Annotated in this window: 93 protein-coding genes and 2 pseudogenes; 43 read left to right on the top strand and 52 right to left on the bottom strand. The window is 72.2% G+C overall.

The window, feature by feature from the left end:
• The 5 genes and pseudogenes from ACIBTS_RS38735 to ACIBTS_RS38755 form a co-directional block, all read left to right on the top strand.
• Window positions 1–102 (top strand): annotated as a pseudogene (locus ACIBTS_RS38735) (sugar ABC transporter substrate-binding protein); the annotation flags it as partial.
• Between the two features lie 49 nt (window positions 103–151).
• A complete protein-coding gene (locus tag ACIBTS_RS38740; RefSeq protein WP_399325354.1) occupies window positions 152–1,795 on the top strand; it encodes a sugar ABC transporter ATP-binding protein in 1,644 nt (547 codons plus the stop codon).
• Between the two features lie 2 nt (window positions 1,796–1,797).
• Window positions 1,798–2,838: an ABC transporter permease gene (locus ACIBTS_RS38745; protein ID WP_399325355.1), complete on the top strand. Its 1,041-nt coding sequence runs from the start codon at window positions 1,798–1,800 to the stop codon at window positions 2,836–2,838.
• 20 nt (window positions 2,839–2,858) lie between these two features.
• Window positions 2,859–3,560 carry a FadR/GntR family transcriptional regulator gene (locus tag ACIBTS_RS38750; protein WP_399325356.1) on the top strand — a complete coding sequence of 234 codons (702 nt, stop codon included), beginning with the start codon at window positions 2,859–2,861 and terminating at the stop codon, window positions 3,558–3,560.
• A 360-nt stretch (window positions 3,561–3,920) separates the two neighbouring features.
• A complete protein-coding gene (locus ACIBTS_RS38755; RefSeq protein ID WP_399325357.1) occupies window positions 3,921–5,126 on the top strand; it encodes an MFS transporter in 1,206 nt (401 codons plus the stop codon).
• A gap of 80 nt (window positions 5,127–5,206) precedes the next feature.
• Here the strand turns inward: ACIBTS_RS38755 and ACIBTS_RS38760 are convergent, their stop codons facing one another.
• Window positions 5,207–5,686, bottom strand: a complete 480-nt coding sequence (locus tag ACIBTS_RS38760; RefSeq protein WP_399325358.1) for an NUDIX hydrolase — start codon at window positions 5,684–5,686, stop codon at window positions 5,207–5,209.
• A 74-nt stretch (window positions 5,687–5,760) separates the two neighbouring features.
• The gene (lnt, locus tag ACIBTS_RS38765; RefSeq protein ID WP_399325359.1) at window positions 5,761–7,392 is read right to left on the bottom strand and encodes an apolipoprotein N-acyltransferase; all 1,632 of its coding nucleotides are present in this window, start codon (window positions 7,390–7,392) and stop codon (window positions 5,761–5,763) included.
• A 279-nt stretch (window positions 7,393–7,671) separates the two neighbouring features.
• Between lnt and ACIBTS_RS38770 the strand changes: the two genes are divergently transcribed.
• Window positions 7,672–8,751 carry an O-antigen ligase family protein gene (locus ACIBTS_RS38770; RefSeq protein WP_399325360.1) on the top strand — a complete coding sequence of 360 codons (1,080 nt, stop codon included), beginning with the start codon at window positions 7,672–7,674 and terminating at the stop codon, window positions 8,749–8,751.
• 47 nt (window positions 8,752–8,798) lie between these two features.
• On the opposite strand, the gene ACIBTS_RS38775 is transcribed toward ACIBTS_RS38770, so the two are convergent.
• Both ACIBTS_RS38775 and ACIBTS_RS38780 read right to left on the bottom strand, forming a co-directional pair.
• Window positions 8,799–9,374 (bottom strand): hypothetical protein, encoded by a 576-nt coding sequence (locus tag ACIBTS_RS38775; RefSeq protein ID WP_399325361.1) that lies wholly within the window; start codon window positions 9,372–9,374, stop codon window positions 8,799–8,801.
• A 106-nt stretch (window positions 9,375–9,480) separates the two neighbouring features.
• Window positions 9,481–10,266 (bottom strand): glutamate racemase, encoded by a 786-nt coding sequence (locus ACIBTS_RS38780; RefSeq protein ID WP_399325362.1) that lies wholly within the window; start codon window positions 10,264–10,266, stop codon window positions 9,481–9,483.
• 57 nt (window positions 10,267–10,323) lie between these two features.
• On the opposite strand from ACIBTS_RS38780, the gene ACIBTS_RS38785 reads away from it, so the two are divergent.
• Window positions 10,324–11,499 (top strand): glycosyltransferase, encoded by a 1,176-nt coding sequence (locus ACIBTS_RS38785; protein WP_399325363.1) that lies wholly within the window; start codon window positions 10,324–10,326, stop codon window positions 11,497–11,499.
• A gap of 15 nt (window positions 11,500–11,514) precedes the next feature.
• On the opposite strand, the gene ACIBTS_RS38790 is transcribed toward ACIBTS_RS38785, so the two are convergent.
• A complete protein-coding gene (locus ACIBTS_RS38790) occupies window positions 11,515–12,801 on the bottom strand; it encodes a TerD family protein (protein ID WP_399325424.1) in 1,287 nt (428 codons plus the stop codon).
• A gap of 311 nt (window positions 12,802–13,112) precedes the next feature.
• Between ACIBTS_RS38790 and ACIBTS_RS38795 the strand changes: the two genes are divergently transcribed.
• The 4 genes from ACIBTS_RS38795 to ACIBTS_RS38810 all read left to right on the top strand — a co-directional run bounded on the left by ACIBTS_RS38795 (window position 13,113) and on the right by ACIBTS_RS38810 (window position 17,798).
• Window positions 13,113–13,550, top strand: a complete 438-nt coding sequence (locus tag ACIBTS_RS38795; protein ID WP_399325364.1) for a DUF6643 family protein — start codon at window positions 13,113–13,115, stop codon at window positions 13,548–13,550.
• Window positions 13,551–13,595: 45 nt separating this feature from the next.
• Complete coding sequence (locus ACIBTS_RS38800) at window positions 13,596–14,420, top strand: MOSC domain-containing protein (RefSeq protein ID WP_399325365.1); 825 nt, start codon at window positions 13,596–13,598, stop codon at window positions 14,418–14,420.
• Between the two features lie 216 nt (window positions 14,421–14,636).
• Window positions 14,637–15,242 (top strand): hypothetical protein, encoded by a 606-nt coding sequence (locus tag ACIBTS_RS38805; RefSeq protein ID WP_399325366.1) that lies wholly within the window; start codon window positions 14,637–14,639, stop codon window positions 15,240–15,242.
• 108 nt (window positions 15,243–15,350) lie between these two features.
• Window positions 15,351–17,798: a right-handed parallel beta-helix repeat-containing protein gene (locus tag ACIBTS_RS38810; RefSeq protein ID WP_399325367.1), complete on the top strand. Its 2,448-nt coding sequence runs from the start codon at window positions 15,351–15,353 to the stop codon at window positions 17,796–17,798.
• Between the two features lie 32 nt (window positions 17,799–17,830).
• On the opposite strand, the gene ACIBTS_RS38815 is transcribed toward ACIBTS_RS38810, so the two are convergent.
• Window positions 17,831–20,440 (bottom strand): hypothetical protein, encoded by a 2,610-nt coding sequence (locus ACIBTS_RS38815; protein WP_399325368.1) that lies wholly within the window; start codon window positions 20,438–20,440, stop codon window positions 17,831–17,833.
• 282 nt (window positions 20,441–20,722) lie between these two features.
• Here ACIBTS_RS38815 and ACIBTS_RS38820 point away from each other — a divergent pair, with 282 nt between their 5' ends.
• Both ACIBTS_RS38820 and ACIBTS_RS38825 read left to right on the top strand, forming a co-directional pair.
• Window positions 20,723–21,553 (top strand): DeoR/GlpR family DNA-binding transcription regulator, encoded by an 831-nt coding sequence (locus ACIBTS_RS38820; protein ID WP_079664332.1) that lies wholly within the window; start codon window positions 20,723–20,725, stop codon window positions 21,551–21,553.
• A gap of 56 nt (window positions 21,554–21,609) precedes the next feature.
• Window positions 21,610–22,080 carry an SRPBCC family protein gene (locus ACIBTS_RS38825; RefSeq protein ID WP_399325369.1) on the top strand — a complete coding sequence of 157 codons (471 nt, stop codon included), beginning with the start codon at window positions 21,610–21,612 and terminating at the stop codon, window positions 22,078–22,080.
• A gap of 36 nt (window positions 22,081–22,116) precedes the next feature.
• Here ACIBTS_RS38825 and ACIBTS_RS38830 read toward each other — a convergent pair whose 3' ends face one another.
• The gene (locus tag ACIBTS_RS38830; RefSeq protein WP_399325425.1) at window positions 22,117–23,241 is read right to left on the bottom strand and encodes a PLP-dependent cysteine synthase family protein; all 1,125 of its coding nucleotides are present in this window, start codon (window positions 23,239–23,241) and stop codon (window positions 22,117–22,119) included.
• A gap of 365 nt (window positions 23,242–23,606) precedes the next feature.
• Between ACIBTS_RS38830 and ACIBTS_RS38835 the strand changes: the two genes are divergently transcribed.
• Both ACIBTS_RS38835 and ACIBTS_RS38840 read left to right on the top strand, forming a co-directional pair.
• Complete coding sequence (locus ACIBTS_RS38835; RefSeq protein ID WP_319336014.1) at window positions 23,607–23,930, top strand: hypothetical protein; 324 nt, start codon at window positions 23,607–23,609, stop codon at window positions 23,928–23,930.
• Window positions 23,931–24,146: 216 nt separating this feature from the next.
• On the top strand, window positions 24,147–24,686 hold the full coding sequence (locus tag ACIBTS_RS38840; RefSeq protein ID WP_399325370.1) for an ATP-binding protein: 540 nt from the start codon (window positions 24,147–24,149) through the stop codon (window positions 24,684–24,686).
• 51 nt (window positions 24,687–24,737) lie between these two features.
• Here ACIBTS_RS38840 and ACIBTS_RS38845 read toward each other — a convergent pair whose 3' ends face one another.
• The 6 genes from ACIBTS_RS38845 to ACIBTS_RS38870 all read right to left on the bottom strand — a co-directional run bounded on the left by ACIBTS_RS38845 (window position 24,738) and on the right by ACIBTS_RS38870 (window position 31,450).
• Entirely contained in the window at window positions 24,738–27,299 is a 2,562-nt protein-coding gene (locus ACIBTS_RS38845) for an ABC transporter permease (RefSeq protein ID WP_399325371.1), read from the bottom strand.
• A complete protein-coding gene (locus ACIBTS_RS38850) occupies window positions 27,296–28,063 on the bottom strand; it encodes an ABC transporter ATP-binding protein (protein ID WP_319673470.1) in 768 nt (255 codons plus the stop codon). Before ACIBTS_RS38850 ends, ACIBTS_RS38845 begins: the two co-directional genes overlap by 4 nt.
• Window positions 28,060–28,353, bottom strand: coding sequence for an SHOCT domain-containing protein (locus ACIBTS_RS38855; RefSeq protein ID WP_079664328.1), 294 nt, complete (start codon window positions 28,351–28,353; stop codon window positions 28,060–28,062). Before ACIBTS_RS38855 ends, ACIBTS_RS38850 begins: the two co-directional genes overlap by 4 nt.
• A gap of 142 nt (window positions 28,354–28,495) precedes the next feature.
• Complete coding sequence (locus ACIBTS_RS38860; RefSeq protein ID WP_319673471.1) at window positions 28,496–29,380, bottom strand: NAD(P)-dependent oxidoreductase; 885 nt, start codon at window positions 29,378–29,380, stop codon at window positions 28,496–28,498.
• Window positions 29,381–29,514: 134 nt separating this feature from the next.
• Window positions 29,515–30,759 carry an ROK family protein gene (locus ACIBTS_RS38865; protein WP_399325372.1) on the bottom strand — a complete coding sequence of 415 codons (1,245 nt, stop codon included), beginning with the start codon at window positions 30,757–30,759 and terminating at the stop codon, window positions 29,515–29,517.
• Between the two features lie 28 nt (window positions 30,760–30,787).
• Complete coding sequence (locus tag ACIBTS_RS38870; protein WP_399325373.1) at window positions 30,788–31,450, bottom strand: alpha-ketoglutarate-dependent dioxygenase AlkB family protein; 663 nt, start codon at window positions 31,448–31,450, stop codon at window positions 30,788–30,790.
• A 78-nt stretch (window positions 31,451–31,528) separates the two neighbouring features.
• Between ACIBTS_RS38870 and ACIBTS_RS38875 the strand changes: the two genes are divergently transcribed.
• A complete protein-coding gene (locus tag ACIBTS_RS38875) occupies window positions 31,529–32,668 on the top strand; it encodes a methyltransferase (RefSeq protein WP_399325374.1) in 1,140 nt (379 codons plus the stop codon).
• Here the strand turns inward: ACIBTS_RS38875 and ACIBTS_RS38880 are convergent.
• Window positions 32,655–33,497, bottom strand: coding sequence for a ketose-bisphosphate aldolase (locus tag ACIBTS_RS38880; RefSeq protein WP_399325375.1), 843 nt, complete (start codon window positions 33,495–33,497; stop codon window positions 32,655–32,657). The two genes, ACIBTS_RS38875 and ACIBTS_RS38880, sit on opposite strands and share 14 nt — an antisense overlap.
• A 25-nt stretch (window positions 33,498–33,522) precedes the next feature.
• The gene (locus ACIBTS_RS38885) at window positions 33,523–34,404 is read right to left on the bottom strand and encodes an SIS domain-containing protein (RefSeq protein WP_399325376.1); all 882 of its coding nucleotides are present in this window, start codon (window positions 34,402–34,404) and stop codon (window positions 33,523–33,525) included.
• 104 nt (window positions 34,405–34,508) lie between these two features.
• On the opposite strand from ACIBTS_RS38885, the gene ACIBTS_RS38890 reads away from it, so the two are divergent.
• Window positions 34,509–35,288 (top strand): DeoR/GlpR family DNA-binding transcription regulator, encoded by a 780-nt coding sequence (locus ACIBTS_RS38890; protein ID WP_399325377.1) that lies wholly within the window; start codon window positions 34,509–34,511, stop codon window positions 35,286–35,288.
• 168 nt (window positions 35,289–35,456) lie between these two features.
• On the opposite strand, the gene ACIBTS_RS38895 is transcribed toward ACIBTS_RS38890, so the two are convergent.
• The 11 genes from ACIBTS_RS38895 to ACIBTS_RS38945 form a co-directional block, all read right to left on the bottom strand.
• Window positions 35,457–37,844, bottom strand: coding sequence for an MFS transporter (locus ACIBTS_RS38895; RefSeq protein ID WP_399325378.1), 2,388 nt, complete (start codon window positions 37,842–37,844; stop codon window positions 35,457–35,459).
• Between the two features lie 145 nt (window positions 37,845–37,989).
• Window positions 37,990–39,915 carry a molecular chaperone HtpG gene (htpG, locus tag ACIBTS_RS38900; protein WP_399325379.1) on the bottom strand — a complete coding sequence of 642 codons (1,926 nt, stop codon included), beginning with the start codon at window positions 39,913–39,915 and terminating at the stop codon, window positions 37,990–37,992.
• Between the two features lie 130 nt (window positions 39,916–40,045).
• Complete coding sequence (locus tag ACIBTS_RS38905) at window positions 40,046–40,924, bottom strand: hypothetical protein (protein WP_399325380.1); 879 nt, start codon at window positions 40,922–40,924, stop codon at window positions 40,046–40,048.
• Window positions 40,925–41,024: 100 nt separating this feature from the next.
• Entirely contained in the window at window positions 41,025–41,504 is a 480-nt protein-coding gene (locus ACIBTS_RS38910) for a hypothetical protein (protein ID WP_399325381.1), read from the bottom strand.
• Between the two features lie 92 nt (window positions 41,505–41,596).
• Window positions 41,597–42,790 (bottom strand): cytochrome P450, encoded by a 1,194-nt coding sequence (locus ACIBTS_RS38915; protein WP_399325382.1) that lies wholly within the window; start codon window positions 42,788–42,790, stop codon window positions 41,597–41,599.
• Window positions 42,791–42,807: 17 nt separating this feature from the next.
• Window positions 42,808–44,184, bottom strand: a complete 1,377-nt coding sequence (locus ACIBTS_RS38920) for an alkaline phosphatase family protein (protein WP_399325383.1) — start codon at window positions 44,182–44,184, stop codon at window positions 42,808–42,810.
• On the bottom strand, window positions 44,181–45,377 hold the full coding sequence (gene eboE, locus ACIBTS_RS38925) for a metabolite traffic protein EboE (protein WP_399325384.1): 1,197 nt from the start codon (window positions 45,375–45,377) through the stop codon (window positions 44,181–44,183). The genes ACIBTS_RS38920 and eboE overlap by 4 nt, the downstream gene beginning before the upstream one ends.
• Before the next feature lie 7 nt (window positions 45,378–45,384).
• On the bottom strand, window positions 45,385–46,239 hold the full coding sequence (locus ACIBTS_RS38930) for a TatD family hydrolase (protein ID WP_399325385.1): 855 nt from the start codon (window positions 46,237–46,239) through the stop codon (window positions 45,385–45,387).
• A complete protein-coding gene (locus ACIBTS_RS38935) occupies window positions 46,239–47,030 on the bottom strand; it encodes an EboA domain-containing protein (protein WP_399325386.1) in 792 nt (263 codons plus the stop codon). Before ACIBTS_RS38935 ends, ACIBTS_RS38930 begins: the two co-directional genes overlap by 1 nt.
• Window positions 47,031–47,124: 94 nt before the next feature.
• Window positions 47,125–48,000 (bottom strand): sugar phosphate isomerase/epimerase family protein, encoded by an 876-nt coding sequence (locus tag ACIBTS_RS38940; RefSeq protein WP_399325387.1) that lies wholly within the window; start codon window positions 47,998–48,000, stop codon window positions 47,125–47,127.
• Window positions 47,997–48,896: an SCO3242 family prenyltransferase gene (locus tag ACIBTS_RS38945; RefSeq protein ID WP_399325388.1), complete on the bottom strand. Its 900-nt coding sequence runs from the start codon at window positions 48,894–48,896 to the stop codon at window positions 47,997–47,999. Before ACIBTS_RS38945 ends, ACIBTS_RS38940 begins: the two co-directional genes overlap by 4 nt.
• Before the next feature lie 175 nt (window positions 48,897–49,071).
• Here ACIBTS_RS38945 and ACIBTS_RS38950 point away from each other — a divergent pair, with 175 nt between their 5' ends.
• Together ACIBTS_RS38950 and ACIBTS_RS38955 are read left to right on the top strand one after the other, a co-directional pair.
• Window positions 49,072–50,307 carry an MFS transporter gene (locus tag ACIBTS_RS38950; RefSeq protein WP_399325389.1) on the top strand — a complete coding sequence of 412 codons (1,236 nt, stop codon included), beginning with the start codon at window positions 49,072–49,074 and terminating at the stop codon, window positions 50,305–50,307.
• A 265-nt stretch (window positions 50,308–50,572) separates the two neighbouring features.
• Window positions 50,573–51,316 carry a maleylpyruvate isomerase family mycothiol-dependent enzyme gene (locus tag ACIBTS_RS38955; protein WP_399325390.1) on the top strand — a complete coding sequence of 248 codons (744 nt, stop codon included), beginning with the start codon at window positions 50,573–50,575 and terminating at the stop codon, window positions 51,314–51,316.
• A 12-nt stretch (window positions 51,317–51,328) separates the two neighbouring features.
• Here the strand turns inward: ACIBTS_RS38955 and ACIBTS_RS38960 are convergent, their stop codons facing one another.
• Window positions 51,329–51,733 carry a MarR family winged helix-turn-helix transcriptional regulator gene (locus ACIBTS_RS38960; protein ID WP_399325391.1) on the bottom strand — a complete coding sequence of 135 codons (405 nt, stop codon included), beginning with the start codon at window positions 51,731–51,733 and terminating at the stop codon, window positions 51,329–51,331.
• Between the two features lie 86 nt (window positions 51,734–51,819).
• On the opposite strand from ACIBTS_RS38960, the gene ACIBTS_RS38965 reads away from it, so the two are divergent.
• Together ACIBTS_RS38965 and ACIBTS_RS38970 are read left to right on the top strand one after the other, a co-directional pair.
• Entirely contained in the window at window positions 51,820–53,334 is a 1,515-nt protein-coding gene (locus ACIBTS_RS38965) for an MFS transporter (RefSeq protein ID WP_399325392.1), read from the top strand.
• Window positions 53,335–53,405: 71 nt separating this feature from the next.
• Entirely contained in the window at window positions 53,406–53,690 is a 285-nt protein-coding gene (locus ACIBTS_RS38970) for a DUF6332 family protein (protein ID WP_319676529.1), read from the top strand.
• Here the strand turns inward: ACIBTS_RS38970 and ACIBTS_RS38975 are convergent.
• From ACIBTS_RS38975 to ACIBTS_RS38985, 3 genes are all read right to left on the bottom strand, one after another.
• On the bottom strand, window positions 53,651–54,316 hold the full coding sequence (locus ACIBTS_RS38975; RefSeq protein WP_079664199.1) for a response regulator transcription factor: 666 nt from the start codon (window positions 54,314–54,316) through the stop codon (window positions 53,651–53,653). The two genes, ACIBTS_RS38970 and ACIBTS_RS38975, sit on opposite strands and share 40 nt — an antisense overlap.
• Complete coding sequence (locus ACIBTS_RS38980) at window positions 54,313–55,593, bottom strand: sensor histidine kinase (protein ID WP_399325393.1); 1,281 nt, start codon at window positions 55,591–55,593, stop codon at window positions 54,313–54,315. Before ACIBTS_RS38980 ends, ACIBTS_RS38975 begins: the two co-directional genes overlap by 4 nt.
• 136 nt (window positions 55,594–55,729) lie before the next feature.
• The gene (locus ACIBTS_RS38985; protein ID WP_399325394.1) at window positions 55,730–56,425 is read right to left on the bottom strand and encodes a TetR/AcrR family transcriptional regulator; all 696 of its coding nucleotides are present in this window, start codon (window positions 56,423–56,425) and stop codon (window positions 55,730–55,732) included.
• Between the two features lie 153 nt (window positions 56,426–56,578).
• Here ACIBTS_RS38985 and ACIBTS_RS38990 point away from each other — a divergent pair, with 153 nt between their 5' ends.
• Window positions 56,579–57,034 carry a nitroreductase family deazaflavin-dependent oxidoreductase gene (locus tag ACIBTS_RS38990; protein ID WP_319676533.1) on the top strand — a complete coding sequence of 152 codons (456 nt, stop codon included), beginning with the start codon at window positions 56,579–56,581 and terminating at the stop codon, window positions 57,032–57,034.
• 30 nt (window positions 57,035–57,064) lie between these two features.
• On the opposite strand, the gene ACIBTS_RS38995 is transcribed toward ACIBTS_RS38990, so the two are convergent.
• Window positions 57,065–58,288 carry a geranylgeranyl reductase family protein gene (locus tag ACIBTS_RS38995; RefSeq protein WP_399325426.1) on the bottom strand — a complete coding sequence of 408 codons (1,224 nt, stop codon included), beginning with the start codon at window positions 58,286–58,288 and terminating at the stop codon, window positions 57,065–57,067.
• Window positions 58,289–58,540: 252 nt separating this feature from the next.
• On the opposite strand from ACIBTS_RS38995, the gene ACIBTS_RS39000 reads away from it, so the two are divergent.
• The gene (locus ACIBTS_RS39000) at window positions 58,541–59,896 is read left to right on the top strand and encodes a dipeptidase (protein WP_399325395.1); all 1,356 of its coding nucleotides are present in this window, start codon (window positions 58,541–58,543) and stop codon (window positions 59,894–59,896) included.
• A 230-nt stretch (window positions 59,897–60,126) separates the two neighbouring features.
• On the opposite strand, the gene ACIBTS_RS39005 is transcribed toward ACIBTS_RS39000, so the two are convergent.
• Complete coding sequence (locus ACIBTS_RS39005; RefSeq protein ID WP_399325396.1) at window positions 60,127–61,197, bottom strand: NUDIX domain-containing protein; 1,071 nt, start codon at window positions 61,195–61,197, stop codon at window positions 60,127–60,129.
• Window positions 61,198–61,346: 149 nt separating this feature from the next.
• Window positions 61,347–61,544, bottom strand: coding sequence for a hypothetical protein (locus ACIBTS_RS39010; RefSeq protein WP_399325397.1), 198 nt, complete (start codon window positions 61,542–61,544; stop codon window positions 61,347–61,349).
• 119 nt (window positions 61,545–61,663) lie between these two features.
• On the opposite strand from ACIBTS_RS39010, the gene ACIBTS_RS39015 reads away from it, so the two are divergent.
• Window positions 61,664–62,599 carry an ADP-ribosylglycohydrolase family protein gene (locus tag ACIBTS_RS39015; RefSeq protein WP_319676537.1) on the top strand — a complete coding sequence of 312 codons (936 nt, stop codon included), beginning with the start codon at window positions 61,664–61,666 and terminating at the stop codon, window positions 62,597–62,599.
• Window positions 62,600–63,251: 652 nt separating this feature from the next.
• On the opposite strand, the gene ACIBTS_RS39020 is transcribed toward ACIBTS_RS39015, so the two are convergent.
• The gene (locus ACIBTS_RS39020; protein WP_319674670.1) at window positions 63,252–64,196 is read right to left on the bottom strand and encodes an ROK family protein; all 945 of its coding nucleotides are present in this window, start codon (window positions 64,194–64,196) and stop codon (window positions 63,252–63,254) included.
• Window positions 64,197–64,443: 247 nt separating this feature from the next.
• Between ACIBTS_RS39020 and ACIBTS_RS39025 the strand changes: the two genes are divergently transcribed.
• The 3 genes from ACIBTS_RS39025 to ACIBTS_RS39035 all read left to right on the top strand — a co-directional run bounded on the left by ACIBTS_RS39025 (window position 64,444) and on the right by ACIBTS_RS39035 (window position 66,717).
• Complete coding sequence (locus ACIBTS_RS39025) at window positions 64,444–65,481, top strand: LacI family DNA-binding transcriptional regulator (protein ID WP_319674669.1); 1,038 nt, start codon at window positions 64,444–64,446, stop codon at window positions 65,479–65,481.
• A gap of 7 nt (window positions 65,482–65,488) precedes the next feature.
• Complete coding sequence (locus ACIBTS_RS39030; protein ID WP_399325398.1) at window positions 65,489–66,241, top strand: hypothetical protein; 753 nt, start codon at window positions 65,489–65,491, stop codon at window positions 66,239–66,241.
• A gap of 86 nt (window positions 66,242–66,327) precedes the next feature.
• Window positions 66,328–66,717 carry a VOC family protein gene (locus ACIBTS_RS39035; RefSeq protein WP_319674667.1) on the top strand — a complete coding sequence of 130 codons (390 nt, stop codon included), beginning with the start codon at window positions 66,328–66,330 and terminating at the stop codon, window positions 66,715–66,717.
• Window positions 66,718–66,799: 82 nt separating this feature from the next.
• On the opposite strand, the gene ACIBTS_RS39040 is transcribed toward ACIBTS_RS39035, so the two are convergent.
• Window positions 66,800–68,104 (bottom strand): DUF6986 family protein, encoded by a 1,305-nt coding sequence (locus tag ACIBTS_RS39040; protein WP_399325399.1) that lies wholly within the window; start codon window positions 68,102–68,104, stop codon window positions 66,800–66,802.
• 185 nt (window positions 68,105–68,289) lie between these two features.
• Between ACIBTS_RS39040 and ACIBTS_RS39045 the strand changes: the two genes are divergently transcribed.
• Window positions 68,290–69,210 (top strand): endonuclease/exonuclease/phosphatase family protein, encoded by a 921-nt coding sequence (locus ACIBTS_RS39045; protein ID WP_399325400.1) that lies wholly within the window; start codon window positions 68,290–68,292, stop codon window positions 69,208–69,210.
• A gap of 71 nt (window positions 69,211–69,281) precedes the next feature.
• Here ACIBTS_RS39045 and ACIBTS_RS39050 read toward each other — a convergent pair whose 3' ends face one another.
• The 4 genes from ACIBTS_RS39050 to ACIBTS_RS39065 form a co-directional block, all read right to left on the bottom strand.
• Window positions 69,282–70,244, bottom strand: a complete 963-nt coding sequence (locus ACIBTS_RS39050) for an electron transfer flavoprotein subunit alpha/FixB family protein (RefSeq protein WP_319674664.1) — start codon at window positions 70,242–70,244, stop codon at window positions 69,282–69,284.
• Between the two features lie 49 nt (window positions 70,245–70,293).
• Complete coding sequence (locus ACIBTS_RS39055; RefSeq protein ID WP_079664184.1) at window positions 70,294–71,082, bottom strand: electron transfer flavoprotein subunit beta/FixA family protein; 789 nt, start codon at window positions 71,080–71,082, stop codon at window positions 70,294–70,296.
• A gap of 219 nt (window positions 71,083–71,301) precedes the next feature.
• The gene (locus tag ACIBTS_RS39060; protein WP_319674662.1) at window positions 71,302–71,811 is read right to left on the bottom strand and encodes a flavin reductase family protein; all 510 of its coding nucleotides are present in this window, start codon (window positions 71,809–71,811) and stop codon (window positions 71,302–71,304) included.
• 208 nt (window positions 71,812–72,019) lie between these two features.
• Window positions 72,020–72,433 (bottom strand): thioredoxin family protein, encoded by a 414-nt coding sequence (locus ACIBTS_RS39065; protein ID WP_399325401.1) that lies wholly within the window; start codon window positions 72,431–72,433, stop codon window positions 72,020–72,022.
• A gap of 75 nt (window positions 72,434–72,508) precedes the next feature.
• On the opposite strand from ACIBTS_RS39065, the gene ACIBTS_RS39070 reads away from it, so the two are divergent.
• Both ACIBTS_RS39070 and ACIBTS_RS39075 read left to right on the top strand, forming a co-directional pair.
• On the top strand, window positions 72,509–72,925 hold the full coding sequence (locus ACIBTS_RS39070; RefSeq protein ID WP_399325402.1) for a DUF4395 domain-containing protein: 417 nt from the start codon (window positions 72,509–72,511) through the stop codon (window positions 72,923–72,925).
• 188 nt (window positions 72,926–73,113) lie between these two features.
• Entirely contained in the window at window positions 73,114–73,842 is a 729-nt protein-coding gene (locus ACIBTS_RS39075) for a lysophospholipid acyltransferase family protein (protein WP_399325403.1), read from the top strand.
• A 196-nt stretch (window positions 73,843–74,038) separates the two neighbouring features.
• Here the strand turns inward: ACIBTS_RS39075 and ACIBTS_RS39080 are convergent, their stop codons facing one another.
• The 4 genes from ACIBTS_RS39080 to ACIBTS_RS39095 all read right to left on the bottom strand — a co-directional run bounded on the left by ACIBTS_RS39080 (window position 74,039) and on the right by ACIBTS_RS39095 (window position 77,960).
• On the bottom strand, window positions 74,039–74,632 hold the full coding sequence (locus ACIBTS_RS39080; protein WP_399325404.1) for a transglutaminase domain-containing protein: 594 nt from the start codon (window positions 74,630–74,632) through the stop codon (window positions 74,039–74,041).
• 81 nt (window positions 74,633–74,713) lie between these two features.
• Window positions 74,714–75,784: a low specificity L-threonine aldolase gene (locus ACIBTS_RS39085; RefSeq protein WP_079664178.1), complete on the bottom strand. Its 1,071-nt coding sequence runs from the start codon at window positions 75,782–75,784 to the stop codon at window positions 74,714–74,716.
• Entirely contained in the window at window positions 75,781–76,527 is a 747-nt protein-coding gene (locus ACIBTS_RS39090) for an SDR family NAD(P)-dependent oxidoreductase (RefSeq protein ID WP_399325427.1), read from the bottom strand. Before ACIBTS_RS39090 ends, ACIBTS_RS39085 begins: the two co-directional genes overlap by 4 nt.
• 35 nt (window positions 76,528–76,562) lie before the next feature.
• Window positions 76,563–77,960, bottom strand: coding sequence for a DUF6421 family protein (locus tag ACIBTS_RS39095; protein WP_399325405.1), 1,398 nt, complete (start codon window positions 77,958–77,960; stop codon window positions 76,563–76,565).
• A 270-nt stretch (window positions 77,961–78,230) separates the two neighbouring features.
• On the opposite strand from ACIBTS_RS39095, the gene ACIBTS_RS39100 reads away from it, so the two are divergent.
• Window positions 78,231–78,914 carry a glycerophosphodiester phosphodiesterase gene (locus ACIBTS_RS39100; protein ID WP_399325406.1) on the top strand — a complete coding sequence of 228 codons (684 nt, stop codon included), beginning with the start codon at window positions 78,231–78,233 and terminating at the stop codon, window positions 78,912–78,914.
• 127 nt (window positions 78,915–79,041) lie between these two features.
• Here the strand turns inward: ACIBTS_RS39100 and ACIBTS_RS39105 are convergent, their stop codons facing one another.
• A complete protein-coding gene (locus ACIBTS_RS39105) occupies window positions 79,042–79,581 on the bottom strand; it encodes a GNAT family N-acetyltransferase (protein ID WP_319336119.1) in 540 nt (179 codons plus the stop codon).
• 144 nt (window positions 79,582–79,725) lie between these two features.
• On the opposite strand from ACIBTS_RS39105, the gene ACIBTS_RS39110 reads away from it, so the two are divergent.
• Both ACIBTS_RS39110 and ACIBTS_RS39115 read left to right on the top strand, forming a co-directional pair.
• Window positions 79,726–80,118 carry a VOC family protein gene (locus ACIBTS_RS39110; protein ID WP_099937976.1) on the top strand — a complete coding sequence of 131 codons (393 nt, stop codon included), beginning with the start codon at window positions 79,726–79,728 and terminating at the stop codon, window positions 80,116–80,118.
• A gap of 256 nt (window positions 80,119–80,374) precedes the next feature.
• Window positions 80,375–81,502, top strand: coding sequence for a lipid II:glycine glycyltransferase FemX (locus ACIBTS_RS39115; protein ID WP_399325407.1), 1,128 nt, complete (start codon window positions 80,375–80,377; stop codon window positions 81,500–81,502).
• 92 nt (window positions 81,503–81,594) lie between these two features.
• Here the strand turns inward: ACIBTS_RS39115 and ACIBTS_RS39120 are convergent, their stop codons facing one another.
• From ACIBTS_RS39120 to ACIBTS_RS39130, 3 genes are all read right to left on the bottom strand, one after another.
• Window positions 81,595–82,458 carry an endonuclease/exonuclease/phosphatase family protein gene (locus ACIBTS_RS39120; RefSeq protein ID WP_399325408.1) on the bottom strand — a complete coding sequence of 288 codons (864 nt, stop codon included), beginning with the start codon at window positions 82,456–82,458 and terminating at the stop codon, window positions 81,595–81,597.
• Window positions 82,459–82,569: 111 nt separating this feature from the next.
• Entirely contained in the window at window positions 82,570–83,439 is an 870-nt protein-coding gene (locus ACIBTS_RS39125) for an ABC transporter permease (RefSeq protein WP_399325409.1), read from the bottom strand.
• The gene (locus ACIBTS_RS39130; RefSeq protein WP_399325410.1) at window positions 83,439–84,356 is read right to left on the bottom strand and encodes an ABC transporter ATP-binding protein; all 918 of its coding nucleotides are present in this window, start codon (window positions 84,354–84,356) and stop codon (window positions 83,439–83,441) included. Before ACIBTS_RS39130 ends, ACIBTS_RS39125 begins: the two co-directional genes overlap by 1 nt.
• Before the next feature lie 209 nt (window positions 84,357–84,565).
• Here ACIBTS_RS39130 and ACIBTS_RS39135 point away from each other — a divergent pair, with 209 nt between their 5' ends.
• The 3 genes from ACIBTS_RS39135 (at window position 84,566) to ACIBTS_RS39145 (ending at window position 87,262) form a co-directional block, all read left to right on the top strand.
• Entirely contained in the window at window positions 84,566–85,741 is a 1,176-nt protein-coding gene (locus ACIBTS_RS39135) for a sensor histidine kinase (protein WP_399325411.1), read from the top strand.
• A complete protein-coding gene (locus ACIBTS_RS39140; RefSeq protein WP_399325412.1) occupies window positions 85,738–86,400 on the top strand; it encodes a response regulator in 663 nt (220 codons plus the stop codon). The genes ACIBTS_RS39135 and ACIBTS_RS39140 overlap by 4 nt, the downstream gene beginning before the upstream one ends.
• Window positions 86,401–86,497: 97 nt before the next feature.
• Window positions 86,498–87,262, top strand: coding sequence for a VOC family protein (locus tag ACIBTS_RS39145; protein WP_399325413.1), 765 nt, complete (start codon window positions 86,498–86,500; stop codon window positions 87,260–87,262).
• 71 nt (window positions 87,263–87,333) lie between these two features.
• Here the strand turns inward: ACIBTS_RS39145 and ACIBTS_RS39150 are convergent, their stop codons facing one another.
• Both ACIBTS_RS39150 and ACIBTS_RS39155 read right to left on the bottom strand, forming a co-directional pair.
• Entirely contained in the window at window positions 87,334–87,978 is a 645-nt protein-coding gene (locus ACIBTS_RS39150) for a MarR family winged helix-turn-helix transcriptional regulator (protein WP_399325414.1), read from the bottom strand.
• Window positions 87,975–89,132, bottom strand: a pseudogene (locus ACIBTS_RS39155) (FUSC family protein); the annotation flags it as partial. The gene ACIBTS_RS39150 and the pseudogene ACIBTS_RS39155, both read right to left, overlap by 4 nt.
• A 175-nt stretch (window positions 89,133–89,307) precedes the next feature.
• Here ACIBTS_RS39155 and ACIBTS_RS39160 point away from each other — a divergent pair.
• The 4 genes from ACIBTS_RS39160 to ACIBTS_RS39175 all read left to right on the top strand — a co-directional run bounded on the left by ACIBTS_RS39160 (window position 89,308) and on the right by ACIBTS_RS39175 (window position 92,642).
• Window positions 89,308–89,877: a DUF5134 domain-containing protein gene (locus ACIBTS_RS39160; RefSeq protein WP_319676912.1), complete on the top strand. Its 570-nt coding sequence runs from the start codon at window positions 89,308–89,310 to the stop codon at window positions 89,875–89,877.
• A 117-nt stretch (window positions 89,878–89,994) separates the two neighbouring features.
• Entirely contained in the window at window positions 89,995–90,930 is a 936-nt protein-coding gene (locus tag ACIBTS_RS39165) for a M56 family metallopeptidase (RefSeq protein WP_399325415.1), read from the top strand.
• Window positions 90,931–91,060: 130 nt separating this feature from the next.
• Entirely contained in the window at window positions 91,061–91,816 is a 756-nt protein-coding gene (locus ACIBTS_RS39170) for a phosphatase PAP2 family protein (RefSeq protein ID WP_399325416.1), read from the top strand.
• 151 nt (window positions 91,817–91,967) lie between these two features.
• On the top strand, window positions 91,968–92,642 hold the full coding sequence (locus tag ACIBTS_RS39175; protein WP_399325417.1) for a TetR/AcrR family transcriptional regulator: 675 nt from the start codon (window positions 91,968–91,970) through the stop codon (window positions 92,640–92,642).
• Here the strand turns inward: ACIBTS_RS39175 and ACIBTS_RS39180 are convergent.
• Window positions 92,630–94,123 carry an LVIVD repeat-containing protein gene (locus tag ACIBTS_RS39180; RefSeq protein ID WP_399325418.1) on the bottom strand — a complete coding sequence of 498 codons (1,494 nt, stop codon included), beginning with the start codon at window positions 94,121–94,123 and terminating at the stop codon, window positions 92,630–92,632. The two genes, ACIBTS_RS39175 and ACIBTS_RS39180, sit on opposite strands and share 13 nt — an antisense overlap.
• 142 nt (window positions 94,124–94,265) lie before the next feature.
• Here ACIBTS_RS39180 and ACIBTS_RS39185 point away from each other — a divergent pair, with 142 nt between their 5' ends.
• Entirely contained in the window at window positions 94,266–94,964 is a 699-nt protein-coding gene (locus ACIBTS_RS39185) for a DUF305 domain-containing protein (RefSeq protein ID WP_399325419.1), read from the top strand.
• A gap of 15 nt (window positions 94,965–94,979) precedes the next feature.
• Here the strand turns inward: ACIBTS_RS39185 and ACIBTS_RS39190 are convergent, their stop codons facing one another.
• Window positions 94,980–95,492, bottom strand: a complete 513-nt coding sequence (locus ACIBTS_RS39190) for a DUF6214 family protein (RefSeq protein WP_399325420.1) — start codon at window positions 95,490–95,492, stop codon at window positions 94,980–94,982.
• 201 nt (window positions 95,493–95,693) lie between these two features.
• Between ACIBTS_RS39190 and ACIBTS_RS39195 the strand changes: the two genes are divergently transcribed.
• Both ACIBTS_RS39195 and ACIBTS_RS39200 read left to right on the top strand, forming a co-directional pair.
• Window positions 95,694–97,067, top strand: a complete 1,374-nt coding sequence (locus tag ACIBTS_RS39195; protein ID WP_399325421.1) for an FAD-dependent oxidoreductase — start codon at window positions 95,694–95,696, stop codon at window positions 97,065–97,067.
• Between the two features lie 82 nt (window positions 97,068–97,149).
• On the top strand, window positions 97,150–98,526 hold the full coding sequence (locus tag ACIBTS_RS39200) for a nucleobase:cation symporter-2 family protein (RefSeq protein ID WP_399325422.1): 1,377 nt from the start codon (window positions 97,150–97,152) through the stop codon (window positions 98,524–98,526).
• A gap of 50 nt (window positions 98,527–98,576) precedes the next feature.
• On the opposite strand, the gene ACIBTS_RS39205 is transcribed toward ACIBTS_RS39200, so the two are convergent.
• Window positions 98,577–99,878, bottom strand: coding sequence for a PHB depolymerase family esterase (locus tag ACIBTS_RS39205; protein ID WP_399325423.1), 1,302 nt, complete (start codon window positions 99,876–99,878; stop codon window positions 98,577–98,579).
• Window positions 99,879–100,092: the final 214 nt, after the last annotated feature.

The following is a 100,092-nucleotide window of genomic DNA, read 5'->3' on the forward strand; positions in this document are numbered from 1 at the left end:
ATCAAGATCCCGAACGGCCTGGAGGACCAGCTGCCCGCCCCGCTGGTCACCAAGGACAACGTGGACGACAAGACCCTGTGGGGCAACAACGTCGGGAAGTGACCGACCGGCCCGCCGACTGCGCCCGCATCCCTGGAAGGACGGTATCCCCATGGCGGACACCGCGATCGCGCCCCGGCCGGCGGACGGCGCTGCCGACCCCACCCCGGTGGCCGAGGCCGTCGGGGTCGGCAAGAGGTTCGGCGCCACCGTGGCGCTGCGCGACGCCCGTATCGCCGTCGCCCCCGGCGAGTCGCACGCGCTGGTGGGTCGCAACGGCGCCGGCAAGTCGACGCTCGTGTCCCTGCTGACCGGACTGCGCCGACCCGACGCCGGCACGCTGCGCTTCAACGGCGAACCCGCGCCGCCCGTCGGCGACATCGACGCCTGGCGCTCCCGCGTCGCCTGCGTCTACCAACGCTCCACGATCATCGGTGACCTGACCGTCGCCGAGAACCTCTTCCTCAACCGGCAGAGCGCGAGCCCGCTCCAGCCCATCCGCTGGAAGCGGTTGCGCCTCCGGGCCGAGGAACTCCTCGGCGAGTACGGCGTGGACGTCGACGTCCACGCCCGAGCTCGTGAACTCACCGTGGAACAGCGTCAGTTCGTGGAGATCGCCCGCGCCCTGTCGTTCGGCGCGCGCTTCATCATCCTCGACGAGCCGACCGCGAAGCTCGACGCCCGTGGCATCGGCAGACTCTTCGACAAACTGCGCGACCTCCAGGGTCAGGGCGTCGCCTTCCTCTACATCTCGCACCACCTGCAAGAGGTGTACGACCTCTGCACCACGGTCACCGTCTACCGCGACGCGACCCACATCCTTACCGCGCCCGTGGCCGAGGTCGATCACCAGGCCCTGGTGGAGGCCATGACCGGGGAGACGACCGCCACCGCCGCCGGCGCCCCGGCGGACGACGGCCGGGCCGCCGGGCAGGAGGGACCGAACAGATCGGACGAGCGTCCCGAGCTGCTGGTGATCGAGGGCCTCACGCTGCCCGGGGCCTGCCACGGTCTGTCCCTGTCGGTCCGCTCGGGCGAGGTGGTCGGGCTGGCGGGAGCCGCGGCCAGCGGCAATGTGCGGGTGGGTGAGGCCGTCGCCGGTCTGCACCGCGCCGAGGAGGGCCGGATCGCGGTCGGCGGCCGTGCCGTACGCACCGGCAGCGTTCCGGCGGCGCTGGCCGCGGGCGTCGGGCTGGTCCCGGAGGACCGGCATCTCCAGGGCCTGGTCAACAACCGCAGTGTGGCGGAGAACGCGACGCTCACCGTCACCGGCCAACTGGGCCCGTTCGGCACGGTGTTGCCCGCCAGGACCAGGGTCTTCGCCCAGCGCATGATCCGGGACCTCGACATCAAGACACCGGGGGCGGCCACCCCGGTCTCCGCGCTGTCCGGCGGCAACCAGCAGAAGGTCGTCGTCGCCCGCGCCCTGGCCACCGACCCGCGTGTCCTGGTCGCCGTCCGGCCCACCAACGGGGTGGACGTCAAGTCCAAGGAGTTCCTGCTGCGCCGCATCCGCGAGGTCGCGGACGGCGGGAAGGCCGCACTGATCGTCTCCGACGAGTTGGACGACCTGCGGGTGTGCGACCGGGTCGTGGTGATGTTCCACGGCCGCGCGGTCGCCGAGTTCTCCGCCGGCTGGCGGGACGAGCAGGTGGTCGCCGCCATGGAGGGCGTCGCGGACAGGACCGACCCACCCGGCGCCGGCGCGGCCCCCGACACCGACGAGGCTCCCGACACCGACGAGGACGAAAGGTAGTCATGTCCGCCACCACTGATGTCACCGACCCCGCAGCGGGCGTGGCGCAGAAGCCCGCCAAGGACGCCGGGCGCGGCCTCGACCTCGGCCGGTTCCGTGAACTGTCCCTGATCCCGGCGATCCTGGTCCTGATGGTGATCGGGTTCATCGTCTCGCCGGCCTTCCTCACCTCCGACAACCTCATCGGCGTGGCCCAGCAGTCCACCGAGCTGAGCCTGCTCGTCCTCGCCACCGCGCTGATCCTGATCTCCGGGCGGATGGACCTGTCCCTGGAGTCCACCATCGGCGTCGCTCCGGTCATCGCCGTGTGGCTCGTGCTGCCCACGAGCGGCGCCCGGTTCACGGGCCTCGGGCTGCTCCCCGAGTGGACGGCCGTCCCGCTGTGTCTGCTGGTGGGCATGGTGATCGGCGCGGTCAACGGCTTCCTCATCCTGAAACTGCGGCTCAACGGCTTCATCGTCACGCTCGGCATGCTGACGATGCTGCGCGGACTGCAGGTCGCTCTCTCCGAGGGCCAGTCCATCGTCGAACTGCCCTCCTCCTTCACCTACCTGGGCAAGGCGTCCTGGTGGGGGGCGCCCGCGGCGATCTGGATCTGTGTGCTGCTGTTCGCTCTCGGCAGCTCCGCGCTGGCCTGGCTGCGACACGGACGGGCGCTGTACGCGATCGGCGGCAATCCGGAGGCGGCGCGCACCGCGGGCATCCGGGTCGACCGGATCGTCTGGGTCGTCCTCATCCTCGGCAGCCTGCTGGCCGCGTTCGCCGGCATCCTCTACAGCGGTCACTACGGTTCCATCTCCGCCACCCAGGGCAGCGGCTGGATCTTCCAGGTCTTCGCCGCGACCGTCATCGGCGGGGTCAGCCTCAACGGCGGCAAGGGCTCCGTCTTCGGCGCCCTCACCGGCGTACTCACCCTCCAACTGGTCGTCAACGTCATGACGCTGGCGGGCGTGCCACCGCTGTGGAACCAGTTCCTCAACGGCGCGATCATCATCGTCGCGCTGGTCATCTCCCGCTTCGCCTCCGGCGAGAAGCAGGAGTAGCCGCACAGAGAGGCACGCTCGTGGCACTGACGGACGAGGCCATGGACAAGATCAAGGCGATGATCGTCGCGGGCGACCTCGCACCGGGTTCCCGCCTGCCCAGGGAGGACCTCCTCGCCGGGCAGCTCGGCCTGTCCCGCAGCTCGCTGCGCGAGGCGGTGCGGGCGCTGACCGCGATGCGGATCCTGGTCACCCGGCAGGGGGACGGCACCTACGTGTCGAGCCTGGAGCCCCATCTGCTGCTGGAGGCGCTCTCCTTCGCCTCGGACGTCTCCCAGGGGCAGACGGCACTGCAACTGCTCCAGGTGCGCAGGCTGTTGGAGCCGCAGGCGACCGGGCTGGCCGCCGCGCTGCTCGCACCCGATGACCTCGACGAGTTGGCCGCCGTCCTACGCCGGTCCCGGGCCGCCGCGACGGTCGAGGAGTTCGTCGGTCACGACATCGCGTTCCATCTGCGGATCGTCGAGGCCGTCGGCAATCCGGTGCTGTCGATGCTGCTGCGCGTGCTCTCCACCCGCACCCAGCGGGTCCGGATCGTCCGCGGCACCCGGACCGAGCGGGCCGTGGAGCACGCGCACCGCGAGCACGACGAGATCCTGCGCGCGCTGCGGGCGCGGGACGCCCCGTTGGCCGTCTCGACCGCGACGGTCCATATCGCGGCTGTGGAGCAGTGGTTGGCGGCCGACCTCGTCGACGATCCTCTTTGCGCACTCGACGGCTGACCGGACGGGACTTCGCGGGTGAAGTCCGGGGATTCGCTTGGCCGTTCCGTGACGGGCCTGTGTGGATGTTGTAGTAGCCGGTCATCGGCGGCGGCCGACGTTCGAAGTGCGGCCCGTCCCGGAGTTGCTCGTCCACGAGCCGCTCGTACTGCCCACGGTGGATCAGCCGCGGGCGCAGGTGCAGGTGGTGGCCGGGGCACCGGACGAGGCGGGCGGGCGGCCGGTCACCGTGTGGGCCCGCCCGACCGACGCCACGAACCCCACAGCCCCCACGGACCGACACCCACCCCGTCCGACCCCTGCGCTCGAGCCGAACGTACGCTCGGTACCGGCCGGATCGCAGTCACGGGAGAGGGACGCATGCCGAGTGGACTCGTAGCACTGGCACTCGGCGGTTTCGGCATCGGTCTGACCGAGTTCCTCATCGCCGGCCTGCTGCCGCAGGTGGCGTCGAGTTTCGCGGTGTCCGAGGCGGCCGCGGGCTGGCTGATCTCCGGGTACGCCCTGAGCGTCGCGGTCGGGGCGATCGCGCTCACCGCGGCGACCGCGCGGCTGCCCCGCAAGCAGATCCTGGTCGGCCTGGTGGCGTTGTTCGTCGTCGGCAATCTGTTGTCCGCCCTGGCGCCCAACTATCCGGTGATGCTGCTCGGGCGGATCGTCGCGGCGTTGTGCCACGGTTCGTTCTTCGGTATCGGCTCGCTGGTCGCCCGCAGTCTGGTCGCGCCGGAGAGGAAGTCCCGCGCGGTGGCGGTCATGTTCGCCGGGCTGACGGTGGCGAACGTGCTGGGCGTGCCCTTCGGCGCGCTGGTCGGTGAGCGCTGGGGCTGGAGAGCGGCGTTCTGGGCGGTCACTGCGATCGGCGTGCTCGCGCTGGCGGGCATCGCCGCCCTCGTACCCGCCGGCGCGGGAGATGCTCGGCCGCGGACGGTGCCGGGCGGCTCGGACCCGGTGCCCCCCAACGGCCTGCGGGCCCAGTTCCGCGCGTTCAGGTCCTGGCAGGTGTGGCTGACCCTGACGGCCACCGCGCTCGGCTACGGCGGGATGTTCGGTGCGTTCAGCTACATCGCCTACACGTTCACCGAGGTCGGCGGCTTCTCCCCGGGCGATGTCGCCTGGCTGCTGATGGTGTACGGCCTCGGCCTGGTCGTCGGGAACGTGGTCGGCGGGCGTGCGGCCGACCGTGACCGTGACCGCGCCCTGGTCCTCGCCCTGCTCGGACTCGCCGTCACCCTGGCCGTGTTCGGTCTGCTGGCCGGCAGCGCCGTCGCGTCGGTGATATTGGTGTTCCTGATGGGGCTGTTCGGGTTCGCCGGCGTACCCGGCCTGATCACCCGTGTCACCGACTTCGCCCACGGCGCGGCCCTGGCCGCCAGCGCCAACGTCTCGGCGTCCAACATCGGCAACGCGCTCGGCGCATGGCTCGGGGGCCTGGCCATCACCGCGGGCCTCGGCTACACCGCGCCGCTCTACGTCGGCTCCGGCATCGTCCTGGTCTCCGTCGCCGTCATGGCCGTGGCCGCCCACCGGGCCAGGACGCCCGCCCAGGAGCCCGCCCCCCACGGGTGAGCCGACGCGGCGTCGCCGCCGTATCGCGCGTCGCCGTGGCGGGGCGCTCCAGGGTGCGCCGTGTGCGGTCAGCCCGTACTTCAGGCAGAAGGCGTGGTCTCGAACCACGTGGGTTCGTCGGAGAGCGCCTGCTTGATGCGGAACAGCTGTTCCTCGTGCATGGGCGGCAGGGCGTCCACCGCGAACCAGCCCACCGCGACGGACTCGTCGTCGTTGACCCGTGCCTCACCGCCGACGGCCCGGCAGCGCAGCGTGACGTCCATGAACTGGCACTTGTCGCCGTTCGGGTACTCCAGCTGCCGTCCCGCTCGGACGAGGACGACCCGCTCGGGGACGCAGCGCACGCCTGCCTCCTCGTACACCTCCCGTACGGCGCAGTCGGCGGGCTGCTCCCCCGGGTCCGGGATACCGTTGATCACGGTCCACTGATGGTTGTCCGCGCGCTGCCCGAGCAGCACCCGGCCCTCCTCGTCGAAGACGACGGCGCTGACGCCGGGTAGCCACAGCAGCTGGCGGCCCGCGGAGGTCCGGATCTCGGTGATGAAGTCAGGAGTCGGCATGGGCCGACCCTACCGGGGCGTCCTGAACCCGGGCGTGCTGACCGGTTCGTCGTCCGTCCTTTGTCAGTCTGCTGTCAGTCCGCGGTCCGTCGTCGTCGGGTCGTCGCGCTCCGTCGGGCCCGCAGCCCGGCGCCGATCGCCCACCCCAGGCCGCCCGCGGCGACGAGCACCAGGGCGATCTCGGGCAGGATGCCCAGCTTCGTCGCCGGCGTCTCCGAGGAGCGCAGGGGCACCTTCTGCACCAGCGAGTCCGCGACGAACATGCCGGTCTTCTGGGTGATCCTGCCGTCCGGCATGATGATCGCGCTGACGCCGCTGGTCACGGGCACCGTGACGGTCCGGCTGTGCTCGACGGCACGGACGCGGGACATGGCGAGCTGCTGGTAGGTCATCTCGCTGCGGTCGAAGGTCGCGTTGTTGCTGGGCACGGAGATCATCTGCGCGCCGTGGGTGACCGTGTCGCGCACGGCCCAGTCGAAGGCCGCCTCGTAGCAGGTGGCGAGGCCGACCTTGGCGCCGTCCATGTCGAACACACCCGGCTTGCCGCCCCGGCTGAAGTCCTGGCGGACCATGGAGGTCCAGTTCTTGTTGATGGCGCCGATGAAGGAACGCAGCGGAAGGTACTCGCCGAACGGCTGGATCTGCCGCTTGTCGTACGTCTGGGTGGGTCCCTTCACCGGGTCCCACAGGATCTGCTCGTTGTAGAGCTTGCCGTCCCGCCCGACGACCCCGCCGACCGAGATGGGCGCGCCGATCGCCTTGGCCGCGTTGTCGATCACGACGGCGGCATCGGCGTAGGCGAAGGGGTCGATGTCGGAGGAGTTCTCGGGCCACAGCACGAAGTCGGGCTGCGGGACCTTGCCCGCCTTGACCTCGGCGGCCAGGCGTTCCGTCTCGCGCGCATGGTAGTCGAGGACGGCCCGGCGCTGGGCGTTGAACTCCAGGCCGAGACGGGGCACGTTGCCCTGGATGAGGGCGACCGTCGCGGTGCCGTCCTGCGCCTTGTCGCTCACCAGCGCGCGTGCGGCGACGGCTCCGACGACCGGAACGGCCACGCTGAGCAGCGCCACGGCAGCGGCCGACCGCCGCACCTCACCTGTGTCGCGGCGCTCCAGGACGAGGCGCACGACCTCGTACAGGCCGAAACCGCACACGACGACCGCGAAGCCGAGGACGGGAGTGCCGCCCAGTGCGGCGAGGGGCAGGAAGACGCCGTCCGCCTGACCGAAGGCGATCTTGCCCCAGGGGAACCCGCGGAAGGGCACACGCGCGCGTGCCGCCTCGCCGGCGATCCAGAGCGCGGCCGCCCACACCGGCCAGGCCGGCAGCTTCGACACGGCGGCGACGCCCACGCCGACCAACGCGACGAAGACCGCCTCGATCGCCACCAGGGCGAGCCACGGACCGGGGCCGACCTCGACGCCGGTCCACACCAGGAGCGGCAGTAGAAAGCCCAGCCCGAAGAGGTAGCCGAGGCCGAACGCGGCCTTCCAGCTGCGCCCGCGCAGGACCCAGCCGAAGCCGGCGAAGGCCGGCAGCGCCAGCCACCACAGGGTGCGCGGCGGGAAACTGACGTAGAGCAGCACTCCGGAGAGCGCCGCGGCGGCGGCCGGGACGAGGCGCAGGAGCCGCGCGCCGCGCGAGGGCGGCGCGATCTGGGGTTCCAGCTGGTCCGGCTGGCCCACGGGAGGTGCGGTGACGGTCACTCGGGGAGTGTACGGCGGGTGGCCTTTCGGCCGACAGCACGGTCCGCGGAGCGGGCCGGTGGGCTACGGCACGCCCCGGCCGTCGCCCCGCGCCCCGGACGGCGCTCGATCACCGCACGAACCGGCGCACATCCCGGCGCAAGTCATCCACAAACCGCCCAACAGCCGTTACGGTGTGGCAGAGCTCCGGTCGTTCAGGCGTTCGGGGTCCGTCACGGTTCAGGTCCGTCACGGTCGGGGGGCGACCGGGTTCGGGGGGACGGGGTGGGTTCCACGGGGATGACGTCTGCGCCCGGCACGGACGCGGACGGAGAGAGACGAAACGTTTCCGATGCGGCGGGGGTGGCCGTGTTCGGGGCCTGCGCCATCTGGTCCCTGATCACGGCCGCCGTGCACGGCGGCCGCCCCGAGGGCGTCCTGCTCGCGGTGCTGGCGCTGGCCGCCGGCTATGCGGCGGGCCGGATCTTCGGGGTGCTGCTGCCGGTCGCCGCGCCCTGCGCCGGGGCGCTGGCGGGGCTCGCCGTGACAGTGGCCCTGCCCCGGCTCGCGCCGGGTCCCGAGATCGTCGAGCCACTGGGCCACGCCGGTGCCACCGCCGCGCTGCTCACCCTGTCGGCCGGCGCCGCGTGCTGCGCCGGCCGGGCCACCCCGCTGCCCGCGCTGCGGTACGCACTGTGGCTGCTCGCCGGGGTGATCGCGGTCACCGGGGCTCTCCTGGGCTCGACCACGGCCGTGGTGACCTGTGGCGCGGTGCTGCTGTGCTCGCTGGCCGCCGGCCGGCTGCGCCGCAGGGGACCGGGCCTGCTGGCGTTGGCCGGCGCCGCCTCCCTGGTGACGGGCCTGACCTGGGCGATCGCCGCGGACGCCCTGCCCGCCGGTCTCACCGACGCCCTGCGCGACCGACTGACACCTCGCCGGGTCGACCTCTGGCACGACGCCCTGGTCATGGCCCGCCACGGGGCCGGACTCGGCGTGGGTCCCGGGCGCTTCGGAGAGCTGAGCACGACGGCGGGGCAGTCGCCCCTGTCCGACGGCAAGCCCCATTCCGCGCCGCTGCAGCTGGCGGCGGAGCAGGGCCTCGTCGGAATGCTGTTGCTCGCCGCGTGCTTCTGCTGGGTACTGTTCGCCCTGTGGCGCGCACCGCGCCCCACGCCGGTCGTCCTCACGGCGGGTGCCGCGCTCACGGCCCTCGCGGGCGTCGCCGCGATCGGCAACGCGCTGAGCTTCACCACGGTGTCGGTCGGCGCGGGGCTGCTGGCGGGCCTGGCCACGGCCCGACCGCTCACCGAGGAGGCCGCGGCGCCCGAGGCGGCGGCGTACGAGAGGAACCTACGGCACGACGACCGCCCGACTGTCTGACAGCGCCGCGACCCGGAGTGGCACGCCGGACGGCTGTCGGAGGGACGTCAGTGTGCCGCGCCCGCGGCGCCCGTCCGCAGCCGGGCCCTGATGACGCGTACGGCGGACTCCGCGTCGTCCACGGTGATCGTGAACGTATGACCGTCCCACAGCCGCAGCACGACGCCCTCGCCACGGCGTACGACGACGGCGGTGCCCTTCTCCGGTCGCCAGCGGTAGCCCCAGCCGCCCCAGTGGCGCGGGGTGACGAGCGGTTCGAAGTCGGCGCCGGCGACATGGGCCAGCGGGATGCGGCGGCGCGGCAGGCCGATGTGACCGCACCGTACTTCGAGGGACTCCTTGTCGAGCTTCAGGTCGACGTGGACGAAGGCGAGGGTGCCGAAGAGGACCAGCAACCCGGCGGCGATGCAGCCGACGACGGCCATGGCGAGCGGGGCGATGCCGGACGTCCACGCCGAATCGACGGCGAGCTCGATGCCGAGCGCCATACAGGCGGCGCCGACGAGCGCGAGCAGCCATTGGAACCGGTTGGTGGCCCGCCCGGTCCAGATGTCGGGGTGTGGGGCGTCACGATGCGCGACGTCGGGAAGCGGAGTGCTCTCGTCTTGGGGGTGGTCCCTCATATGCATGAGGTTACTCAGGTTTCGCTGCGCCGGTAGCACGTTGCGCACAGTGACTGCTCCGCCGGGGCGGCGAGCCGGCCGAGGGACGGCGTCGGCCGCCCGTCGGTCACTGCGCGGGGCTGACGGCCTGGAGCAGACGGCCTTCCGTGTAGGCCAGGGCGGGGGCCGGGAGACCGCCCTGGCGGCCGCTGAGGATGACGGTCACCGTGCCCAGGGCTGTCGCCTCGGGTGCGGGGCGCGCCCCGATCCGGCGCAATGCCTGGGCCGCCACGGCGCCGGCCGAACCGTGCAGGACGAGCGGCGGGCGCCCGGGGCGCTGCACGGCGGCACGGATGCGGTCGGCGACCAGTTCGTAATGGGTGCAGCCCAGGACGACGGTCGTCACCTCGTCGGGGGTGAGCGCGGCCGCCGCGGCGACCGCGGCGTCGATCGCCGTCTCGTCGGCGTGCTCCACGGCCTCGGCCAGTCCCCAGCAGGGCACCTCGGTGACCGGGACCCCGTCGGCGAAGTCCTGGATGAGGCCCCTCTGGTAGGGGCTGCCGGTGGTGGCGGGGGTGGCCCAGATCGCGACGGGACCGCCGCCGGCCGCGGCCGGCTTGATCGCCGGGACGGTCCCGATGACCGGGATGCCGGGTTCGAGACGGGCGCGCAGGGCGGTCAGGGCGTGCACGGTCGCCGTGTTGCAGCCGACGATGAGTGCCTCGGGCCGGTGCGCGGCGGCGGCGACGGCCACGGCCACGGCACGCTCGGTGAGGTCCTGCGGGGTGCGCGGGCCCCAGGGCATGCCGTCGGGGTCGAGGGAGAGCACGAGATCGGCGTCGGGCCGCAGACGCCGTACCGCGGCGGTGGCCGCCAGCAGACCGATTCCGGAGTCCATGAGCGCGATCTTCACCCGGCCACCATAGACGATGTGCTCTTGGCGCCCGGCCGGGTGGGGCAGACTGCGCGCGTGAGCGCCATCGAGTGGATCGCCGCCCTGTCCCTGGCCGCCTGGCTGTGGCTGCTGCTCTGCCAGGGCTTCTTCTGGCGCACGGATGTGCGACTGCCGGCTCGGGGAGAACCGGAGCGGTGGCCGTCGGTCGGTGTCGTCGTCCCCGCGCGCGACGAGGCGGCGGTACTGCCCGCCAGCCTGCCCTCGCTGCTCGCACAGCAGTATCCGGGGCGGGCCGAGATCTTCCTCGTCGACGACGGCAGCTCGGACGGCACGGGCGAACTGGCGCACGGTCTCGCCAGGCGACTCGGCGGGCTCCCGCTGACGGTGGACTCGCCGGGTGAGCCGCCCGCGGGCTGGACCGGGAAGCTGTGGGCGGTGCGGCACGGGATCGCGCTGGCACGCGCGCGTGAGCCGGAGTACCTCCTCCTGACGGACGCCGACATCGCGCACGCGCCCGACAGCCTGCGGGAGTTGGTGGCGGCGGCGCGCACCGGGGGTTTCGACGTCGTCTCCCAGATGGCCCGGCTGCGGGTGGAGAGCCGGTGGGAGCGGCTGGTGGTACCGGCCTTCGTCTACTTCTTCGCGCAGCTCTACCCCTTCCGCCGGATCGGCCGGCGCGGGGCGCGCACGGCGGCCGCGGCGGGCGGCTGCGTCCTGCTGCGCGCCGAGGCCGCCGAGCGGGCCCGGATCCCGGACGCCATCCGGCACGCCGTCATCGACGACGTGGCGCTCGCGCGCGCGGTGAAGGCCGGGGGCGGTCATGTCTGGCTGGGGCTGGCCGACCGTGTGGACAGCGTGCGCCCGTACCCGAGGCTGCACGACCTGTGGCGAATGGTGTCGCGCAGCGCCTATGCGCAACTGCGTCACAACCCGTTTGTGCTGGCGGGTACGGTGCTCGGCCTCGCCCTGGTGTACCTGGCGCCACCGCTCGCCCTGCTCACCGGGCTCGCCGTCGGCAGTACGGCCGCGGCGTTGCTCGGCGGGCTGGCGTGGCTGGTGATGACGGGAACGTACGTCCCGATGCTGCGTTACTACGGTCAGCCGCTGTGGCTCGCTCCTCTGTTGCCGTTCACCGCGTTCCTCTACCTCCTGATGACGGTGGATTCCGCGGTGCAGCACTACCGGGGGCGCGGTGCGGCCTGGAAGGGCCGCACCTACGCACGTCCGGACGCCGTGACCGACGAGGGCTGAACCCTGGGTGGGGCCCTACTTGCGACCCGGCGTCCAGTTCATGCCCCACCCGTAGGCGTGGTCGACGGTCCGCTGCGGGCTCACCCCGCGCTCGGGAACCAGGTAGCGGGCCTCGCGCTGGACGACGAGGTCGCCGCCGTGGTTGGTGATCAGTGCGAGCGCGCACACGGTCGAGGGGACCGTGCACTCGTCCAGGGAGAAGTCGATCGCGGCGCCGAACTGCGGTCGCAGGGTGACCGTGGCGTGCAGGTCGGCGAAGGAACGGGCGCCCTCGTAGATGGTCACGAAGACGAGGATGCGCCGGAAGTCGTTCTTGTGGTCGAGGTTGACGGTCAGGTTCTCGCCGCTCGCCACCGCGCCGGTGCGGTCGTCGCCGTCGAGGTGGATGTAGGGCGGCTGGTGCAGGGCGCCGAAGGCGTTGCCGAGGGCCTGGACCACGCCCTTGCGGCCGTCGGCGAGTTCGTACAGGGCGCACAGGTCGAGGTCGAGGTCGTTGTGCAGGGCCATCGCCCGCCCGCGTTTGCTGCCCCACCCCGAGAACTGCTTGCGCGTCTCCCAGTTGAGGTTCACGTGCAGGGCGCCCGAAGTGCCACCCTGCTTGGTCAGGGAGACCGACGGGGCGGCCTTGGTGAGCGTCACCTTGGTCAACCGGACCGGCGCGGCGGGCGGCGCCGACGGCGGGGGCGGGGCCTGGTGGGCGGGCGGGGGAACCGTGGCCGGGAAAGCGGGCGTGGCCGGCGGCGGAGGGGGCGGGGACTGCGGCGTCGGGGCGGCGGTGTGCTGCGGCTCGTCCACGGTGATCCCGAAGTCCGTGGCCAGGCCTTCGAGGCCGCTGTCGTAGCCCTGTCCGACGGCGCGGAACTTCCAGGCGCCCTGGCGGCGGTAGAACTCGCCCAGCACGAAGGCCGTTTCGACGGTGGCACCGGAACTGTCGAACCGCGCCACGACGGTGCCCGCGGCCGCGTCCCGTACCTCGATGTAGAGGTCCGGGACCCGGCCGAAGGAGCCACCGTCCGTCGAAGCGGCCAGGACCACGGTCTCCATCGTGGGCTCCACGCGCGCGAGGTCGACGAGAAGGGTGTCCGTGACGCGGCCCGCGGCGTCGCGCTTGCCCTCGTGGCAAACCGCCCCGGAGGAGTGGGCCGGCTGGTTGTAGAACACGAAGTCGGCGTCGGAACGGACCTTTCCACCCACGAGGAGCAGCGCCGACGCGTCCGCGTCCGGAACGCCCGGTCCCGAGCGCCAGCCCAGTTCGACTCGCAGTGCCGTGGTCGGCACCGGGGCATTGGACCCCTTCGACATTGACATGCACGTCCCCCTTGTGTGTCGGTGCGCCCAGGGGGCACGCCCGGCACCCCTCGGGTTGTCTACCCGGCCAACCTATTGCGCGGGACAGCGAACTCCCATCCGGAGCGCAGGATCAGCGTCGGCCGAACGTCGGCCGACCCGCCGGTAACCCGCTCGGAACTCGGCCTTTACGCGATCCACAGACAGTCTGCCGTCCCCTTTTTCCAACTTCGCTCCCATTAGGTATCCGAGGCCGCTACCGACACGGAAAACAACCCTCTTATCGGTCTCCCCAACCAGCACATCGTGGGCTTAACTTATGTGCCATGACCTCCCCCCGCTCCACCTATGGCGGCGGCTACTACGCCTCCTTCCCGGACACTCCGATCTACGACTCGCTCGTGGCCGAGCGGGGGACCCCGCAGATCGCCCCGATCCGGGTCCCCGCCGCGTACGACATGGGCAGCAGCAACCTGCCCGCGTTGCCGTCGGCACTGCCCGCCCTCCCGGCGGGCCCGTCCCAAGCGTCCTACGGCTACCCGCAGACGCAGCAGCCCGCTCCGCTGCAGCAGGCCCCGGCGGCGTACATCCCGCCGCAGGCCGCCGCGCCGCGCGGCTATCCCGGGCCCCAGGCGCAGCAGCAGCCGCGCCCTGCGGGTTACGGCATGGGCTACGAGGCGATGCGCCCGGCCGCGCCCCGGCCCGCCGCGCCTCAGTACCAGGACCCGTACAACCAGCAGCAGCAGTACCGCGGCGGCTACTGAGTCGCCCCGCCCCGGGTTGTCGGTGCCACCTGGCAGGATGACCGCATGGGGAATGCGGAGCTGCTGTCGATACACGTCCATCCGGTCAAGGCGTTCCGGGGCCAGGCGCCCCGGGAAGCCGTCGTGGAGCCCTGGGGGCTGGCCGGTGACCGACGCTGGACGCTGATCGACGACGGGGGAAAGGTCGTCACACAACGCCAGCAGCCGCGCCTCGCGCTGGCCGCCGCCGAGCTTCTGCCCGGCGGCCGCGTACGTCTGTCCGCGCCCGGTCTGGAGCCGCTGGCCGTGCGGGTGCCCGAGCCGGTGAGCACGGTGTCGGTGGAGATCTTCGGCGACAAGGTGGTGGGGGTCCCCGCCGACGCCGCCGCACACGCCTGGTGCAGCGCCCATCTCGGCGCCGACGTACGGCTGGTGCACATGGACGACCCGGCGACCCGCAGGCCGGTCGATCCCGAGTACGCGCTGCCCGGCGAGACCGTGTCGTTCGCCGACGGATATCCGCTGCTGGTCACCACGACCGCCTCCCTCGACGCCCTCAACTCCCTGATCGCGCAGGGTGGGCACGCCGGGGAGGGGCCGCTGCCGATGAACCGTTTCCGGCCGAACCTGGTCGTGGCGGGCACCGGCCCCTGGGCCGAGGACGGCTGGTCGCGCCTCACCGTCGGCGAGGTCGAGTTCCGCGTCGCCAAGTCCTGCGGACGGTGTGTCGTGACCACCACCGACCAGAGCACTTCCGGGCGCGGCAAGGAGCCGCTGTCCACCCTCGGCCGGCACCGGCGCATCGACGGCAAGCTCGTCTTCGGACAGAACCTGGTGCCCCTCTCCCGGGGCACGGTCAGGGTCGGCGACGCGGTGCGCGTCATCGCGTAGTGATCGCGCAGTCATCGCGCAGTGATCGCAGGGTTCCTGACTCGGTCAGGGCCGGGGCGATCCGTGGGAACCCCCGCCCGGTCCCGGAGCGTTGGCACTGCGTGAGAAGTTCATGAGAGGTCCCGAGCCCTGGTGATTTCGCTCTCTCTTTCACCGGGCTCGCGCGTGAACGGCTCCGACGGGAGTTATCACGGAGGGGGAAGGGGGGTGCGGACGGTGGGAGCGATCCGCGGAATCTGGCACTGGCGACACAACCCGCTGCGCCGTGCGACGGACCTGGCCGAGGCCTGGCTGGCCCTCTCGGCCCTCCTTCTGATCCTTCTCGTTGCGCCCGTGGTGGGTTCCGTCGTCGGGGCGGTCGCACAAGGCGTCCTGCAGCAGGCGGTCCGCGAGCAGCGCGTGTCCCGCCACGAGGTCACGGCCACCGTGGTGCGCAAGGTGGACGGCTCGCCCCTGGACGTGGACCCCGAGACGGTCACCGGCCGGGACGCCCGTACGCGGGTCGTCGCGGACTGGACCGCGCCGGACGGCACCACGCGGCACGGCACGGTCCTGGCGGGCCTCAAGACCCCGCACAGCGGCGACCACTTCGAGATATGGACCGACGGCCACGGCCGGCTGGCGGCCCGCCCGCTGGACTCCGCCACGGCGACGACGCACGCCGTGCTCGCCGGTTTCGGCGCGGCCCTGCTCACCGCGGGCCTCGTCGAGGGCGGCCGACGGCTGATCGTCTGGCGCATGGTCCGCCGCCGGTACGCCCGTTGGGATCAGGCCTGGGACCGGGCGGGCCCGGACTGGGGCCGCACCGGCACCGGCAGCTGACGGCCTTCCGTCTCTGGTCAACCCACCACCCGCGCGCACGCTACGGTGGTCCGGCCGAAGCATTTCGGCATCAACCCGCGTACCACGAGGTGGGGGCACAGCAACGCCATGGCACAGGGCACGGTCCAGGTGACGCACACCGGCACATCGAGGTGGCGGCGCCGCACGGGTGAGTACGCATCGCTCGCCGCCGCCCTGGAGGCCGCGGCCGAGGGGGATGTCCTCACCATCGCTCCCGGCACCTACCGGGAGAACCTCGTGGTGCAGCGGTCGGTGACGCTGCGCGGCCCCGAGGGCTCCCCCGGCTCCGTGCGTCTCGCGCCCGTGGACGGGGTGCCGCTGACCGTGCGGGCCTCGGCGGTGGTGCAGGACCTGCATGTGGAGGGCCAGGACGCGGCGGCGCCCGCGGTGCTCGTCGAGGAAGGCACACCGGAGCTGCTGGACCTGCGGATCGTCACCCGCTCCGCCGCGGGCATCGAGGTGCGCGGCAGCGCCCGTCCGACAGTGCGGCGGTGCACGGTGGACAACCCGGCGGGCATCGGCATCGCCGTGGTCGACGGCGGCGGCGGTGTCTTCGAGGAGTGCGAGGTCGTCGCGGCGGGTCAGGCCGGCGTCGCGGTGCGCGGGGGCGCCCACCCCCGGCTGGAGCGCTGCCGGGTGCACCACACCTCGGGCGCGGGACTCAGCGCGACCGGCGACAACTCGGCGCTGGAGGCGGTGGGTTGCGAGGTGTATGAGGTCAGGGGCAGCGGTGTGCAGATCACCGCCCGGGCCACCGCGCACCTCACCGACTGCGATGTGCACCGCACGACCGCCGACGGCGTCACCCTCGACACGGACGCCGTGCTCACCCTCGCCGACTGCCGTATCCACGACATCCCGGAGAACGCGGTCGACCTGCGTTCCCGTTCCGTCCTGACGCTGACCCGCACGACGGTGCGTCAGTTCGGGCGCAACGGTCTTTCGGTGTGGGACCCGGGCACGCGCGTGGACGCCAACCAGTGCGAGATCTTCGACAGCACCGGCGACTACCCGGCCGTCTGGGTCAGCGACGGCGCCACCGCGGTCCTCGACTCCTGCCGGGTGCACGACGTGCCGGACGCGCTGTTCGTCCTCGACCGCGGCTCGCGCGCGGACGTCGTCGACAGCGACCTCTTCCAGGTCCGCAACACGGCCGTGTCGGTGAGCGACGGCGCGACCGCCCAGCTCGACGACTGCCGGATCCGGGACGCGGCGACCGGCGCGTGGTTCCGTGACCACGGCAGCGGCGGCACCCTCAACAACTGCACGGTGGACAGCACGCAGACCGGCGTGATCGTCACCAAGGGCGCCGACCCCACCGTCGAGCGCTGCACGGTCGACTCCCCCGCCGAGGCCGGGTTCTATGTGTCGGCCGGCGGTCGCGGCAGCTTCCTGAACTGCCGGGTGACCAACAGCGGCGGCTACGGCTTCCACGTGATAGACGGCAGTCGTACGACGCTGCGCAAGTGCCGTACGGAGCGCTGCGCGCGCGGTGGCTACGAGTTCGCGGACGCCGGGGCGGACGCCACGCCCGGTTCCGGTCCCGTGGTCGAGGACTGCACCAGCGACGAGAGCGCGGGCGTACGGACGCCGATGGCCACGGCGGCGCCGGAGACGGCCGTGCAGACGACCGCCCAGTCGCCCGGTCTGCTCGGGATGATCCCCGAGCAGCGCGTCACCGAGGTGGAGCCGCGGCAGGCCGCAGCCGAACCACAGGCGTCGGTGCGGACCTCCAAGGACGTGCTCGGCGAACTGGACACGCTGGTGGGCCTGGAGAGCGTCAAGCGGGAGGTGCGGGCCCTCATCGACATGATCGAGGTGGGCCGTCGCCGGCAGCAGGCCGGGCTCAAGGCGGCCTCCGTCAAGCGCCACCTGGTCTTCACCGGCTCCCCCGGCACCGGCAAGACGACGGTCGCGCGTCTCTACGGCGAGATCCTCGCCGCCCTCGACGTCCTGGAGAAGGGGCACCTCGTCGAGGTGTCCCGTGTCGACCTGGTCGGCGAGCACATCGGCTCGACGGCGATCCGCACCCAGGAGGCCTTCCAACGGGCGCACGGAGGTGTGCTGTTCATCGACGAGGCGTACGCGCTGTCGCCGGAGGACGCGGGGCGGGACTTCGGCAAGGAGGCCATCGACACGCTCGTGAAGCTGATGGAGGACCACCGGGACGCCGTGGTCGTGATCGTGGCGGGCTACACGGCCGAGATGGAGCGGTTCCTGTCGGTCAACCCCGGAGTGGCGTCCCGTTTCTCACGGACCATCACCTTCGGTGACTACGGCCCCGACGAACTGCTGCGGATCGTGGAGCAGCAGGCCGAGGAGCACGAGTACCGGCTCGGCCCGGGCACCGCGGACGCCCTGCTGAAGTACTTCACAGAGCTCCCCAAGGGCCCCGCCTTCGGCAACGGGCGTACCGCGCGGCAGACGTTCGAGGCGATGGTCGAGCGGCACGCGAGCCGGGTCGCCCAGGTGGCGGAGCCGAACAAGGACGACCTGACGCTGCTGTACGCGGAGGACCTGCCCGAGCTGCCCTGACCCGCTCCCACCGCGCACACCACTCACACCACTCACACCCGCTGCACGGGAACCTCCGGTCGTAGCCGTCCCAGCAGCAGCTCGCGCTCCTTCGCGAACGCCGGGTCGGCCTGGTAGTCGGAGTGGCCCAGGATGGGCGCGGGCAGTGGGTGAGCCGCGGTGCGGCCGTACGCCAGCGGGTCGGCGAGCGGTTCGCGGTCCACCTGGGGGCCGCAGTCGTCGCCGGAGAGCCGTACCGGGCCGCCGATGGGGTCGGTGAGCCGGTACAGGTTGCGCCAGCAGTCGATGTCCTCGTGCAGGGCGGCGAGCGCGGCCGGCCCGAAGTGCGCCGGGAACCAGCGCCCGTAGAGCCGCTCGATCGGGGAGCCGTAGGTGAGCAGGGCGACGCGTTTGCGGTCGGAGGGCCGCAGCTGCCAGGCCGCGGCGGCCGCGAGGACGCTGCCCTGGGAGTGGCCGGAGATGACGAGGCGGCCGCCCGTGGCGCGCGTCCAGGTGGCCATGCGCCAGGTCAGGTCGGGTACCGCGCGCTCGGCGTAGCAGGGCGGGGCGAAGGGGTGGGCGGCGCGCGGCCAGAAGGTGCCGACGTCCCAGAGGATGCCGATGGTGCGCCGCGCCGAGGGGTCCTTGTAGGCGCGCCGGCCCCAGGTGACGAAGAGGACGAAGCCGAGACCGATGAGCCAGGAGCCCACCGCCTGGGCGGTCTGGGCCGCCCCGTGCACGAAGGGCTGGGCCGTCTCCCCGGCCCGGGCCGGGGTCTTTCCGGTGCTGAAGGCGCCGACGATCGCGCCCGCGCCCAGGACCAGGGTCGCGGTGGAGGTGACGGCGACGAGCAGGGGCGCACGGTCGGTGAGAGTGGCCATGGCACGGGCGCGGGCGATACGACGGGTGCGGGCCGGGTCCCCGGGCTTCACCCCGTACTCCCGGATGACCTTGTCCTGCTCGGCCCGGGTCAGCAGCAAGGTCCGCCGGCCGAGCAGCCCGCACAGCACCAGCAGGACCGAGATCAGTACGGGGATCACGGACGCCTGCCAGGTCAACAGCACGGGCGGGCCGTCGAGGGAGGTCCCGGTGCCGTCCAGCCAGTCCGACACCCGCTGCGACACGCCGCCCGACATCACCCCGCCCAGAGCACAGGCCAACAAGGCGACAGCGGGCCCACCGAGCCCCCGCAGCGCACAACGATCCAGCCGCCCGACCGCGCCCACACCGTCCTCCGCCACGGATGCCGTGCCCGGAGCGACGCCGGCCCCACCCGGGCCACGAGCCCCGCTCCCTCCCACATCGGTGACGGCAACCCCGCCCACAGCACCCGCCACGGATGCCGTGCCCAGGGCATCGCCCGGACCGCCCGAGTCAGGCCCCCCGGCCCCTCCCGCGGCGGCGGCATCCCCGTTCAGCTCGTCCGGCCCGGCTGCCGCTCTCGGAGCGACGGCGCCCCTGCCCGAGTTCGTGGGCGCCGCGTCCCTCTTCCGGGGTGCGGTGGGGCCGGCGGCGTTGGCGGGCGGTGTGGGCTCCTGGGGGCAGTGGTGCAGGGTGCGGGCGACGACAGCGAGGGTGATGACCAGGGCGCCCTGGGCGAGGGCCAGGCCGCCGAAGGTCGCGTCGCCCGGGAGGCGGCCCCCGGACGTCCAGCCGGGGCGGTCCCACCCGGCGTACACCAGGGTGAGGGCGAGCAGGACGAGGGCGGCCAGCGGGAGACGATGGACGAGATGGGCGTCGAGGCGGCGGTCGAGGCGGTGCTCGCTGCGGCCCCGACGGCACACCACCCATACCGTGGCCAGGGCGCCCGCGACCAGGGACACCTCCAGCAGTCGGCCCAGCACGGCAAGGACGGCGGAGCCGCCAGGCCGACGGTCCTGGCGTGCGGCCGCCGTGCCGACCGCCGCGGCCACCGTCAGCAGTCCCGCCGCGGTGTGCGCCGCACGCAGCCGGGCCACCAGCCGGCGCCCGTACCAGAAGCCGGGCCGGCCGAGCGCGGTGTGACCGGGGCCGTTCTCGGGTTCCGGCGTGCGGTCGAGGGGTTCCTGGGACTCGTACGCCCGCCAGGTGCGGTGGGAGAGATACCAGAGGAGGCCGGTGAGGGCCGTCGGGACCAGGGCCGCGAGGGCGAGACGGCGGCCGGGCAGGCTCCACCAGCCGTCGTTCGAGACCGCCGGGGAGAGAAAGCCCAGCCAGGAGTGGCGCTCGGCGCAGGCGGGTGTGCCCGCGCACTGCCAGGCCGTCAGGTCGAGGGCGACCTCGCAGGCCGCGGCGACGAGCAGGACCGTCAGGCTCAGCGCCGCGAGCCGCACCAGCAGTCCGTAGAGACGCACCGCGCGGATGCGTTCCCGGGCGGCGGGGCGCATCCAGTGGGCGAGGTTGACGACCATGAACGGAAGCAGCAGCAGCCACAGGGCGCGGGTGCCGTTGCCGGAGGTGAGGTTGGACCAGACGTAGGCCTCGGGGACCGGCGCGTCGCGGCCGCGGTCGTCGCCGGGGCCGGTGTCCGCGGCCACGTCGTCGGCGCACCGGTAGACGGCCGCCGTGTCGTCGCCGGTGATCCGTACCGTGCGCGGATCGTTCAGCATCTTCTCGGGCGTGGCGCCACCCACACCGTGTACCAGGAGTTCCAGGGCCGTTCTGTCCGCAGAGGCACGTTCCACTGTTCGCACTTCCCCCGTGACACGCCTTCGACATGTGTCCGTGCGGGCATAAGGATCGCCGTTTCGCAGGCGTGATACACCTCCCGTCACGAAATCTCCGCGGACGGGGCGAGAAAACGCCGATGCCAGTCGTGGATGGCATGCACGCGTCGGGGTGGTGGCACAGCTGTGAGCAGGCCGTGCGAGGATGGGACGCCCGCACACCGGCGTCGGGGAGAATGTCCTCGTCGGAGCAGGTGAGCGGGCCTGTCGGACGGCTTGAGGGAAAGGACCGGAGCGTACGTGAGCGAGAATCAGAACCTCCTCGCGGAGCAGCGCCGCGCCCTGATCCTGGACGAGGTCCGGCGTCGCGGCGGCGTCCGTGTCAACGAGCTGACCCGCAAGCTCGGCGTGTCGGACATGACGGTGCGGCGCGATCTCGACGCGCTGGCCCGGCAGGGTGTCCTGGAGAAGGTGCACGGCGGCGCGGTGCCGATCGTGGAGGCGAGCACCCACGAGCCGGGCTTCGAGGCGAAGTCGGGCCTGGAGTTGACCGCCAAGGAGGACATCGCGAAGGCCGCGGCGCAGTTCGTCGCCCCGGGCAGTGCGATCGCGCTGTCGGGCGGTACGACGACGTACGCGCTGGCACATCACCTGGTGGACGTGCCCGATCTGACCGTGGTGACCAACTCGGTGCGGGTCGCCGACGTCTTCCACATGGCGCAGCGCACCTCGGGCCCGCGGCAGGGCGCCGCGACGGTCGTGCTGACCGGCGGGGTGCGCACGCCGTCCGACTCGCTGGTGGGTCCGGTCGCGGACCAGGCGATCGCGGCGCTCCACTTCGATGTGCTGTTCCTCGGCGTGCACGGGATATCGGCCGAGGCCGGTCTGTCGACGCCGAACCTCGCGGAGGCGGAGACCAACCGGCGCCTGGTGCAGTCGGCGCGCCGGGTCGTGGTGGTCGCCGACCACACCAAGTGGGGTGTGGTCGGCCTGAGTTCGTTCGCGGCGCTGGAGCAGGTCGACACGCTGGTGACGGACGCGGGGCTGCCGGGCGCGGCCCGCACGGAGATCTCCGAGCACCTGCGGCGGCTGGTCGTCGCGGGCGAGCCCGATGAGGGTACAGACATCTGAGAGGGCTGCGGATAGGGTGGCGCACCCGTTTTCCTCGCCATGAGGAGGTTGTGCGCATGGCTCACCGGTTGCGCTCCGAAGGGCTCGACTTCGTGGGGACCGCTCCCGTACGGCTGGTCTTCGCGCGGGAGGTCGCGGCCTCTCCCGAGCAGGTCTTCCGCGCGCTCGCCGAGGACGTGTCCGGCTGGGCCGAGTGGTTCCCGGGCGTGAACTCCATCCAGCCGCTGGACGGCGGTGCGGGGCGTGACGTACGGCTGGTGGGCGGCGGGCGCTTTCGCGAGACGGTCCTCGTGGCGAAGGAGCGGGAGGCGTACGCCTACCGCGTGGACGTCACCAACGCGCCGGGCCTGAGGGCGCTGGTCGAGGAGTGGCGGCTGGCGCCGGCCGGGACGGGGACGCGGGTGCAGTGGACGTTCGCGGCCGACGGCAACGGGGCGCTCCGGGCCGTCCTGCGGCTGGCCCGGGCGGGTCTGGGACGGTCCTTCCGGGACGCGGTGACGCGACTGGACCGGCGGCTCACCCCTTGAGAGGCGAGCCTTGACGGGTGCGCCTGCCGCTGTTCGTCACTCGGGCCATACGCCCGTGGCCAGCAGTGACTCGATCACGGCGGTGTACGGGGCGATGTCCAGGCCCTGCTCGGCGAGCCAGGCGTCGGAGTAGTACTTGTCGAGGTAGCGGTCGCCCGGGTCGCACAGCAGGGTGACCACGCTGCCCCGACGGCCGTCGGCGACCATCTCGGCGACGATCTTGAGCGCGCTCCACAGTCCGGTGCCCGTCGAGCCGCCCGCCTTGCGGCCGATGGCCTGCTCCAGGGCGCGTACGGCGGCGACGCTGGCCGCGTCGGGGACCTTCATCATCCGGTCGATGGCGCCGGGTACGAAGCTCGGTTCCATGCGTGGCCGGCCGATGCCCTCGATGCGCGAGCCGCAGTCATAGGTGACGTCCGGATCGCTGGTGGTCCAGCCCTCGAAGAAGCAGGAGTTCTCGGGGTCGGCGACGCAGATGCGGGTGTCGCGCTGGGTGTAGTGGACGTAGCGGGCGAGGGTCGCGGAGGTGCCGCCGGTGCCGGCCGTGGCCACGATCCAGGCGGGCACCGGGAACCGCTCCAACTCCAGTTGGCGGAAGATGGATTCGGCGATGTTGTTGTTTCCGCGCCAGTCCGTGGCCCGTTCCGCGTAGGTGAACTGGTCCATGTAGTGGCCCCCGCCGTCCGCCGCGAGGCGGGCCGACTCCTCGTACATCGTGCGCGGGTCGTCGACGAAGTGGCACTGGCCGCCGTGGAACTCGATCAGGCGGATCTTCTCGGCGCTCGTCGTACGTGGCATGACGGCGATGAAGGGCACGCCGATCAGCTTGGCGAAGTAGGCCTCGGAGACGGCGGTGGAACCGCTGGACGCCTCGATCACCGGGCGGCCCGGCCGGATCCAGCCGTTGCACAGGCCGTAGAGGAAGAGGGAGCGGGCGAGTCGGTGCTTGAGGCTGCCGGTGGGGTGGGTCGACTCGTCCTTGAGATACAGGTCGATGCCCCACCTCTCGGGCAGCGGGAAGCGCAGCAGATGCGTGTCGGCCGAACGGTTGGCGTCCGCCTGGACCTTGCGGACGGCTTCTTTCAGCCAGTCCCGGTAGGTGCTGTCGCTGTGGTCGACGTCGAGGGTGGCGCCGGTCCTGGTGTGGTGGAAGGTGGTCACGGCGGGGGCTCCTTCGGGCTTCGCGCCGACGGTGGTCCGCGCGGCCGACACCTCGATCATAAACACCTTCCACACGCTTCTCACCTGCATAAACACACCTTTGAGAGGCTCAAAGCCGGCCCTGGGGAGCGGGTGCGGGCGTTTGGGGGCGCATTCGCGCGAGTGCTCCGGGCGGGTCGCGCCGGGCCGTCGTGCGCACTGGTGCTCGACGCCGGGCGCGGGCAGACTGCACCGGGTCGGGCGAAGGTCCCGGGCGGGGGCGCACACTGGATCACGAGGACGAGTTCGATCACGACGCGGGCTGGATCACGCCCCACGCGGGTGCACGGTCCGGCTCGCCCTGGTGCACAAGGGGGCGGGGAGGCATGGCGGAGCCGGAGTTCACGGCCACGGGCGTGCGCATCGGGAAGCGGCTGCGCTCGCTCACCCGGGCCGGCCAGGTCCGGATCAGCGACGGCAGGCTGGAGTTGCTGACCAGCTACGGCAGCGAGATCGACAGCGCGCCGGTGCAGGCGGTCCGCGCCTCCAGGCCCTGGTTCGCCCCGGAGGACCGGGCGCTGGCCGACGTCAACGGCACGCGGTACCTGCTGACCCTGGGCGAGCACGACCCGGCGCCGGGCGAGGCGGGGCCGCCCGCGGCGCGCCGCTTCATCGAGGCCGTGCGCAGGGCGGCGGGGCGCGGCGGCTGAGCCGACGCAGAGGGGCGGCCCGGGTCGGTGGCCGGATCACCGCGAGTTGCGGCACCGCGACCGCTGCGTCACTCTGGTCTCACGTCACTCTGGGTATACCGGCGATAACGCTGCGAACCAGCCCGCCGGCCACGACAGCAGGCGGCCGCCTTGCGCAGACGCCCTGCTCGATCCGAACTCCGTGTTCTTCCGGACCTCAGTCGGGGAGTCGCAGCCGTGATCACCAACCCAAGCAGGCACTGCACGGTGGAGCTTCAGGCCCTGCCGTCGCGGATCGGCCAGGTCCGCAGAATCGTATCGGCGCAGTTGCGCTACTGGCATCTGGATCCGCTGATCGACCGGGCCGCGCTCGGTGTGACCGAGCTGTTGACCAACGTCCACCTGCACGCCCAGCCCGACAAGGTGTGCGTCGTGGAGCTGGAGCTGCTGTCCGACCGGCTCACCGTCTCCGTGCGCGACCACGATCCGCGGCTGCCGGTCGTGGGTGAGATGAAGGACGCCGCGGCCCTCGACACGTGCGGGCGCGGGCTCGCCATGGTGGCTGCGGTGAGCGAGAGCTGGGGCGCCCGGCCGGACGGCGAGTCGGGCAAGGTCGTGTGGTTCACGCTGCCGACGCCCGTCACCGTGCGCGAGTTGGCGGCGCGTCCGCCGCGCCGCACGCCCCGGGAGCAGGTCTCGCCCCGGTTCACCGAGGTGGTCGCCGTCGACGAGCTGCGGCCCGCACACGCTCCCGCCCGGTCGGCCGTCGTCGGCTGACCGGGCGGTGACCTCACCCTTCGGGCGTACGTCGCCCGGTGGAGCCGTACGTCACTCGGCGGCGATGGCCCGCAGGACGTCCAGGCGGGCGGCGCGCCGGGCGGGGCGCAGGCCCGCGAGGGCACCGGCGGCGACGCCCACCAGGGCGACCACGGCCAGTCGGGTGGGCGGCACCGCGAAGGCGAAGGCGCTGTCGCTCGCCCCGTCGGAGGCCCGGACCAGCACCCAGCCGAGGAAGACGCCGAGGGCCAGGCCGCCCGCCGTGCCGAACGAGGCGACCAGGACGGATTCCCAGCGGACCATGGCGCGCAGTTGGGACCGGGTCTGGCCGACGGCGCGGAGCAGGCCGAGCTCACGGGTGCGTTCGTGGATCGCGAGGGTCAGCGTGTTGGCGATGCCGAGGAGCGCGATGAGGACGGCGAGGGCGAGCAGGGCGTAGACGAGGGTGAGCATCATGTCGATGCCGCCCGCCGAGGACTGCGCGTAGGCGTCGCGGGTCTGCACCTCGGGGTTGCCGTACCGCGCGGCGACCTTCTGGACGGCCGCCCGGCCGGCGTCGGTGCTCACCCCGTCCTTGAAGGAGACGGCGATCAGGGTGTCGGCGTCCTGGGTGCGGTGCGGGGCCCAGGCGGCGCGGGTGATGACGTAGTCGCCGGCGAGTTCGGAGCGGCCGTAGACGGCGCGGACGGTGAAGGTCTTCCGCGCGCCGTCCGTGAACGCCAGTCGGGCGCTGTCACCGGGGGCGAGGTGCTGACGGTCGGCTTCCTGGCGGGTGATCGCGATGCCGTCGGCGCCGAGGGCGTCCAGGTCGCCCTGGACGGTGCCGAGGTCGAAGGTGCGCCGCAGGGCGACCGGGTCGGTGACGGTCAACGCCCGTCCCTTGCCGTCGACTTCGGCGACTCCCCTGCCGAGGCCGACGGCGGTGTCCACCTCGGGCAGCTCGGCGAGGGCCGGGGCCAGTTTCGGGCTGAGACCGCTGCCACCCGCGCCGAAGGAGGGAGTGCTGACGGCGACGTCGCCCGCGAAGGAGCGGGAGACCGTCTGGTCCATGGTCGCCTTGAGCGAGGCCCCGAACACGGTGAACAGGGACACCACGGCGACGCCGATCATCAGGGCGCTCGCGGTGGCCGCCGTCCGCTTCGGGCTGCGCAGGGCGTTGCGGCGGGCGAGGCCCCCGGTGACGCCCCGCAGCCGGTCGAGCGGGCTGCCGAGGAGACGGACGGCCGTGCTGGAGGCGACCGGGCCGAGGATTACGAAGGCGACCAGGGCGAGGACGGCTCCGCCGCCCGCCGTCCAGACGGACGGGGAGACGAGGACGCCGGTGAGGGTCAGGGCGACGGCGAGCGCGAGCAGGCCCGTGCCGATGACCGCGCGCGGTCGGGAGGTCCCGGAGGAGTCCACGGCCGTCTCGCGGAGCGCGGCCAGCGGAGCGGTGCGGCCGGCGCGTAGGGCGGGCAGAGTCGCGGAGCCCAGGCAGACCAGGACGCCGACGGCCGGCGGCAGGGTCAGGGAGAGGGTGCTGATGACCAAGTCGCCGTCGGGGAAGGGGAATCCGATGGCCGGGAACAGCGCCTGCAGGCCGGCCGCGATGCCGGCACCGCCTGCGAGGCCGGCCGCCGAGGCGGTCACGGCGACGGCGCTCGCCTCGACGAGGGTGGCGGCGGTGACCTGGCGGCGGGACGCGCCGAGCGCACGCAACAGGGCGTTCTCACGGGTGCGTTGGGCGACGACGATCGCGAAGGTGTTGTGGATGGAGAACGTGGCGACCAGCAGGGCGACTCCGGAGAAGACCAGCAGGAACGTGGTGAAGATGGTCAGGAACTGACTGGCGATCATGTCGGTGTTCTCCTGCGCCGCCTCCTGACCGGTGATGGCCTCAACACCCTTGGGCAGTATGGGAGTCAGCCGGTCGACGAGCTCCGACTGGCTGACCCCGGAGTCGGCGCGCACGACGATGCCCGCTGCCCGGCCGGGCCGGGCGGTGAGGTACTTCTCGGCGTCGGCGCGGGTCATGCCCGTGTAGGTCACCTGGGCCATGCCGTCCTCGCCGGCGAAGGTCGCAAGGCCGACGATCGTGACGCGCACGGGGTCGGGCGTGCGGAGCGTGGTGGTGTCACCGATCTTCAGGCCGCCCTTCTCGGCGGTGCCGCGGTTGACGACGACCTCGCCCGACCTGGCGGGGGCGCGGCCCTGCGCGAGCCGGTACGGGTTGAGCTTCGGGTCGGTGATCCAGTTCGCGGCGAGGGTGGGCGGGCCCTGCCCGCCGATCGGCTTGCCGTCGCTGCCGACCAGTTGGCCCGCGCCCTGGATGTCGGGGGCCGCGGCGGCGACGCCGGGGACGGCCTGCACCGTCCGGACCAGGCCGGTGTCCACGGGCCGGCGCACGCCCTGGCTCTCGCCGGGTGTCGTGATGGTGTCGGCGCCGCGCACGACGGCGTCGGTGCCGGCGGTCGCCTCGCCGAACATCGAGTCGAAGCTCGCGCGCAGGGTGTCGCCCATGACGAGCGTCCCGGCCAGGAAGGCCACGCCCAGGAAGACCGCGAGGAAGGTCCCGGCGAAGCGGCGCCGGTGGGCCCGCAGGGAGAAGCGGCTGAGGCGCAAGGACGCGTTCATGACGGCACCTCGAAGGCTTTCAGCCGGTCCAGGACACGGTCGGCGGTCGGGGACTCCATCCGGTCGACGAGACGCCCGTCGGCGAGGAAGACGACCTCGTCGGCGTGGGCGGCCGCGACCGGGTCGTGGGTGACCATGACGACCGTGCGGCCGGTCCGGCGCACGGTGCGGGCGAGGAGCGCGAGCACCTCTCCGCCGGCGCGGGAGTCGAGGTTGCCGGTGGGCTCGTCGGCGAACACGACGTCCGGCCGTCCCGCGAACGCCCGGGCCACGGCGACGCGTTGCTGCTGGCCTCCGGAGAGCTCCGAGGGCCGGTGGTGGAGCCGGTCGCGCAGGCCGACGACGTCCACCAGGGCGTCGATCCACTCCGACTCGCCGCGCTCGCCCGCCAGGTCCAGCGGCAGTCGGATGTTCTCCTCGACGGTCAGCGTCGGCACCAGGTTGAACGCCTGGAAGACGAAGCCGACCCGGTCGCGGCGCAGGAGGGTGAGGCGACGGTCGTCCAGGGCGCCCAGTTCGGTGTCGCCGACGTACGCGGCGCCCGAGGTGAGGGTGTCCAGGCCGGCCGCGCAGTGCATCAGGGTGGACTTGCCGGAGCCCGACGGGCCCATGATCGCGGTGAACCGTCCGGCCGGAAAGGCCACGCTCACCCCGTCCAGGGCTCGTACGGCGGTGTCGCCGACGCCGTACACCTTCACGGCGTCGACGACCCGCGCGGCGTCCCGCGTGACGGTCGCGGCAGTCGCAGCGGGCGCGGCGCTCATGCCGCACCGCCCTTGCCCGTGCGGCCGAACTGCTCGTCCAGTACGGACAGCCGGCGCCAGTACTCGTCCTCGTCGATCTCGCCGGAGGCGAAGCGACGGCCGAGGACCGCGAGCGGCGAGTCGCCGGTGGGGCGGGGGTCGCCGACCGCGTTCCAGGGGCCGCGACGGCCGCGCCGGACGGTGCCGCGCAGGAACGTGACGACGCCGATCACCACGGCCGCCCAGATCAGCGGGAAGAACAGGATCCACGGGCCGGGGCCGCCGCCGTCCCAGTTCGCCAGCGTGTTCATCTCGGATCATCTCCTCGGTGAGGTCCTCGTTCGATGTCTCGAGAGTCCCGCCGGGAGGGGGTCCGGGTCGTCGTACGGGCAGCGGCAGTGCGTGTACCTCCTGGGGAGTACACGCGGGTGACTCGGCTGCCCGCGGTGGGGGTCAGCCGTTCTTGTCGAAGCTGGCGAAGTAGGCGGCGGCCATGTCCTCGTCGCCGTGCCCCTGGGCGGCGGCCCGCTCCAGGCGTTCTGCGCTCGCGGCGGCCACGTCGAGGCGGACGCCGTTCTCGCGGCCGGCCTCGACGATCAGACGCGCGTCCTTCGCTGCCGTCGTCACCGCGAACTGGGCGGGCGAGAGCCGGTCGTCGAGGATCAGGCCCGTCTTCGCCTTCAGGTACCCCATGTCGAGCGGGCCGCCCGCGATCAGTTCGAAGAACGCGTTCGGGTCGACGTCGAGGGACTGCGCCAGGGCGAGGACCTCGCCGGCCGCGGCCGTGGCCGCGATGACCCAGCTGTTGGCCACCAGCTTCAACCGGGTGGCGGTGCCCGCGCCGCCGTCCTCGCCGGTCCACACCGTGCGCGCGCCGACGGCGTCCAGGACGGGTGCCACGGCGTCCCGGCCCGCCTGCGGGCCCGCCGCCAGCACGGTCAGCTGACCGGCCTCGGCGGGCTGCCGGGTGCCCAGCACCGGGGCGTCGAAGAAGACCAGGTCGTGGGCGCGGGCGAAGGCGGCCAGGTCGCCGATGGCGTCGATCCCGGCGGTCGTCGACTGCACCCAGGCCGTGCCGGCACGCAGCGCGGGAGCTGCCTCGCGCATGACGTCCAGGGCGGCGGGACCGTCGTAGAGCATGGTCAGGACGACGTCCGCGCCTCGGACCGCCTCGGCCGGGGTGTCGACGACGTGCGCCCCGTCGGAGGCGAGCGGCTCGGCCTTGGCGCGGGTGCGGTTCCAGGCGCGCACGGTGTGTCCGGCTCGGGCGAGGTTGCGGGCCATGGCGGCGCCCATGATGCCGGTCCCCAGGACACTCACGGTCAGTTCGTCTGTCATGACGTCAACCTACTTCCACCTTCTCCTTCGAGGCGGTCGCGACCATGCCGTCCAGCCATGCCCGGTGGCGCGTCGGCCATCGGGTTCGCACGTCCGTGCGCCGGGGCGGCCACCGGACCGGTCCGCACCGTCTCTCACACGGGGCTCAGCGCCGCCAGCGGATCGTCGAGGACCGGCTGCCAGGCCAACTCGGCCGCGCCGACAAGGCTGTTGTGGTCGAGGGAGCAGGCGAGGATGGGGACGCCGCCGCTGCGGCCCCACAGGCTGCGGTCGGCGACGACCGCGCGCAGCCGGTCGGGGTCGGCGTCCAGGAGGGTGCGGTGCAGGCCGCCGAGGATGATGCGGTCGGGGTTGAGGATGTTCACCAGACCCGCCAGGCCCAGGCCGAGCCGGTCGATCAGGGCCTCGGCGGCCGTGCGGACGACCGGGTCGCCGTACTCCTCGCGGATCAGTTCGTTGGCCTGCTGGAGCAGGGAGCCCTCGGGGCCGGGCTCGCGTCCGGCCGCGGTGAGCAGGGCGAGCGGGTCTGCCTCGACGTCGAGGCAGCCACGGCTGCCGCAGTGGCAGGGGCGGCCCTCGGGGTTGACGGTGAGGTGGCCGACTTCGAGGGCGAGGCCCGAACTGCCCGTGTGCAGACGGCCGTCCAGCACCAGCGCACCGCCGACGCCGCGGTGTCCGGTGGCCACGCACAGCAGATCGCGGGCGCCGCGTCCGGCGCCGTGCCGGTGCTCGGCGAGGGCGGCGAGGTTGACGTCGTTGGCCGCGAACGCGGGGCCGCTGAGACCGGCGGCGCGGATCCGCTCGGCGAAGATCTCCCGCACGGGCGCCCCCACCGGCCACGCGAGGTGCAGGGGATTGAGGGCCAGTCCCTCGGGTTCGGTGACCGCGGACGGTACGGCGAGCCCGGCGCCCACACAGCGCCGGCCGGTCTGCCGCAGCAGTTCCGCGCCGGCGTCGACGGCGGCGCCGAGCACCTTGGCGGGGTCGGCGTCGACCGTCTCGCAGCTGGGCGTGGTGGCGACGATCCGCCCGCCGAGGCCGACCAGCGCGGCCCGGAACCCGTCGGCGTGGACCTGGGCGGCGAGGGCGACGGGGCTCTCCTGCGCGAGTTCGAGCCGGTGCGAGGGGCGGCCCTGCGAACCGGCGGCGGCGCCGGGCCGCGCGTCCACCCTGATCAGCCCGAGCGCCTCCAGCTCCGCGGCGACCGCGCCGGCCGTGGCGCGGGTGACGCCGAGTTCGGCGGTGAGCACCGCCCGGGTGGGCGCCCGCCCGGTGTGCACGAGCTCCAACGCGGGCCCGAGCGCACCGCGCCCCCGGTCCAACCGCGCTCTCGAGGTGGTCCTCTCCCCCGCTGGCCGGGGGTCCGCCTTGCCGCTCATGAGGGCGAGTCTCCCATGATCCGCTTCGTCAGGTGGTGTCCGGGAAGCCGCTGACGCGCAGCGTGACGTTCAGTCGCCCGCTCAGCCCCAGGCCGGCCGGCGCCGTGCCCGGCAGGACGCGCGGCACCCCGTGGTACGCGAGCCGGGACGGGCCCCCGAACACGAACAGGTCGCCGCTGCGCAGCTCGACGTCGGTGTAGGGGCGGGTGCGGGTCTCGGCGTTGCCGAACCGGAAGACGCAGGTGTCGCCGAGGCTGAGGGAGACCACGGGCGCGTCGGACCGCTCGTCGGCGTCGCGGTGCATGCCCATCCGGGCGTCACCGTCGTAGAAGTTGATCAGCGCGATGTCGTACGCGGCTCCCCCGGCCTCCCGCGGCCCCAGTGCGTCGGCCACCGCGCGCCGGCCGAGGTCGCCCAGCCAGTCCGGGAAGGGTTTGACGGGCGCGCCGTCCCCGTCGGTGACCGTGCGGGCGTAGGCGTACGGGTACCAGTGCCAGCCCAGGCAGACCTGGCGGGCGGTCATCGTGCCGCCGCCGGGGGTACGGACCGTGCGCAGGCCGGCCGGTGGGCGGGCCCAGTCCCGGCAGGCCCGCAGCAGCTCGCGCTGGTGGGTCCCGTCCAGCCAGTCGGGCACGTGCACCGCGCCCGGCGCGACCTGGGCACGCTCCCGGGGAAACAGCTCGGTGTCCATGGACCCATCCTCCTCCTCAGCTCTGACACCGGGTCTGAGCTGCGGCTCGGTTAGCCTTGACGCACGATGAACGACCGTATGACGACGCCGTGGGGCGAGGTCTCTTTGGCCCGCCACCCCGAGGATCCGCGTGAGACGCTGCGCGCCTGGGACGCCTCCGACGCGTACCTGCTCAGACATCTCGCGGCGCAGGACGTCCCGCTGACCGGCACGGTGGTGGTACTCGGCGACCGCTGGGGCGCGCTGGTCACGGCGCTCGCGGCGCACGGCCCGACGCAGATCACCGACTCCTGGCTGGGGCAGGAGGCGACCCGGGCGAACCTCGCGCGGGCCGGTGTCGAGCCCGGCGCCGTGCGGCTGCTCACCACCCAGGACCCGGTGCCGGAGCGGATCGACGTGCTCCTGGTCAGGGTGCCCAAGAGCCTGGCGCTCCTGGAGGACCAGCTGCTGCGGCTGGCGCCCGCCGTGCACGCGGACACGGTCGTCGTCGGCACCGGCATGGTGAAGGAGATCCACACCTCGACGCTGACGCTGTTCGAGCGGATCCTCGGGCCGACCCGGACCTCTCTCGCCGAACAGAAGGCCCGGCTGATCTTCTGCACCCCGGACCCGTCGCAGACGCGTCCCGCCAACCCCTGGCCGTACGCCTACGACCTCCCCGGCGACGTCGGCGGCGCTCTGGCGGGCCGTCCGGTCGTCAACCACGCGGGTGTGTTCTGCGCCGACCGGCTGGACATCGGCACCCGGTTCTTCCTGCGGCATCTACCGGCGACGAGGGGCGTCCGCCGGGTCGTCGACCTGGGGTGCGGCAACGGGATCGTCGGTACGGCGGTGGCGCTGGCCAATCCGGCGGCCGAGGTGCTGTTCACGGACGAGTCGTTCCAGGCGGTGGCGTCGGCTGAGGCCACGTACAAGGCGAACGGGGTGCCGGGGCACGCCGAGTTCCGGGTCGGGGACGGACTGGCGGGGGTGGCGGACGGCAGCGTGGACGTCGTGCTGAACAATCCGCCGTTCCACTCCCATCAGGCCACGACGGACGCGACGGCGTGGCGGATGTTCACCGGGGCACGGCGTGCGCTGCGGCCGGGCGGAGAGCTGTGGGTGGTGGGCAACCGGCATCTGGGCTACCACGTGAAGCTGAAGCGGCTGTTCGGCAACAGTGAACTGGTCGCCGGGGACCGGAAGTTCGTGGTGCTGCGGACGGTCAGGCGGGGCTGAGCCCCACTCCGGCGATGATCCGCTCGACGGTTGACGCCATGGCCTCCCGTCCGGCGTTCAGGTAGGGGCGGGCGTCGACCGCGTCGGGATGGGTCGCGAGGTGGTCCCGGATCGCGCCGGTCATGGCCTGGTTGAGCGCGGTGCCGATGTTGACCTTGGCGATGCCGCCCGCGACGGCTGCCGTCAGCTCGTGGTCCGGGACCCCGGAGGAGCCGTGCAGGACGAGGGGCACGTCGAGGGTCGCGCCGAGCCGGGCGATCAGGTCATGGTCGAGGGCGGCGGTGCGGGTGGTCATCGCGTGGACGCTGCCGACGGCCACGGCCAGGGCGTCCACGCCGGAGCCGGCGACGAACGCGCGTGCCTCGGCCGGGTCGGTGCGGGCCCCGGGCGCATGCGCGCCCTTGCCGCCGATCTCCCCCAACTCGCCCTCGATCCACAGCCCTTGGGCGTGTGCCCGGTCGACGGCCGTGCGGGTCGCGGCGAGGTTCTCGGCGTACGGGAGGCGGGAGGCGTCGTACATGACCGAGCCGAAGCCCGCATCGGCCGCCTGGTGGAGCAGGGCGTCGCTGCGGACGTGGTCGAGGTGCAACGCGACCGGTACGGCGGCCCGTTCGGCGGCGATGGCGGCGGCGCGGGCGAGCGGGAGCAGCCGCCCCTGTCGGAACTTCACGGCGTTCTCGCTGACTTGGAGGACGACGGGCGCATGGGCGGCCTCGGCGCCGGCGATGACGGCCTCGACGTGTTCCAGGGTGATGATGTTGAAGGCGGCGACGGCGCTGTGGGCCGCGCGGGCGCGGGCGACCAGCTCGCCGGTGGTGGTGAGGGGCACGGCGACTCCTGTCAGAGGCCGAGGCTCAGGAGCCGAGGATCACCGAGCGGGTGAGGTGGCGCGGCCGGTCGGGGTCGAGGCCGCGCGCGGCGGCGACGGCCACGGCGAGGCGCTGGGCCCGGACCAGTTCGGCGAGCGGGTCCAGCTCCCCGGGGATCCACAACGCGCCGGTGGCGCGGACCTGTTGGGCCAGGCCGTCGGGCGCGTCGCCGAACATCCAGGTCGCGGTGCCGGCGGTGCTGATGCTGATGGGGCCGTGCCGGTACTCCGTCGCCGGGTAGGCCTCGGTCCAGGAGCGGGCCGCCTCGCGCATCTTCAGCGCGGCCTCGTTCGCCAGGCCGACGCTCCAGCCGCGCCCCAGGAAGGTGAACTGCCCACAGTCCACGAGCCGTTCGGGCAGCGGCCGGGTGAGCGCGGTGCGGGCGTCGGCGACGACGGCGTCGGTGTGCATGCCCAGGTGGGCGCGGAGCAGGGTGAGCGCGGTGGTCGCGAACCGGGTCTGTACGACGGAGCGTTCGTCGGCGTAGTCGAGGACGATGACGTGGTCGGCGGCTTTCATGACGGGGGTGTGCGGGTCGGCGGTGATCGCGGTGGCGGGCGTCCTGCCCCTGAGCCGTGCGAGCAGGTCGAGGACCTCGGTGGTGGTGCCGGAGCGGGTCAGGGCGATCACCCGGTCGTAGGTGCGGCCGTGGGGGAACTCCGAGGCGGCGAAGGCGTCGGTCTCGCCGTGGCCCGCGCCTTCGCGCAGGGCGGCCGCCGCCTGGCCCATGAAGAAGGAGGTTCCGCAGCCGACGATCGCGACCCGCTCCCCCGGCGGCGGCAACTCCCCCGCGTACTGGGGGGCTTCGGCGGCGGCGCGGGTCCAGCACGCGGGCTGGTCGGTCAGTTCGTCCTCGACGTGGGTCATGCGGTGCCTTTCCGCGACGGTTATCGTTCAGGAACGCTCATGACTGTTCCTGCACGATAGAGCCGCCTTTCGAGCAACTTCAAGCATGCGAACGGAGAACGCCGATGTCACGTGACGCCCGCTGGAAGGCGCTGCTGGAGCTGCTCGTCGAGCGCGGCCGGCTGGACGTCGAGGACGCGGCGGCCGAGCTGAGCGTGTCACCTGCGACGATCCGCCGGGACTTCGACCAACTCGCCGATCAGCAGATGCTGTTGCGGACGCGGGGTGGCGCGGTGGTGCACGGGGTGTCGTACGAGCTGCCGTTGCGGTACAAGATCGCCCGGCACGCCTCCGAGAAGCAGCGGATCGCCCGGGCGGTGGCGGATCTGGTCGCGCCCGGCGAGGCGGTCGGGCTGACCGGCGGCACGACGACCACGGAGGTGGCGCGCGCCCTGGCCGTGCGGGGCGATCTGGCGTCGGGCTCGCCCGCGCTGACCGTGGTCACGAACGCGCTGAACATCGCGGGCGAGCTTGCCGTCCGCCCCCAGTTCAAGATCGTGGTGACGGGCGGGGTGGCGCGGGCGCAGTCGTACGAGCTGGTCGGGCCGCTCGCCGACGGGGTGCTGGGGCAGATCACGCTCGATGTGGCGGTGCTCGGGGTGGTGTCCTTCGACGTGACGCACGGCGCCGCCGCGCACGACGAGGCCGAGGCGGCGGTCGACCGGCTGCTGTGCGAACGCGCCCAGCGGGTCGTGGTGGCCGCCGACTCCAGCAAGCTGGGCCGGCGGGCGTTCGCCCGGATCTGCGCGGCCGACTCGGTGGACACCTTGGTCACGGACGCGGCGGCCGACGCACAGACGGTGGGACGCTTCGAGGAGGCCGGGATCAGGGTCGTCCTCGCCTGAGCCCGTGTCAGACCGCCCTGGAGGTGACCGCACCCGGTGACCGGTGGGGGTGGTGACCGCGGTGGTCGGCGGCCGTACCCGGTACTGCTGCCGCGTCGCCGTTGGCGGGCCGGGCGTGTCCGAGGCCGCGGCTGCCGGAGGGGGCTCCGGCAGCCTGCCGTCGGTGAACTACTCGCCGGCGTGGGCGAGTTCGATGTCGTGGTCGTCCACGTCGCCGCCCAGGCTGATACCGGTCGCCCGGGGCGGGTAGCCCGTCGCGATGACCGTGTACTGGCCGCCGTCGAGGTCGGTGAACGCGTACGCCCCGTCGCTCCCGGTCGTGGTCGTCGCCACTACGTTGCCCGCGGCGTCGACCAGGGTCACCCGTGCGTCGCCCAGCGGAGCGCCCGCGCCGCGTACGGTCCCGCGCACCTGGGCTCCGGGCCGCAGCTCGACGTCGACCCGGGTGACCCCGGTGACGCCGATCTCCACGGGCAGGGCCAGCGGCCGGTGCTTGGGCGAGCTGACGGCGAGGGTCACGGGCCCGGGCACCAGGTCGACGACGGAGAACTCGCCTATGCCGTCGGTCCGGGTGGTGGCCAGCACGTCGCCGCGGACATCCGTGAGGATGACCAGGGCCCCGGCGACCGGCGCCCCGCTGTCCGCGGACCGCACCGCGCCGGCGAGCCCGCTGGAGCCGCTGAGCAGCACGTCGTAGGTCACCGGGGTCGCCCCTACGACAACCGTCGTCGCCTGCGGCTGGTGGCCGTCGGCGGAGGTGATGAGCACGTATGTGCCCTCCCCGGGCGCCTCGACGGCGTAGGCGCCCTCGGCCTCGGCGACGGCTCGGCCGACCTGCCGTCCGCCCAGCGAGATCAGCGTCACCGCGGCCCCGCCCACCGGCACGCCCTCCGCGCCCCGCACCTGCCCGCGCACCGGACGCCTGCCACCGGCCGGATCGTCGTCGGACAGCCCCGGCACGGTCGCCACCAGGTCCGCCACGGCGCGCGCCAGCGGCACGGCGACCGCGGCGCCCGCCGCACGCCGTTCCTCGTCCGGTTCGGTGGCGACCGGCTCGGCGGACACGGGCTCGGCGCTCACGGGCTCGGCGGCCACCGGATCCGCGGTGACCGGCAGTGCAACGGTGTCCGTGCCGGCCGTCCGCTGCCGGGGGATGAACGCGGCGACGAGGAGGGCGAGGAGGGCCGCGCCGGAGCCGACGGCCATGACGACCTTGAAGCCGTTCTCCGACGGCAGGGCGGTGGCGCCGAACGTGGTGGTCAGCTGGGCCAGGATCACGCCGGCGACGGCGCTGGCGGTGGAGGTGCCGATGGACCGCATCAGGGTGTTGAGGCTGTTCGCGGCGGCCGTCTCGGAGGGGTCCACGGCGCCCATGATGAGCGCGGGCATGGCCCCGTAGGCGAACCCGATGCCGGCGCCGATGACGCAGGAGACCAGGACGAGCTCCCACACCGCGTCCATCAGCACGATGTTGAGGCCGTAGCCCGCGGCGACGATCACGGCGCCCAGCATCAGGGTCACCTTGGGGCCCCGCGCCTTGGAGACCAGCGCGGACACGGGCGCGGTGGCCATCATGACCAGGCCCGTGGGGGCCATGACCAGGCCGGCGGCCAGCAGCGACCTGCCCAGACCGTAGCCCGTCGCCTCGGGCAGCTGCAGCAGCTGGGGCAGGACCAGGGACATCGCGAACATGGAGAAACCGAAGGCCATCGAGGCGAGGTTGGTCACCAGCACCTGGCGGCGGGCGGTGGTCCGCAGATCCACCAGGGGCTGCTTGACGCGCAGTTCGAACACGCCCCACAGGAGCAGCACGACGACCGCGGCGCCGAACAGCCCGAGGGTGGTGGCGCTGCCCCAGCCCCAGTCGGCGCCCTTGGAGATGGCCAGCAGCAGGCAGATCAGCCCGGCCGCCATGCCGACAGCGCCGACCAGGTCGAAGCGTCCGCCCGTGCGCACCTTCGACTCGGGCACGATCAGCGGGACGAGCAGGAGGGCGACGGCACCGAGGGCGGCGGACGTCCAGAACAGCATGTGCCAGTCGAAGTGGTCCGCGATGAGCGCGGCGGCGGGCAGACCGAGGGCGCCGCCGATGCCGAGGGAGGCGCTCATGAGGGCGGTGGCCGAGCCGAGCCGTTCGGCGGGCAGCTCGTCGCGCATGATGCTGATGCCGAGCGGGATGACCCCGGAGGCGAGCCCCTGCAGGGCCCGGCCGACGATCATCGGGGTGAGCCCGTCGCTGAGGGCGGCGGTGACCGATCCGGCGATCAGCATGAGCAGGCTGACCAGCAGCATGCGGCGCTTGCCGTACATGTCGCCGAGCCGGCCCATGACGGGGGTGGCGACGGCGGCCGCGAGCAAGGTGGCGGTGACCGCCCAGGCGGTGTCCGAGGCCGGGGCGTCCAGCAGCTTCGGCAGCTCCGGGACGATCGGGATCACCAGGGTCTGCATCAGCGAGACCACGATCCCGCCGAAGGCCAGCACCGCCACGACGAGGTCGGACCTGGGCGCGGTAGGCCCCTGCCCGGTCTCCGCGGACCGGGGTTGCGCATGGGACATGGTCGGGCCTCCGGGGGATGCGGTTCCGCACGACTGACAGAGCATCGTAAGCCCGGTTGATTGACTCAAGCAACTAGAACTTCTGGTGTGCGGAGCGTGAAGAAACCGGGCAGGCCGCCCCCTGCCCGGTTTCCTCCGCCGGTGGTTACAGCGCGCGCTCCAGGTGGTCCGCCACCAGCTTCACGAACCGTCCGGGCTCCTTCGGCCGGCCGCCCTCGGCGAGGACCGCCAGCCCGTGCAGCAACTCGGCGGTCTCGGCGAGCCCCGCGTGGTCCTCACGCTCCTGGTAGGCCTTGTTGAGGCCCTTCACGAGCACGTGGTCGGGGTTGAGTTCGAGGATCCGCAGGGCGCGCGGCACCTCCTGCCCCATCGCGCGGTACATGTTCTCCAGCGCCGGGGTGAGATCGTGCGCGTCGGAGACGATGCACGCCGGGGACACGGTGAGGCGGGACGACAGCCGCACCTCCTTGACGTCCTCGGCCAGCTGCTCCTTCATCCAGCCGAGCAGAGCCGCGTACTCCTCGCTCTGCTTCTCCCGCTCGACGTCGGCCTTCTCGTCGTCCTCCCCGCCGAGGTCGACCTCGCCCTTGGCGACGGACCGCAGCGGCTTGCCCTCGAACTCGCCCACCGCGTCGACCCACACCTCGTCGACCGGGTCGGTGAGCAGCAGGACCTCGATGCCCTTCGCCCGGAACGCCTCCATGTGCGGGGAGTTCTCGATGCTCTGCCGGGACTCGCCGGTCAGGTAGTAGACGGCGTCCTGCCCGTCCTTCATCCGCTCCAGGTAGCTCGTCAGCGTGGTCGGCTCGTCCTCGCTGTGCGTGGTCGCGAACGAGGAGACGGCGAGCAGGGTGTCGCGGTTGTCGGAGTCGGTCAGCAGTCCTTCCTTCAGGACCGCGCCGAACTCCCGCCAGAACGTGGCGTACCGGTCGGGGGCCGCGGTCATCATGCCCTTGACCGTCGACACGACCTTCTTGGTGAGCCTGCGCTGCATCATCTTGATGTGCCGGTCCTGCTGCAGGATCTCGCGGGAGACGTTCAGCGAGAGGTCCGCCGCGTCGACGACGCCCTTGACGAACCGCAGGTACGGAGGCAGCAGCGCCTCGCAGTCGTCCATGATGAAGACGCGCTTCACATACAGCTGCACACCGCGCTTGTAGCCCTGGTTGTACAGGTCGTGCGGGGCGTGCGAGGGGACGAACAGCAGCGCCTGGTACTCGAAGGTGCCCTCCGCCTGGAGCCGGATCGTCTCCAGCGGTTCGCGCCAGTCGTGGCTGATGTGCTTGTACAACTCGTGGTACTCGTCGTCGGACACCTCCTCGCGCGGGCGCGCCCACAGGGCCTTCATCGAGTTCAGCGTCTCGGGTTCGGGCGTGCCGGCGTCGCCGTCGGCGGTTTCCGAGGTGTCGCCGCCCGCCGCCTTCGGGACCATCCGAATCGGCCAGGTGATGAAGTCCGAGTAGCGCTTGACGATGTCCTTGATCGTCCAGTCCGAGGTGTAGTCGTGCAGCTGGTCGTCGGAGTCGGCCGGCTTGAGGTGCAGCGTGACCGTCGTGCCCTGCGGCGCGTCCTCCACCCGCTCCAGCGTGTACGTGCCCTCGCCGCGCGACGACCAGCGGGTGCCGTGGCCCTCGCCGGCGCTCCGGGTCAGCAGCGTCATCTCGTCGGCCACCATGAAGCCGGAGTAGAAGCCGACGCCGAACTGTCCGATGAGCCCCTCGGCGCCCGCCTCCTCCTGGGCCTCGCGCAGCTCCTGCGCGAACTGGGCCGTGCCGGAGTTGGCGATGGTACCGATGAGCCGTCCGACCTCCTCGTACGACATCCCGATGCCGTTGTCCCGCACCGTCAGGGTGCGGGCCTCGGAGTCGGTCTCGATCTCGATGTGCAGGTCCGAGACGTCGGCGTCGAGCGTGTCGTCCCGCAGTGCGGCGAGGCGCAGCTTGTCCAGCGCGTCGGAGGCGTTGGAGACGAGCTCGCGGAGAAAGACGTCCTTGTTCGAGTAGACCGAGTGGATCATCAGCTGCAACAGCTGACGGGCCTCTACCTGGAACTCAAACGTTTCGGTCGACATGGCTGGTGTGTACCTCACAGGTTCCTCAAGTCTCCTGGACTGGCGAGAGCCACTGTAAAACACCAAGTCAGGGTGGCATGCCCGTTGTTCCGAGGTCGCCCCTTCGGGCGCTACGGACGGTCGGCCGCCGTCAGCGCATGAGCGCGCCGCGCAGCGTGAGACCGTAGCCGACGCGCAGCCGTCGCAGTTCCCACAGGGCCACCGCGGTGACCGAGACCGGGGCGCCCAGCACGAGCACGATCCGCAGCGGCCCCGGCACACCCTCGTACGCCCCGGTGAACAGGTCGATCAGCGCCATCTCCCATACAAGCACCAGCGCCAGCAGCGGCGGGACCGTCTCATGGATGTCCGCGGTGCGGAAGACGTGCACGAGGGACAGGCCGACGCCGTAGACGACGAATGGGAGGACCCAGACGAGCGTGAACAGTATGACGAGGGCGGTGACCGCCGTCATGGCGGGGTTGGTGGCGAACCGCCCGTCGACGAAGCCGGTGAGCACGGACGCCGGGAACACGGCGACCGCCGCGATGATCGCCACGATCGAGCCGAACGGCTTGGCCGCCCGCCGCAGCAGCTCCTGCCGGGCCGGTGGACGGGCCACGCCTATCAGCACACCGACGATCACCGGGAAGGTGACGGACAGGACCAGGACGTTGATCCAGGACTGGTGGGCGCGATCGCTCGCGAAGTCCCCCACGGACGCGACGAGCTTGTAGGAGACCATCACCCACACGACAGCGCCCAGACCGACGAGGGTACGGATCTTCTGCATGCGGGCGACCACGGGATCGTCCACGCGGCCGGGCCGTGACGGCCGGAAGACCTTGCGTCCGACGGCGATCGGGCCGACGGCCCGCCACAGTCGGCGGACCGGCCCCACGCGCGGCGCGGGCGGCGGCATCGGCGGCGGACCGTAGGGCGGCTGGTACGGGTGCTGGTGAGGGGGCTGGTAAGGGTGCTGCTGGTAGGGGTCGTACGGTGGCCGGCCGCCCTGGTTCCAGGCGTTCATATGGAGAGCTCCCCCGAGTCGCGGCTCATACGACGGATGTGTCACGTCGCGTCGCGGAAGCTTAGTGGTCACATGCGCGTATGCCGGAGATACCGGGAAATCAGCGCGAAATCTCCTCCACTTCCGCGAAGCCCTCCGGCCGGCTCCACCGAAGCCGGGTCAGCGACTCCGTGGAGGACTCGCTGAAGACCAACTGCCGTGCGTCGTCCACGGCTACGACCTTCGTCCAGCCGTCGAAGTCCTCGGTGAGCCTGGTGTCCCAGTGGGACAGGTCGCCGGTGCCGACCGCGGCGATCGACTCGGTCGGCGGTTCGCCGTCGTAGCAGTAGACGCCCCAGTCCGCGATGACGGCGACCGTCGCGTCGAAGGCCTTGAGGGTGAGGCTCTGGCAGCGGTCCGTCGCCGTCGCGTACACCAGGCGCGGCGCGCTCCATGATCGCGCACCCGCGTCCCGGTGCCGTTCGACGAGCCCGCGTCCCGCGACGTAGGCCATGCCCACGCGCCGGCCGTCGGACAGCTTGATCTCGCCGTCGAACCGTGGGGTGGCGAGCAGATCACCGGTCGTCCGCTGCGCGACCACCGGGCCACCATGGCGCTCTACCTCGCCTGTCTGGCGGACCGACTGGGCGGCGGCTGAGCCGCGTACGCCGGGTCAGCGGCCGCCCGCGCCGGTCACCAGGCCACCGGCAGCTCCCGCACGCCGTGGACCGCGCGTCCCTCGAACGCGAGCTCCTCCGTCGCCGGGCCGGTCAGCCGCAGGTCGGGCAGGCGCTCGAACAGCATCGGCAGCGCGATCTGCAGCTCGGCCCGGGCCAGCGACTGGCCGAGGCAGTGGTGCAGACCGTGACCGAAGGCGAGGTGCTGGCCGGCGTCCCGGGTGAGGTCGAGCGTGTCCGGGTCGACGAACACCGCGGGGTCCCGGTTGGCCGCCTGCAACGCGACCACCACGCCCTCACCGGCCCGGACGGTGACCCCGCCGACCTCGACGTCCTCGGTGGCGATACGCCGCAGCCCGATGTGCACGACGGTCAGATAGCGCAGGAGTTCCTCCACCGCGCCCGGCACCAGGTCCTTCTCGGCGCGCAGCGCGGCCAGTTGGTCCGGGTGGCGCAGCAGCGCGACCACGCCGAGGGAGAGCATGCTCGCGGTCGTCTCGTGCCCGGCGATGAGCAGTTGGACGAGGAGACCGGCCGCCTCCGCCGGGGTCGCCTCGCCGGTGGCGACCCGCTCGGTGGCGAGCTTGCTCATCAGATCGTCGCCCGGTTCGTCCGACTTGGCGGCCAGGAGTTCCTGCAGATAGCCGAAGAGCGCCGCCCAGCCGGCCCGCATCGCCTCCGGTCCGGCCGAGACGGTGGCGAAGGCGGCGGCCTGCCGGTGGATGAAGTCCCGGTCCGCGTACGGCACTCCGAGCAGCTCGCAGATGACCAGGAGGGGCAGTGGCAGGGTGAAGTGCTCGACGAGGTCGGCGGGTTGGTCCTGCTTGACGAGCGCGTCGAGGAGAGCCCCCGTGATCTTCGCGATGGCTGGCCGCAGTTGCTCGACCCGGCGGAAGGTGAACTCGGGGATGAGCAGGCGGCGCAGCCGGGTGTGGTCGGGCGCGTCCATCGCGAACAGCTGGCCGGGGGTGCGCGGCGGCGGTGTCGGCTGCAGTCCGGGGAATCCCGGCCGGACGTTCTCCGAGCTGAACCGCGCGTCGCTGAGGACGGCGCGGGCGTCCTCGTGCCGGGTGACCAGCCAGGGATGGGTGTCGCCCCAGAGGCTGATCCGGGTGAGGGGCCGCTCCCTGACCCAACGCCCGTACTCGGCGGCGGGATCGAGGAGGGGGCGGTGCCGGGGCAGGGGCGGCGGGGTGTCCGTCGAGTGCATGTGGGGGGCTCCGGTGGTCAGGGGGCGGTGATGCCGGCCAGCGTGAGAAGGAGGTCCTTGACGTCCGTCGCGTGGATCTCGCCCGTGGCGAGGTCCGGCCGCGAGCAGAGCAGCACGGGGCTGTCCTGCGGGTCCTGGGGCAGCCGGCCGTGGCTGCCGCGCACCCCGGAGGGGTCCAGCGGGACGGTCTTGATGCGGTAGCGCAGGCCGGCCTTCTTGCGGACGACCTGGCCGAGGGCGCGCGCCTTCACGCCGGGCACGGTGGGGTCGTAGAGGAGTTCGGCGGGGTCGTAGCCGGGTTTGCGGTGGATCTCGACCTGCCGGGCGAAGTCGGGGGCGCGCTCGTCGTCGAGCCAGTAGTAGTACGTGAACCAGGCGTCGGAGTCCGCGACGGCGACCAGCTCGCCCGAGCGTTCGTGCGCGAGTCCGTGCCGGGCCTTGCCCTGCTCGTCGAGCACCTCGTCCACGCCGTCGAGCCCGGCGACGATCTCGGCGGTCTTCGCGAGGTCGGCGGGGTCGCGGACGTAGACGTGGGCGATCTGGTGGTCGGCGACGGCGAAGGCACGGGACGTCCAGGGGTCGAGGTACTCCATGCCGTCCTGGGTGTGCACTTCGAGGAGCCCGGCCCTGCGCAGGGCGCGGTTGATGTCGACCGGCCGGGAGGCGGGCGCGATGCCGTACTCGCTGAGGATCACGACCGTGGCGTCCTCGCGCCGGAGGTGGTCGAGCAGGGGGCGCAGGGCGTCGTCGAGCCGTCGGGCCTCGCGGGCGGTCTGCGGCGAGTCGGGGCCGGAGCGCTGGGGTTCGTAGTCCAGGTGCGGTACGTACACCAGGGTCAGGTCGGGGCGGTGCTCGTCGAAGATCTGGCGGGCGGCGGCCAGGATCCACTGGCTGGAGGGCAGGCCCGCGTTGGGTCCCCAGTAGGTGAACAGCGGGAACGGGCCGAGCCTGGTGGTGAGTTCGTCGTGCAGGGCGGGCGGCCAGGTGTAGCAGTCGGGTTCCTTGCGGCCGTCGGAGTAGTAGACGGGGCGCGGGGTGACGGTGAGGTCGACGTCGGCACCCATGGCGTACCACCAGCAGACGTTGGCGACCTTGTAGTCGGGCCTGCTGCGACGCGCTGTGTCCCACAGCTTCTCGCCGCCGACCAGCGCGTTGTGCTGCCGCCACAGCAGGACCTCGCCGAGATCGCGGAAGTACCAGCCGTTGCCGACGATGCCGTGCTCGGCGGGCGGCGCGCCGGTGAGGAGGGTGGACTGCACCGAGCAGGTCACGGCGGGCAGCACGGGGTTGAGCCGGGCCTGGAAGCCCTGTGCGGCGACGGCCGAGACGGCGGGCATGTGGCGCAGCATGCGGGGGGTGAGGCCGACGATGTCGAGGACGACGGTTCTCGTCATGAGACACGCTCCTTTCGCGGGTGTGCGGTGGGTTCCCGGACCAGGCCGAGCTCCACGAACCGGTCGCGGGTCCAGGCCAGTTCGGCGGCGAGACCCTCGACGAGGCTCGCGCGGTCGTGCGGCCGCAGGTGTCCGGGCAGGACCGACCAGGTGTAGGTCTCGACCTCGACGTGGTCGCAGGCGGCCCGCGAGCCGCCGAGCAACTCACCCAGGGCGATGGTCAGTTCGTCGGCCGTGGTGCGCAACGGCGGTGCGGGCTCGGCGTGCAGCGGGGCGTGGAAGTGCACGCGCCAGGCGGAGCCGGGGTCCAGGTCTCCGGCGAGGGCGTCCGGCAGGTCGTCCACGCCGGAGACGACCCCCTGCGGGGCGGTACGGGTCTGGTGCAGGAAGCGGGGCTCGGCGAAGCGGGCGAGGGCCGCCCGTGCCTGCGGGTCGGCCGGGTCGTCGGCCTGGAGGGCGCTGGACGCCTGCACCTTGACGACGGGGAGTCCGGCGTCGGCGAGGCGGCGCAGGGCCGCGGCCGGTTCCTCGAACTGCACGGCGAGATGGCAGGTGTCCAGGCAGACGCCGAGCCGCTCCGGGTCCAGTCCACCGAGTTCCCGGGCCGCCTGGACGGTGTTCTCCACCACGCAGCCCGGTTCGGGCTCGAAGCCGACCCGGATGGTACGGCCGGTCTCGCGCTCCAAGTCGGCCAGTTCCCGGGCCAGTTCGTCTGTTGCCCGGCGGACGGTGTCGCGGGCGGCCGTCGGCCAGGGGGCGCGCCAGGCCAGCGGCAGGGTGGAGACGCTGCCACGCCGCGCGTCGTCGGGGAGCAGCCCGGCGAGCACCCGGGCGCAGTCGACCGTGTAGCGCAGACGCGCGGGGTCGGTCCAGTCGGGCAGGTAGACGTCTTTCTTGACCACCTCGCGGTGGAAGCCGCCGTAGGGGAAGGCGTTGAGGGTGACGGTCTCCAGCCCGCGTGCGGTCAGTTCGGCGCGCAGGCGGCGTACGGCGTCGGGCCGGGCGGTCAGTTCGGTGACGACGTCGTGGGCCAGCCACAGGCCGATGCCGAGCAGGTCGACGCCGAGGGTCTCCCGTACGGGCTGGGCGTAGGCGGTGAGCTGGTCCACCACTCCGTCGAGGTCCTCGGCCTGGTGGACGTTGCTGCAGTAGGCGAGGTGGACGGTCGTGCCGTCGGGGTGTCGGAAGCGCACCGCGGGTTCACTCTCCGCCGCGCTTGATGGAGTTTCCCTCGAACAGAGCGGTGTCGTCCGGTTTGACGTCGTCGAGGTCGAGTCGGCCGCTCTGGCCGTAGAAGGTGACGGGGTTGCGCCACATGACCTGGTCGACGGTGTCGTCGTCGAAGCCCGCGGCGAGCATGGCGTCCGCCGTCCTACGGGTCTTGAGCGGGTCGCTGCGGCCCCAGTCGGCGGCGGAGTTGACGAGCATGCGCGCGGTGCCGTGCTCCTGGAGGACGCGCACCATGCGGTCCTCGCTCATCTTGGTGTGCGGGTAGATGGAGAAGCCCATCCAGCATCCGCTGTCGGCGACCATGGACACGGTGAGTTCGTTGAGGTGGTCGACGAGGACGCGCTCGGGCGCGATGCCGGACTCGCGGACCACGTCGAGGGTGCGCCGGGTGCCGACGGCCTTGTCGCGGTGCGGGGTGTGGACCAGGACCGGCAGGTCGTGCTCGATGGCGAGTTCGAGCTGGCGGGCCAGGGCGACGTCCTCCTCGGGGGTCATGGAGTCGTAGCCGATCTCGCCCACGGCGACCACCCGGTCCTTGGCCAGATAGCGCGGCAGGATGTCCAACACCCCCGCACAGCGCGGGTCGTTGGCTTCCTTCGGGTTGAGGGCGATGGTGCAGCGGTGCTGGATGCCGAACTGCGCGGCGCGGAACGGCTCCCAGCCGAGCAGCGCGTCGAAGTAGTCGGTGAAGCTGTCCACGGAGGTGCGCGGCTGGCCGAGCCAGAACGACGGCTCCACGACCGCCCGGACGCCGGCTGCGTACATCGCCTCGTAGTCGTCCGTGGTGCGCGAGGTCATGTGGATGTGGGGGTCGAAGATACGCATCATGCGGCTCCTGCGGGCGCGGTGGGGGTGGGGGCGGGGCCGAGGGTGGGGGCGGTGGAATCGGGGGCGGGAGCTGCGACGGAGTACGCGTCGAGAGCCCGCTCTGCCGCGGCACGGCGCTCGGGCACGGGTGAGTGGGCCTCCGCGGGCAGCCCGCAGGCGTCCAGCGTGCCGGGGTGGGCGTGCAGCAGCGGCCAGACGTCGACGGGGACGTCACGGCCGGCGGCGACCCGTTCATGGGCGAAGTCGGCGAGCATACGGGCGAGTTCGTGGTCGGCCCGTTCGTCGAGACCGGCCACCCGGTCGAGGGGGATGTCGCAGAAGACGCACTTCAGCACGGCGTGCCGGTAGCCGTCGTGGTCCAGGTGACGTGCCGCGTACGGGCCGAGGGCCGCCTCGATCAGCTCGGTGTCGTTGCCGCGCAGCGCCTCGCGCACCAGCGGCAGTCCCCGGTCGGCGAACGACGCGTCCGCGGCCTCCAGCAGGGCCAGCGAACGCAGTACCGCCCGCTGTTCGGCGGCGTCTCCGTACCGGTGCAGAGCGGTGATCTCCTCGGCGAGCGCCGCTCCGCGCAGGGGCAGGGCGGCGAGCAGTCGGGCGCGGGCGGCGTCCGCCACCGTCCAGCCGTCGACGAGGGGGCCGCGCCCGCAGCGGCGGCCGACCGCAGGGAAGGCGGCGCGCACGGCCGCCGAGTCCCGGCCGACGCGGGCGACGGCGTCCGCCAGCCAGTTCTGGGCGTCGGCGGTGAGCTGCCGGTCGAGGGCGGAACGCATGCGGATATCTGGGTCCACCGCGCATACCTCCTGTTTGGCTGCGCGTACGACAACGGCCGTACGATGGGTGGGGGGTGAGGGTGCTCGACGGAGCGACGGGACCGTCGCGGCGTCAGAACGGCTCGGCGGCCTTGAGGAACTCCAGGGACCGGCGGGCGACTTGGGGGGCGTCCAGGGACGCGCCCTGGATCTCCACCGAGACCGGCCCTCGATACCCGGCGGCCTTGAGGGCTGCCAGCACGGGCGGGAAGTCGATCTCGCCCGCGCCGAATTCGAGGTGGTGGTGCACGCCCCGCCACATGTCCTCGATCTGCACGTTCACCAGATACGGCGCGGTGCGTGCGACGCAGTCCAGCAGCGGGAGGTCGTCGACGCAGTGGGCGTGGCCGATGTCCAGCGTGACGCCGAACAGGTCGGGGCCGCCGAGTCGTTCGCGCAGCTCCAGGACCCGTTCCACGGTGTCGACGAACATGTACGGCTCGGGCTCGAACCCCAGGGCCACGCCGTACTCGCCGGCGATGCCCAGAACCTCTTCGCAGCCCGCGGTCAGCCGCTTCCAGGCCTCGCCTTCCGACACCCCCTCCGGTGCCGGACCGCTGCACAGATGGACGGCCGGGGCGCCCAGGTCGGCCGCGATCCGCACGGCGCCGGCCAGCAGCTCGACGCGTCGCTCGGCGCCCTCGGCCGACATCAGCGTCGGGATGTGCTTGTGCCACGGGTCCAACAGGTAGGGCGCCCCGGTCTCCACCACGACCGCCAGCCCGAGCCGGTCCAACCGCCGTGCGAGAGCGTCGACCTGGCGGGGCAGGTCGGCCGCGAACGGATCCAGATGACCGTGATCGAGGGTGAGCCCGACCGAGTCGTATCCCAGGTCGGCAAGCACGGTCAGCACGTCGTCGAGCCGGTGATGAGCGAACCCGTTGCTCCCGAACCCGTACCGAAGCCGCCCCGGGCGAGGCGAACCAGGGCCGCCGGGTTCCGGCCTCATGTGGGCGACACCTTCCGGGCGAGTCTGCGTGCCAGTGGGTGCGCCCCGGCCAGCGCTCCCGCCAGGGCCACGGCTCCGCCGCCCGCGGTGAGCGCCGCCTGCAGGGGCATCAGGGACATGATCCCGGTGCCGACGGCGCCGCGGACGTTCGCCGCGGACGGCTCCCGCGCGGCCCGCGCCTGTGCCGTGCCGTACGAGGCGAGGTAGCCGAGCGCGCCGACGGCGGCGCCGATCCGGGCCGCCGGGCTCCGACGCCGCAAAGACGGAAGGGCCGCGGCGGCCAAGGCGGTTGCGGTGCTGCCGGCCAGCGTGGCGGCGGGCACGCCGCGCGGCGCGCCGGACACCTCGTGGCGGCTCAGCGCCGTGACGGTGTAGGTGTGCGCGCCGACCAGCAGCGCCGCCGGCACCGCGGCCGACCGGCGCCCGGGGTCCGCTCCGGCCAGCACGTTCAGCGTCCGTGCGCCCGCCATGGCGGCCGGGCCGGCGGCGGTCGACTTCAGCCGCAGGTCGTACGCCCAGACCAGTGCGGTCAGCGGAAGCGCCACCCCGAGGGCACGCCGTCCACCGGCCAGCGCGGCGAGTCCGAGGCCGGCCGCGGTGAGCCCGCACGCGGTGGCCAGCGCGGTGGAGCGGGCAACTCGCCCGGAGGGTAAGGGGCGTTCGGGGCGTTCCACCGCGTCGACGGTGGCGTCCGCGTAGTCGTTGAGCGCCATCCCGGCCCAGTAGAGAGCCACCGACGAGGCCATCGTCGCGACCGCACGGGGACGGACCGTCCCGGCACTCGCGACGGCGCCGGCGAGGATGTCACCGGGCACGCTCAGTGCTGCCGGCAGCCGGATCAGCTGTGCCAGATCGGCCAGGCGCGGGGAAGACGAAAGATTGTTCGGGCCGTCCATGATCGGACCCTACTTCGATCATTTTAACCTTCATACACCTCCCTCTCATCATTTTTGTGAAGAAACCGTGTGCACGCAGGCCGGCCGAGCGCATCCCGGCCCCCTTGTCCAGCCCCGATCAACCCCCTAGCCTCATTTTGTGCCGCTAATAAACAAAATCCGATCGCACAACGCCGTGCCGGACGACCGCAACCACCTCACCCCTCTCCGTATCGCTCTGACCACCTTCTTCGCCCTCGACGGCTTCATCTTCGCCGGATGGGTCGTCCGCATCCCTGCCATCAAGCAGCAGACCGGCGCCTCCCCCAGCACCCTCGGACTCGCGCTCCTCGGCGTCTCCGCGGGCGCGGTGATCACGATGATGCTCACAGGGCGCCTCTGCCACCGCTACGGCAGTCACCCGGTCACCGTGGTCTGCGCGGTCCTGCTCTCCTTCAGCGTCACGCTCCCGCCACTCACCCACTCCGCCGCCGCCCTCGGCGCCGTCCTGCTGCTCTTCGGAGCGGCCTACGGCGGCATCAACGTCGCCTTCAACAGCGCCGCAGTCGCGCTGGTCGCGGCGCTGCGCAGGCCGATCATGCCCACGTTCCACGCGGCGTTCAGCCTGGGCGGCATGATCGGCGCCGGGCTCGGCGGCCTGGTCGCGGGATCCGTGTCCCCCACCCGCCATCTGCTGGGCCTCGGGATCATCGGCCTGTTCGTCACCGCGCTCACGGGCCCCACACTGCTCCGGCACAAGTCACCGCGCCCGCCCGCCCCCGACACCACCGCCGACGCCACCGGCACCGCAGGCACCGAGCTTCCGGCCGCCGCGAAGGTGCCCCTCGACGCGCCGTCGCAGACGGGCCCGCACCGCCCAACCGCCCGCACCCGCCGTCTCGTCCTCGTCTTCGGCCTGATCGCCCTCTGCACGGCGTACGGCGAAGGCGCTCTCGCCGACTGGGGCGCCCTGCACCTCGAACAGGACCTGGGCTCCTCCTCCGGAGCCGCCGCGGCCGGATACTCCTGCTTCGCACTCGCCATGACGGTCGGCCGGCTCACCGGCACCACCCTCCTCGAACGGCTCGGCCGCACCCGCACGGTGGTCGCCGGCGGCGCAGTCGCGTCGGCCGGGATGCTGCTCGGCTCCCTCGCCCCGGCCCTGTGGGCGGCGCTCCTGGGCTACGCGATCGCGGGGCTCGGCCTGGCCAACCTCTTCCCGGTGGCCGTCGAACGCGCGGGCGCCCTGGCCGGCCCGAGCGGAGTCGCCATCGCCTCCACACTCGGCTACGGCGGCATGCTCCTGGGCCCACCCGCCATCGGCTTCATGGCGGACTGGTTCTCCCTCTCCGCCGCCCTCACCAGCGTGGCGGTCCTGGCCGGAGTGGCCGCAGTGATCGGCTTCGCCACACGCCAAACCACGGCCAACTGACCACTGCGACTCGGCGACTCGACGGCTCGGCGACTCGACGGCTCGGCGACTCGACGGCTCGGCGACTCGACGGCTCGGCCGGTCGACGGCTCGGCCGGTCAACAGCTCGGCCGGTCAACAGCTCGGCCGGTCGACGGCTCGGCCGGTCAACAGCTCAGCCGGTCAACAGCTCAGCCGGTCGACGGCTCGGCCGGTCGACGGCTCGGCCGGTCGGCCGCTTCGCGGCCGTTGCCTTCGACTGCACTCCATCCGGCAGACTCCCCGTATGGAGACTGCCGAGTTCATCCGCGCCCTGGACCACGCGGGCCGTTCGCTGGCCTCCGCCGCGGCGGAGGCGGGCCCCGGGGCGAAGGTTGTGACCTGCCCGGACTGGCAGGTCAGGGACCTGCTGCGCCACACGGGCACGGTGCACCGCTGGGCGACGTCATTCGTGGCCGAGGGCCACTCTTCGTTCCGGCCGATGACCGAGCCGCCGAGCCTCGACGGCGACGCGCTGCTGGCCTGGTTCCGCGAGGGGCACCGACGACTCGTCGACACGCTCTCCGCCGCCTCGCCCGATGTGCGGTGCTTTCACTTCCTCTCCGCGCCGTCACCGCTCGCGTTCTGGGCCAGACGGCAGGCGCACGAGACGGCCGTGCATCGCGTCGACGCGGAGTCGGCCCGCGGCCGGACGCCCGAGGAGATCGCCGGTGAGCTCGCCGTCGACTTCGCGGCGGACGGCATCGACGAGTTGCTGCGCGGCTTCCATGCGCGCGCCAGGAGCAGGGTGCGCACCGAGGAGCCCCGGGTCCTGCGGGTGCGGGCGACGGACACGGCCGACGCCGTGTGGACCGTCCGCCTGTCGTCAGAGCCGCCCGTGACGGAGCGCAACGCCGAAGGGGCCGCCGACTGCGAGGTGTCGGGACCGGCGGCACTGCTCTATCTGTCCCTGTGGAACCGGCTGCCGCTCCCGAGCGCGACCGGGGACGCCGCACTGGCGACGCTGTGGCAGGAGACGTCCGCCATCTGAGGCACCGTGGGATCAGTCCGCCAGCATCCGGGTCAACACCGCGCGCTGCACCGGCCGTACATCGCCGTGCAGCGCGCGCCCCTTCCCCGTGAGCGCCACCCGTACACCCCTGCGGTCCTCCGCGCACATGCGGCGCTCGACCAGACCGTCCTTCTCCAGTCGCGCGACGAGCCGGGACAGCGCGCTCTGACTGAGGTGGACCCGCTCGGCGATCTCCTGGACGCGATAGCTGCACGTGTCGTCCGGCGCACCCGACTCGGCGAGGACGTCGAGCACCTCGAAGTCGCTGGCGCACAGGCCGTGTTGATGAAGTGCCCGGTCGAGTTCGCACTGGGTGCGCGCGTGCAGCGCCAGCATGTCCCGCCACTGCTCCACCAGCGCCTGCTCGGCCTCGGTCGCGCCCGTCTTCGCCGCCATGGGGCGCACCGTAGCAGAGAATGGAATTCATTGCACCGGAATTAAATGCATTTGCATTCGATGCGTACGCATGTACTGTCTCCGGCATGACCTCTCCGCTCCCCTCCCCCGCGTCCCCGCTCGCCGAGGGCCGCTGGACCGCCCGGCTGTGGGGCACCCTGCTGGTGCTGTGCGCCGCGATGTTCCTGGACGCGCTGGATGTGTCGATGGTCGGCGTCGCCCTGCCGTCCATCGGCTCCGACCTCGACCTGACCACCTCGACCCTGCAATGGATCGTCAGCGGCTACATCCTGGGCTACGGCGGCCTGCTCCTCCTCGGCGGCCGCACGGCCGACCTGCTCGGCCGCCGCCAGGTCTTCCTGGTCGCTCTCGGCGTGTTCGCGCTGGCCTCGCTGCTCGGCGGGCTCGTCGACTCCGGTCCGCTGCTGATCGCGAGCCGGTTCATCAAGGGCCTGAGCGCGGCCTTCACGGCACCGGCCGGCCTGTCGATCATCACCACGACGTTCCCGGAGGGCCCGCTGCGCAACCGCGCCCTCGCCATCTACACCACCTGCGCCGCGACCGGTTTCTCGATGGGCCTGGTCCTCTCCGGCCTGCTCACGGAGGCCAGTTGGCGCCTCACCATGCTGCTGCCCGCGCCGATCGCCCTGCTCGCGCTGGCGGCGGGCCTGAAGCTGCTGCCCCGCAGCGAACGGGAGAAGGACCACAACGGCTACGACGTGCCCGGCGCCGTCCTGGGCACCGCCTCGATGCTGCTGCTGGTCTTCACCGTGGTGCAGGCCCCGGAGGCCGGCTGGGCATCCGCCCGCACGCTGCTGTCGTTCCTCGCCGTCGCCGTCCTGCTGACCGCCTTCGTCCTCGTCGAGCGACGCTCGGCCGGCCCGCTGATCCGGCTCGGCGTGCTGCGGTCCGGCAGTCAGATCCGCGCCCAGCTCGGCGCTATGGCCTTCTTCGGCAGCTATGTCGGCTTCCAGTTCCTGGCCACCCTCTACATGCAGACGCTGCTCGGCTGGTCGGCACTGCACACGGCGCTCGCCTTCCTGCCGGCCGGTGCGCTGGTGGCGGTGTCCTCGACCAAGGTGGGTTCGATCGTGGACCGCTTCGGCACCCCGCGGCTGATCGCGGCCGGCTTCGCCTTCATGGTCGCCGGGTACGCACTGTTCCTGCGCGTCGATCTCGACCCGGTCTACGCCGCCGTCATCCTGCCCTCGATGCTGCTGATCGGCGCGGCCTGCGCGCTGGTCTTCCCCTCGCTCAACATCCAGGCCACCAACGGTGTGGCGGACCATGAGCAGGGCATGGTCTCGGGGCTGCTCAACACCTCGGTGCAGGTCGGCGGCGCGATCTTCCTGGCGGTGGTGACCGCGGTGGTGACCGCGGGCGCCCCGGCCGACCCGACCCCGCAGGCCGTCCTCGACAGCTACCGCCCCGGGCTGGCGGTGGTGACGGTGATCGCCGCGGCGGGCCTGCTCATAACCCTCCCCGGCCTGCGCGCCCGACGCCCCCAGGGCTCGGTCGTCGTCGCCAAGTCCACCGTGACGGAGGCGGATGCGGACGTGAGGACGGAAGCGGGGACCGAGGCGGTGGCGGTCCGCGACTAGCGGAGATCCTCCACCTGTGCGCCCGGCGGGGCCGATTGCCTCGCCGGGCGCACTCCTGTGAGACTCGCCGTATGAGCGGTTACGGGGGACGGCGCACACAGGCCGAGCGGGACGCGATCACCGTAGAGATCGGATACGCGCTGTGCAGCGCGGTGTTCGCGGCGGCGGTGCTCTTCGGGGCGGTCGCCGGACCGGCGCTGCTGTTCGAACTGCCGGACCTGGCCGAGAAGTCGCTGCTGCGGGCGGGCCTCGCCCTCGCACCCCTGGTGTTCGTGGCCCGGGTGGTCTCCGTGCTGCTCCGCTTCCGTACGGAGGCTCAGCCCAGCCAGCCCGGCCGCACCAGCCCCGACTCGTAGGCCAGCACGACCAGTTGAGCCCGGTCGCGGGCGCCCAGCTTCACCATGGTGCGGCTGACATGGGTCTTGGCGGTAAGCGGGCTGACGACCAGCCGGCGGGCGATCTCCTCGTTGGTCAGGCCGATCCCGACCAGCGCCATCACCTCCCGTTCCCGTTCGGTGAGCCGGACCAGCGCATCGGCGGCTGCCGGCTCCTTGGAACGGGCGGCGAACTCGGCGATGAGCCGACGTGTCACACCCGGCGAGAGCAGCGCGTCCCCGGCGACCACCGCCCGCACCGCACGCAGGAGTTCGTCCGGCTCGGTGTCCTTGACCAGGAAGCCGGAAGCACCCGAGCGGATCGCCTCGAAGACGTACTCGTCGAGTTCGAAGGTGGTGAGCATGACCACCTTGACCTGGGAGAGCGCCTCGTCCTCGCCGATCCGGCGGGTGGCGGCCAGGCCGTCGAGGAGGGGCATCCGGATGTCCATCAGGACGACGTCGGGCCGCAGTTCACGCACCGCGCGCACCGCTTCCTCCCCGTCGGCGGCCTCCCCGGCCACCTCGATGTCCGACTGTGCGTCGAGCAGCGCCCGGAACCCCGCCCGGACCAGCGACTGGTCGTCGGCGAGCAGTACGCGGATCACCCGTCCTCCCTCGCACACTGGTTGGCCCCGGTCTCCGGGCCCGTCCGGATCGGCAGTACCGCGAGCACCCGGAAGCCGCCGTCGGGCCGCGGCCCCGCCTCGATCGTGCCACCGAGGGCCGCGGCCCGCTCCCGCATTCCGGCGAGACCGTTGCCGCTGCCGCCCGCGTCGGCCCCGGTCGCCGGTCCCTCGTCGTCGATACGGAGCCGTAGCGTCCCGCCGCTGCGATCGAGCCGCACGCGCGCCTGGCGCGAGCCGGAGTGGCGTACGACGTTGGTGAGAGCCTCCTGGACGATGCGGAACGCGGCGAGGTCGGCGCCGGGCGGCAGCCGGGGCGGTTTCCCTTCCACCTGCACCGTGAGGCCGGCACGCGCCGCCTGTTCCACCAGTTCGGGCAGCCGGTCCAGGCCGGGCGCGGGAGTGCGCGGCGCGTCCCCCGGCGTGCGCAGCGTGTCGAGCACCTGGCGCACCTCGCCCAGCGCTTCCTTGCTGGCGGACTTGATGGTGGTCAGCGCGGTGCGCGCCTGCTGTGGATCGGAGTCGAGGAGCGCGAGGCCCACGCCCGCCTGCACGTTGATGACGGACAGGCTGTGCGCGAGGACGTCGTGCAGTTCGCGGGCGATGCGCAGCCGCTCCTCGTCGGCGCGCCGCCGGGCGGCCTGGGCGCGTTCGGCCCGCTCGCGGTCCCAGCTCTCGCGCCGGATCCGGGCCAGCTCCGCCATCGCCACGATCGCCACGACCCAGCCGGCGACGACGATCTCCTGCCCGAAGGGCGCCGGGGTGTCGCCGGCGGGCGGCAGCCACCGGTACAGCCAGTGCGCGACCAGCAGATGCACGGCCCACAGCATGCCCAGGGCCGTCCAGGCGGCCTGGCGGCGCCCGGCGACGACGGCGGCGAAGCAGGCCACGGCCACGGTCAGGAACACCGGCCCATACGGGTAGCCGGCGCCCAGGTAGAGCGCCGCGGCGGCCGCCGTGCCGAACACGACGGCCACCGGGTGTCGTCGCCGCCACAGCAGCAGCCCGCAGGCGACGACCAGCAGCACGCGCGCGAAGGCGTCGAGCGAGGCCCGCTGGTCCTCCTGCGCGTGCGCCGCGAAGTTCGAGCCGACGAGGACGAAGACAGTGACCGACACGGTGGAACGCCAGGGCCACCGCACCGCGCCCGGCACCGTGTCCTCCCGGCCGTCCCGGCCCTCCCGGCGACGCAGCCACGGTGGCCCGTGCCGCCACCACCGCAGCGGGCCGCCACGCCCGCGCACCTGCTCTTCGTCCATGTCGGCCACGCTAGACGCCGCCGCCCGTGCCGGACGTCCGCCGGACGAGGTGATCACCCGTACTCCCCTGGAAGTACGCACCGGCACCCCCGCGCCGCGCACGGGACCCCAGCGCCCCCAGCACCGGGGCGCAGCCTCATGCCTGGCGCAGCCCCACCTCGTGGGCGAGCCGTGTGATCGCGTACCGGAAGAACGGCTCGCGATCCTCCACGACGCGGTGGAACTGCCCGAACAGCTCGAAGCCGACCAGTCCGTACAGCTGGGCCCAGGCCGCGACGAGGGCGGCGGCCGCGCCCGGTGGCAGGTCGGGGGCGAGATCGGCCGCCATGCGCACCGCCTCGGGGACCAGGTCGTCCGTCAGGAGCGGCACCTCCAGCTCCTGCGCCCGGTGTGCGTCGCGCACGATGTCGATGAGGAGGACGCCGACGCGGGCTGCGGCCGGGACGGTCGCCTCGGGTGCGCTGTAGCCGGGCACCGGCGAGCCGTAGATCAGCGCGTACTCGTGCGGGTGCGCCAGCGCCCAGCCGCGCACCGCCTCGCCGACCGCGACCCAGCGCTCGACGGGGACGGCGTCGGCGACGGCGGCGTGGGCGGCCTCCGCGCTCTCGCCGACAGAGTCGTAAGCGTCGATGATGAGTGCGGTGAGGAGGTCGTCGCGGCTCGGGAAGTAGCGGTACAGCGCGGACGAGACCATGCCGAGTTCGCGGGCGACGGCGCGCAGCGAGAGCTTGGCGGCGCCCTCGGACGCGAGCTGTCTGCGGGCCTCGTCCTTGATGGCGGCGGTGACTTCGATCCTGGCGCGGGCACGGGCCCCTCGAACGGTGCTGCTCATTCCCTCACTGTGCCATGAACGAGGAGCGGTGCACACAATCGAGAACGGTGAACAAAAAAGAGAGCGGTGCTCTTGCTCTGGCGCGCTGCTCTCGGGCAGACTCTCCTCCAGCGAGAGCAGTGCTCACACTTTCCGTCTCAGGAGGCAGCAGCCATGTCCACCCACGTGCAGAAGCCCGGTTGGTTCACCGTCAACGTCTTCAACCGTGCCGTGGCCTGGCTGACCCGTCGCGGTCTCAGCGTGTGGGGTTCGAGGGTGCTGGCGGTCCGCGGCCGCAAGAGCGGCGCATGGCGCACCACCCCGGTGAACCTGCTGACGGTGGACGGGCAGCAGTACCTGGTCGCGCCGCGTGGCCACGTCCAGTGGACGCACAACATGCGCGCGGCGGGCGGCGGCGAGCTCCACCTCGGCAAGGCCGTGGAGGAGTTCACGGCCACCGAGGTCGCCGACGACGACAAGACACCGCTGCTGCGCGCCTACCTCAAGCGCTGGAAGGCCGAGGTCGGCGTCTTCTTCAACGGGGTGGGCCCGGACTCCTCCGAGGCCGAGCTGCGCCGTATCGCCCCCGACCACCCGGTGTTCCGGATCACGGTCACGAACCGGCGGTGATCCGCGTCGCGCGCCCGGGTTCGGGAACCGTCAGGAACCACTCTCTTCGGCGGCCTGCGCCGGCGCCGCCACCGCGGGCCGCCGGTCCATGGCGGTGAGCGCCCGCTGGGCCATCGGATGGGTGCGGACGAGCTCGCCCAGCGTCGTGTGGCCGCGCGTGATGTCGGTGAACGCGCGCCAGGCCGGGCGGAAGCCGGTGAGGGCGGCGTGGAAGAGCCCGGGCCGCCGCTCGAAAAGGGTGAGCATCCGCTTGCCGACGCTCATCTCCACACCGAGGCCCGCCTTGACCGCGAAGGCGTAGTTCAGCGCCTGGCGGCGGGCGTCCACCGCGTCGTGCGCCTCTGCGATACGGACCGCCCACTCGCCGGCGAGCCGGCCCGACCGCAGCGCGAAGGAGATGCCCTCGCGGGTCCACGGCTCCAGCAGACCCGCCGCGTCGCCGCACACGAGCACCCGACCGCGCGAGAGCGGGGAGTCGTCGGCGCGGCAGCGGGTGAGGTGACCGGAGGAGATGCTCGGCTCGAACCCGGCTAGACCGAGCCGCCCGATGAAGTCCTCCAGATAGCGCTTGGTGGCAGCGCCTTCGCCGCGAGCCGAGATCACACCGACCGTCAGCGTGTCCCCCTTGGGGAACACCCAGCCGTAACTGCCGGGCATCGGGCCCCAGTCGATGAGGACACGGCCCTTCCAGTCCTCGGCGACCGTCTCCGGCACCGGGATCTCCGCCTCCAGGCCGAGGTCCACCTGGTCGAGCTTCACACCGACGTGCGCGCCTATCCGGCTCGCGCTGCCGTCGGCGCCGACCACCGCCCGCGTCAGCAGCGTCTCGCCGCCCTGCAGCACGACCGCGACCGTGCGCCGGTCGGGAACGGCCGAGCCGTGCTGCTCGACGCGCGTGACCGTGACGCCCGTACGCAGCTCGGCGCCCGCCTTCTGCGCGTGCTCCACGAGCTGCTGGTCGAACTCGGGCCGGTTGATCAGCCCGAACAGCATCTGGCGGGAACGGCGGGTCCGGGTGAAGCGCCCGTTGTTCGAGAAGGTCACCGCGTGCACCCGGTCCCGGAAGGGCAACTCGAAGCCGGGTGGCAGGGAGTCGCGCGAAGGGCCGATGATGCCGCCGCCGCACGTCTTGTAACGGGGCAGCTCCGCCTTCTCCAGCAACAGCACGCGCCGCCCCGCGACCGCCGCCGCGTAGGCGGCCGAAGCCCCCGCGGGCCCCGCGCCCACCACGACGACGTCCCACACCAGCCGCATGTCGTCCGCCGAAGAGTTCTCGTCGTCCGCCGAAGAGTTCTCGCTGCTCACGATGGTCTACTGCTCCCGATCAAGCCGCCTGCCGCACCTGTCCCCCGCATCCTACGGCGGAGATCGTCACGGTCCGATGACGGTCCGCTGTGCGAGGATCGGCGGCGTGCGCGCCCCCATCCCGGCAGCGCGTACGCTCGCAGGGTCCCCGAACGGACCAGTGCCACCCCGTACCACGTCGCACCCACAAGGAGCGTGCCCATGTCGTCGAATCCGGTCGCCGAGACCGTCGCCTCGCTCATGCCCAGGGCGCGGGCGGAGCTCACCGAGTTGGTGGCCTTCAGGTCGGTGGCGGACTTCGACCAGTTCCCCAGGAGCGAGAGCGAGGCCGCCGCGAACTGGATCACGGCCGCGCTGCGCGCCGAGGGCTTCCAGGACGTGGCCCTACTCGACACCCCCGACGGCACCCAGTCGGTCTACGGCTACCTGCCCGGCCCCGAAGGCGCGAAGACCGTCCTGCTCTACGCCCACTACGACGTGCAGCCGCCGCTGGACGAGGCCGCCTGGACCACCCCGCCCTTCGAGCTGACCGAGCGCGACGGCCGCTGGTACGGCCGGGGCAGCGCCGACTGCAAGGGCGGCGTCATCATGCACCTGCTCGCCCTGCGCGCCCTCAAGGCCAACGGCGGCGTCCCGGTCCACGTCAAGGTCATCGTCGAGGGCTCCGAGGAGATGGGCACGGGCGGTCTGGAGCGGTACGCCGAGGAACACCCCGAGTTGTTGACGGCCGACACCATCGTCATCGGCGACGCGGGCAACTTCCGCGTCGGGCTGCCGACGGTCACCGCCACCCTGCGCGGCATGACCATGATGCGCGTGCGGATCGACACCCTCGAGGGCAACCTGCACTCCGGCCAGTTCGGCGGGGCCGCGCCCGACGCGCTGGGCGCGCTCATCCGCGTCCTGGACTCGCTGCGCGCCGAGGACGGCTCGACCACCGTCGACGGGCTGACCGACGACTCGCGCTGGGAAGGCCTGCAGTACGACGAGGGACAGTTCCGCCAGGACGCGAAGGTGCTGGACGGCGTCGGGCTGATCGGCTCCGGCACGGTCGCCGATCGCATCTGGGCGCGGCCCGCCGTCACCGTCCTCGGCATCGACTGCCCGCCGGTGGTCGGTGCCACCCCGTCCGTGCAGGCGAGCGCTCGCGCCCTGATCAGCCTGCGCGTGCCGCCGGGCGTGGACGCGGCCGAGGCGACGAAGCTGCTCCAGGCGCACCTGGAGGCCCACACGCCGTGGGGCGCGCGCGTGAGCACCGAGCAGATCGGCCAGGGCCAGGCGTTCAGCGCCGACACCACCAGCCCGGCCTACGCGGCGATGGCCGAGGCCATGACCGTCGCCTACCCCGGTGAGGACATGCAGTACGCGGGCCAGGGCGGTTCCATCCCTCTGTGCAACACCCTCGCCGCCCTCTACCCGCGGGCCGAGATCCTCCTCATCGGCCTGAGCGAGCCGGAGGCGCAGATCCACGCGGTCGACGAGAGCGTGTCCCCCGAGGAGCTGGAGCGACTGTCGGTGGCAGAGGCTTTGTTCCTGCGCACCTACGCGGCGAGCTGAACCGGCCGCTGGGCCGACGGCGAAGGAGCGAGGGCGCCAGCGACCCCGCCCGGCTTCCTTGACTGGCCGTCAACTCCTGTGCTTCGACGTCCACTTCGGCAACCTCCCGCGGCCCCGGCCAGGACGGACCGCCGCAGTCGTCGGCCGTGATGCCCCGGTCGCCGAGGGTGCGGGAGGGCTTCGAAGGACAGGTCCGGGCGGACGCCGCTCGGCCCCTTCCGGCAGCGGCGCTACGGCGTGTCTCGTCCCGGCAGGAGCTCCCCGGTGGGAATTCCCGCCTCCAGGTAGAACGCGGCCCCGCGCTCGCGGGCCCGCAGCGCCCAGCGCAGTCGCTCGTAGCGGACCGGCGGCAGGAGGTCGGCCGCCTCCTCCTCCGTGGCGAAGCGCCAGGCGCGCAGTTCGGGGCCGGGCAGCAGCAGCCCCGCCACGGCCGCCGGGTCGAGCCGGCCGCCGTCGAAGAGGAGCCGCAGCCCGCCGTAGCCGGGAGGCGCCGGTCGTTCCCAGTCGACGACGAGCAGCCGGGGGACATCCGCCAGTCGGATCCCGGTCTCCTCCTCGACCTCGCGCACACCCGCGCGCGCAGGCGCCTCGCCGGGTTCCACCACGCCGCCCGGGAACTCCCAGCCGGGCTTGTACGTCGGGTCGACGAGCAGCACCCGGTCCTGCTCGTCGAAGAGGAGCACGCCGGCGGCCAGCGTCTCGGCGGTGGGCTCTGGGGTCTGCACGATGTCGCACGCCGACACGGCGCCGCCGGCGACGGCCTCGGCGATCCGGGCGGCCGTCTCGTGCGGAGTGAGGGCGCCGTTGTCCACGGGGTGAGCGTCGGCGGTGAGCCAGGAGGCGAGGGCGGCGCGGTACGGCTCGATGTGGTCGTACGACCACTGCCGGATCCGTATCTCGCCGTCCGGGAGGTCGGGCGGGACCTCCCGGTTGGCTATTCGCTCGCGCAGGATCGTTTCCGCCGGAGCGAGGACGACATGCCGGACCGCGATCCGGCGGGCGGCGAGGCCGCCGAAGATCTCGTCGCGGTACTCCTGGCGCAGCAGGGTCATGGGGACGACGAGGGTGCCGCCCAGCTCGGCGAGGAGCGCGGCCGCCGTGTCGATCACGAGCCGTCGCCAGATCGGCAGGTCCTGGAAGTCGCCGGCCTCGGCGAGTCTTTTCGGCGGTAGCAGGTACGGGAGCGCCCCGCCGATGACCTCGGGGTCGAAGAGCGTGCTGTTCGGGATCAGGTCGATCAATTCCCGTGCGGTGGTTGTCTTCCCCGCACCGAACGCGCCGTTGATCCAGACGACGGTCACGGTTCCCCCTCTTCTGTTGGCCCCCTGTGGCTTGCCCGCTCCACCCTGCCACGGAAACCAGTTCCCGTTGAGGGCGCACAAACGCCGTGGCGCCGGTACCCCTCCCGGTGGGGTCCGGCGCCACGGCTTCGTGCCTGCTGACTGGTCCGTCAGCCGCTCTGGCCCAGGGCGTCCTCGTCGAGGGCCAGGCCGTCGCCGGCGATGATGGTGTGATCGAACGTGCCGAGGGTGTCGCCGACGTTCAGTCCGCCGAGGTCCTCGGCGCCCAGGCCGTGCGAGGGGGTGATCGCCGCGACGACGAAACCGGTGGCGAGGGAGGCGATGGCGAGCATGCTGCGCTTCTTCATGCGCGGATCAACTGCGCGGACGGGCGCGGGGTCACGCGTGACCCGGCAATTCGTTCGCGCGGCGCACCCGTCCCCGGTGAGAATGCCGTGATCACCGACGTCTTTCGAGGAGCCTCGCCATGAGCAGTCCGCAGCGCGCCCACGCCAGTCTGGACGGGCTCGTCCTGGGCGACGCCTTCGGCGACAGCTGGTTCACCCGCTCCGACGAACCCGCCGAGGCGCTGTGGGCGGCCCGGGAGCCGCGTCCGGCGCCCTGGCTGTGGACGGACGACTCGGCGATGGCGTTCGTGCTGTTCGCCCACCTGACGGCGCACGGGGAGGTCCGTCAGGACGACCTTGCGCGGGAGTTCGCCGCCGAGTACGGCCGCGACCCGGGCCGCAAGTACGGCCCGTCCATGCACGGTGTGCTGCGGCGCATCGCCGAGGACGAGGACTGGCGGGCGGTGACGACGGGGCAGTTCGGCGGACAGGGTTCCTACGGCAACGGCGCGGCGATGCGGGTCGCCCCGCTGGGGGCCTGGTTCCACGGCGACCTGGCCGTGGCCCGCGAGCAGGCCCGGCTGTCCGCGCTGGTCACCCACGCCCATCCGGAGGCGGTCGCGGGCGCGGTGGCCGTGGCGGTCGCCGCCGCGCTGGCCGCCGCCTGCGCGGACACGGACGCCCCGGTGCGTGCGGTCTTCCTGCGGGAGGTCGCCGCGCAGGTGCCGGACGGCGACGTCCGCTCCGGGCTGCGGGTGGCGGCGAACCTGCCCGAACACACGTCGGTACGCCATGCGGCGTCCGTGCTGGGCTCGGGGACGCTGATCTCGGCCCCGGACACGGTGCCGTTCGCCCTCTGGTCCGCCGCCGGGCATCTGAACGACCTGCCCGAGGCCCTGTGGCAGACCGTGGGCGGCTGGGGCGACCGCGACACGACCTGCGCCATCGTGGGAGGCGTGGTCGCCGCCCGCACCGGCACCGGCGCTGTCCCGGCCGCCTGGCGCCAGGCCTGCGAGAACATCCCCGCCCGAAGCGGCTGGGACCCCCTCGCCGCAACACGGCCGGCCGTCGCCTGAGGCCGCCCCCGCCCGATCACTCCAGGCACCCGACCGCGGCCGAGTGCCGGACACAACGGCACGACCTCACACCCGACCCCGCCGACCCCCGGGCCCACGCCGACAGGTCGGCAGGTCGGCAGGTCGGCAGGTCGGCAGGTCGGCAGGTCGGCAGGTCGGCAGGTCGGGCCTCGCAGCGTCCCCCCAGGCCGGCAAGACCGGTGCCTGCCCATACCGGCCGCAGCCGGGTGCCGGGCCGACGGCGCGACCTCACACCCGCCCCGCCAACCATCGGCCCCCACCCCAGGGCGGTAACGACTGGTCGCTCCCCACACCGGCCGCAACCGGGTGCCGGGCCGACGGCGCGACCTCACACCCGCCCCGCCAACCATCGGCCTCCACCCCGGGCCGGCAACGACCGGTCGCTCCCCACACCCGACCGCCGCCGTGTGCCGGGCTCAACGGCGGCGACCCCCACGCCCCGCCCCGTCGGCCACCCGGGCTCCCACCCCACGCCGGCAACGACCGGTCGCTCCCCACACCCGACCGCCGCCATGTGCCGGGCGGCGGCGCGACCCCACGCCCCGCCCCGCCGACGACCGGCCTCCACCCCGCGCCGAGAGCCCGAGCCCCACAGCATCCCCCCGGGCCGGAACGTTCCTGCTGCGTTGTGTCAGACGCCCGCCGCGGTTCTCCTCGCCAGGGCGGCAGCCGCCGCCCCCACCAGGCCCGCGTCCGTGCCCATCTGCGCGGGCGTCACCGTCAGGCGCTGGACGAAGGAGAGGGTCGCGTAGTCGCGCAGGGCCCGGCGCAGGGGTGCGAAGAGCACCTCGCCCGCCTTGCCGACGCCTCCGCCGATCACCGCGATGTCGATCTCGACGAGGGTCGCGGTGGCCGCGATGCCGGCCGCCAGGGCCTGGGCGGCCCGCTCGAACGAGGCCAGGGCGACCGGGTCGCCCACCCGGGCCGCCGCGGCCACCGCGGCCGCGGAGGTGTCGCCGTCGGGACCGGGAAGCCAGCCGTTCTCCAGGGCCCGGCGGGCGATGTTGGGGCCGCTCGCGATGCGCTCCACACAGCCGCGCGCACCGCACGGACACGCGTCGCCGTCGAGGTCGACGCTGATGTGCCCGATGTGCCCCGCGTTGCCGGTGGGACCGGGGTGCAGTCGGCCGCCCAGCACCAGGCCGCCGCCGACGCCGGTGGAGACCACCATGCACAGCGCATTGTCGTGGCCTCGGGCGGCGCCCTGCCAGTGTTCGGCCGCCGTGATCGCCACGCCGTCGCCGATCAACTCGACCGGAAGGTCCCCGGTCGCGGCCCGGACCCTCTCGACCAGCGGATAGTCCCGCCAGCCCGGCACGTTCACCGGGCTGACCGTGCCCGCGGAGGCGTCCACCGGGCCTGCGCTGCCGATGCCGACGGCGTGCGCGCGCCCCCACAGCGGCGACACGGTCAGCTCCCCCATCACCTCCTCGACGGCCCGCATCACGGTGTCGCCGTTCTCCTGTGCGGGCGTGGGGCGCTGCGCGCGGGCCAGGATCGTGCCGTCGCCGTCCACCAGCGCTCCGGCGATCTTGGTGCCGCCGATGTCGAGCGCGGCCACGAGGTCGGTGTGCATCAGTCTGGTTTCTCCCGGTCCACCATGGAAAAGGGCTGGCCGGTCCAGCGGTGGGGGGACGCGGGCCGGAGATTGCGGTGGACAGTGTCCCCTGCATCTGACAACGTTGTCCAGGCTCTATGCTCGACGCCACATCCTCATACAACCCCTGGGCCCCGCGCATCCCGTACGCAACACTTCGTGGACACGGCGTGTGGCCGGCGGGCAGAGCCTGCCTCCCGGGGACGACAGGACAGGACCCAACATCGTGCCCGAGACGCAGCGCCGGCCCGAGAGCCGTTACGGCAACCGTCCCACCATGAAGGACGTCGCCGCTCGCGCCGGAGTCGGCCTCAAGACGGTCTCGCGCGTGGTGAACGGCGAGCCCGGGGTGACGTCCGAGACGGAACGGCGTGTCCAGGAGGCCATCGACGCCCTGGGCTTCCGCCGCAACGACAGCGCCCGGGTGCTGCGCAAGGGCCGTACGGCCAGCATCGGCCTGGTCCTGGAGGACCTCGCCGACCCGTTCTACGGGCCCCTCAGCCGCGCGGTGGAGGAGGTGGCCAGGGCCCACGGCGCACTGCTCATCAACGGCTCCAGCGCCGAGGACCCCGACCGTGAGCAGGAGTTGGCGCTGGCGCTGTGCGCGCGTCGGGTGGACGGCCTGGTGGTGATCCCGGCCGGTGACGACCACCGGTACCTGGAGCCCGAGATGAAGGCGGGCGTCGCCACGGTCTTCGTCGACCGGCCGGCCGGCCGGATCGACGCCGACTGCGTCCTGTCGGACAACTTCGGCGGCGCCCGCGAGGGCGTGGCCCATCTCGTGTCACATGGGCACCGTCGGATCGGCTTCATCGGCGACATGCCGCGCATCCACACCGCCGCGGAGCGCCTGCGGGGCTACCGGGCGGCGATGGAGGACGCGGGGATACCCGTCGAGGACGCGTGGATGTCGCTGGGCGCCACCGAGCCGCTGCGGGTGCGCCGGGCGGCCGAGGAGATGCTGTCCGGACCCGCGCCCGTGACGGCGATCTTCTCGGGCAACAACCGGGTGACGGTCACCGTGATCCGGGTGCTCGCCGAGCGGACCCGTCGGGTCGCCCTGGTGGCCTTCGACGATCTGGAGCTCGCCGACCTGCTCCAGCCGGGGGTCACGGTGATCGCCCAGGACGCGGCCGCCCTCGGCCGCACCGCCGCCGACCGGCTGTTCCGGCAGCTGGACGGCACCTTGATCGCGCCGGAGCGCATCGAACTGCCGACCCGGCTCGTCACCCGCGGCTCGGGCGAGCTGCCGCCGGCGGACTGAGGCTCCTGTGGACGCCCGCGACGAGCACCGCACGCCGGAGCACGGCACGCTGGAGGCGCTGGGCCTGGCCGACGCGCCGCGCGACCATCCGCTGAGCTATCCCGGCGCCCGGCCGGCCAGGACCGGGCTCCTCGACGGGGACAGGTTGCTGCCGCTGGACCGGCTGACGCATCCCGGCCGGACCCCCGTCGTGGCCGTCGGCTCCAACGCAAGCCCCGCCCAACTGCGCCACAAAATGGCCGAGTTCGGGATCGTCTCGCCCGTCCCGATGGTGAAGACGCGCGTGACGGGCCTCGACGTGGGCGTCTCGGCCCACGTCAGCCCGCTCGGGTACGTGTCCGCGTCCCCGGTCAACGCCCCTGATACGACGCGGGAGTTGTTCGTCATCTGGCTGGACGCGGAGCAACTCGCCATGGTCGACGCAACGGAGCCGCACTACGACCGGGTCCTGCTGCCCGCGCCGGGGTTCCGGGTCGAGCTGGAGAACGGCGAGGCGCTCCTCGACGCGTTCGCCTACGTGAATCATCACGGGGTGCTGCACAACGGCGCCGGCGCTCCGCGCAGTCATCCCGGGCAACGCACCCTGATCACCGAACTCCTCGCAGGATCAGCGGCGTTACGACTGCTGTTCGGGGTGACTCCGGAGGAGTTCTACGCTCGGGCACGGGCCGACGCGCGGCTGTGCGAGCGGGGTACCCGGCTGTTCGCGGAAGAGAAGATGGTGATCGCTTCCGGCCTGGAGCATCTGCACATCCGTTAGGATGATCAGACGGCATCGCGTGTCGGTCACCGTCCGGGTGAGGCATGGAGGCGCCCGTGAGTTTGCCTTACGGAGGCATTCCACACATGTCAGTCGAGCTGAATCACACCATCGTCCACTCCCGTGACAACCGGGAGTCCGCCGAGTTCCTCGCCCACATCCTGGGACTCGAAGTCGGGGCCGAGTGGGGCCCGTTCGTCCCGGTCGAGACGAGCAACAAGGTCACCCTGGACTTCGCCACCATCCCGGCGCAGTCCATCGTCATGCAGCACTACGCGTTCCTCGTCTCGGACGAGGAGTTCGACGCGGCCTTCGACCGGATCAAGCAGGGCGGGATCCCGTACTTCGCGGATCCGCACGGCAGGCAGCCCGGCGAGATCAACCACAACCACGGCGGTCGGGGCGTGTACTTCATGGATCCGTCGGGGCACGGGATGGAGATCATCACGACCCCGTACGCCTTCCCCGCGCAGTAGTCCTGTGTGACGGTCGGCGGCCGCTCGGGGCGTACCGGCCCCGGCCGGCCGCCGGCCTTCGCGCGCTCGAGCCCGTGGCGCGCTACCGGGCGGACGCCGTCAGATCGCCGCGGCGCGGGGCCGCGAAGCCCTCCAGCGCGGCCCGGGTCAGCCCGGTCGCGTCGGTCACCTCGGCGAGGTCGAGGGCGCCGCAGTCCAGGCCGCGCAGCAGATAGCCGCTCAGGGCCTTGGCGGTGGCCGGCTCGTCCATCACGTCGCCGCCGGCCCGGTTGGCGTACCGGGACAGCCGTTCGGCGGCCTGGGCGAAGCCCTCGCGGTAGAAGGCGAAGACGGCCGCGTATCGGGTGGGGATGTGGCCGGGGTGCATGTCCCAGCCCTGGTAGTAGGCGCGGGCGAGGGCCCGGCGGGTGAGGCCGTAGTGCAGGCGCCAGGCGTCGTGGACCTTCTCGGTCGGGCCGACCGGCAGCACATTCGTGGAGCCGTCCGAGACGCGTACCCCGGTGCCGGCCGCCGCGACCTGCATGACCGCCTTGGCGTGGTCGGCGGCCGGATGGTCGCTGGCCTGATAGGCGGCGGAGACGCCGAGGCAGGCGCTGTAGTCGAAGGTGCCGTAGTGCAGGCCGGTGGCGCGCCCCTCGGCCGCCTGGATCATGCGGGCGACCGTCGCGGTGCCGTCGGTGGCGAGGATGGACTGGCTGGTCTCGATCTGGATTTCGAAGCCGAGCCGCCCGGGTTCGAGCCCGCGCGCCTTCTCGAAGGCCTCCAGCAGCCGGACCATGGCGGTGACCTGCTCGGGGTACGTCACCTTCGGGAGGGTGAGGACCAGGCCGTCGGGCAGGCCGCCGGCCTCCAGCAGTCCGCTGAGGAAGACGTCGAGAGTGCGGATGCCCCGGTCTCGCACGGCGGCCTCCATGCACTTCATGCGGATGCCCATGTACGGGGCCGCGGTGCCCTTGGCGTACGCCTCGGCGATCAGGCGGGCCGCCCGGGCGGCCGTCTCGTCCTCCTCCGCGTCCGGGCGGGGCCCGTAGCCGTCCTCGAAGTCGACGCGCAGGTCTTCGATGGGCTCACGCTCCAGTTTGGCGCGCACGCGCGCGTAGACGGGCTCGGCGAGCGCGTCGGACAGGCCGAGGCAGGCGGCGAAGGAGGCGGCGTCGGGTGCGTGCTCGTCGAGGGCGGCGAGGGCCCGGTCGCCCCACGAGCGGATCATGTCGGCGTCGAAGGCGTCACCGGGGACGTAGACGGTGTGGACGGGCTGGCGGCTGGCGGGGTCTCCGGGGTAGCGGCGGTCGAGTTCGGCGTCGACCGGGGCGAGGGAAGCGCTGATCTCCTCGCTGACGGCGCCCGCGAGACTCGTCGTCACCGTCTCCTGCTGTCCCTGGCCCATCCCACACCCTCCAGTTTTCCGCTTTACGGAATAAACAATCCGTAGAACGAAGTTAGCCGGGGATCTTCCGGCGGGTCAACACCCTGTCCACGCCATGGTCCCCTCGCGTTCACCACCACACCTACGCCCCCTTCCGCACGGCGGTTCACCCCTTCATCCTTGCTCACGGGACCGAGGGGGGACACATGACGGGCAGCGGTGGGCCGACCCGGCGGGCGGGACTGAGCACGATGGTGGCCGCCCTGGCCGCCCTCCCCCTGCTCGGCGTGGCAGGAGCCTCCGCCGCCAGGCGCGAGAACGCGTCACCGGCGCCGCTCCGCCCCACGCCCGTGCCGCCGCTGGAAGTCATGACGTTCAACCTCCGCTACGCCTCCGACGAGGAGCCCAACAGCTGGTCGGACCGCCGCCCGGTGATGCGCACGCTGTTACGCCGGGCGGCTCCGCACGTCATCGGCACCCAGGAGGGCCAGCCGCCGCAGTTGCGGGACATCGAGGCCGATCTCGGGCCGCACTACGACTGGATCGGCACGACCCGCGGCGGCGACGAGGAGGTGATGGCCGTCTTCTACGACAAGCGCCGGCTCGCCCCGGCCGAGTACGCGCACTTCTGGCTCTCCGCCACGCCGGAGGTACGCGGCTCCAACACCTGGGGCGGCGCCCACCCCCGCCTGGTCACCTGGGTCCGCTTCCGTGATCTGTGGGCGCGTGGGCGGGAGTTCTACCTCCTCAACACCCACCTGGACAACGCCAGCCAGTACGCGCGCGTGCGCTCCGCCGACCTGATCGCCGAGCGGATCGCCCGGCTCGACCGCTCCCTGCCGCTGCTGCTGACCGGCGACTTCAACGTCGTCGCCCACGCCAATCCGGTCTACGACACGCTGCTGGGCGCCGGTCTGGTCGACACGTGGGACACGGCGCGCGCGCGTGGCGGGGCGTATGCGACGTTCCACGGGTACAAGGCGCTCACGCCGGGCGGGGACCGCATCGACTGGATCCTGGCCACGCCGGGTGTCACGGTCCAACGGGAGTGGACCGACACCTACACCGTCAACGGCCAGTACCCGAGCGATCATCTGCCCGTGCAGGCCTCCTTGACCCTGGGATGAGCCGAGGCCCCCGTGACCGGCGCGCCTGCGCGGTCACGGGGGCCTCGTCCAGTCGTACGACTGTCGGGGGATCAGCCCTTGCGGGTGTTGATCTCCTCGGTGAGCTGCGGGACGACGTCGAAGAGGTCACCGACGACGCCGTAGTCGACGAGGTCGAAGATCGGGGCCTCGGCGTCCTTGTTGACGGCGACGATGGTCTTCGAGGTCTGCATGCCGGCGCGGTGCTGGATGGCGCCGGAGATGCCGTTGGCGATGTACAGCTGCGGCGAGACACTCTTGCCGGTCTGGCCGACCTGGTTGGTGTGCGGGTACCAGCCGGCGTCGACGGCGGCGCGGGAGGCGCCGACGGCCGCGCCGAGGGAGTCGGCGAGGGCCTCGATGATCGCGAAGTTCTCCGCGCCGTTGACGCCCCGGCCGCCGGAGACCACGATCGCGGCCTCGGTCAGCTCCGGACGCCCGGTCGACTCACGGGCCGTGCGGCCGGTGACCTTGGTGCCGGTCGCCTTGTCGGAGAAGGACACCGTCAGTGCCTCGACGCTGCCTGCGGCCGGAGCGGCCTCCACGGCGGCGGAGTTCGGCTTGACGGTGATGACCGGGGTGCCCTTGGCGACACGGGACTTGGTGGTGAAGGACGCGGCGAACACCGACTGGGTGGCCACCGGGCCCTCGTCGCCGGCCTCGAGGTCGACGGCGTCGGTGATGATGCCGGAACCGATGCGCAGCGCCAGACGCGCGGCGATCTCCTTGCCCTCCGCGGAGGACGGGACCAGGACGGCGGCCGGGGAGACGGCGGCGACGGCTGCCTGCAGGGCGTCGACCTTCGGCACGACGAGGTAGTCGGCGTACTCCGACGCGTCGTGGGTGAGGACCTTGACCGCGCCGTGCTCGGCGAGCGCGGCGGCGGTGTTCTCGGCACCGGCACCGAGCGCGACAGCGACCGGCTCACCGATGCGGCGGGCCAGCGTCAGCAGCTCGAGGGTGGGCTTGCGGACGGCACCGTCCACATGGTCGACGTAGACGAGGACTTCAGCCATGAAATTGCTCTCCTGCGAAACGAAGTTGAGGGGCGGTCGGCGAGGGGCCTCAGATGAACTTCTGGCCCGCGAGGAACTCGGCGAGCTGCTTGCCGCCCTCGCCCTCGTCCTTGACGATCGTGCCCGCGGTGCGGGCCGGGCGCTCGGTCGCGGACTCGACCGCGGTCCAGGCACCCTCCAGGCCGACTTCCTCGGCCTCCAGGTCCAGGTCGGACAGGTCCCAGGACTGAACCGGCTTCTTCTTGGCGGCCATGATGCCCTTGAAGGACGGGTAACGCGCCTCGCCCGACTGGTCGGTGACCGACACCACCGCCGGCAAAGAGGCCTCCAGCTGCTCGCTCGCGGCGTCGCCGTCCCGGCGGCCCTTGACGGTGCCGTCCTCGACCAAGACCTCGGAGAGCAGGGTGACCTGCGGGACGCCGAGGCGCTCGGCCAGCAGGGCCGGGACGATGCCGGCGGTGCCGTCGGTGGAGGCCATGCCGGAGATCACCAGGTCGTAACCGGCCTTCTCGATCGCCTTGGCCAGCACCAGCGAGGTGCCGATGGCGTCGGTGCCGTGCAGGTCGTCGTCCTCGACGTGGATCGCCTTGTCGGCGCCCATCGACAGCGCCTTGCGCAGCGCGTCCTTGGCGTCCTCGGGGCCCACCGTCAGGACGGTGATCTCCACGTCGTCGTCGGAGTTCTCGGAGATCTGCAGCGCCTGCTCGACCGCGTACTCGTCGAGCTCGGAGAGCAGACCGTCCACGTCGTCCCGGTCGACGGTCAGGTCATCGGCGAAGTGCCGGTCGCCAGTGGCGTCGGGCACGTACTTCACAGTGACAACGATCCTCAAGCTCACGCCGGCTCTCCTACTGCATCGTCAGTTCTCGGCTGCCTTCTTCCAGGCAGCATAGGCGTCACAAGCGGCCGATCCCGGTTGGGGCGGCCTGCGCTCCCGACCGAAATATTACTCGCCAGTACACCCAGTTCATGCCCGCTAAGCAAGCGCTTTGAACTGTGACCTTTGCAACGCAGCGTAATCGGGATCCGACGACTTCGCAGGAGAGCCGGGCCGTGATCAATCCCGTAGAGCGGTGAACCGCCCCTGGTGGTAGAGCAACGGACGGCCCGCGCCCTCGGGATCGCCCAGGACGACCTCGGCCAGCACGATGCGGTGGTCCCCAGCCGGCACACGTGCGACGACACGGCACACCAGCCACGCGAGCACGTCGTCGAGGAGGGGGACGCCCTCCGGGCCCTCGCGCCAGACGGTCGGCGCGCCGAAGCGGTCGGCGCCGCTCCTGGCGAAGGTGGCGGCCAACGCCTGCTGATGTTCGCCGAGTATGTGGACGCCCACGTACTCGGCCCCGGAGATCACGGGCCAGCTGGAGGCGCCGACACCGATGCCGAAGGAGAGCATCGGGGGCTCGGCGGAGACGGAACTGAGGGAGGTGGCGGTGAAACCGACCGGACCGCTCTCACCGTGAGCGGTGATCACGGCGACTCCCGCCGCATGCCGCCGGAAGACGGAACGCAGGAGGTCGGGAGAGGCGAGTCGAGGCGCGCCGAGGTCGGGCGTGGCCGTCATGGAGTTGTCCTTCTGCGAGGAGTGGCGAACCGGTCCGTGGGTGCTCAACAAGCCGGACAGCGCGCGCTCGCGGTACGGACCAGGTCGACGTGGACCCGTCCGTGCAGAAGGAGTTCTTCAGGCATACAGCCAGGCTGACGATGGGTGACGGGAGCAGTCAAGTCCGTTCCGGCATCTGGGAGCTGCCTCACCGTCGCCTTCGGGAGGGTCACACCGCCTCCCCCAGGGCCGCGATGACGTCGGCCTTGCGTGGCTGGCCGGTGGCGCGCCGGACAATGTGGCCGTCGGCGTCGAGGACCAGCACGGTCGGCGTCTTGAGGATGTCGAGTTCGCGGACGAGGTCCAGGTGCGCCTCCGCGTCGATCTCGATGTGGGCGACCCCGGGGACCACGCCCGCCACCTCGCCGAGGACCCGGCGGGTCGCCCGGCAGGGCGCGCAGAAGGCGCTGGAGAACTGCACGAGCGTGGCCCGTTCGCCGAGTTCGCCGCCGAGCCGGTCGGCCCCGAGTCGTCGTCCGTCGTCGTGCCCGCGCACGCGCACTCTCCCGCTCCGCCGCCGCTGCAGCACTCCGAAGGCGCTCGCCGCCGCGAGCACGGCCACACACACCACCAGTCCGGTCATCAGCCGCTCCAGCGTTCATGAGACTGCAAAGATTCCCGACCCCATGAATCGTTTCCGTTGCGGAATGCTTGGTTCATGGACATCGACGCGAGGGGCCCGCGCTTCGGGGCCGCCCTGACGACCGTAGTACTCGCGGTCGTACTGATCACGGGCAGCGCCTGGCTGCTCGCCTGGCAGACGCTGGCGTTCGCGCTCGGCGCGGCGGGCGGGGTGGCACGCTCGCCGTACGGCCGGCTGTTCCGCACCGTCGTACGGCCCCGGATCGGGCCGCCGACCGAGTTCGAGGCGCCCGAGCCGCCGCGGTTCGCGCAGACGGTGGGCCTGCTGTTCGCGGGCGTCGGCCTCGTCGGCCTCACCCTGGGTCCCGACTGGTTGGGCCTGGCCGCAACCGGCGCGGCGCTGGCGGCCGCGTTCCTGAATGCTGCTTTCGGGTACTGCCTCGGCTGCGAGTTGTACCTGCTCGTACGGAGGGTCGCGGTGCGCACGGAGTAAAGGTGACTTAAAAGGCCGAGGTGGATCAAGGGGGTTGAAGTGACGAGGATCTCGCCGCCGTCGGGCACCAGGACTGGCTCCCCGGCCGTTCTTCGGGCACGATCTGCGAGATGCCGTAAACCTACGGCTGCGTAACTTTGCCGACGGGAGCCTCCCTCGGCGAAGAGAAGGAAGGGTCCGCCCCGCCCATGGCAGAGCTTGTCTACCGCCCCGTCGTCGGCCTCGCCCAGACGTTGTTCAAGGTCTGGGACCTCAAGATCGACTGCAAGGGGTCGGAGAACATCCCGCGCTCGGGCGGAGCCGTGCTGGTGAGCAATCACATCAGCTACCTCGACTTCATCTTCGACGGCCTGGCCGCGCTCCCGCAGAAACGTCTCGTTCGTTTCATGGCGAAGGAGTCCGTGTTCCGCCACCGGATCTCCGGTCCGCTGATGCGCGGGATGAAGCACATCCCGGTCGACCGCGACCAGGGCGAGACGGCGTACCAGCACGCGCTGGAGTCGCTGCGCTCCGGTGAGATCGTCGGGGTGTTCCCCGAGGCCACGATCTCGCAGTCGTTCACCCTGAAGAGCTTCAAGTCGGGCGCCGCCCGCATGGCCCAGGAGGCGGGCGTCCCGCTGATCCCGGTGGCCCTGTGGGGGACGCAGCGACTCTGGACCAAGGGCCACCCGCGCAACTTCAAGCGCAGCCACACCCCGATCACCATCCGCGTCGGCGAGGCCATCGAGGCCTCCCGCGACAAGTACGCAGGCGCCATCACCCGGCAGCTGCGCGAGCGCGTCCAGGAGCTCCTGGAGGCCGCTCAGCGCGCCTACCCGGTGCGTCCCAGGGACGCGGGCGACACCTGGTGGATGCCGGCCCACCTGGGCGGCACGGCGCCGACGCCGGAGCAGGTCCGCGAGGCCGAGGCGCGCTGACGTCCGTCGGCACGGCGCGTGCCGGTGAAGGTGTCGGTGGCGGCTGCGGCGTGGTCGTACCGGGCGGCCGGCTCGCCCAGCCGCCCGTCCACGAACGGTGGGTGGTCCGGGATTTTCCGCGCGGTCGCCCACCATCAGATCGGTCGCAGGCGGCGCCGTCGGTCGCTGTCGACTCGGAGTCGTCCTCGCTCGGGGCTCACAGTGAGGCGGGGAGTGTCCGCCAGAGGTGCGGGCGGTCCTGAGCGGCCTGCAGTGCTGCGAGGACGGCCGGGTGGGGAGCGGCGTACAGGCCGGGGTGGTCCGCCTCGCCCGCCGCGGGGTCGGGCAGGAAAGCCAGTCGTTCGCCGTCCAGGGAGAACCGCGCGTCCACGCCCGGCTTGTTGCCGCGCGGATCCTGCCGGTGCCAGGCCCCGTTGAAGCGCACCGCGACGAGTCCGTGCAGGGCGTATCCGTCGCCCTCGTCGTGTGCGAACCGCTGGTAGCACAGGGCGGTCGGGATGTCCTCGGCCCGCAGCAGGGCGGCCAGCGCGTGGGCCTTGGCGTAGCAGATGCCCGTCCCCTGCTCCAGCACGTCCGAGGCGCGCCAGGTCACCCGAGGGTCGCCGAGGTCCTGCGAGTGGGGAATGGTGTCGCGGACGAACTCGAACGCCAGGCGTGCATAGACATACGAGTCCTCCGCATCCCGCGCAAGGCGTGCGGCCGTCGCCCGCACCAGCGGATGATGATGGTCGACGGCCTCGTCAGCGGCAAGATACGCGGACAGGTCAGGGTTTTCCTGGATCAGCTCCATGGCGGGAGAGCATAGGAATACGATCACCCGCACGTCAAATACTTTTGAGGGTGACCGTATATCTATGCATCCAGGGGCTTGCTAGCGCGCCATCTCCTCCTTGAGCGCCGCCACAAACGCGTCCACGTCCTCCTCGCTGGTGTCGAACGAGCACATCCAGCGCACATCGCCCGCCGCCTCGTCCCAGAAGTAGAACCGGAACCGCTTCTGCAGGCGCACGCTCACGTCGTGCGGGAGCCGGGCGAAGACCCCGTTGGCCTGCACCGGGTGGAGGATCTCCACGCCGTGCACGGCCCGCACGCCCTCCGCCAGCCGCTGGGCCATCTCGTTGGCGTGGCGGGCGTTGCGCAGCCACAGGTCCTTGGCGAGCAGGGCCTCCAACTGCACGGAAACGAAGCGCATCTTCGACGCGAGCTGCATGGACAGCTTGCGCAGATGCTTCATGTGGCGCACGGCGTCCTGGTTGATGACGACGACCGCCTCACCGAACAGGGCGCCGTTCTTCGTGCCGCCCAGGGAGAGGATGTCGACGCCGACCGCGTTGGTGAACGTCCGCATCGGGACGTTCAGGGTGGCGGCCGCGTTGGCTATGCGGGAGCCGTCCAGGTGGACCTTCATACCGTGCGCGTGGGCGTGGTCGCAGATCGCGCGGATCTCGTCCGGCGTGTAGAGCGTGCCGAGCTCCGTGCTCTGGGTGATCGACACGACCTGCGGCATCGCACGGTGCTCGTCCTCCCAGCCCCAGGCCTGCCTGTCGATCAGCTCGGGGGTCAGCTTGCCGTCGGGTGTGGGGACGGTGAGCAGCTTCAGGCCGCCCATGCGCTCGGGCGCGCCGCCCTCGTCCACGTTGATGTGGGCGCTCTCTGCGCAGATCACCGCACCCCAGCGGTCGGTGACCGCCTGCAGCGCGACGACGTTGGCGCCGGTTCCGTTGAAGACCGGGAACGCCTCCGCCGTGGGCCCGAAGTGGCTGCGGACGATCCGCTGGAGGTGCTCGGTGTAGTCGTCCTCGCCGTACGACACCTGGTGGCCGCCGTTGGCCAGGGCCAGGGCGGCCATCACCTCCGGGTGGGCCCCGGCGTAGTTGTCGCTGGCGAAGCCGCGGAGATCGGGGTCGTGGTGGCGACGGGCGTCGGTCTTCGGGGGGTTCACGGCTTCTCGGTGAGCCACAGACGCTGTCCGTTCACTTCGGGGGCGGGCTTCTCCCAGACTCCGGCGATGGCCTCGGCCAGGTCCTTGACGTCCGTGAAGCCCGCGAACTTCGCGTTGGGTCGCTCGGCGCGCATCGCCTCGTGCACCAGCGCCTTCACCACCAGGATGGCAGCCGCGGAGGTCGGCCCGGCGGCGCCCCCGGCCTTGTGGAAGGCGTCGGCGAGCGCGAGGGTCCAGGCCTCGGCGGCGGCCTTGGCGGCGGCGTACGCGGCGTTGCCCGCGGTGGGCTTCGAGGCGCCCGCGGCGCTGATCAGCACATACCGGCCGTGCTCGCTGCGCTGGAGGCCCTCGAAGAAGGCCAGCGAGGTGTGCTGCACGGTCTTGACGAGCAGCAGCTCCAGGAAGTCCCAGTCGTCCAGGCTGGTCTTGACGAAGGTCTCGCTCCCCCGCCAGCCGCCGACGAGGTGGACCAAGCCGTCGATCCGGCCGAAGTCCTTCTCGACGCGGTTGGCCCAGTCCCGGGTCGAGCCCAGGTCGAGCAGGTCGACCGGCTCGCCGGTGACGGTGGCGCCCCCCGCCCCGTAGCGGGCCGCGTCGACGGCCTCCGCCAGCCGCTCCGGGTCGTTGTCCGCGCCGACGACGGTCGCGCCGGCCTCGGCGAGCCTGAGCAGTGCCGCCCGGCCGGCGGGTCCGCCCGCGCCGGCCACCGCGATCACCGCACCGTTGAGAGCCCCGTTCCCCATCTTTGCCTCCTGCTGAGCGGTGTTCGTACGGTCGCTCACGCGGCGACCCTCTCGGCCCTGTCCGCCGTGATGCCCTTGGTGGAGGCGATCACGTTCTTCAGCTTCTTGGACAGTGCCTCATAGAACATGCTCAGCGGAAACTCGTCCGGAAGCACGTCATCCACGAGTTTGCGCGGCGGCTGGCTCAGGTCCAGGGCGTCGGGACCCTTGGCCCACTTGGAGCCCGGGTGCGGGGCGAGATAGGTGGAGACCAGCTCGTAGCCGGCGAACCAGTGGACGAGCTTGGGGCGGTCGATGCCGTCCCGGTAGAGCTGCTCGATGTCGGCACACAGCTGGTTGGTGACCTGCGGGGCGCGCTGCCAGTCGATGTGCAGCTTGTTGTCGGTCCAGCGGACGACCTCGTGCTTGTGCAGGTAGGCGAAGAGCAGCTGGCCGCCGAGACCGTCGTAGTTGCGCACGCGCTCGCCGGTGACCGGGAAGCGGAACATACGGTCGAAGAGCACGGCGTACTGGACGTCGCGGGCCTGCGGGACGCCGTCGGCCTCCAGCTTCACGGCCTCCTTGAAGGCGGTGAGGTCGCAGCGCAGCTCCTCCAGGCCGTACATCCAGAACGGCTGGCGCTGCTTGATCATGAACGGGTCGAACGGCAGGTCGCCGTGGCTGTGGGTGCGGTCGTGGACCATGTCCCACAGGACGAAGGCCTCCTCGCAGCGCTTCTGGTCGTGGACCATGGCGGCGATGTCCTCGGGCAGCTCCAGGCCCAGGATGTCGACGGCCGCGTCGGTGACCCGGCGGAAGCGGGCGGCCTCGCGGTCGCAGAAGATGCCACCCCAGGAGAAACGTTCCGGCGCCTCGCGGACGGCGATCGTCTCCGGGAAGAGGACGGCGGAGTTGGTGTCGTACCCCGCCGTGAAGTCCTCGAAGGTGATGCCGCAGAACAGCGGGTTGTCGTAGCGGGTGCGCTCCAGCTCGGCCAGCCACTGTGGCCAGACCATGCGCAGCACGACGGCTTCCAGGTTGCGGTCCGGGTTGCCGTTCTGCGTGTACATCGGGAAGACGACCAGATGCTGGAGCCCGTCCGCGCGGCTCGCCGCGGGCTGGAAGGCCAGCAGCGAGTCGAGGAAGTCCGGCATTTCGAAGCCACCGTCGGACCAGTTCCGCAGGTCGCCGGTCAGGGCTCGGTGGTAGTCGGCGTCGTGCGGAAGCAGCGGGGAGAGCTCCTCGACGGCCTCGATCACGCGCCGGACCGCCCGCTCGGCGTCCGCACGCGCGGGTGCGCCCTCGGCCGCGAAGTCGATCGACCCGTCCTTGGACTGCCAGGGCCGAATCCGCTCCACGGCATCCTTGAGCACGCGCCACGCCGGGTGCTCCACCACCCTGGTCGCCGGAGGAACCCGCTCCCCCGTTGCTGCCTGCACAAGAATTTCCGTCATGTCCCATCCTCCACTGGAGAACCTCGCGTCAGCACACCGTATGCATATGAGGTTTCTTCCAGCAAGTGGACCTTCGAGAGATTATCCTGCGCGGCGGGTCCTTCACCGCATTTTTTCCTGTCATACATCGAAGGAGCGACTACTTCCGCTTCGACTGGGTAGGAGCGGGGCCCAGTCGGCCCAGTCGCCCGCCTGCACATGTCCATGGCGGGGCGGGGCCGTTAGGCTGCGAGCTCTCCAACCCCGCCGTCGACGGAAGCGAGTCCCCTCTTGAACTTCCTCACCATCGGTCACCGCGGAGTCATGGGTGTCGAGCCCGAGAACACCCTGCGTTCCTTCGTCGCCGCCGAGCAGGCCGGTCTCGACGTCGTCGAGCTCGATCTGCACCTGAGCAAGGACGGCGCCCTGGTGGTGATGCACGACCCCGACGTGGACCGTACGACCGACGGGACCGGGCCCATCGCCGACCAGACGCTCGCCGAGCTGCGCACTCTGGACGCGGGCCGCGGGGAGCGTGTCCCGTACTTCGAGGAGGTCCTGGACACCGTGAAGGTGCCGCTCCAGGCCGAGATCAAGGACGTGCAGGCGGCGCGGGCGCTGGCCGAGGTGATGCACGCACGGAACCTGGTGGGGCGCGTGGAGGTGTCCTCCTTCCACGACGGGGCCGTCGCCGAGATCGCGCGGCTGGTCCCCGGGGTGCGCACCGCGCTCATCGGCAGCCGCTACGGCCTCGACATCGTGGACCGGGCCGTGGACGCGGGCGCCGCGACGGTCTGCCTGAACCTGCGGCGGCTCAACCTGGAGACCGTCGAGGAAGCTCGGAAGCGGGGCCTGCGGATCATCGGCTGGGTGGTCAACACCCAGGAGCAGCTGCGGCTCGTCCGGGCCCTGGAGCTGGACGGCGCGACCACCGACTACCCGGAGATCAGGCGCACGGGCCGCTTCACGGCATGAACGGGCGCGGCCACGGGCGTCGGCGCGGCCACGGGCGTGGGCGCGCCGCACGTGGACATGCTCCAGGGCCCGCTGAATCTCGGGCCCAAGCCCAGGCCCAGGCCCAGGCCCAGGCTGAGGCCCAGGCTCAGGCGAGCGGCTTGACCAACAGCTCGAACTGTAGATCGTCGCGCTGGGGGATGCCGAAGCGCTCGTCGCCGTACGGGAAGGGGGTCATCCGTCCCGTACGGCGGTAGCCGCGCCGTTCGTACCAGGCGATGAGGTCCTCGCGTACGGAGATCACCGTCATGTGCATCTCGGTGACGCCCCAGTTCTCGCGCGCCTGGCGCTCGGCCTGCGCCATGACCGTCTTGCCGAGGCCGCCCCCCTGGGCCGTCGGGCTGACCGCGAACATGCCGAAGTAGGCGTGGTCGCCGCGGTGTTCGAGCTGGCAGCAGGCGATGATCCGGCCGTCCCGCTCGACAGTGAGCAGTCGGCTGTTGGGTGCCTTGATGACATCGAGCACGCCGTCCGGGTCGGTGCGCTGCCCCTGGAGGATGTCCGCCTCCGTCGTCCACCCGACCCGGCTCGAGTCGCCGCGGTAGGCGGCCTCTATGAGCGCGACGAGGGCGTCCACGTCGGCGTCGGTGGCGTCGCGGAAGGTGAATTCGGTGTCGGCGGTGTCCATACGGGCGATCTCCGGTGGTCTCTGACGCGGTGGTGACAGCGACGAGCCTAACCTTGCCGCGCAAGGGCTCTGTCCGGCGCAGATGCCGGCCGATCGGGGCCGTCGAGGACAGGTTCCGCCGGACGCCCCTTAGGCTCCGGACGCATGGTGCATGTACTCAGCAGCAGGACCCTGCTCCGCCCGACCGACCCCGAGCGCTCCCGAGCCTTCTACGGCGAGCAACTGGGCCTGGCCGTCTACCGCGAGTTCGGTACGGGCTCGGAGCGCGGGGTCGTCTACTTCCTCGGCGGCGGCTTCCTGGAACTCTCCGGCCGGTCGCAGACCCCGCCGGATCCTGCCGTACGGCTGTGGCTGCAGGTGCCGGACCTGGCAGCGGCCCACGACGAGTTGCGGACGAAGGGCGTCGACGTCGTCCGCCCGCCGGTGAAGGAGCCGTGGGGCCTGCTGGAGATGTGGATCACGGACCCGGACGGTACCCCGATCGTCCTCGTGGAGGTCCCACCGGACCACCCGATCCGCTACCGCCCGGGCATCTGAGGAACGGCCCCGATACCGGCTCCCGGGCGCTGCCCCGCCCCGGGCCGCGAGAGCGCGCGGGCCGCCGGAAGGCGGAGTTCGGATGTCCGTCGGCGGCCGTTCGCCTGTAGTGCCGGTCTTTGTACACCGAGCCCGACTGGGATCACGCCCAGGAACGGCGGCGAGCGGGTGTGGGCGCGGCTCACCGCCGTGAAGTCTTGACCCGTGCGGTGATCCCGGGATTAAGGTGGCCGCCCCGAGCAGGAGCGCCCTACCCATGACCAGCCTGTACGTACGGGAGATCACGCGCGAGGATCATCTGGCCCATCTGCGGCTGTCCCCCGACGCGAGCCATCTCCAGATCCCCGAGTGGGGCGACGTGAAGCCCGACTGGCTGCCGGAGAGCGTCGGCTGGTTCGAGGGCGAGGCGTTGGTCGCCGCGGCGCTCGTCCTGTACCGACCGCTTCCCGGGACGCGACGCTTCCTCGCGTATCTTCCCGACGGGCCGGCGATCGACTGGCGGACCCCTCGTATCGAGCGATGGCTGGACCCGCTCGTCGCCCACCTGGAGCGGATCGGGGCGTTCTCGGTGCGGATCGGGCCGCCCCTGGTCGTACGTCACTGGGACGCGGCCACCGTGGCGGCGGGCATCGCCGACCCCGACGTACGTCATCTGCACGATCTGCCTGCGGCCGGGATCGACGGATTCGCGCTCGACGCCGCTGAGCGGCTGCGACGGCTCGGGTGGCGGCCGTGCGAGGAGGGCGACGGCAGCGGGTTCGGCCTCGGTCAGCCGCGCTACGGCTGCCGTATCCCGTTGGCGGGGCGCTCGGCGGACGACCTTCGCGGCGCCCTCGCACCGCATTGGGAACAGTCCCTGCGCACGGCCGAGACGGCAGGCGTCCATGTCTCGTGGGGCTCGGCCTCCGACCTGCCCGAATTCCACCGCCTGTACACCGTGACCGCCGCCCACGACGGTTTCAAGGCCCGCCCGTTGGACTACTTCCGGCGCATGTGGAAGGCCTTGAACGCCGAGGACGAGGACCGGCTCCGCCTCTACCTGGCCTGGCACGAAGGCGAGGTGCTGTCCGCGGCCCTCATGATCAGCGTCGGCTCCCGGGCCTGGCACTCCTACGCCGCATCCGGCCGCCGAGGCCGCCAACTACGGCCCAGCAGCGCGCTGTTGTGGCACATGCTGAGTGACGCACGGGCGGCGGGCGCCGAGACGTACGACCTGCGCTCCGTCACCCCCGCCCTCACCGAGGACCGGCTCCTCGGCCGACTCCGCTTCAAGACGGGGGCCGGCGGCCGGGTGGTGGAGTACCTCGGCGAGTGGGAACTCCCGGTGGGCAGCCAGGGAAAGGTGCTGCAACGGGCGTTGGGGGTCTACCTCGGACGCAGATGACCTGACCGCAGCGGTCGGTCGGACGGACGCAGTCCTGCGCGACCGTCTCGGCAGGTCACCGGACGAGCCGGTCAGCCGGTCAGGAGGTCCGCTCACGTCGTCTTGAGGTCGGCGTGCACCAGGTCGTGGTCCGAGTACGGGGTCGGATGCACACGGTGCTCGAGCGGGAGGATGCCTCGCAGGAATATGTAGTCGAACTTGCTGTGCCAGTCGGTGGTCGTCCGGCAGTCGCCGGTGGGCGAGGGATGGCACTGCGGGTCTGCGTCCGCGGCCAGTGCCCACATCCTGGTGAGTTCGGGGGCGTCCGGCACGGCGTTGAAGTCGCCGAGCACGATCGCACGGTCGTGCCGGGCGACCTCTTCGGCGAGCACGGCGGTCTGGGCCGCTCGGACCGTCTCCTGACGTCGTTCGGCGAGGTGGGTGTTGAAGACCCGGACGGACCGGCCGTCCACAGTGGTGGTGACTGCCATGTACCCGCGGTCCTCGGATCCGCCGTCGGGGTATTCCACGGTGACGGCGTCTGTCATCGGCGCGGCCGAGAGCAGCGCCTGGCCGTAGGCCCCCGGGCTCCACGGCGCTCCCCCGCAGCGGCCCCAATTCCGAAGAACCGTCCCGTACTTGACGTGGTAGACCAGCCCGTAACGGCTCTCCAGACGGTCCCGGATCCCCTCGACGTCACGCACGCACGCTTCCTGCAGCCCGATGACCTGGGGCGCATACGTGGCGATCTCCGCTGCCCGGTCGGCGTTGCTCTTCTCGCAGGGGTTGCAGATGTTCCACGTCATGACCCGGTTCGGTACGACGTCCCTGGTGGCTTCGGCGGGCAGTGACCTGGTGGAGGAAGCTCCGCTGGGCGCCCTGGAGCCGACGAGCACGATGCAGGCCACGATCAGGACGCCCGTGAGCAACCGCATGTCCCTACCGAGCACTATCGCCTCCTCGATGTGAATGCCCATGGCATCCGCGGTCTCCCCCGCACGAGGTTATGGGATGGGACTGTCGGCAACACCCGCGATGTGCCGGATCCCGTCGCGCTCGAACGAAGCGGCTCACGTCGTGAGGCACGATCACACGTCGCGGCGGCTCACGACGAGCACGGCGACGGCGACCGTGATCAGCGGCCAGAGCGCGTACACGATCCAGGAGCCGGGGACGGTGGCGGTGTAGCCCAGGGATCCGGGATCGGGCTCCCAGGTTTGGACCAGGCGGTTCCAGGCGGCCGACACCATCGCGTGTTTGACGTCCGCCGACCAACGGTTGCTCTCCGAGAACATGGTGGGCAGCATCAGCAGCGCGAAGACGCCTGCGACCATGGTCCCGGCGGCATGCCGGAGCAGAACGCCGAGGCCCAGACCGACCAGGGCGCTGACCGGAGCCAGCAACGCGGAGGCCGCCATCGCCCGGCCCACCCCGGGGTGGCTGATCGCGACGCCGGCGTCGTGCCTGTCCAGGATGGCCTGGGAGACCAGGAAGGAACCGGTGGAGGCGATCGCGCCGACCGCGGTCCACAGCGCGGCGGTGACGGCCGCCTTGGCGAGCACGACCGCACCGCGGGCGGGAACGGCCAGGGTGGTGGTGCGGATCAGCCCGCTGCTGTACTCGCTGACCACGGTGAGGGCGCCCATGCTGCCGGCGACGAGGATCAGCGTCCAGTAGCCGGCCGCCGGATAGGCGTCGTAGGGCAGGAAGTCGACGGGGCCGGAACCTGCGGCCCCGTCCGCCGACGTGGCCACGGCGGCGGACCCGACAACGAACAGGACGGTGAGCCCGATCGTCCACGGCGTGGAGCGCAGGGACCTCATCTTGATCCACTCGGAGACGAGCAGGTCGCGGAAGCGGGCCGGCGGCACGGCCGCCGGGGCGGTCGGGGTGGCCGGGGCGGTCGGGGTGGCCGGGGCGGTCGGGGTGCTCCGGTGGATGGGGGCGCGTGTGGTCATCAGGGTTGTCCTGCCAGGTAGTCGGTGCTGTCGGCGGTGAGTTCCATGAAGGCCGCCTCCAATGAGGCGGCACGGGTGGTCAGCTCGGCCAGCCGGATGCCGTGGTCGAAGGCGAGCGCTCCGATCCGGTCCGCCGAGAGCCCGGTCACGGCGAGCTTCTCGGCGCCCGCCGTGCCCTCCGGCTCGACCGAGGCGCCGGCCGCGCTCAGCACGGCTGCCAGCTCGGCGGCCTGCGGCGTCCCGACCACGACGCTGCCGCGGGTGCCGCGGGCGGCGAAGTCCCGTAGCGGCTCGGCAGCGATGAGGCGGCCCCGGCCGATGACGACCAGCTGATCAGCGGTGTTCTCCATCTCCGACATCAGGTGACTGGAGAGGAAGACCGTGCGCCCCTCGGCGGCCAGGCGCCGGAAGAGCCGGCGTACCCAGAGCACGCCCTCCGGGTCCATGCCGTTGATCGGCTCGTCGAACATGAGCACGGGCGGGTCGCCGAGCAGGGCGGTGGCGATGCCCAGTCGCTGCTTCATGCCGAGGGAGAATCCACCGATGCGGCGGTTCGCCACCTCGGCCAACCCCACCTCCTGAAGCACCTCGCCCACCCGGTGCCGCCCGATGCCGTTGCTGCGGGCCAGAGCGGACAGGTGAGCCGTCGCGCTGCGTCCTCCGTGGACCTGTCCGGCGTCCAGGAGGGCGCCGACGTGCCGCAGTCCGCGCGGGTGGCGGTGGAAGGGGACGCCGCTGACGGTGGCGGTGCCGGCGGTGGGGGCGTCCAGGCCGAGGATCATCCGCAGGGTGGTGGACTTGCCGGCTCCGTTGGGGCCGAGGAATCCGGTGACCTGGCCCGGCCGCACGGTGAAGGACAGCCGGTCGACGGCGGTCTTGCCGCCGTAGCGCTTGGTGAGTTCTCTGACTTCGATCACGGCACCCACAGTGGCGAGCGAACTCCCGTCCGGGCATGGGCCCGTGGGCGACAATCGGGCGGGCCGCCTCAGCCCGTGGCCGTACGTCCCGGGGCTGATGCCACGCCGGCGGTGGCCGGTTAGTCTCGCGGCGTGAATCCCCTGACGCCCACTTTGCTGCCCGCGCCCGTCGCACACCGCGGCGTTGGTCCCGAGAGAGCACACCGCCGATGACGGGAACAAGGGCCGTGGCCTGGGCGGGAGGCGCCTCCTATGTCCTCACGGTGGGCCTGCTGGTGGGGGCCGCGCCGCGGGCGTCGGGCGCGGTCCACGGAGTGGGGGCGCTGCTGGCCGGGTGCCTGCTCGTCGGCGTCGTACGACGGATGCCGCCGGCCGCTCTGGCCATGGCGCTCCTCGGATCCACTGCTGTGGTGGTAGGCCCTCCGAGTTCCGTCCCTGAGGGCCCGGCGGCGTCCTATCAGGGCCAGTTCCTGTCGTTTCTGGCGGTGGACCTCGTGCTGGGCTTCATCGTCGCCACCTGCGCAGGGCGCGCTTCGACGGTCGCCGTGGCCGTGGCCGGTGCCGTGCAGCTTCTGGTGATCGGGGGTTTCTCGCACGGGGACGGCCTGGCCGTCAACGGGGTGATGGCTCTTCTGGCGATGGCCGCGTCCTGCATGGCCGGTCTGCTGAGCCGCGAGCGCCGCGAGCACGCGGCCGCGCTGCGCGCACAGGAGGTGGCCGAGGCCGTGACCGCCGAACGGCTGAGGATCGCACGGGAGTTGCACGACATGGTCGCCCACAGCATCGGCGTCATCGCCATCCAGGCCGGCATGGGCAGCCGGGTCATCGAGACCCAGCCGGCACAGGCGCGCGAGGCTCTGCGGGCCGTCGAGGACACCAGCAGAGAGACCCTGTCGGGCCTTCGGCGCACGTTGGTGTCGCTCCGCCAGGCCGATCGGGGCGCGAGCGCCTCGGAGCAGTCACCGCTCGCGCCCTCACCGGGGCTGGCGGACGTCGAACGGCTGGCGGCGGCGACCGCGGTCGCGGGGGTCCGCGTCGACGTGCGCCGCAGCGGGAGGCAGCGTCCCGTGCCGGCCGACATCGACCTGTCCGCCTACCGCATCGTGCAGGAAGCGCTGGCCAACGTGGTCCGGCACGCGGGTACCGGGAGTTGCCGTGTGGCCATCGACTACGGAGAGCGGGAACTGTCCGTGGAGGTCGTCGACGAGGGGCGCGGCGCCGACGAGAACGGCTCGGCCCACGGCTTCGGCATCATCGGGATGCGGGAGCGGGTCGGCCTGCTGGGCGGCCGTCTCAGCGCCGGACCGCGCCCCGAGGGCGGCTTCCGGGTGGCTGCCGGGCTGCCGCTGCCCGCACCCGTGGCAGTTCCGGCGGAGGCCCGATGACCGTCCGGGTGGTGCTCGCCGACGACCAGCCGTTGGTTCGGTCCGGTCTCCGGGTGATCATGGCCGATCACGCCGACCTGGAGGTCGTCGGTGAAGCCGCCACCGGCGCCGAGGCGGTTCAGCTGGTCAGGGAGGTCTGCCCCGACGTCGTGGTCATGGACATCCGCATGCCCGGCATGGACGGGATCGAGGCCACCCGTCTGATCACGGCCGGTCCGGCGACCGCACGCGTCCTCGTCCTGACCACCTTCGACGAGGACGAGTACGTCTACGGATCGCTCCGGGCCGGCGCGAGCGGCTTCGTGGTCAAGGACATGGCGCTGGACGACATCCTCGCGGCGATCCGTGTGGTCGCCGCCGGTGACGCGCTGATCGCGCCGGGCGTGACCCGTCGTCTGATCGCGGACTTCGTCGAGCGTCCCGCGGCCGGTCCGCGGCGCTCCCCGCGGCCGGTCGAGGGCATCACCGAGCGGGAACGGGAAGTGCTGACCCTGGTCGGGCGCGGCCGGTCGAACACCGAGATCGCCGAGGAACTCTTCATCACGGTGGCCACCACGAAGTCGCATGTGTCACGGCTGCTCACCAAACTGGGCGCCCGGGACCGGGTCCAGCTCGTCATCACCGCCTACGAGACGGGGCTCGTCACACCGCCGGGCTGACGGTGAACGGCCTCGGAGCCCTAGGGACGGTCAGGGGATGCCGTGGGCCGGGGGGAGGCTTAGCGTGCTGGAGGGGGTTCCCTTCGGAAGGAACACCATGAAGCTCGACGCGCCCGTGCCCGGCGGGCCCTGCTGGGCCGAGCTGGGAACCAGTGAGCTTGAGGTGGCGAAACGGTTCTACGCGGAACTGTTCGGTTGGCGTGCGGAGACGGATCCGCGGCAGAAGGCGGGCGGCTACACGGTCGCGCACCTCGGCAGGGCGGCCGTCGCGGCGCTGACTCCCCTGTACCAGGAGGCACAGCCGTGCGCCTGGAACGTGTCGTTCGCGGTGACCGACGCGGATGTCAGCGCCCGGCTGGTCACGGAGGCCGGCGGCAAGGTGCTGGTCGGACCGATGGGCGTCTTCGAGGTGGGTCGTTTCGTGGTCGCCCTCGACCCGGGCGGCGCCGCGTTCCAGCTGTGGCAGGCCCGGGCCTTCCCCGGCGCCGGGCTGTTCAACGCGCCCGGCTCGCTCGGCTGGGTCGAGCTGCTGACCCGGGATCCCGAGCGGGCGGAGACCTTCTACACCACCGTGTTCGGCTGGACCGTCAGTCCCTCCGAGAACTATCTGCAGTGGGGCGTCGGCGGCGCCGACTTCGGCGGCATGATCACGATGGACGACAAGTTCCCGCCCGAGGTGCCGCCGCACTGGCTGCCGTACTTCGCGGTGGCCGACGTGGAGGCCTCCACGCAGACCGCGCTCGGGGCGGGCGGCACCGCCCTCATGGAGCCGACCTCGGTACCGGACGGTCCGCGGATCGCCGTGCTGCGGGACCCCCTGGGCGCGGTGTTCGGCGTGTATCGGGCCGGAGACGAGGGGTGAGCCCGGACCGGTTGCGTTGAAGTCGTCGGTCGCCGCCGACCAGCGTCTGTGGAGCGGGGTCGACGAGGCGCTCAGACCCGCAGCGTCCGCATGAGCCCCTCCAACCGGCTCAACAACTCGCCCAGCAGGTCGGCCAGTTCGCCCTGCCGGTCCCCGTCCAGGGCGGCCAGTACGGCGCTCTCGTAGGCGAGTTGCTCGGGCATGATGCCGTCGACGAGGTCACGTCCGGCGCCGGTGAGACGGAGGTGGGCGACGCGGCGGTCGCGCGTGTCGCCGCGCCGCTCCACCAGACCGCGTTCGGTGAGCTGCTTGAGGCGTTTGGTGACGGCGGCTCCGGAGGAGAAGGTCTCGCGGGCCAGTTCGCCGGGGGTCAGCTCGTGGCCGGTGCGGCGCAGCGCGCCGAGCAGGTCGAACTCGGGGCGGCTCAGGCCGGCCCGGCGCAGGGGTGCGTCCTCGGCCTGCTGAAGGAGGGCGGCACAGCGGTTGACCCGGCCGATGATCTCCATGGGCGCGGTGTCGAGCTCGGGCCGCACGGCCTGCCACTGCCGTACGACGGCGGCAACCGTGTCGTTCCTCTCCGGGCCACCGGAATCCGGCCACGCCCCGCTCCCCCCGTCGGCCGTGGGGTGTTCTCGGGGTGTTTCGTCCGTCGTGGGGTCCTGGGAGCCGTCCCCTCTCCCGTTCTCGGCCGCCGCCCGTCCCTGCGTCGCCGTCATCGCCGCGCGTCCTCCGCTTTCGTACTCGCGTCCCGGTCCAGGAGCAGCCCCTGGCGCCGTACCGTCGCCGCGAGCGTACGGTGTCCGCACGGTTCGGCCGTCACGACCCGCTCCTCGGGCAGGGCGCGCTGCCCCCACTCGCCGGACGCCGCGTCGGCGGTGGCGCGCAGCTCGACCAGCGCGGCGCTGAGGCCGCGGCGGGCGCATTCCAGGGCGCCAGGGGTCGGCCGGCGCTCCGCCAGGAGGCGGGCGGCGTGCTCGCGGGCCCGTTCGACGGCCGTCAGGGCGTGTCCGAGGCGGTCGCCGGCCCGGCGGTTGGTGACGGCGACCGCGGCGAGGAAGCCGACCACGGCGCCCACGAGGGTGTCGACGAGCCGCTCGGTGATCAGCAGACCGGAGTCCTGGACCTGCGCGAACTCGGTGATGAGCAGCGCCATCGGGGTCACGCAGACGCTGCCGAGCCAGTAGTTGCGGCCCATCAGCGCCTCGGCGCCGAAGTTGAGGGCGAGGCGGATCAGGACGAGGGCCGCAGGGTGGACGTGGGCGAGCGGGGCCGGCGCGGCGAACGCGAGGACGCCGACGAGGTTGCCGACGACGCGCTGGACTCCGCGGCTCCAGGTGAGGACGACGTTCGCCTGGTAGAGGGAGGCGGCGGTGACCAGGGCCCAGTACGGGCGGCCGACACCGAGGGCGAGGGAGGCGTATCCGGCGGGGGCGCAGCCGAGCGCCGTGCGTACGGCGATCGGCGCGAGGTGGCCGAGGCGATGCCGCAACGACGTCCGGCCGGTGGCGAGTTCGGCGTCGAGGCCGTGGAGCTCGTCGTCGTCGACGAGGTCGGCCGGATGCGGGACCGGGCCGGTGGCACGCAGTTCGCGGGCCCTGTCGCGCAGCCGGGCCGGGTCGTTGTCGGCGGGGGCCGCGAGGGCGATCTCGGCTCGGCCGAGGAGTCGTTCCAGGGCGCGGCGCGTCTCGCCGGCGCGGGCCGACAGGAGGGACTGCCAGGCGGCGTGCACGGCGGCGGCCGCGGCGGCACGCGTCGGGGCGTGACCCTCGTCGGCGTCGTCCGTGGCAGCGTGCGCGGCGGCCGCGGTCAGGGCGTGGGCGGTGGCACGGCGCTCGGAACCGTGCGGCCGGGACAGTCGGGGCGCCATGCCGCGGTGGGGCACACAAGTTAATTTAACGTGTGTTTTACTTATGAAATACTGCGGCACCTGCCGTGCTCCGTCGAATGCTCCCCGTGTACACCCTTGCGCCCGCGTGTGCGTGGCGTGGTCCGGCGTGGCGTGGGCATCGAATTCCTCGACGGGGAACGTCGAGCGGGAGGTGCGCGTGCACGGACCGGCTTCGCCCGGCTGGCTGCTGGTCGCGCTGTGTGCGGCGACCGGGGCCTACTGTCTGCTGCGGATGCGCAGCGCCGTCGAGGAACAGCGCAGGGCCGCGGGCGGCGAGGCGCTGATGGGCTTCGGGATGGCCGCGATGGCCGTGCCCCCGGCCGTGTTCACCCCACCGGCGTGGGCCTGGCCGGCGTATACGGCGGTGTTCGGCGCGGCGGCACTGCGGACCCTGTGGGCCCTGCGGGCGGCCCGTACGAACCCGCACCACCTGCACCACCTGGTGGGGACCGGGGCGATGGTCTACATGGCGGCCGCGATGGCCGCCTCGCCCTCGTCCTCGCCGGCGCACGCACACGGGCACGCGCACGGCGGCTCGGGGATCCCGCTGCTGACGGGCGCGCTGCTGCTGTACTTCACCGGGTACGTCCTGCTCTCCGGAGTCCGACTGCTGCCCGTGCCCGGGGCGGGCGGAGCCGCCCTCGCGTGGGGCGACCGGCCCGAGGTGGCGCGCGCCTGCCGGCTGGCGATGGGCGTCGGGATGCTCGCCATGCTGCTGACGATGTGATCCCCCGCCCCAACCGCCGGACGGGCGGCGGCAGTCCGTGTGTCCGGGCGTGGTCTGCGTCACTTCGCCGTGACAAGTCGTACCCCTGAGCAGCACGCCGCTCATAGGGTGCTGTCCATGATGGTCCCCGCGGTCCTGCTGCTGCTCGGCGCCCTGACCGCCGTCGTCGGCCCCCGGCTGATCGCCCGGGCCGACTGGCCGGACCACGAACCGGTGGTGGCCCTGTGGGCGTGGCAGTGCGTGGTGGCGGCGGTCCTGCTGTGCTGCGCGCTGTCGATGACGCTCAGCGCGGCGGCGGCCTGGCACGCGGTGCGCGGCCAGGTCTTCGCACCGGCCCCTTCGCCGGTCGTGGAGGCGTACGCACTGGGTGCGGCCGGTCCCTGGGCGGCGGCGACCGCGGTGACGCTCGCGTGCGGCGGGCTGTGGAGCGGGGCGATGCTGGTGCGGGAGGTGCTGCGCAGTCGGGCCCGAGCCCGGTCCCGGCGCGCTGAACTCCGGCTGCGTGCCCCGCTGTTGCCGGGCGAGGAGTTCGCCAGGGGGCGGCTGCTCGTACTGGAGGGCGAGCGTCCCGACGCCTGGTGGCTGACCGGCGCGGAACCCCGACTGGTCATCACGACAGCCGCGTTGCGGCGATTGAAGGGCCGCCGGCTCGATGCGGTGCTCGCGCACGAACAGGGGCACGCCCAGGCGCGGCACGACTGGTTGCTGCACTGCTCGACGGCGCTGGCCACCGGGTTCCCGCAGGTGCCGGTGTTCGCCGCGTTCCGCGACGAGATGCACCGGCTGGTCGAGTTGTCCGCCGACGACATGGCCTCCCGCCGCTTCGGGCGACTGACGACCGCGCTGGCGCTGGTGGAACTCAACGAGGACCGGGGCGTGTTCGGCCCCTCCCCCACCCCGCAGGCCCATCTCCCGCAGCGCGTGCACCGGTTGCTCACCCCGCCCGACCGCCTCACCGCCGCCCGAAGACTCCGCCTGACGGCAGCGGCCTCCCTGGTACCGGTGATCCCCGTGCTGGTGACCCTGGTCCCAGGCCTGCGGGCACTGGGCTGACCGCCCACTGCCCGGGAAACCGTCGCTCCACGGCTGGAATCAGCCCCCCGAAGGCCGGAACCAGCGCCCCTGTGGCCAGGGCGAGCCCCCGGGTTCGCCTCTCGCCCCCCGGTTCGGCGAGGATCGACCCATGCCCAACCCGTCCGTCGACTCCCCGCCCCGTCCCCGGCTCCGCCCCGGCGCCCTGCGCCCGGCCCTCCGCAGCGCCCTGGTCCTTGGTGTGTGCTCCGGTCTGCTCCTCGTCCTGGTCGCAGTCCAGTGGCATCCGCTGATCTCCGTCGACGGCGACATCTCCCGCACCGCCCACCGCTGGGCCGTCGCCGCCCCCGACGTCACCCAGGCCTGCCGCATCCTCACGGACTGGGTCTGGGACCCCCTGACCATGCGTCTGCTCGGCGCGGCGGTCGCCGTATGGCTGGTGTGGCGGCACGCGGCCTGGTGGACGGCCGGGTGGCTGGTCGTCACGTCGGTGCTGGGCACGCTGATCCAGCAGGGCCTCAAGGCCGGGGTCGGCCGGGCCCGTCCGGTGTGGCCCGACCCCGTCGACTCCGCGCACTACGCCGCGTATCCCTCCGGGCATGCGCTCACCGCGACCGTGGTGTTCGGCCTCCTGCTGTGGCTGCTGCACCGGCACGGCGTCGGGCCCGTCATATGGCGTACGGCGCTGGCGGTGGCGGTGGTCTCCGTGGTGGGCGTGGGGCTGACCCGGATCTGGCTGGGCGTGCACTGGCCGTCGGACGTCCTGGGCGGCTGGCTGCTGGGGGCGCTACTGGTGACGCTGGCGATCGCGGCACAGCAACGGCAGCGGGGGGGCGGTCGTGACCGGAGCGGGGTGAGGTGTGGCGAGCTGTCGCGGGACGCCGGCTCGCCATCCCGCAAGCAGTAGCCTCAGGCCACTTTCAGAGGAAAAGCGCGCCCACTCTGGACGATCCCCCGCGTCGCCCAGAGCAGGCGGCAACCCGGCGCGCTCCATCGGGAGTGGACCGGGAGGCCCTGAGTATAGTTGGCTGCCAGCCAGTCAACGCAGGAGTTACAGGATGTCCCCGCGCAGCGCCTCGGTCAATGAAGAATTGCGGCGGCGTTCCCGGGAGCGGCTCCTGCAGGCGGCGGTGGAGCTGGTGAGCGAGCGCGGGTACGAGGCGACGACCCTCGCCGACATCGCGGACCGGGCCGGCTCCGCGCGCGGTCTGGTGTCGTACTACTTCCCCGGCAAGCGGCAGTTGGTGCAGTCGGCCGTGCACCGGCTGATGCACTGCACACTGCTGGAGGCGCTGGAGCGTGAGCCGCGCGCCGAGGACGGCCGGGAGCGGATGGCGCGGGCCATCGACGCGATCCTGGGCCTGACCCGGGACCGTACGGTGCTGATGCGCCAGCACATGGCGGGGCTGCTGCAGGCCGAGGGGTTCGTGCAGTGCCCGGAGCAGCAACGGCTGGCCGAGCTGCTGCGGGACACCGCTGTCCGGCACGGGGCGCAGGACGTCGACCACGACTACCCGATGCTGCGCTCCCAGCTGATGGGAGCCGTCTACGCGATGGTGCTGCCCAATGTGCCCCTGCCGCTCGCGGCCCTGCGCGCCGAGCTGTTCGCGCGCTACCGGCTCGACTGGGAGCAGGGGGTCCCGCCGGACGCCGAGGCGCCCGGCGGGAGATGTGACACCGATCTGTCGCGGTTCTTCGCGACGGACCCGGCTGCCGGGGATCAGTCGAAGTAGTCCGGCTGCGTCTGGACGTTGAGCTCGCGCAGGTGGACCCGCTTCGCCGGATCCGTGCGACGGTCGTCGAGCTTCAGCACGTCGAAGCCCTTGGCGATGTCGTTGGAGTAGATGTAGCCGTTGTAGTAGTACGCCGACCACGCGCCGCCGGTCTGCAGGGTCGTGGTGCTCAGCGGGCCGCGCTCGAAGTAGGCGATCTCCTTCGGATTCGCCGAGTCGGTGAAGTCCCAGACGGAGACGCCGCCCTGGTACCAGGCCTGGACCATGAGGTCCTTGCCCTTGACCGGGATCAGCGAGCCGTTGTGGGCGACGCAGTTCTCGGTGTCCGCCTGGTGGCGCGGGATCTTGTAGTAGCCGCGGAAGACGAGCTTGCGCTTGTCGCCCTTGCCGACGATGTCGTAGATGCCGTCGGCGCCGCGGTTCGGGCCGGTCGCCTCGTTGCAGGTGGCCGCACCACCGCCGCCGAGCTCGTCGGTGAACACGACCTTGTTCGCCTTCTGGTTGAAGGTCGCCGAGTGCCAGAACGCGAAGTTGACGTTGTCCTGGACCTGGTCGATGACCTTCGGGTGCTCCGGGTCCTTGATCGAGAACAGGATGCCGTCACCCATGCAGGCGCCGGCCGCCAGGTCCTTCTCCGGCAGTACGGTGATGTCGTGGCAGCCGGTGGTCTTGGAGACGCCGGGGTTCGTGGGGGCGCCGGGGTTGCCGCCGCCGTCCGGGCCCTCGCCCGGGAACAGCACGGGGAAGCTCACGACCGCCGCCTCCTCGGGCGCCTTGCGCGGCACCTTGATGACCGAGATGCCGTCGTGCGGAGGCTGGCAGTCGGGGTAGGCGGCGTTCGGCGAGTACGAGGAGACGTAGATGTAGACGTTCTTGCGCTCGGGCACCAGGGTGTGCGTGTGCGAGCCGCAGGCGGTCTCCACGGCGGCGACGTACTTCGGGTTCGCCTTGTCGCTGATGTCGAAGACCTTCATGCCCTCCCAGGAGGACTTCTCGGTCACCGGCTGTGTGGTGCTGTTGCAACTGCTGTCGCTGCGCGAGGAGTCGGTCGACAGGAAGAGCAGGTTGCCGGAGACGGAGATGTCGTTCTGCGAGCCGGGGCAGAGCACCTGGGCCACGGTCTTCGGGGACTTCGGGTTGCTGATGTCGAAGATGCGGAAGCCGTCGTAGTTGCCGGAGAAGGCGTACTTGCCCTGGAAGGCCAAGTCCGAGTTGGTGCCCGGCAGGGCGTCCTTGGGGATGTTCGTCAGATGCTCGATGTTGGCGGAGTGGACGATCTCGTCCTGCCCGGGTATCTCGCCCGCCGCGATCGCCTCGGCCCGGACGCCCTGGGACACCTCGCGCTGCACGGCCGGACCGTCCCCCGGGTCGGGGGTCGCGGCCGCCGGCACCGCGGTCAGAAGCGCTGCCAGAAGTCCGCCGCACGCGGCTGCGACTCCCAGCCGTCTGCGGCGTGTTCGGGGATCGTTCAACAGGGTCACTGCATCCTCCCTCGTCGCCGTTCGCACAGGAACGGTTCACGGTGCTCCGAAGTATCGTCTTCATCATGCACATATCAACGGTTGGCAACGCACTCGTAATGAATCTTTCTGGTCAGCAATGCGGCCGGTGAAGCGACCAGTGATGCGAAGATCCCTACGAGGACGGGTCCCCGTCCCAACTCGCCTGCCCCAGGAGGTCGTTGTGCTCGTTCGCCGCGTGCCCCTCGTCACAGCCTCGCTGCTGCTCGCACTCGCCCTCACGGGCTGCGACTCCGGGAAGGACACCAAGTCGAGTGCGGCAAGAGGGCCTTCGGTGATCGCGCCGGGCAAGCCGGGCGAGGCGAACCGGACCCTCTCCGCCCAGGACGCGGCCGAGCAGCGCGTCGACGACGACACGCCCAACTCGGCCGACGTGGCCTACGCGCAGAAGATGATCGAGCACCACGCACAGGCACTGGAGATGACCGAACTCGCCCCGGGACAGGCCCAGTCGACCACCGTCAAGGGGCTCGCGGCGCGGATCGGAGCCGCACAGGGGCCGGAGATCGAGGCCATGAAGGCCTGGCTCACGACATATGGCAAGGAAACGGCGAGCAGCGGTCACCAGCACACGGCGATGCCCGGGATGGCCACCGAGGCACAGTTGGCCAATTTGCGTGCGGCGCGCGGCAAGGCGTTCGACGCGCTCTTCCTCACGCTGATGATCACCCACCACGAGGGCGCCCTCGCCATGGCCACGGAGGTCAAGACGCAGGGCAACAACGTGCGGATCGAGGAGATGGCGGACGACGTGATGGCCCAGCAGACGAGTGAGATCACACGGATGCGCGCCATGCAGTGAAGCCGACCACCTTACTCAGCGTCGAGCGTGGCGTGGCGTCAGGTATCCGGCGTCCCGCGCCTGTGAGATCAGCCTCAGGGACCGGCGTCGGCTGTGCCCGGTCGCGCACATGACCGCGAGGACGGGATCCACGCCCTCGTCCTGCGCGGCGCGGTACTCCTGCGCCACCAGCCGCCGCCCCTCGGCGCCGCGCGGCCAGGCCGGGCGGGCGCGGCGGACGGCCGGGGGCTCGTCGGCGTACGCCGCGACACCGGCATCCACGGCGCGCTCCGTGACGTCCGCGCCCTCCGTCTCGGGGACAGTGCCGCCGCAGTTCTCGAACAGCGGGCCCTCGATCCACTCCGCGAGCACCGTCAGATCGACGAGGGACAGGGCCGGCTGGGCCCGGATGTCCTCGATGGAGACGCGGCCCTCGGAGACGACGGCCAGCAGCTCGACGTGCGCCCCGTCGGCGAACGCCAGCCGGACATGGAACCAGGAAGTGGCGTCCCCACCCTCCCGGACCTCCCACGCGGGCCACACGGACACCGCGCCGTCCTCGGCGGAACGATCAGAAAGATTAAGAAACGATGCTTCTAGCACACACGGAACGTAACCTCATGATCACTTTCCATACGAACGAACACGCGCGCGTCGCAACCGCACAGCACCCTGTCAGCGGAGCGACCATGGTGCGATGCTGGAGTCACCAGCGATCTCCTCCGACCCAAGGGGTAAGGAGTTCCGCCCGTGCTGCGTGTCGCCGTCGTCGGCTCCGGGCCGAGTGGGGTCTACACCGCCCAGAGTCTGGTTCAGCAGGACCCCGAGGTGCTCGTCGACGTCCTGGACCGGCTGCCGTGCCCGTACGGGCTCGTGCGGTACGGCGTCGCCCCGGACCACGAGAAGATCAAGTCGCTCCAGCAGAACCTGCGCGCGGTGCTGGAGCACGAGCGGGTGCGCTTCCTCGGCGGGGTCCGGGTCGGCGCGGGCGGGGTGCCCGTGGCCCGGCTGCGCCGGCTCTACCACGCGGTCGTGTACTGCGTGGGCGCCGCGACGGACCGCCGCCTCGGCATCCCCGGCGAGGAGCTGCCGGGCAGCTGGTCGGCCACGGAGTTCGTGTCCTGGTACAGCGCGCATCCGGACGCCGCCGTCGGCCGGTTTCTGCAGGACGTTCACTCGGCCGTCGTAGTCGGCGTGGGGAATGTCGCGGTGGACGTCACCCGGATCCTGGCCCGGGGCGCGGCCGAGCTGAGCCCCACCGACATGCCGCAGGCGGCGCTGAACGCGCTGGCGGCCGGCACGGTGACCGAGATCCACATGGTGGGCCGGCGCGGCCCCTCCCAGGCCCGCTTCACCACCAAGGAGCTGCGCGAGCTGGGCGGACTGCCGGACACCGAGGTGGTCGTGGACGAGGCGGAACTGGCGCTGGACCCGGCCTACGGCGATCCGTCCGCACTACCGGCGGCGCAGCGGCGCAACGTGGAGGTGCTGCGCGGCTGGGCGTCGGCGCCGGCCCGCGACGCCCGGCGACGGATCCGGCTCCGGTTCTTCCTCCGGCCCGTCGAACTGCGCGCCGACGGGGGCCGGGTGGGTGCGGTGCACTTCGAGCGAACCGTCCCGGACGGCCACGGCGGAGTGACAGGCACCGGCAGGTACGAGGACGTCGAGGCGCAGTTGGTGCTGCGGTCGGTGGGGTATCGCGGGGTGCCGCTGGAGGGGCTGCCGTTCGACCCGGAGCGGGGCACGGTGCCGCAGCTCGCCGGGCGGGTGCTGCGCGAGGGCGCGGTCACGCCGGGCGAGTACGTGGCAGGCTGGATCAAGCGGGGCCCGACCGGCGTCATCGGCACCAACCGGCCGTGCGCGAAGGAGACGGCGACGTCCCTGCTGGAGGACGCCCCCGACCTCGTGCGGCGGGAGCTGCCCGGCGATCCGCTCGCGGAGTTGCGAGCCGCCGGGGCCGAGCCCGTCGAGTGGGCCGGATGGCTGGCGATCGAGCGGGCCGAGGCGGAGCTGGGCGCCTCACTGGGACGGAACGTGGTGAAACTGCCGGACTGGGCGTCGCTGCGGGCCGCGGCGAACCCGACGGGGATCGGTGTACAGGACACACAGCCGCAACGTCCGTGAAATCAACAAACTGTTCAAGACTCGTACGGTCTCGTGCAGTGCGGATGCCGCCGCCCCCTTCCCCCGCCGCTCTGGAGTGCCCATGGCCACGACCGCGCCCGTTCATCCCGTCGACGAGGTGCCGCCCGTACGCCAGTTGGCCGCGTTCGGCCTTCAGCATGTGCTCGCGATGTACGCGGGCGCGGTCGCCGTGCCCCTGATCGTGGGCGGTGCGATGAAGCTGTCGCCCGCCGACCTGGCGTATCTGATCACCGCCGATCTACTGGTGTGCGGCATCGCCACGCTCATCCAGTGTGTCGGCTTCTGGCGCTTCGGCGTCCGGCTGCCGATCATGCAGGGCTGTACGTTCGCGGCGGTGTCGCCGATGGTGCTGATCGGGACGACGGGCGGCGGGCTGCCCGCGATCTACGGCTCGGTGATCGTGGCGGGACTCGCGATCGTGCTGCTGGCACCCGTGTTCGGCAGGCTGTTGCGCTACTTCCCACCGCTGGTCACGGGCACGGTGATCCTGGTCATCGGTGTCTCGCTGCTGCCGGTCGCGGGCAACTGGGCGGCCGGCGGCGTCGGTTCGGCGGACTTCGGGGAGCCGAAGAACATCGGGCTCGCCGCGTTCGTGCTCGTGGTGGTGCTGGGCGTGCAGCGGTTCGCGCCGGTGTTCCTCAGTCGGATCGCGGTGCTGATCGGCATCGTGGTGGGGCTCGCCGTCGCGGTGCCGTTCGGGTTCACGGACTTCGACGGGGTCGGGGACGCCGACTGGGTCGGGATCAGCACGCCGTTCCACTTCGGCGCGCCCACGTTCGAGGCGTCGGCGGTCATCTCGATGCTCGTCGTGGCGCTGGTGACGATGACCGAGACGACCGGCGACCTCATCGCGGTCGGTGAGCTGACGGGCCGTGAGGTCGAGCCGCGCGGCCTCTCCGACGGCCTGCGCGCCGACGGCCTGTCGACCGTCCTCGGCGGTGTCTTCAACACGTTCCCGTACACGGCGTACGCGCAGAACGTCGGGCTGGTGGGCATGACCCGGGTGCGCAGCCGCTGGGTCGTCGCCGCCGCGGGCGGCATCCTCGTCCTGCTGGGGCTGCTGCCCAAGCTCGGCGCGGTGGTGGCGGCCGTGCCGGCGCCGGTGCTGGGCGGCGCCGGGCTCGTGATGTTCGGGACCGTGGCCGCGAGCGGTCTGCGCACGCTGGCCGGGGTCGACTTCAAGGACAACCACAACCTCACAGTGGTGGCCGTGTCGGTCGCGATGGGCATGCTGCCGGTCGGCGTGCCCACGATCTACGCGAAGTTCCCCGACTGGTTCCAGACAGTGATGAACAGCGGCATCAGCGCAGGCTGCGTGACGGCGATCGCGCTCAACCTGCTCTTCAACCACCTTCCCTCGCCGGCCGGTTCGGCGCCCAAGCCGGTCCCCCTCTCCCCCGCCGGCGGGGAACAGCCCGCCGGGCAAGAGGCTGTCTGAGGTGGCCCGCTGGGCAGCCGGGCACGCCGGCCGCCCATGGACGCGGGGTCTCAACTCTTCGTGCAGGCAGCTCCGTTGAGCGTGAAGGAGCCGGGGGCGGCGCTGTCGCCCGTGTGGTTCGCCTGGTAGCCGATGGTGACGCTCGCGCCCGGCGCGAGCGTGGCGTCGTACGTCGCGTTCGTCGCCGTCACCGCTCCGGAGGCAGGAGCGTATGTGGCGCCCCAGCCGTTGGTGATGGTCTGGCCGGTGGGCAGGGTGAAGCCGAGCTGCCAGCCGTTGACGGTGGCGGCGCCCGTGTTGGTGAGGGTCACCGAGGCGGTCAGACCGGTGCTCCAGGCGTTGGTCGTCGCACTCACCCTGCAACTGCCGGGCTCGGGTTGCGGCGCGGGACCCGAGGCGTCCAGGCCGAAGAAGGTCAGCACGCGGGCGGCCATGCCCCAGGCGTACAGGTTGTGGCCGACGCCCTGGAGACTGATGGCCTCCACCGGGGCCTGGTCACCCGTGCCACCGTACCGGGTGCGGGTCCAGCCCGAGGCGGGCGTGTCGGTGGCGGACGGGGTCTGGCTCACACCCCGCACATTGGTCCACTGCTTGATCGCCTCGCCGAAGTTGGGGTAGCGCAGCACGTCGTCCTCGGTGCCGTGCCAAAGCTGCACGCGCGGCCGGGTCCCGGTGTAGCCGGGGTAGGCGCCGCGGGCGAGGTCGCCCCACTCCTGTGCGGTGTGGATCACGGTGCCGCCGGAGCAGGCGCTGTTCCACTCGGATCCGTCGGTGGTGGCGAAGCAGCCGAACGGGACCCCGGAGAAGGCGGCTCCTGCGGCGAACACGTCGGGATAGTCGCCGAGCAGGACGTTGGTCATCATCGCCCCGGAGGAGATGCCGGTGACGTAGACGCGTCCGGTGTCGGCCGCGTAGGTGGCGCTCACCCAGTCGATCATCGACTTGATGCCGACGGGGTCGCTGCCACCGCCGCGCTTGAGCGCCTGGGGGGAGGAGACGTCGAAGCACTTGCTGCTGCGGGTGACGGACGGGTAGACGATCACGAACCCGTACTGGTCGGCGAGTTGGGCGTACTCGGTGCCGGAGTACATCGCGGGCCCGGAACCGCCGCACCAGTGGACGGCGACGAGAACGGCCGGGTGCGCGGTGACGGTGGCGGGTGCGTACACGTACATCTGGAGGTTGCTGGGGTTGGCTCCGAAGCCGGTGACCTCGGTGAGGGTGGCTGCGGGGACCGGCGCGGCGGCCTGGGCGCGGGCGGTGGCCGCGGGTGCGGTCAGCAGCGCGGCGGCGAGCAGGAGCAGCAGTGCGCCGAACAGCGAACGCAGCGCTCTCCCGGGGGAGTTGGACACGTGCTTGCCCCTTTCTGATAGCGGCTCGGGGGACGTCGTACGTGTGGTGCGGGCGAGGAAGGGCGGGTACGGGCGGAGTCCGTATGGATCAACACGCCCTAGGGCGTGTTTCGAAAGTGGCGTCGTCCGCCCGGAGGGCGGGGCCCGCGGCGTCTGGTGCGGTGCATCGCAAGGCGGAGGGTCGTCCGCGTACTGGGCGTACGCGGACGATCCC

Source organism: Streptomyces sp. NPDC050121, assembly GCF_044460385.1.
Lineage (GTDB): Bacteria > Actinomycetota > Actinomycetes > Streptomycetales > Streptomycetaceae > Streptomyces > Streptomyces soliscabiei.

Bases quoted from the DNA above. Each gene is read 5' to 3' on its own strand.
- ACIBTS_RS38740 (WP_399325354.1), top strand. From the start codon at position 152: ATGGCGGACACCGCGATCGCGCCCCGGCCGGCGGACGGCGCTGCCGAC.
- ACIBTS_RS38745 (WP_399325355.1), top strand. From the start codon at position 1,798: ATGTCCGCCACCACTGATGTCACCGACCCCGCAGCGGGCGTGGCGCAG.
- ACIBTS_RS38755 (WP_399325357.1), top strand. From the start codon at position 3,921: ATGCCGAGTGGACTCGTAGCACTGGCACTCGGCGGTTTCGGCATCGGT.
- ACIBTS_RS38760 (WP_399325358.1), bottom strand. From the start codon at position 5,686: ATGCCGACTCCTGACTTCATCACCGAGATCCGGACCTCCGCGGGCCGC.
- ACIBTS_RS38770 (WP_399325360.1), top strand. From the start codon at position 7,672: ATGACGTCTGCGCCCGGCACGGACGCGGACGGAGAGAGACGAAACGTT.
- ACIBTS_RS38775 (WP_399325361.1), bottom strand. From the start codon at position 9,374: ATGAGGGACCACCCCCAAGACGAGAGCACTCCGCTTCCCGACGTCGCG.
- ACIBTS_RS38790 (WP_399325424.1), bottom strand. From the start codon at position 12,801: ATGTCGAAGGGGTCCAATGCCCCGGTGCCGACCACGGCACTGCGAGTC.
- ACIBTS_RS38795 (WP_399325364.1), top strand. From the start codon at position 13,113: ATGACCTCCCCCCGCTCCACCTATGGCGGCGGCTACTACGCCTCCTTC.
- ACIBTS_RS38800 (WP_399325365.1), top strand. From the start codon at position 13,596: ATGGGGAATGCGGAGCTGCTGTCGATACACGTCCATCCGGTCAAGGCG.
- ACIBTS_RS38810 (WP_399325367.1), top strand. From the start codon at position 15,351: ATGGCACAGGGCACGGTCCAGGTGACGCACACCGGCACATCGAGGTGG.
- ACIBTS_RS38825 (WP_399325369.1), top strand. From the start codon at position 21,610: ATGGCTCACCGGTTGCGCTCCGAAGGGCTCGACTTCGTGGGGACCGCT.
- ACIBTS_RS38835 (WP_319336014.1), top strand. From the start codon at position 23,607: ATGGCGGAGCCGGAGTTCACGGCCACGGGCGTGCGCATCGGGAAGCGG.
- ACIBTS_RS38845 (WP_399325371.1), bottom strand. From the start codon at position 27,299: ATGAACGCGTCCTTGCGCCTCAGCCGCTTCTCCCTGCGGGCCCACCGG.
- ACIBTS_RS38850 (WP_319673470.1), bottom strand. From the start codon at position 28,063: ATGAGCGCCGCGCCCGCTGCGACTGCCGCGACCGTCACGCGGGACGCC.
- ACIBTS_RS38855 (WP_079664328.1), bottom strand. From the start codon at position 28,353: ATGAACACGCTGGCGAACTGGGACGGCGGCGGCCCCGGCCCGTGGATC.
- ACIBTS_RS38860 (WP_319673471.1), bottom strand. From the start codon at position 29,380: ATGACAGACGAACTGACCGTGAGTGTCCTGGGGACCGGCATCATGGGC.
- ACIBTS_RS38865 (WP_399325372.1), bottom strand. From the start codon at position 30,759: ATGAGCGGCAAGGCGGACCCCCGGCCAGCGGGGGAGAGGACCACCTCG.
- ACIBTS_RS38870 (WP_399325373.1), bottom strand. From the start codon at position 31,450: ATGGACACCGAGCTGTTTCCCCGGGAGCGTGCCCAGGTCGCGCCGGGC.
- ACIBTS_RS38875 (WP_399325374.1), top strand. From the start codon at position 31,529: ATGACGACGCCGTGGGGCGAGGTCTCTTTGGCCCGCCACCCCGAGGAT.
- ACIBTS_RS38885 (WP_399325376.1), bottom strand. From the start codon at position 34,404: ATGACCCACGTCGAGGACGAACTGACCGACCAGCCCGCGTGCTGGACC.
- ACIBTS_RS38890 (WP_399325377.1), top strand. From the start codon at position 34,509: ATGTCACGTGACGCCCGCTGGAAGGCGCTGCTGGAGCTGCTCGTCGAG.
- ACIBTS_RS38895 (WP_399325378.1), bottom strand. From the start codon at position 37,844: ATGTCCCATGCGCAACCCCGGTCCGCGGAGACCGGGCAGGGGCCTACC.
- htpG (WP_399325379.1), bottom strand. From the start codon at position 39,915: ATGTCGACCGAAACGTTTGAGTTCCAGGTAGAGGCCCGTCAGCTGTTG.
- ACIBTS_RS38905 (WP_399325380.1), bottom strand. From the start codon at position 40,924: ATGAACGCCTGGAACCAGGGCGGCCGGCCACCGTACGACCCCTACCAG.
- ACIBTS_RS38915 (WP_399325382.1), bottom strand. From the start codon at position 42,790: ATGCACTCGACGGACACCCCGCCGCCCCTGCCCCGGCACCGCCCCCTC.
- ACIBTS_RS38920 (WP_399325383.1), bottom strand. From the start codon at position 44,184: ATGACGAGAACCGTCGTCCTCGACATCGTCGGCCTCACCCCCCGCATG.
- ACIBTS_RS38930 (WP_399325385.1), bottom strand. From the start codon at position 46,239: ATGCGTATCTTCGACCCCCACATCCACATGACCTCGCGCACCACGGAC.
- ACIBTS_RS38940 (WP_399325387.1), bottom strand. From the start codon at position 48,000: ATGAGGCCGGAACCCGGCGGCCCTGGTTCGCCTCGCCCGGGGCGGCTT.
- ACIBTS_RS38945 (WP_399325388.1), bottom strand. From the start codon at position 48,896: ATGGACGGCCCGAACAATCTTTCGTCTTCCCCGCGCCTGGCCGATCTG.
- ACIBTS_RS38955 (WP_399325390.1), top strand. From the start codon at position 50,573: ATGGAGACTGCCGAGTTCATCCGCGCCCTGGACCACGCGGGCCGTTCG.
- ACIBTS_RS38960 (WP_399325391.1), bottom strand. From the start codon at position 51,733: ATGGCGGCGAAGACGGGCGCGACCGAGGCCGAGCAGGCGCTGGTGGAG.
- ACIBTS_RS38965 (WP_399325392.1), top strand. From the start codon at position 51,820: ATGACCTCTCCGCTCCCCTCCCCCGCGTCCCCGCTCGCCGAGGGCCGC.
- ACIBTS_RS38970 (WP_319676529.1), top strand. From the start codon at position 53,406: ATGAGCGGTTACGGGGGACGGCGCACACAGGCCGAGCGGGACGCGATC.
- ACIBTS_RS38980 (WP_399325393.1), bottom strand. From the start codon at position 55,593: ATGGACGAAGAGCAGGTGCGCGGGCGTGGCGGCCCGCTGCGGTGGTGG.
- ACIBTS_RS38985 (WP_399325394.1), bottom strand. From the start codon at position 56,425: ATGAGCAGCACCGTTCGAGGGGCCCGTGCCCGCGCCAGGATCGAAGTC.
- ACIBTS_RS38990 (WP_319676533.1), top strand. From the start codon at position 56,579: ATGTCCACCCACGTGCAGAAGCCCGGTTGGTTCACCGTCAACGTCTTC.
- ACIBTS_RS38995 (WP_399325426.1), bottom strand. From the start codon at position 58,288: ATGCGGCTGGTGTGGGACGTCGTCGTGGTGGGCGCGGGGCCCGCGGGG.
- ACIBTS_RS39000 (WP_399325395.1), top strand. From the start codon at position 58,541: ATGTCGTCGAATCCGGTCGCCGAGACCGTCGCCTCGCTCATGCCCAGG.
- ACIBTS_RS39010 (WP_399325397.1), bottom strand. From the start codon at position 61,544: ATGAAGAAGCGCAGCATGCTCGCCATCGCCTCCCTCGCCACCGGTTTC.
- ACIBTS_RS39015 (WP_319676537.1), top strand. From the start codon at position 61,664: ATGAGCAGTCCGCAGCGCGCCCACGCCAGTCTGGACGGGCTCGTCCTG.
- ACIBTS_RS39020 (WP_319674670.1), bottom strand. From the start codon at position 64,196: ATGCACACCGACCTCGTGGCCGCGCTCGACATCGGCGGCACCAAGATC.
- ACIBTS_RS39035 (WP_319674667.1), top strand. From the start codon at position 66,328: ATGTCAGTCGAGCTGAATCACACCATCGTCCACTCCCGTGACAACCGG.
- ACIBTS_RS39040 (WP_399325399.1), bottom strand. From the start codon at position 68,104: ATGGGCCAGGGACAGCAGGAGACGGTGACGACGAGTCTCGCGGGCGCC.
- ACIBTS_RS39045 (WP_399325400.1), top strand. From the start codon at position 68,290: ATGACGGGCAGCGGTGGGCCGACCCGGCGGGCGGGACTGAGCACGATG.
- ACIBTS_RS39050 (WP_319674664.1), bottom strand. From the start codon at position 70,244: ATGGCTGAAGTCCTCGTCTACGTCGACCATGTGGACGGTGCCGTCCGC.
- ACIBTS_RS39060 (WP_319674662.1), bottom strand. From the start codon at position 71,811: ATGACGGCCACGCCCGACCTCGGCGCGCCTCGACTCGCCTCTCCCGAC.
- ACIBTS_RS39065 (WP_399325401.1), bottom strand. From the start codon at position 72,433: ATGACCGGACTGGTGGTGTGTGTGGCCGTGCTCGCGGCGGCGAGCGCC.
- ACIBTS_RS39070 (WP_399325402.1), top strand. From the start codon at position 72,509: ATGGACATCGACGCGAGGGGCCCGCGCTTCGGGGCCGCCCTGACGACC.
- ACIBTS_RS39075 (WP_399325403.1), top strand. From the start codon at position 73,114: ATGGCAGAGCTTGTCTACCGCCCCGTCGTCGGCCTCGCCCAGACGTTG.
- ACIBTS_RS39080 (WP_399325404.1), bottom strand. From the start codon at position 74,632: ATGGAGCTGATCCAGGAAAACCCTGACCTGTCCGCGTATCTTGCCGCT.
- ACIBTS_RS39090 (WP_399325427.1), bottom strand. From the start codon at position 76,527: ATGGGGAACGGGGCTCTCAACGGTGCGGTGATCGCGGTGGCCGGCGCG.
- ACIBTS_RS39095 (WP_399325405.1), bottom strand. From the start codon at position 77,960: ATGACGGAAATTCTTGTGCAGGCAGCAACGGGGGAGCGGGTTCCTCCG.
- ACIBTS_RS39105 (WP_319336119.1), bottom strand. From the start codon at position 79,581: ATGGACACCGCCGACACCGAATTCACCTTCCGCGACGCCACCGACGCC.
- ACIBTS_RS39110 (WP_099937976.1), top strand. From the start codon at position 79,726: ATGGTGCATGTACTCAGCAGCAGGACCCTGCTCCGCCCGACCGACCCC.
- ACIBTS_RS39115 (WP_399325407.1), top strand. From the start codon at position 80,375: ATGACCAGCCTGTACGTACGGGAGATCACGCGCGAGGATCATCTGGCC.
- ACIBTS_RS39120 (WP_399325408.1), bottom strand. From the start codon at position 82,458: ATGGGCATTCACATCGAGGAGGCGATAGTGCTCGGTAGGGACATGCGG.
- ACIBTS_RS39125 (WP_399325409.1), bottom strand. From the start codon at position 83,439: ATGACCACACGCGCCCCCATCCACCGGAGCACCCCGACCGCCCCGGCC.
- ACIBTS_RS39135 (WP_399325411.1), top strand. From the start codon at position 84,566: ATGACGGGAACAAGGGCCGTGGCCTGGGCGGGAGGCGCCTCCTATGTC.
- ACIBTS_RS39140 (WP_399325412.1), top strand. From the start codon at position 85,738: ATGACCGTCCGGGTGGTGCTCGCCGACGACCAGCCGTTGGTTCGGTCC.
- ACIBTS_RS39145 (WP_399325413.1), top strand. From the start codon at position 86,498: ATGAAGCTCGACGCGCCCGTGCCCGGCGGGCCCTGCTGGGCCGAGCTG.
- ACIBTS_RS39150 (WP_399325414.1), bottom strand. From the start codon at position 87,978: ATGACGGCGACGCAGGGACGGGCGGCGGCCGAGAACGGGAGAGGGGAC.
- ACIBTS_RS39165 (WP_399325415.1), top strand. From the start codon at position 89,995: ATGATGGTCCCCGCGGTCCTGCTGCTGCTCGGCGCCCTGACCGCCGTC.
- ACIBTS_RS39170 (WP_399325416.1), top strand. From the start codon at position 91,061: ATGCCCAACCCGTCCGTCGACTCCCCGCCCCGTCCCCGGCTCCGCCCC.
- ACIBTS_RS39175 (WP_399325417.1), top strand. From the start codon at position 91,968: ATGTCCCCGCGCAGCGCCTCGGTCAATGAAGAATTGCGGCGGCGTTCC.
- ACIBTS_RS39185 (WP_399325419.1), top strand. From the start codon at position 94,266: ATGCGAAGATCCCTACGAGGACGGGTCCCCGTCCCAACTCGCCTGCCC.
- ACIBTS_RS39200 (WP_399325422.1), top strand. From the start codon at position 97,150: ATGGCCACGACCGCGCCCGTTCATCCCGTCGACGAGGTGCCGCCCGTA.